Genomic DNA, 115343 nt, shown 5'->3' with positions numbered 1-115343 from the left:
GCCTTTCAGCGTATTCTTCAGGACTGCGAATGGAGGCATGGAGGGAGAAGCATACTCATGGATAAGTATGCGTTTGGGGTGCCGGGCGGCGTAATGCGTACCCATCATGCGCCATTCCACGGTAACATCATGGGGAAGTTGGTCCGTTACATGCCAGGTGGAAGTCTTCCACCCCTTTTTGCTGAAATAACCGGTATATGCGGTAAGTTCAGGTAAGAAAGCCTTGTGCGGATGAACGAACGCGATGTGCATAACTGAGCCTGGATAAAAGATACAAAGCAAGAAAGATACGGCGTATTTCCCATCTGTATTATTTGTACTTTTGCGCTTTCTTTTAACATCCTTCGCATATTAATATGGAAATTACCCTCAGTGTAGCCGAAAAACTCGGCATCCGTCCGGAAGAGTTTGAAATGATCAAGCAAATACTCGGGCGCACCCCCAATTTTGCGGAACTCAGCGCTTACTCCGTGATGTGGAGCGAGCATTGCAGTTATAAGAATTCAATCAAATGGCTGAAGACCCTTCCCCGCAAAGGCAAACGTTTGCTGGTAGAAGCCGGAGAAGAGAATGCCGGCCTGATGGATATCGGCGATGGCTGGGGCGTTGTTTTCAAAATTGAATCGCACAACCACCCTTCCGCTATTGAACCTTTCCAGGGCGCCGCAACCGGGGTAGGTGGTATCCACCGTGATATTTTTACCATGGGCGCCAGGCCCATCGCGGCTTTGAACAGCCTTCGCTTCGGCAACATCGAAGAAGATAAAACACGTCACCTGCTCGCGGGTGTGGTACACGGCATTGGCCACTACGGCAACTGTTTCGGCGTACCCACAGTTGGTGGTGAAATATATTTTGAAGAATGCTACCATACCAACCCGCTGGTGAACGCCATGAGTGTGGGCGTGGTGAAAGCCGGTCAAACGGTTTCCGCAACCGCTGAAGGGGTGGGGAATCCTGTGTTTATCGTAGGTTCCGCTACTGGTAAGGATGGTATGGGCGGCGCGGCATTCGCTTCCGCCGACATCACGGAAAACAGTATTGAAGACCTCCCCGCTGTTCAGGTGGGCGATCCCTTCCAGGAAAAGAAACTGCTCGAAGCCTGCCTGGAAGTGATCCAGAACGGCGGACTGGTAGGCATGCAGGATATGGGCGCTGCCGGTATCATCTGCTCCACTTCTGAAATGAGCGCCAAAGGCGGCGTGGGTATGATAATCAACCTGGAGAAAGTACCTACACGTCAGGCCAATATGAAGGCATGGGAGTTATTGCTCTCTGAAAGCCAGGAAAGAATGCTGATGGTGGTGGAGAAAGGTCGTGAAAAAGAAATTACCGCCATCTTCGAAAAATGGGACCTGCCCTGCTCCGAGATCGGGGAAGTAACCGGCGACGGTATCCTCCGTTTCTATATGAACGGTGAACTGGAAGCCGAACTGCCCGCTGAAAGTATGGTGCTGGGCGGCGGTGCACCCGTTTATACCCGCGAATACAAAGAACCCGCTTACCTCGAAAAAGTAAAAGCGTTCAATCCCGATACCATCGCGGTACCTTCCAACCTGAAGGCCACGGCGGAAAAAATCATCACGATCCCGAACATCGCCAGCAAAAGATGGATCTACCACCAGTACGACAGCATGGTAGGCACCGGGAACACCTCTACCAATTCACCTTCCGATGCGCAGGTGGTATTGGTGAAAGAAACGAATAAGGCCCTGGCAGTTACCGTGGATTGTAACAGCCGCTACGTATTCTCCGATCCCTATGTGGGCGGCATGATCGCCGTTTCAGAAGCGGCCCGGAATATTGTATGCAGTGGCGGGCTTCCACTTGGTGTGACCAACTGCCTTAATTTCGGTAACCCTTATGATCCCGAAGTATATTACCAGTTCGTGTACGCCATCAAAGGAATGGGCGCGGCCTGCGAAAAGTTTGAAACGCCGATTACCGGTGGAAACGTGAGCTTCTACAACCAATCCCCTGATGGACCGGTTTATCCGACACCCACCATCGGTATGGTTGGACTGCTCGAAAGCATGGACGAAAAGATGACCCTCGATTTCAAAGCGGCAGGCGATCATATCTACCTGGTAGGCCATCAATCGAACGACATCAATTCTTCTGAATACCTGCATAAAGTGTGCGGTGTGGAATATTCTCCCGCTCCCGCATTCGATCTTGAAAACGAGTTCAACGTGCAGCAGGCCATCAGCCAGCTCATCAAATCGAAACTGATCGATTCCGCGCACGACATCAGCGAAGGCGGCTTGTTCGTGACCCTCGCTGAAAGCGGCTTTAACCGTAACCTCGGTTTCGCGGTGCAACTGCCTGCTGACCTCCGTAAAGACGCGGCGCTCTTTGGTGAGGCGCAAAGCAGGGTGGTGGTGTCCGTGAAAGAGAGCAACCGTGCGGCTTTTGAAAAAGAACTGACCGCAACAGGCTGTGCTTTCTCCCAACTGGGAACCGTTACCGAAGGAGAAGTCCGGGTAAACGGAGAAGGATGGAACAACATCGGCTACTGGAAAAACCTGTACGATACAGCGCTGGAAAATGTGATTGGCGGCGGTGTGGCGGAAGATGCGCTGAGTGCGATATAAATTTTGAATGTTGAATTTTGGATGTTGGATTGAACGTTGAGTGCAATCCAACATCCGAAATCTTTCAACTTTTGAATGATAAAGTTTGACAGAATACTAATTCAACATCCAACATTAAAATTATGGCCTACAAAAAAATAGCCGTGATCGGCGGAGGAAACCTTGGTTCCGCGATAGCGGAAGGATTGATTAAAAGCGGGTTCTCCCAGCCTTACGATATTACCGTTACCAAACGGAATGTTTCCACGTTAAAATCACTGGAAGAGAAAGGGGTAAAAACCAGTTCTGATAACGTGGCCGCTGTCACGGAAGCCGACATTATTATACTTGCGGTAAAACCATACAATTATCAGGAAATACTTTCCGGTTTCACATCCGCCCTCAATCCCCAAAAGCACCTGCTCATCTCCGTGATATCAGGGGTATATGTAAAGGACCTCGCCGCGATTGCCGGGAACGAAATCCCCATTTTCAGGGCCATGCCCAATACAGCGATCGCTATCCAGGAAAGCATGACCTGTATCAGTTATATCGCGGCTTCCACCGAGCAGATCGGGCACGTGAACAACCTGTTCAGTAACCTAGGCTCCGTGGTGGTGATCGATGAAAAGCTGATGGATGCCGCAACGGTGCTGGGTGCCTGTGGTACCGCTTATGCGATGCGTTACATCCGGGCCAATATACAGGGAGGAATCGAGATCGGTTTTGACGCCGCCACCGCCAGCCTGATCGCCGCACAAACGGTAAAAGGCGCTGCGGAACTTTTGTTGCAAAGAAACACACACCCCGAACAGGAGATTGACAAGGTAACCACACCCAAAGGCTGTACCATCGCCGGTTTGAACGAAATGGAACACCAGGGTTTCAGTTCTTCACTCATCAAAGGAATTTCCACTTCTTATCAGAAGATCGCGAAAGACATGTAAGCGGGAACGAAAACAATTTTTAAAGACTTTATAATTAAAGGGTATGCGTTATTGAAATGCATACCCTTTAATTTATCTGTTATCTGCTTTGTTCAGGAAAATTTCACCAGGTAATAATTCTTCTTTCCTTTTTGTACCAGCAGGTAAGTGTTGTGCAACAACATATCTTCCATTACCGGAGTGGTCATGTCTTCTATCTTTTTCCTGTTGATACTGATGCCGCCGTTCTGCAACATTTTCCTGGCTTCTCCTTTACTCGGGAAGATGCCGGTTTCAGCAAGGAAACTGATCGGATCAATACCTGTTGCCAGTTTTTCCCTGGCGTAATCAATTTTCACGATGCCATTCATCTCCTCGAGATCACTTACGCTGAGCGATTCAGCCGGGGCGGATTGCGCGTTGAACAGCTTGGCGGTGGTTTCCAACGCTTCGTCCAGCGCTTCCTGGCTGTGAACGAAGCGGGTGATTTCTTCGGCCAGTCTTTTCTGCAAAAGACGGGCGGCGGGGTCGGCCTTATGTTGTTCGATCAGGCTTTCGCAGGTGGCTTTATCGAGGAGCGTAAACAGTTTGATCCATTTCTCCGCGTCCGCGTCGGATGCGTTGAGCCAGAACTGGTAGAAATGGAAGGGAGATGTTTTTGCGGGATCGAGCCATACATTGCCCTGTTCGGATTTCCCGAATTTGCTGCCATCCGTTTTTGTAACCAGCGGACAGGTAAGCGCGAAGGCGTCGGAGCCGCCCATGCGGCGGATCAGTTCGGTTCCGGTGGTGATATTGCCCCACTGGTCGCTGCCACCCATCTGGATTTTACAGTTTTTGTGTTTGTTCAGCCACACATAATCGTAGCCCTGGATCAACTGGTATGTGAATTCAGTGAAGCTGATCCCGCTGTCGCCTTCGATCCGTTTTTTCACGGAGTCTTTGGCCATCATATAATTTACCGTGATGTGTTTGCCCACCACACGGATAAAATCGAGGAAGGAAAAATCTTTGAACCAGTCGTAGTTGTTGGCCATTTCAGCCGCATTCGGAAGAGACGGGTCGAAATTGAGGAACTTTTCCAACTGCGCCCGGATGCCCGCGAGGTTTTTTTGAAGGGCGTCTTCGTCCAGCATTTTCCTTTCTTCGGCCTTAAAGGACGGGTCTCCTACCATACCGGTGGCGCCGCCCACCAGGGCAATGGGTTTATGCCCGGCACGTTGCAGGTGCACCAGCATCAGGATGGGCACCAGGCTCCCGATGTGCAGGGAGTCGGCCGTTGGGTCGAACCCGATGTAGCCGGTGGTCATTTCCTTGTTCAATTGGGCGTCGGTGCCGGGGGTCATATCGTGGAACATTCCTCTCCAGCGGAGTTCTGCTACCAGGTCCATAATGCATTCATTTTGAATAGAAAACTACAATTTCGGGGCAAAGATACTTTTTTTGGAGCTGCGTTGATCAAAGAAAAACGCCAGGTTCAGATCGGTGTTAATTTTGGAAATAACCGGTGTTCTTACGGGGGTGATATCCGTTAAAACACTGTGAACCTTCCCACAATATAAGCGCGGCCATACCGTTTTATTTTGTCGGAAATAATCCCGGAACCGGGCTCCTTCGTACTTTTGATGAAAGAGGACCTTCCTGTGAAACCGAACCAATCATGCTTATTCTGAAAGAAGACCGGATGAAATACCTGAGACCGTTTATTATTGCCTTGCTATTTATGGCGGGAACAAAGCCTTTGCTCGCCCAGTTCCGCAAGTATTCCAACGAATTCCTCAACATCGGTGCCGGTGCAAGAGGATTGGGGATGGGTGGCGCCCAGGTAGCGGGGGTGGAAGATGTGACCGCAGGTTACTGGAACCCGGCCGGGCTTACGGGGGTAAAGAACGATCCGCAACTCAGTATCATGCACGCCGAGTACTTCGCGGGCATCGGGAAATATGATTACGCGGGACTTGCTATTCCCACAGCTAACAATAAGCGCACCATCGGCATCTCCGTACTCAGGTTCGCGGTAGATGATATTCCCAATACCTTATTCCTGGTGGAACCGGACGGAACCATCAATTACAACAACATCCAGACCTTTTCTTCCGCAGACTATGCTTTTTTGCTTTCCATGGCCCAGGAGTTGAAATCTTCCAGGGAAGGGCGGAGGGTAAGTTTCGGGGGCAACGCCAAAATCATTCACCGGAAAGTGGGGAGCTTTGCCACCGCCTGGGGATTTGGTATTGATGCCGGCTTCCAGGTTATTGATAAGAAATGGCGCTTCGGGATCACCGCAAGGGACCTTACGACCACTTTCAACGCCTGGACATTCACTTTCACCGACAGGGAAAAAGAAGTGCTCTACCTCACCAACAATGAAATTCCGATTAAATCCACCGAACTCACGGCGCCACGTCTGGTTATCGGAGGAGGGTACAATTTCAAAATAAGCAAGTCCATCAGCATGATGGCGGAAGCGAATATTGACCTCACCTTCGATGGAAGAAGAAATACAGTGATCAGCAGTGATCCTTTAAGTGCAGATCCGAAACTCGGATTGGAAGCTACTTACAAGGATGTGTTCAGCATCCGGGCGGGTATCAATAATTTTCAGCGGGCCCTCGCAGATGGGGACACCCTCAATCAAAAGAAAGTGTGGATCTATCAACCGGCCATAGGTGCGGGATTTAAGTTGAATAACTTTTATATCGACTATGCGTTCACGAACCTTGCAAACCAGTCAAACCCTTTGTTTACGCATATCTTCTCGCTGAAGTTCAACCTGAAGAAAAAAGAAAAATGAGCCGTACCATGAAAAGAATCTTTACCATTATTCTTGTTTTACTGAGTTGGGCGGGCTATGGTCAGTTTAACAACAGTTGGATCGATTATAACAAAACCTATTATAAATTCAAGGTGGCGTCAAGCGGGCTTTACCGCATCAGCCAGGCGTCGCTTGCCGCGGCAGGACTGGAGAACGTTCCCATGGCGCACCTTCAGTTATGGCGGAACGGGCAGGAAGTTACATTGTATACCACCACTACAGGCACGCCTGCTTCAACGGATTATGTGGAATTCTGGGGGGAAAGAAACGATGGGAAACCTGACAGGGCACTGTACAGGGAAGCACGGTTTCAGCATTCAGACAGGCATAGTTTGTACACGGATTCGGCAGCGTTTTTTCTTACGGTAAACCCTGCGGGAAACAACAAACGTTTTGAAACCGTAGCCAACGATGTTGCCGCCCCGCCCGTGCCCAAAGAGAATTATTTTATGCACACAGTGGATACTGTTTACAAAGCAAGAATTAACCCGGGATTTGCGGCACGGATTGGAGAATATGTGTACAGTTCCGCTTATGACCAGGGGGAATTCTGGTCGAGCAATGTGATCTCCAATAATGCGAACGGCCTTTTAAGGTCTTTTTCAAGCCTGGCCCCCTACACATCCGGACCTGCCGCAACCATCAAAATTGGTGTTGCAGGGAACTTTCTAAACACCCGAAACGTAAAAGTACAGTTGGGAACAACGGACCTGCTGGACAAAGCGATGAACTTCATGCAGGATTCCATCTTTACCATGGGCAATATTCCGGCGTCCTCCCTGAGTTCCGGAACAGCAAGCATAAAAATTTTGAACGGATCACAGGTGTCAACTGATAGAATGGTGGTTTCTTTTACCTCACTTACTTATCCCCGGGAGTTTCGTTTCGGAAACCAACTGAATTTTCATTTCTCATTGCCGGAATCCGCCAGTGGAAATTACCTGGAGATCAGGGAGTTCAATAGTGGAGGTGTCGCACCTGTACTGTATGATATTACAAACGGGAAAAGGTATGTAATGAATAACGCCACGCCAAATATATTTAAGGTGATGCTCGCGCCTTCATCCACTCCCCGGACGTTGATGATGGTAGGGCAACAGGCTGCTAATATCCGGCAGGTCCAGGGTATGACGAAACGAAATTTTACGGACTTCTACAATTCAACGGCACAAGGAGATTACCTTATAATATCTAACCCGCTGCTTTATGATGGTCCGCAGGGGAATCCGGTTGAGCGTTACCGTGACTACAGAAAATCTTCGGCTGGCGGCAACCACAATGCAATAGTGATTGATATACATGAACTGGAGGACCAATTCGCGTTCGGGATTAATAAACATCCTTCCAGCATCAAGAACTTTTTGTCCTTTGCCAGGTCCAGGTTCGCGGTAAAACCAAAATTTGTGTTGCTGATGGGAAGGGGCGTACTGTATGATGCCTATTATGACCAGCAAAAAAATGACAACGCAAAAAGATTAAACCTGATTCCCACGTTTGGAAGTCCGGGTTCAGATAATTTTCTTTCAGCGGAGGGCACTTTTATTGGTACCCCGGAAACACCTATCGGCAGGTTGGCCGTAATTACGCCGCAGGAGATTGAAGATTATCTTGAAAAGGTGAAGGAGTATGAGCTGGCGCAACAAACACCCTCCTGTAATATCGCGGATAAGTCATGGATGAAGAACGTGTTGCAGGTAACGGGCGCAAGTGATCAGTACCTGGGAACTGTATTGTGCAACTATATGAATGGCTACAAGAAAACGCTGGATGATTCTTTGTTTGGCGCCAGAATGCACACTTTCTGTAAAACCACCACTGGTATCGGTCAGGAGGCGGCAACACTGCAGATCAGCAAACTTTTTGAGGAAGGTGTGAGCATCCTGAATTATTTCGGGCACTCTTCCGCAACGATATTAGAGTTCAGTATTAATGATCCGGAAAGCTACAACAGCCAGGGCAAATACCCGGTATTCCTGGTGAATGGTTGCAATGCAGGAGGGTTTTTCGCTTACGATATCACCCGCCTTACTTCCAAATCAACCCTCACGGAAAAATTTAACCTCTCCAAACAACGCGGCTCCATTGCTTTTGTAGCCAGTACGCATTTTGGCATCGTGAGCTACCTTAATATTTACATTGATGCCATCTATAAAATGATTGGGAAAACGGATTATGGCAATTCTCTCGGCCTGATCCATAAAGATGCGATGGAAAGGATTATATCCGTTGCAGGGCAGGACGATTACACCGCGCGCCTGCATGCGGAGCAGATATCCATTCATGGCGATCCGGCATTAAAGTTCAACGCTTTCGCGAAGCCGGACTATGCTATTGATGAACCTTCCATAAAGGTGACCCCTTCTTTTCTTACGATAGCTGAAAGCAGGTTTGAACTGGATATTAAAGTGCACAATATTGGAAACATGTCGGGCGATTCGCTCCTCGTTAAGGTGATCCGTACCTTGCCCGATAATACGGCCGATACACTTTATTATGATAAGATCAAACCCGTTGCGGCAGGAGACTCTATTTATCTTTCCGTACCCATTATCGCTACACGAGACAAGGGACTCAACAAGGTTACAGTTGAACTTGATCCTGAAAACACCACGGATGAATTGTGTGAAAACAACAACAGGGTCGTGAAAGATGTGGTGGTGTATGAAGATGAAGCCAGACCTGTTTATCCTTACAGGTTCTCCATTGTAAACAAGCGTCCGGAAAAGTTTGTTGCTTCCACTTCCAATCCCTTCGGGAAGGAAATGGAATATGTGCTGCAGATTGACACAACGGAACAGTATAATTCCCCGCTTTTAAGGGAACAAAAGGTTTCTTCCGCGGGTGGTGTACTGGAATTCAACCCTTCAGTTAATTTGCTGGACAGTACCGTATATTACTGGCGCACAGCGGTAGTGCCGCAGGATGGAACTGAGTTCAAATGGTCAACTTCTTCCTTCGTTTATCTACCTGATTCTGAAACAGGATGGAACCAGTCCCATTATTACCAGTTCCTGAAAAATGAGGCTGAAAAACTAAAATATGATGCTGAAAAGAAAATTGCCTTTTCTGAAGCCATCACATCGTTTAAATTCTTTACCACTCTGTTTGTAAATGATAACATAGCGCCGCTTACTTTTCTCAACGATGTGGTGAAAACGCTGAGTTATTGCGGAACTTATGCGAATTCACTTGTATTCATGGCCTATGATAAGAAAACAGGCAAACAAATCCGGAACCAGCGTATTGGAAGCGCAGGGTTACTGAAAAGCAGAAACCCGGTATGCCCGGCAAATGGAATTGATGTGGGCGTATTTTATTACTACAACCACCAGAATGCCGCAGGAAGACATGATGCTGTAACTTTCCTCGATAGCATAAACAATGATGCGATAATTGCCATTTGGAACGCGGCCCCCTCCACCTCAGGTTCCACGATATTTGTGAACGACTGGAAGAATGATGTAAGTGTTTATGGTGATGACGCGCTGTACAGCCGGTTTAAAGAGATAGGCATAAATACGATTGACTCCTTTACCAGCAATAGGCCATTCCTGTTCATTCTGGATAAAGATAAAGATGGAAATATTACTGTAGTGGATCAGCGGGTGGGTAAAAACAATGCTGAAAGTTTTACCAGCAGGTACAGCATTTCCCATCATGGAAATAATGGTACACTCAAAGCGCTGGAAACAGGAACAGCCAAAGAATGGAAGTCTTTACACTGGAGATCGTCGTATGGATCTGCGGCTGTGGATCAGTCCGAATTCAGGCTTTACGGCATTAAAAATGATTTTTCTGAAGACCTGCTTTATAAGAGCGCCAAACTGGAACAGGATACTACTCTTGACTTTGTAGACCCTACTGCTTATCCGAAGCTGAAGCTCGTTCTTGCTCAACAGGAAACCACTAATCACGAACCACGGCAATTGAAATACTGGCAGATTAAATACGGAGAAGTACCGGAGGGAGCCTTGTCGGCAAAAGATTATTTCAGTACAAAAGATACCGTGGAACTGGGAGAGAAGGTTGACTTTAATATCGCGTTCAGAAATATAAGTCAGACACCTTTCGATAGTTTAAGGCTGAAATTCCTGCTCGTGGACAGAAATAACAATACCCATCAACTGGCCACAGAAAGAATAGATTCTCTGCGAGTAGGTGAATCAACCATACTCAAACCAGTAATTGATACCAAACTTTATCCCGGCGCCAATACGATCTATCTGGAAGTGAATCCGGACAACGATCAACCTGAACAGCATCATTTCAATAATTTCCTTTACAGGAATCTCTATGTGCGGCCCGATGAAACCAATCCTTTGCTGGATGTTACTTTCGATGGCATGCATATCCTCAATAAGGATATCGTTTCTTCCAAACCTAATATTACCATCAAGCTGAAGGACGAGGCCCGTTTCATGCCGTTAAGCGATACCGCCGCGGTAACCGTGACCCTGCGTTATATGGAACAAGGTGGCTGGACGCGCACCTTTAAGGTGGACGGCGATACGCTCAGGTTTACACCACCTTCTGACCCGCAAACCGACAATACGGCCATGCTCGAATTCATGCCGCATTTGTTGCAGGATGGAGAGTACGAACTTACGGTGAAAGGGACCGACAGGAGTGAGAACAACGCAGGTAACCTGGAATATAAAGTGGTGTTCCAGACCTACAATAAACCGATGATCTCCAATATGCTGAACTATCCGAATCCGTTCACCACCTCCACGGCGTTCGTGTTTACGATAACAGGCAGCGAAATACCACAAAACATACGGATACAGGTCCTTACCGTAACGGGTAAGATCGTGCGCGAGATTACCAAAGCAGAACTGGGGCCGCTCCGCATCGGAAGGAACATCACCGAATTCAAATGGGACGGAACCGACCAATACGGACAAAAGCTGGCGAATGGCGTGTACCTGTACCGCGTGCTTACTAACCTAAACGGCAAATCCTTGGAGAAATTCAGTGCTGAAAGCGATAAAACCGACCGCTTCTTTACCAACGGCTACGGAAAAATGTACCTGATGCGCTAGCGGATGCCGTATCTTTGCCCATTAAATATCCAGCAGAATGGCAAAAATCGGTATTAATATAGCAACGGGAAGTTTGCAGAAAGAAGAGATGATCGTTGGGATAGACCTGGGCACCACAAACAGCCTTGTGGCCATTATCCATCCGGAAAGCCGGCAACCCGTGGCGTTGAAGGAGCACAATTCCTCTTCCCTGGTTCCTTCGGTGGTGCATTTCGGAGACGCGGGCATTGTAACGGTAGGAGAGCAGGCAAGGGAACTGCTGGTGAAAGAGCCTTCCAATACTATCTTTTCAGCTAAAAGACTGATGGGCAAATCTTACAACGATGTACGGAACAATGCCCATCTTTTTTCTTATAAAATAATCGACGACAACACAGACTCCCTGGTGAAAGTGCAGGTAGGCGATAAGTTTTACTCTCCTGTGGAACTCTCCTCCTTTATCCTGAAAGAACTCAAAGAAAGGGCCGAACATATTTTGAAAACGCCGGTTACAAAGGCCGTGATTACGGTGCCGGCTTACTTTAATGATGCACAACGCCAGGCTACAAGGGATGCCGGCAAACTGGCCGGACTGGATGTGTTGCGCATCATCAATGAACCTACGGCCGCGAGTCTGGCTTACGGACTGGGCCTGCAAAAAGAAGAAGAAAAGAAGATCGCGGTCTACGACCTGGGCGGCGGTACTTTCGATGTATCAATTCTCCAGATCAGCAATGGTATTTTTGAAGTGCTTTCCACCAATGGCGATACTTACCTCGGTGGAGATGATTTCGATAACATCATCAGGCAATACTGGATGGAAAGCTCCGGCCTCGAAAAAGAAGTGTTTGAAAACGATAAGCAGTTGCTCCAGGAATTCAGGCTGGCCGCTGAAGCCGCCAAAAAAGCCCTGAGTAAAGAAGATAACTTTTCCGTTACCATCCGGGAAATGGCGTTCACCATTACAAAACAACAGTTTGAAACACTGGCAAAACCATTGGTGGACAAAACACTGCATGCCTGCGCGAACGCGCTGAAAGACGCAGGACTTACCCAGCAGGATATTGATACCATCGTAATGGTGGGCGGCTCCACACGCGTGCCTTTGGTGAAAGAATCCGTTGCGGCTTTCTTTGGAAAGCCGGTGCACGATGAAGTGAATCCTGATGAAGTAGTGGCGTTGGGCGCGGCGGTGCAGGCGGATATTCTGGCCGGTAATAACCGCGACTTCCTGTTGCTGGACATTACGCCGCTCTCACTTGGCATTGAGACAATGGGTGGGCTGATGGATGTACTCATTCCCCGTAACTCTAAAATTCCTATCAAAGCCGCAAGGCAATACACCACACAGAAAGATGGACAAAGCGGCATCCGCGTCTCCGTTTTCCAGGGTGAACGCGATCTCGTAAAAGACAACCGCAAACTCGCTGAATTCAACCTCAGTGGTATTCCCGGCATGCCCGCAGGATTACCCAAAGTGGAAGTGGGCTTCCTGATCAACGCCGATGGTATTCTGGTGGTGAAGGCCAAAGAACTTAGGAGCGGGGTGGAACAAAGCATAGAAGTGAAACCCCAGTATGGATTAACGGATGAAGAAGTGGAAAAAATGCTCCTCGATTCCGTGACACATGCGAAAGAAGACATCGCGACCCGTGCCCTGGTGGAAGCGCGAACCGAAGGGGAGCAGCTCCTCGCTTCCACCGAAGGATTTATCGCGAAGCATGTTCAGATGCTTACACCGCAGGAGCTACAGGATACCGCCGCCGCAATGCAGGCTTTGCAACTGGCGCTCACCATGGAAGACAAAGACCTGATTCATAAAAAGATCGAGGAACTGAATGAGGTGTCCCGTCCTTACGCGGAACGCGCCATGGATGAAGCGGTTGGATCGGCTATGAAAGGGAAAAAGATATAATCCTTGGGGTTATTTCAGGCTTAAACTCCTTTGAATATACTTCCCCACCATATCAAACTCAATATTCACCGTATCTCCCGCTTTCAAATTGTGCATATTGGTGTGCTCATACGTGTAGGGAATGATGGCCACGGTAAAGCGATCTATTCCAACATTGAATACAGTCAGGCTAATACCATTCAGTGAAATGGAGCCTTTCTCAATCACCAGCGCCGCGAACTGTCCCGGGAAACCGATTTCGAACTCCCAACTTCCTTCCCTCGGCGTCACCGAAAGGCAGGTGCCGGTGGTGTCTACATGCCCCTGCACCAGGTGGCCATCCAGCCGACCATGGAGGGGAAGACAGCGTTCCAGGTTCACGATGGTACCGGCGGTCCAAGTTCCAAGGCTCGTTTTTTCGAGTGTTTCGGCGATGGCGGTTACCGTGTGCACACCGTCCGCAACGGATTCCACGGTCAGACAAACGCCGTTATGGCTCACGCTCTGGTCGATTTTCAGTTCGGAACTGATGGAACTGCTTACCACGAAGGTTTTGTTGCTGCCCTCGCCGGTTATGGCTTCCACCTGTCCCAATGCTTCTATAATTCCTGTAAACATGCCGCAAATTAAGCCATATCACGAATTTCTTGATAAGGTTTGTTTTTTTGAGAAATATCCCTACCTTTGCCATCCCAAATTTCATTAAAGGAGGTATCAAATATGTTAATCATCGATTCTAAAGACTGCGAAAATATTGACAAGGCACTCAAGAAGTACAAGAAGAAATTCGAAAAAGCGAAAATCTTATTGCAACTGAGAGGTCGTCAGTCTTTCACAAAGCCGTCTGTAAAGCGTCGTGGTGAAGTGCTGAAAGCTGTGTACAAGCAGCAGATCGCCAGCGGCAAGATCGAAGCATAACCCGGAATAACTTATTCCCTATAGTATAAAGGTTGGTTCAAACAGTTTAACTTTGGACCAACCTTTTTATGTTATTACCTCGGTACCATCCTGCTATTCAGTCGTTTCTCACCCATCTTTCCACGGTGAAGCGATACGCGTTCAATACGATCCGCAGTTATGGGGATGACTTGCGTTTTTTCCACGAATACATTGAAAGAGAGTTTGACGTAACCACATTTGAGGCCGTTACCCAGTCCATGGTGCGTTCCTGGCTCGTTACGATGAAGGAGCAGGGGGCCACTGCCACTACCATGCGGCGAAGGGCTTCAGCCTTACAATCGTTCTACAAGTACCGGATGAAGAGCGGGATTCAGTCGCCATCGCCCGTAGCGGGTATTGTTCTGCCAAAAATCGGGAGGAAGCTCCCTGTGTATGTGGAGAAGGCGCAACTGGAAACCTTGTTCAGGCATGTGGAGTTCCCTGACAACTGGGAAGGAAAAACACAACGGCTTGCGCTGGTGTTGTTGTACCATACCGGGATGCGCCGTGCCGAACTCATTGGACTTACGCGGGAACAGGTTGAATTTTCCAGAGCCCAACTTCGGGTATTGGGAAAGGGCAATAAAGAAAGGATGATCCCGCTTCAACAGGAGCTGATGGCCAACATAAAGGAGTACCTGCAACACCCCGAAAGGCCAGAAGAAGGAGCAATGCCGGAGTCGCCCTTGTTGCTCACTTCAAAGGGAAAGAAGCTGGGGGAAAAGCAATTGTATAATATGGTGAAGCAGGCGCTTGCACAGGTGACCACCATCACCAAGAAGAGCCCGCACGTACTGCGGCACAGCTTCGCCACACATCTTTCCAATAACGGCGCTGACCTCAATGCCATCAAAGAATTGCTGGGACACTCCAGCCTGGCGGCCACACAGGTATATACCCACAATACCATTGAAAAGCTGAAAGCGGCACACAAAAAAGCGCATCCGAAAGGCGGATGAAAATGACGTTAAAATGTCATTGCAAACCCTAAAAAACACCCCTTTATTTTTGGGATTCCAATAATTTCAACATAACTTAATAGTCCAATAAAACAATATCCAATATGAACAAACTGCAGTTCTTTCATTTCTTATTTCTTCATAATAAAATTGCGATGCTATGAACGTTAACATTCAGACTGTGCATTTTAATCCAGATGTTAAACTGGTAGATTACGTGAATCAGAAATTGCAAAAACTTTCAACGTTTCATGACAGAATCATCAAAGCGGACGTATTCTTAAAACTGGACAATGTAGTTCACACGATAAAGGATAAGATCGTAGAGATCAGGGTACACGTTCCACGCTACGATTTCTTCGTAAAAACAAGTTCCAAAACATTTGAAGAATCTTTCGACCAGGCACTCGATTCGCTGGTCAATCAGATAAAAAGAAAAAAAGAAAAACAATTCGCCTGATAAGGCTTCAGACCTCCGGAAACGGGGGTCTTTTTTTTGGGGCATCCTCACCGTTTCAGTATATTAGCGTTTTGAATGCCCGCCTGCCTTTCATTAACCAAAAGCACATCGTTACGCCAATGGCAAGTTCGCTTCCTTCCGTAAGCCGGTTTCATGACCAGGTTTCGCTGAAGTTCCAATTGTACAACAGTCTTTTCTCGTCGCTGCCGTTCTACCGCATTGAAAGAACAGGTATTCTGCTTTCCCTTTTGCAGAACCATTGCGAGGAAGGATTTAAGAAAAAGAAGAGTCCGCGCGAGTTAATGGAGCAGTTCTTCCACAAACATACTTCGTTGAAAACTGAACAGGAACGCATCGATTTCCTTTTCCGTTTCGTGCAGTACGTGGAGCGCCAGGTGGTGTTGTTCGACGCGTTGGAAGACGCTGCTTTCAGTGATGTGAACGATATGAACGGCGTAGGTACGCTCAAGCACCTCGAATCGGAAGTGATACAGTCGGGCAGGCAGGATGACCTGCTTGAAAAACTGCAGCATTTCGCGGTGCGACTCGTACTTACGGCGCACCCCACGCAGTTTTATCCCGGCCCTGTACTCGGGATCATCAACGATCTTTCAAAAGCGGTGGCCGATAATGATGTGAACCACATCAATACTTACCTGCAGCAATTGGGGAAAACGCCTTTCTTCAAAAAGCAGAAACCCACACCGTATGATGAGGCCGTGAGCCTGATCTGGTACCTCGAAAATGTGTTCTATACTTCCTGCGGGAAGATCATCAATAAGCTGACCCAGCAATATCCGGAATACGATCCTTCCAAACAACCCGTGGTGCAAATGGGCTTCTGGCCCGGTGGCGACCGGGATGGAAATCCTTTCGTAACGGCAGATATCACGCTGAAGGTGGCCGCCGCCCTGCGTGGAAGCATCATCAAGTGTTATTACCTCGATATCCGGAAATTGAAGCGCAGGCTCACATTCGCGGGAATTGAGGAACTGCTCACGAAGCTGGAAGAAAAACTGTACGATCACCTGTTCATTCCCCGCGCGGCAAAAGGACTCAGCAAAGACGACCTGCTGAAACCCCTGCTGGAAATCCGCGAAATGCTGATCCACCGCCACAGCAGTCTTTTCCTTGACCTGCTCAACAGCTTCATCAACAAAGTGCACCTGTTCGGCCTGTATTTCGCCACGCTCGATGTGCGCCAGGAAAGTTCCGTACACAACAAGGTGATCTCCATGATGGCCGCGGAAGGTGAAACGGAACTGCCCGTGAATTATGGTAAACTGAGTGATGCGGAGAAATTGAAATTGCTGATTACCGCGGATGGGCATTTCAAGTCCGACAACTGGGAGAAGGGCATTGAAAAAGATACGATAGAATCCATCTACGCGATACGTGAGATACATAAAATGAACGGCCCCGAGGGGTGCAGCCGTTATATCATCAGCCAGTGCGGTTCAGCGCTGGAAGTAATGGAAGTGTATGCGCTCTTCAGGATGTGCGGCTGGAAGGAAAAAGACATGCACATTGATGTGGTGCCGTTGTTCGAAACCATCTCCGACCTTGAAGTGGCCGCGGATGTAATGCGCGAACTGTACAGTCTGGATGTGTACCGCAAACACCTGAAGCGCCGGGGCAATAAGCAAACGGTAATGCTCGGCTTCAGCGATGGTACAAAAGATGGCGGTTATATGATGGCCAACTGGGGGATTTATAAAGCCAAAGAAACGCTTACAAGGGTATCGAAAGAGTTCGGTATCGACGTGCTGTTCTTCGATGGAAGGGGCGGTCCTCCCGCACGTGGTGGTGGAAAAACACATAAATTTTACGCGTCACTCGGGAAGAATATTTCCGGGAAAGAGATCCAGGTAACCGTTCAGGGACAAACCGTAAGTTCCAGTTTCGGAACGGTGGACGCGGCGCAGTTTAATATTGAACAGTTGCTCCATGCCGGGGTGACCAACGAATTGTTCAGTTCTCTGGAGAAGACATTTACGGAAGAAGAAGAAAGTCTTTTGGAACAGCTTTCCCGCGAAAGTTTCCATGCGTATACCGAACTGAAGGAGCATCCGAAGTTCATGCCTTATCTCTCTGCCGTAAGTCCGCTGCGTTTCTACAGCGATACTAATATCGGTAGTCGGCCCGCGAAGCGGAACAACAACTCCAAACTTACTTTAAAGGACCTGCGTGCGATTCCTTACGTGAGCGCCTGGAGCCAGTTGAAGCAGAATGTGACCGGTTATTACGGCATGGGAACGGCCATGCAGGCGATGGAGAAAAAAGGCAGGTTGAATGAAGTGAAGGAACTGTACCGCAAATCCATGTTCTTCAAAACGCTCGTCGACAACTGCGAGATGGCGATGAAGAAATGTTATTTCCCGCTTACAGAGCACTTATCGGCGCACCCCGAGTTCGGAGAAATCTGGAACAAGATTTATTATGAATATGAACTGACCCGGAAGTATCTCTCTAAAATCAGCGGCCATGCGGAGTTGATGAATGATTATCCGGTTGACCAGCTTTCCATCCAGATGCGGGATAAGATCGTATTGCCTTTGCTCACGATTCAGCAATATGCCATCCAGGCTTTGCAGGATCCGGCGTTATTGAAAGAGCAGGGCAGGAAGGAACTATATGAAAAGCTTACGACAAGAGCTTCTTTCGGTATCATTAATGCCGGCAGGAACTCCGCGTAAGCCTTATAAAGAATGGGTACAATAGAATAAGGAGGGATAGGGTAGGAAGGTATCTGTAAACGAACTGGTCTCTCTTAAAAGCGAAAAAGCCGGGTAAAAACCCGGCTTTTTCTTTCATCAAAACTGATAGACGGCTGCAACTAGAAAATGGCCGTTCGTCTTCTTGCCTGCGCCGGATTTATTTTCATAAATCTCCTCGCCAGCGTTTTCAAACCGGATTTCCGGTATTAAGATGAGTGATTTTATTTTGATGTTGGTGGATAAGGTGGTCGCCAGTACGCTTCCGCCTTTAGGAGCGTCAGCGAACACATTGCGCTGATCTTTGTCGTCGAAGTTCTCCACACGGAGGGTGAAGCCCAATGACTCAGTGGGATCGAAGTTTATATAACCCGCGGCACCCCACCAGGTGAAGGATTCTTTTTTACCCGCAACAGGATAGGTATTGCGGTTTACGCTTGCATTGGCGCCGAGCGAAAATTTATCGCTTAAACCAGCAGTAAGCACCACATCTCCCTGGAAGGTTTTGGAATCAATGGAAGGATCATCTTCTCCGGCCAGCACGTTCACATAGGCTTTGAAGGCATCGCTTGCGGCGAAGCTATATTGGCCAATGAAGAATTTCCTGGCGTCGTTGGCGGATTTCAGATCCGTGGGATTGGCAATACCCACCATGAAACCATGTTTGCCGGTAGTGATCTCTGCCTTTACACCAGTGTGGAAGAAGGGACCATAAGAGAACAGGTACGACATACTGTAGTTCCTGTTCAGGTTAGGGTCAACCAGTTCATAACCTACGTGTGTGGCCCAGCTTCCCGCTGTAAGTTTCAACCAGTCTTTAGGGCTGTAGCTTACATTCAGTTGTTTGATGATGAAGCGGGTGTTGGCGTCGTTGTAGGAGAAGTCTTCGGCGCGCTGACCAAAGCCTACATCGGCTACCAGACCCACTTTGTCCCACTTGTGTTCCAGTTTTCCGCTAATCATGCCCAATTCAAATGAATTGTGGCTGTTGGTGAAACTGGTTTTATTGTTACCGGCCATTTTATTGAAATCCCAGCGGTAATATACATCCGCCATTCCGGAGAAGGTAGTAGTTGATTTTTTTTCTGTAGAAGCTTCTGTAGTGGTCTCTGTTTCCTGGGCGAGTAGGGGCAAAAAGCTCATGCTTGCAACTGCCGTTGCAAAAATTTTTTGTAACATTGTTATGCGTTTTTTATTTGTTATTAGGAAAAAGGTATGGTGGACGATAGTAATGTGCTAGATTACTATATCACGTCTACTGTGCCTTTTTCTGCATCTGCAGGTGTTTCTTTCATTTTTCCGTTGTTGCTGATCAGCAGGGTTCCTTGCAGGTACTTCTCGTTGTGCTGCGTAGCATCCAGACCCAGTTCTTCTTCTTCAGAGCTAACGCGGAGCGGCAGGATGAAGTTGATGAATTTGAAGATCAGGAAAGATACCACGAAGCTGTAACCTACCACGATGGCGAGTGCTTTCACCTGTGTAAAGAAGAACTCGGAATTGCCGTAGAACAAACCGTCATTGCCGGCGCCGTTCATGGCTTTGGTTGCGAGCAAACCGGTAAGGAGCATACCAACCATACCACCGATACCGTGGCAGGGGAATACGTCCAGCGTATCGTCCAGTTTGGATTTTTGCTTGTAGTAAACCGCCAGGTTAGAGATGATGGCCGCAACCACACCGATAAAGATGCTTTGTGGAACCGCTACGAAACCGGCTGCTGGTGTAATGGCAACCAGGCCAACTACCGCACCGATACAGAATCCGAGTACAGAAGGCTTCTTGCCACGGAGTACATCGAAGAACATCCAGGACAAACCAGCGGCAGCGGCTGCAGTGTTGGTGGTGGCGAAAGCGGAAACGGCAAGGGAACCTGCACCCAGTGCGGAACCTGCGTTAAAGCCGAACCAGCCGAACCACAGAAGACCCGTACCAATCAATACATAAGGAATGTTGGCGGGAGGAATTTCCTGGTGCTCCATGTGTGATTTTCTTCTTTTCAGTACCAACGCGCCTGCGAGGGCTGCGCAACCGGCTGAAATGTGTACCACGGTACCACCGGCGAAGTCAAGAACACCCCATTTGAAGAGGAATCCTTCAGGATGCCAGGTCCAGTGCGCAATTGGTGCATACACCAGGATAGCGAAAAGCGCGATGAAAAGAATGTAAGAGGTGAAACGGATCCTTTCGGCTACCGCACCTACCACCAGTCCGGGCGTGATGATAGCGAACATCAGCTGGAACAAGGCAAACAGTGCCAGGGGAATGGTGGGGGCAAGGCTCCAGGGAGCGCCAGACATTACACCCTTAAAGAAGAGGAAAGTGGAAGGGCTTCCAATAAATCCTCCGATGGAATCTCCGAAGCACAGGCTGAACCCAAAGAATACCCAGAGTACACTTACTACACCCGCGGCTACCACACTTTTAATCATGGTAGAAATAACGTTTTTCCTGTGTACCATCCCGCCATAGAAGAAGGCGAGGCCTGGGGTCATCAGGAATACGAGGGCGGTAGAGGTGAGCACCCATGCAATGTCGGAGGAGCTGTAAACGCCTTCCTTATCTTCAAATACAGGAAGGGTGGGGATGAAGAGGGAGGCAACGGCAACACCGGCCAGGATCAGGAACGGGGCCACTTGCCTGAAGGAAATGCTTCGCATACGCATCTAGTTTTGATTTGATGAAATATTAATTATTGTAATATTAGCGAATTTGATCTTTCAAAGATCACTATTGTTAATAAATTGAAAAGATTAAAATATAGTATTTATTTTAATATGAATAGCAAACGATTGTTCTTTTGTAAGTGATTGTTTTTCAACGTTATCTAATGTAATGTTTTTGCATTAATTAAAAAATTAATATAAATTATTTTGTGGTTTTCGAATATTTTATTGCCTTGTTGGTAAGATATTTTCAGGGATTGCTAAAATCTGGCTTGTAATTCAAGTAATTTTGGGCTATGAAATCATTTTTTTCCAGTCCGGTTACTCGTTTTAAGTATACTGGTTATGCTGAGGCCATATCTTTCCTGCTTTTATTGGGCGTGGCCATGCCACTGAAATATGGGTGGGGGATGCCCGAAGCTGTGAAATACATGGGATGGGCGCACGGCGTGCTATTTGTAGCCTACCTCTTCTTCCTGTTGGAGGTAAAGAGTCTGATGAACTGGTCGTTTGGAAAGCTGGTATTGGGTTTCGTTGCAGCTTTGATCCCGTTCGGTCCTTTTTTACTGGAGAATGCATTGTGGAGAAGGAAAGATCATTAATCAGGATTGATTACTACTATACTATGAGTTATCTGGAAAAATGGTTTCCCTGACCTGGAGAAATGTATCAATAAAAAAAGGTGTATCTCCTGAAAGATACACCTCACGATTAAGGTATGGAATTGTACTTGTTAAATAGTACTAAGCAGTAATGATTCATCCTTCGATTCAAGCAGGGAATGTCCCATCAGGTATTCATCTACTTTTCTCGCGCACTCTCTTCCTTCGCTGATGGCCCATACCACCAATGATTGTCCGCGGCGCATATCGCCTGCCGCGAATATCTTCGCGATATTGGTCTGAAATTCTTTTTCAGAAGCCCTTACATTGCCCCTTTCATCCAGTTCCACTTCCAGTTCGCTGATCATGCCTTCTTTCTGCGGATGGAGGAAGCCCATGGCCAGCAGTGCGAGCTGGCAGGGAATTTCCCTTTCTGAACCGGGCACTTCCACGAAGCTGGCAGGACGTCCCTCAGGTCCGGATTTCCATTCAAGGTCCACTATTTTCAACGCTTTCAGTTTGCCATTCTCGTCTCCGATGAATTCTTTTGTGGCCACCGCCCATTTTCTTTCCACGCCTTCTTCGTGTGAAGTGGTGGTCTTCAGGAGCATGGGGTAAGTGGGCCAGGGCATATAGCCGGTTCTTTCCGCCGGAGGCTGCGGAAGGAGTTCAAACTGTGTGATGGACTTCGCGCCGTGACGGTTGGAAGTGCCCACACAGTCGGAGCCCGTGTCACCACCGCCAATCACTACCACATCTTTTCCTTTGGCGGAGAGTTCCGCTTCGGTGAAGCTGCGGTTGCTCACACGTTTGTTTTGTTGTTTCAGGAATTCCATCGCATAATGTACACCGTTGAACTGTCGGCCGGTTACATTCAGGTCGCGGGGGATAGTGGATCCGCCGGCGAGTACGATGGCGTGGTACTCACGGAGCAGGTCGCTCACGGAAACATCCACACCTATATTGGTATTGCAACGGAATTCGATGCCTTCTTCTTCCATCACCGCGATGCGTCTGTCGATCACTTTTTTCTCCAGCTTAAAATCGGGTATGCCATACCGTAATAATCCACCTGCCGCGTCGTCTCTTTCAAAAACGGTCACCCAGTGGCCGGCCTGGTTCAGTTGCGCGGCGGCCGCCAGACCAGCGGGGCCCGATCCTACCACGGCCACTTTCTTACCGGTACGCAAAGCGGGTTTCTTCGCTTTCACATAGCCTTTGCTGAATGCGATCTCGATAATGTGTTTTTCTATTTCCTCGATGGCTACCGGCGGTTGGTTGATGCCCAGTACGCACGCGCTTTCGCAGGGTGCGGGACAAATCCTGCCGGTGAATTCGGGGAAATTATTCGTGGAAGTAAGGATATCATAAGCCTCTTTCCACTTCTTTTTATATACCGCGTCGTTGAACTCCGGAATCACATTGCCCAGCGGGCAACCACTGTGGCAGAAGGGGACACCGCAGTTCATGCAGCGCGCGGATTGTTGGTTGAGTTTTTCCTCGCTGTAGCTTTCTACAAACTCATTGTAGTGTTTTACACGCTCCTGGGCGGGTTTTTTGCCGGGCATTTCCCGGGTAAATTCTAAGAATCCTGTAGGCTTACCCATATTGGTAGATTGATCTTCTTTCTGAAATGATTAGGATGTTTTTTTCTGGTTGAGTTCCGATTTTTTCTGCGCCAGCACTTTTTTGTAATCGCTTGGGAAAACTTTTACAAAATGCTGAAGCTGGTTTTCGAAATCATCAAGAACAAAACGAGCCACGCTGCTGGCCGTGTAAGCGTAATGACGCTGAATGAGGTCGAACAATTCCTGTGCGTCTTCCTGCGAAACGGGATCGAGGTCCACCATTTCTTTGTTGCAGTTGGTGCTGAATTGTCCTTTCACATCGTACACGTAAGCGATACCGCCGCTCATGCCCGCCGCGAAGTTGCGTCCGGTGCCGCCCAGGATTACCACACGGCCGCCGGTCATGTACTCACAACCATGGTCGCCGATGCCTTCCACTACGGCTACCGCGCCGGAGTTACGCACGGCAAAGCGTTCGCCTGCCTTGCCCCGGATGAATGCCTCACCTGAAGTGGCGCCATAAAAGGCCACGTTACCAATCAGAATATTGTCTTCAGGAACAAAGCCGGCATCTTTTGACGGATAAACCACCAGGCGCGCGCCGCTCAGGCCCTTGCCGAAGTAATCGTTCGCGTCGCCTTCCAGTTCCAGGGTAATGCCATTGGTATTGAAGGCGCCGAAGCTCTGGCCCGCGGTTCCGGTGAATTTCAGGTGGATGGTATCTTCAGGTAATCCTTCCGCTTTGTAGCGTTTGGTCACTTCATTCGATAAGATGGTACCTACTGTGCGGTCTGTATTTTTTATGTTGAAACTTCCGAATACGCGTTCTTTCTTTTCGAGGGCTGGCTTGGCCGTTTCCAGGAGTTTCCAGTCCAGCACATCGGCAATACCATGGTCCTGCTCTTCCTGCTTGTACAAACCGGTGAAGTCTGCTTCAGGTTCTTTGTACAGAATGGGCGAAAGGTCAAGTTTGCTGTATTTCCAGTGGGTTACGTTGTCCTTTGATTCCAGGAACTGTACTTGTCCCACCATTTCATTTACGGTGCGGAAGCCCAGTTCTGCCATGATCTCACGGAATTCTTCAGTAATGAAACGGAAGAAATTTACCACGTGGTCAGCATTTCCGGTGAAGCGTTTGCGTAATTCCGGATCCTGTGTGGCGACCCCTACCGGGCAGGTATTCAGGTGGCATTTGCGCATCATGATGCAGCCTTCCACTACTAATGCGGCGGTAGCTATGCCCCATTCTTCCGCGCCAAGCAGTGTGGCGACGGCGATATCCCTTCCGGTTCTCAATTGTCCATCGGTTTGAACGGTAACACGGCTACGCAATTTGTTTTTAACCAGGGTCTGGTGTGTTTCAGCCAGGCCCAGTTCCCAGGGAAGTCCCGCATGTTTGATGGAGCTGATCGGCGATGCGCCGGTTCCGCCATCGTGTCCTGCGATCAGGATCACATCGGCTTTTGCTTTGGCCACGCCTGCGGCGATGGTGCCTACGCCTGCTTTAGAAACCAGCTTCACATTGATGCGTGCCGCGCGGTTCGCGTTTTTCAGGTCGTAGATCAGTTGTGCCAGGTCTTCAATGGAATAAATATCGTGGTGCGGAGGAGGGGAGATCAGGCCCACACCTGGTGTGGAGTGACGCACCCTGCCTATCCAGTCGTCTACTTTATGGCCGGGAAGTTGTCCGCCTTCTCCGGGTTTTGCGCCCTGCGCCATTTTGATCTGGAGTTCATCGGCTTCTGTCAGGTAAAGACTGGTTACCCCGAAACGTCCGGATGCCACCTGTTTGATGGAGGAGCGCATGGAGTCGCCATTTTCAAGCGGCGTGTAACGTGCATCATCTTCACCACCTTCGCCGGTATTACTTTTCGCGCCGATCCTGTTCATCGCGATGGCCAGCGTAGTATGCGCTTCCCATGAAATGGAGCCGAATGACATGGCGCCGGTAGCGAAGCGTTTAAAAATGCTTTCAGCGGATTCCACTTCATCAATGGAGATGGAAGGACGCAGTTTTTTGAACTGGAACTGGCTGCGGAGCGTGCATGCTTTTTCGCTCTGGTCGTTCACCAGTTTGGAGTATTTCTTGAAAGTGCCGTAATCGTTGAGTTTGGTAGAATATTGCAGCAGGTGGATGGTGGCTGGATTGAAAAGGTGGAATTCACCTTTGCGTTTCCACTGGTAGATGCCGCCAACTGGTAACCTGTCTACAGGAACATTCTTTTTGCTGAAGCCCAGCGAGTGTTTCGCCAGTACTTCTTTCGCGATATCATCAAGCCCCATGCCCTGTATGCGGGATACGGCGCCTGTGAAGTATTGGTCTACCACTTCCTGGTTCAGGCCGAGTATTTCCATGATCTGTGCGCCCTGATAAGATTGAAGGGTGGAGATGCCCATTTTGGAGAATACTTTCAGCAGCCCATCGCACACGGCTTTGATGTAGTTCTTCCGGAGATCGTGCCATTCTTTGTCGGTATCCAGTTCGCCGTTCCACTTCATGTTGCGGATGGTGGCCATGGCCAGGTATGGATTGATGGCTGTGGCGCCGAAAGCAAGCAGGCAGGCGAAATGGTGTACTTCCCATACATCACCGGCTTCCACTACCAGTCCAACTTTTCCGCGGTATCCTTTGCGGATCAGGTGGTGGTGAACAGCGGAACAGGCGAGGAGAGAGGGGATGGGGGCGTGTTCAGAATCAATGGCGCGGTCGGTGAGTACGATCACTTCAAAGCCGTCTTCCACGGCATCCACGGCGTACCTGCAAAGACGGTCAAGGCCTTTTTTGAGTGAACCGGCTTTCCCGTCCGCACGGAAATAACATTGTAGTGTTTTGGCCTGGAACAAGCCAGTGTCAATACTGCGCAGTTTTTCCAGTTCCTTGCTGGAAAGAATCGGGTTGGGCAGTGCCAGGGTATGGCAGTGCATGGGCGATTCGTTCAGCAGGTTGCCGTTATTGCCTACGTAAGCCACGAGGCTCATTACCAGTCTTTCCCGGATGGGATCGATGGGTGGATTGGTTACCTGCGCGAACAGCTGTTTGAAATAGCTGGTGAGGTGTTGCGGCTGGTCGGAAAGTATGGCCAGCGGCACGTCGGTACCCATGGAGCCAACGGGTTCCTTGCCATCAAGCGCCATGGGCTTCAGGATGGTTTCAATATCTTCCGTAGAATAGCCAAATGCTTTCTGGTATTTCTGCACGGATTCATCGGAGAGGTGCGTGAAAGTTACACGAGGCTCGTCCAGTTCATCCAGGCGGATTTTATATTGATTCAGCCAGTCGCCGTAAGGCTTCTGGGAGCAGATAGACTGTTTCAGTTCATCATCTGAAATAATGCGGCCCTGTTCCATATCTACCACGAACATTTTTCCGGGCTGCAGACGGCCCTTTTCAATGATGGTGGATTGATCAATGGGCAATGCGCCGGTTTCAGAAGCCATGATCACACGGTCATCTTTTGTAACGCAATAGCGGGAGGGGCGTAGGCCGTTCCTGTCCAGTGTCGCGCCGATCATTTTACCATCGGTGAAGGAGATGGACGCTGGTCCGTCCCATGGTTCCATAATGGATGCGTGGTATTCGTAAAACGCCTTTTTCACCGGGTCCATCTGGTCGTTGCCATCCCATGCTTCAGGAATGAGCATCATCATGACGTGTGGCAGACTTCTTCCGGTCAGCATCAGTAGTTCGATCACATTATCGAGGCAGGCGGAATCGGACTGAACGCCTGAAACGATCGGGAGGATCATTTCCAGTTCTTCCTTGCTGAAATAGGGCGTTTCAAAATTCTTTTCGCTGGAACGAAGCCAGTTGAGGTTGCCCTGCAATGTATTGATCTCACCATTGTGCGCGATGTAGCGGAAGGGTTGCGCCAGTTTCCAGGAAGGGAAGGTGTTGGTAGCGAAACGGGAATGCACCAGGCCGAAGGCGCTCACCATTCTTTTGTTGGAAAGATCCGTGAAATAGCTGCGTACCTGGGCGGTAGTGAGTTGCCCTTTGTATACGATCACTTTATGCGAGAGGGATGCCATGTAAAAGCCGATGGTATCCTTTTTCAATACACTTTGAATGGTGTGTGTGGCGTAGTTGCGGAGGATGAAGAGTTTCCGTTCGAAATCTTCGGTATCCTTGATGTGGTCCGGACATGCGATGAACACCTGTTCGATCTCCGGTTCTACGGAAAGCGCGGTGGAACCGATGCCGTCCTGGTTCACGGGAACCTTGCGATAGGCGAGGATTTCCAGGTTCAGCTTCTCCGCTGCACGGTTAAAGATGTCGCGGCATTCTTCCCTCAGTTTGATTTCTCTGGGGAAGAAGATCATGCCCACGCCGTATCTTCCGTAAGCGGGAAGATGCACGCCCAGTTTAAGGCATTCGTCGAAGAAAAATTCGTGTGGAATCTGGATCATAATACCGGCACCGTCGCCGGTGTTGCTCTCACAGCCGCAGGCGCCGCGGTGTTCCATGTTCTCCAGGATGGTAAGCGCATCTGTGATGTTTTGATGCGACTTGTTTCCTTTGATGCTCGCCACAAACCCGATCCCGCAGGCATCGTGCTCCATCTGCGGCAGATACAACCCTCCGTTTGTCATTACAGTTAGATTTTAGATATACATTTATAATGGTTGACAACAAACTCGTTTCCCTGGTTCAGGGGCTTCAATACGGAGGCAATCGTTACCGAATAAAAATAAGAATTATTTCATAATTGATTGAAAAAAATCTAAGCGCTTCCTGAAAATATAAACAATCGGCAATGAAACGTTGGTTTGGTAAGATAAAATTCAATAAAAAGAAGGGTGGGAAACTGGCGTTAAATGCAGGTCTGAAAACAGGTAGAAAAAAGTAAATGAAGGGGTTACAAAAAAATGTTTCAAAAAAACAGGAACAAAATTTCAGAAATTGAAACTTTCCGTTACCTTTGCCTTCCCAAAAAAAACGGAGCGATCCGCAATAAATTGGAAGTTCTTTAGAAGATTGACATTCAACTTCATAAGCCACTTTAGCTCAGTTGGTAGAGCAGCTGATTTGTAATCAGCAGGTCGTTGGTTCGAGTCCGACAAGTGGCTCAGAAAAATTTTTCTGATTTGGAAAAATTACTGCTATTTGCAGTCTGATTTTGAAGAAGGAGAACCGGGCAGGTTCCAGAGCGGCCAAATGGGGCGGACTGTAAATCCGCTGTCTTTCGACTTCAGAGGTTCGAATCCTCTCCTGCCCACGGAAGCAAATTTTGAATGTTGGATTTTGGATAGTGAATAATACTTCATCCAAAATTCAAAATTCAACATCCAAAATTTCTAAGCGGAAGTAGCTCAATTGGTAGAGCGATAGCCTTCCAAGCTATAGGTTGCGAGTTCGAGACTCGTCTTCCGCTCAATGACGCTGCGTTAGCAGTTAACAAGCTGTTGTAGCTCAGGGGTAGAGCACTTCCTTGGTAAGGAAGAGGTCGAGAGTTCAATTCTCTTCAACAGCTCGATTTGAATGAATTGAGGTTGTTAAACAGGATCAGAACCCTGAAAGGCATCCCGGTTTGTTTGGAAAGGAACCAAGAGGCGTGTGCAATGTGTTTTGTGATGAAAAGTGTCGTGATTTGATTCAAATCATATTGCTGTAAGCGTGTTTGCTTATGGCTATTTATTTTAAAACCGCAACAAAAACAATAACGATGTCAAAAGAGACCTTTAAGAGGGAGAAACCTCACGTGAACGTTGGTACCATTGGTCACGTAGACCACGGTAAAACTACTTTGACTGCAGCTATTACCGATATTCTGGCGAAAAAAGGTTTGGCGCAGAAGAAGAACTACGACGAAATTGATGGTGCCCCCGAAGAAAAAGAGCGTGGTATCACTATCAATACCGCACACGTAGAATACCAGACTGACAACAGGCACTATGCTCACGTGGACTGCCCCGGTCACGCTGACTACGTGAAGAACATGATCACCGGTGCTGCCCAGATGGACGGCGCTATCCTGGTGGTTGCCGCAACAGATGGTCCTATGCCCCAGACCAAAGAGCACATCCTGCTCGCCCGTCAGGTAGGCGTTCCCCGTATTGTTGTATTTATGAACAAAGTTGACCTGGTTGACGATCCCGAACTGCTTGAACTGGTAGAAATGGAGATTCGTGACCTGTTGTCTTCTTATGGTTTCGACGGCGACAACACCCCCATCATCAAAGGTTCCGCTACAGGCGCCCTCGCTGGTGAAGAAAAATGGGTTAAATGCGTTGAAGAACTGATGGACGCTGTGGATACTTACATTCCCCTGCCTCCCCGTCCGATCGATCAGCCATTCCTGATGTCTGTTGAAGACGTATTCTCTATCACTGGTCGTGGTACCGTTGCAACCGGTCGTATCGAGCGCGGTGTAATCAAAGTTGGTGAGCCCGTTGAGATCGTAGGTCTCGTGGAAGCACCCATGAACTCCGTTGTAACTGGTGTTGAGATGTTCAAAAAACTGCTGGATCGTGGTGAAGCTGGTGACAACGCCGGTCTGCTGCTCCGCGGTATTGAAAAAACTCAGATCCGTCGTGGTATGGTTATTTGCGCGCCAAAATCCATCACCCCGCACACTGAGTTCAAAGGTGAAGTTTACGTACTGAGCAAAGAAGAAGGTGGCCGTCACACGCCGTTCTTCAACAAATACCGTCCTCAGTTCTACTTCCGTACTACGGACGTAACAGGTGAGTGTATGCTGCCTGAAGGAACTGAAATGGTAATGCCTGGTGATAACACTTCCCTCACTGTAAAACTGATCCAGCCCATCGCTATGGAAAAAGGTCTGAAATTCGCTATCCGCGAAGGTGGACGTACCGTAGGTGCAGGTCAGGTTACTGAGATCCTGAAGTAATCCTCGGATTCATTATAGGCCATTAGCAACATGGGCTGTTGAAAAACAGTTCGGTTGCCGGCATCGGCAGAAAATCAGTACTTTTGCCGGAAGTCAGCAGCCCCCGATTTGCTAATGGCTTTTTATACGGGCGTAGTTCAATGGTAGAATAGAGGTCTCCAAAACCTTTGATACGGGTTCGAATCCTGTCGCCCGTGCAAGTATGCACTCCATTCTGTTGCCCCGGCAGCAGGATGAACAAAGAAACAGTTATGAATAAGATATCAACTTATTTTAAAGAATCATACAAGGAACTGGTTGAAAAAGTAACCTGGCCCACCGGGGAACAATTACAACAAAGTACCATGATCGTTCTGGGTGCAACCCTGGTTATCACAGCTATCGTTTGGGTGATGGACTTTGCCGCGAATTCTCTTCTTAAATTCATTTACTCATTCTTTAGCTAATGGAAGCAGCAGTTAATCAAGTAGAAACGAAATGGTACGTGCTCCGCGTGGTGAGTGGAAAGGAAAAGAAAGTAAAGGAGTACCTCGATAAGGAAATTTCAAGGGGTGGCTGGAGTGAAGTGGTGAAACAGGTGTTCCTGCCCGTGGAGAAAGTATACAAGGTGCAGAACGGTAAGAAGGTAATGCGGGAACGCAACTACTATCCCGGTTATGTGATGATCGAGATCGCAGATGGAAAACTTTCTGACGACCTGAAAGACACCATCAAGAACACTTCCAATGTGATCCATTTCCTCGGAAAAGAGAACCCCATTGCACTCCGCAAAGCGGAAGTGAACAAGATGCTGGGTAAAATGGATGAAATGGCGGAAGCGGGTGGCATGAACATGAGCGAGCCTTTCATCATCGGTGAAACCATCAAGATCATCGAAGGACCTTTCAACGACTTCAACGGTATCATCGAAGAAGTAAACGATGAGAAGAAGAAACTGAAAGTGACCGTAAAAATATTCGGACGCTCCACACCAGTGGAACTGAACTATATGCAGGTAGAGAAGCTTGCTTAATACCGGTTCTGATAAAACATTAAAAAGCCCCACCATTTGGCGGGGCTTTTTCTTTAGCTATATACACCTGCTTATTCAAACAGGGTGGTAGGCGTTACATCATCATTGGTCTCTGGCGCAGGTGCCGGCGTAGGTTCGGCCGCAGGTGCTTCAACAGGCATTACAGGTGTTTGCTCTTCAACAGGAGCGGGTGCCTTTTTAGCCTTCGGTTTTGGCGCGGCCTTTTTGGGCGTTGCTTTTTTTACCGCCGCTTTCTTGGGAGCCGCTGCTTTTTTGGCCGCTACTTTTTTCGGTGCGGCCTTCTTAGCCGCTGTAGCTTTCTTTGGTGCGGCTTTTTTAGCAACTTTTTTCGGCGCCGCTTTTTTGGGAGCAGCCTTTTTCACGGCTTTCTTCACCGCGGTTGTTTTCTTCACGGCTTTCTTAGGTGCCGCTTTTTTTGCCATTTTTTTTGGCGCCGCTTTCTTGGGTGCCGCCTTTTTGGCTACTTTTTTTGGTGCAACTTTTTTAGCCGCTTTTTTAGGCGCTGCCTTTTTCGCGGCTTTTTTCGGAGCCGATTTTTTAACGGCCGCTTTCTTCGGTGCGGCCTTTTTTACTGCCTTTTTGGGCGCAGCCTTCTTGACTGGTTTTGCTTTCGCTTTCGCCATTGTGATAGAATTTTAATGAGTTAGGAAGTGGAATATTTATTTAATTTGAAAAGTTAGGGAGAAAAAATTACACAGGAAAATTTTCTTTCCTCATTTATAAAGCTGTGGAAAATTTTCTAATTACTTCATTTCCAATGTATGTAATCGTGTACCTTCGCCCGGGGCTGTTTATTAAAAAATATTTGAAAACAGGAATAAAATCGTACCTTCGCATCCCCAAAAACTTAGTTCTTTCGACGAATGCGATTGGGAGTATGGCCTCCGGGCAATACGTTAACACCAAAAAATCTCAAAAATGGCAAAAGAAATTACAGGCTACGTTAAGTTGCAGTGTAAAGGAGGACAGGCGAACCCTGCACCTCCCATCGGACCAGCCCTCGGTTCCAAAGGAATCAACATCATGGAGTTCTGCAAGCAGTTCAATGCGCGCACCCAGGATAAAATGGGCAAGGTTCTTCCCGTTCTCATCACTGTTTTCTCCGACAAATCTTTCGAGTTTGTTATCAAAACTCCTCCGGCTCCCGTTCAGTTGCTGGAAGCGGCTAAAATTCAAAGTGGTTCCAAAGAGCCTAACCGTAACAAGGTGGGTAAGGTAACCTGGGCCCAGGTTGAAGCTATCGCAAAAGACAAGATGCCCGATCTGAACTGTTTCACCGTGGAAAGCGCCATGCGTATGGTGGCTGGTACGGCAAGAAGCATGGGTATCACCGTTGATGGCCAGGCTCCCTGGGAAAACTAATTGGTTCACCGAAAAAACTCTAAGAAATGGCAACCACCAAAAAAAGAAAAGTAGCCGACAGTAAAGTCGACAAAAATAAAGTGTACTCCCTGAAGGAAGCTGCTACCCTCGTAAAAGAGGTGAACACCACTAAGTTCGATGCTTCCGTAGACATTCACGTTCGTCTGGGCGTTGATCCCAAAAAAGCCGATCAGGCTATTCGCGGTTCAGTAACCCTGCCCCACGGTACAGGTAAAACAAAGCGCGTTCTCGTACTTTGCACACCTGACAAAGAAGCCGATGCTACCAAAGCAGGCGCTGACCATGTTGGTCTGGATGAATTTATTCAGAAAATCGAAGCAGGCTGGACTGACATCGATGTAATCATCGCTACCCCGTCCGTAATGCCTAAGATCGGTAAACTGGGTAAAATCCTCGGCCCACGTAACCTGATGCCCAACCCCAAAACAGGTACCGTTACCAACGATGTGGCGGCTGCCGTAAACGAGGTGAAAGGCGGTAAGATTACCTTTAAAGTGGATAAAGCAGGTATCATCCACGCCTCTATCGGACGCGTATCTTTCGATGTGCAGAAGATCCAGGAAAACAGTACCGAACTGATCAATGCCATCATCAAGCTGAAACCATCCACCGCGAAAGGTACTTACCTGAAAGGTGTGAGCATGGCCAGCACCATGAGCCCCGGCATCACGGTTGATACCAAAAACTTCCTGAACTAATCCTTCGGGAATCTGAAAACACTTTAAAAAAAGAGTTATGAACAAAGACCAGAAACAAGAAGTGATTGAACTGCTGAAAGGCAAGTTCTCTCAATACAACAACTTCTACATCACTGATACAGAAAGCCTCACCGTTGCGCAGGTGAGCACCCTTCGTCGCCACTGCTTCGATAAGAACGTGGAAATGAAGGTGGCTAAAAACACGCTCATCAAAAAAGCACTCGAATCACTCGATGGCGAAAAATACAGCGGTGTGTATGAAGCCCTGAACAACGTGACCGCACTGATGTTCAGCGAAAACCCAAAAGAACCGGCCCTGATCCTCTCTTCTTTCCGTAAGGAAAGCAATGGCGACAGGCCCGTGCTGAAAGCCGCTTTCATCAACGGTGAAGTGTACACCGGCGACGAACAACTGAAAGCGCTGACTCAACTGAAGACCAAAAACGAACTCATCGGAGAAGTTATTGGCTTGCTTCAATCCCCTGCAAAACGCGTACTGGCTGCTTTACTGCACCACCACGAAAAGCAGGCTGAAGGTGCAGCAACTGCTGAGTAAGTATTACAGCATTCAAAATAATATCCCAGGCCTGAGGGATCACAATCAAAGGCTAGATTTTTTTAAAAACACTCCGCCGGAGTTCATGAACTGAGAAGGCGGAAAAAATTTGACAACAATGGCAGACGTTAAAGCATTAGCCGAACAACTCGTTGGTCTTACTGTAAAAGAAGTACAGGAACTGGCCGACGTTCTGAAAGCAGACTACGGTATCGAACCAGCAGCAGCAGCAGTAGTAGTAGCCGCCGGCGACGGTGGTGGCGCAGCAGCAGCAGCTGAAAAAACAGCGTTCGACGTGATCCTGAAAAGTGCAGGCGCTTCTAAACTGAACGTAGTGAAGATCGTTAAAGACCTCACTGGTCTCGGTCTGAAAGAAGCAAAAGAACTGGTTGACGGCGCTCCGAAAACACTGAAAGAAGGTGTTACCAAAGCTGAAGCTGAAGACCTGAAAGCGAAGCTCACTGAAGCTGGCGCTGAGGTTGAAATCGCTTAATAAGCTTTTCAAACGAAGTGAAAAGGCCGTATCGCTCCGATGCGGCCTTTTCTTTTGCCCCCAATCCCTCCAAAATTACCAGGGAACGATTTTTATATTAAATGTATTTTTGAAACTCAACAACGCCGCGTATGACTGAAATCCGGATTCTGGTGGTGGAAGATGAAAAAAAAATCGCCGATTCGCTCAACAAAGGATTGGTGGAAAATCATTATGAAGTGGACATCGCTTACGATGGGCTCATCGCCAAAAGGATGTTCTCCGCTTCTCCCTACGACCTCGTGATCCTGGATATCAACCTGCCCGGTCTCAATGGCTACGAACTCTGCCACGAAATAAGATCGGTCAACGCGCAGGTGCCCATCATCATGCTCACCGCACTCGGGGCCACCGATGATAAAATCGAAGCCTTCGACGCAGGCGCGGACGATTATGTGGTGAAACCATTTGAGTTCAAAGAACTGCTCGTGCGCATACGCGCATTGCTGAAAAGGGCGCAGTACGGTATCCCAACAGGGAATATGCTGAAAGTGGCCGACCTCGAAATGAACCTCGACAGCAAAGAGGTAACCAGGAACGGCAACGCGGTATCCCTTACCGCAAAAGAATTCCAATTGCTCGAATACTTTGTACGCAACAAAAACCGCGTGGTCTCCAGAGCCGATATCGCCCGCAATGTCTGGGACATCGACTTTGATACGGGAACAAACGTGATTGATGTTTACGTAAACTTCCTGCGCAAAAAGATTGACAAGGACCATGAACAGAAACTGATCAAAACCCAGGTAGGCATGGGCTACATCCTAAAGGAAAGCGGCGACTGATGAAAATCAAATACCGCATAACCCTGCTCTTCACAATTATTGTACTGGCCATTCTAGCCGTACTCTGCTCCGCCATTTACTATTCTTCAGAACTTACAAGGGAAAAAAATTTCAAGAACAGGCTCCGGAACCGTGCCCTTACCGTGGCGAAATACCTGATCGAAGTAACCGATAAAGATCAGGAACTGATGAAGAAGATCGAAGAGAATACCGTGTTCTCCCTGCAACGGAAATGCGTGATCGTTTACAACTACCTCAACCAGCCCATCTACAACCAGTTTGATGATCCTGATGATTCCATCGTGGTTACAAAAGATATGGTGGACCGCGCCCGCATTGACGGCGAATACTTCTCCAAAGCCGGTCAGCGGGATGTGCTTTCCACGCAATACATAGATCGCTTCAACCGGTACATTATTGTGGTGGCCGCTTACGATGAAGAAGGGATAGATACCATCGCCCGGTTGAAAGGCATACTTTGGTTCAGCTTCTTCGGTGGGATTTTTATTACGTTGATTACAGGGTATTATTTCTCGCATCGGCTGGTTCGTCCCATCATCACCATCATTGATGAAGTAAAGGATATTTCCTCACACAGTCTAACGAAACGCATTCAGGCAGGGGAGCAGCAAGACGAACTCAACCAACTCGCCGCTACCTTCAACCAGTTGCTCGACCGTATGCAGCAGTCGTTTGAGATCCAAAGACGCTTCATCTCCAATGCGTCGCATGAATTTTCCACCCCGTTAACGGCCATTTCCAGCCAGATCGAGATCGCGTTGCAGAACGAAAGATCCGTTCCCGAATACAAAGATGTATTGGAGTCGGTTTATAGTGATGTGTTCCAGATGGGACAACTCACCAAAGGGTTACTGGAAATCGCGAAAACAGGTTCCGGCGGCGCCATCGAACTGAATGAAGTGCGCATCGATGAAATACTCCTCCGCATCGCTGGAGATGTAAAAAGAATACATCCTTCTTACACGGTGCACCTCCATTTCGATGAGTTCCCTGATTCAGAAGAAGCCTTCCTGGTGTATGGCAATACGGATCTTTTGTACAGCGCCATCCGCAACATTGTATCCAACGCATGTAAATTTTCGCATACCGGAGAGGCCAACGTGCACCTGCTCATCAATGAAAAAGTAACCATTAAAGTCCAGGATGAAGGCATTGGCATTCCGCCCGAAGAAATGGCCGGTATCTTTCAACCCTTCTACCGTGCAGACAATGCCAAGGACAAAAAAGGCTTCGGGCTGGGACTTGCGCTCGCGAACCGCATTATCCGGTTGCACAAAGGAAAGATCATGGTGGAATCCGCTCCCGGTAAGGGCACCACTTTTTATATCGTACTGGAAAAAGCGTTTTAATCTGTTTTTAATCCCACTTTAATATACCGCTAATAAGTGGCAGGCATATTTGTGTATATGTTAAAATGAATGCCTGTATCCGCTCGAAATATCGTCCCTTCCATTGTGGTGGCCGTGATTCTGCTCTTCACCATTTTTAACGTGCGTTTGTATTACCGCACCACCGAAGTGAGGGCACACAACAGGGCATTGATCTTGCAACAGGATTCAATACGTTCGGTACACATGAACCTCACCAGGGAAATGCTTGACTTTCCCCAACCTGGCATTCACCTCGTTAACGAGCAAAATGACGGGCGGGTAAGCACCAGCGGTGAGCCTGCGGTACTGGGCAACTAAAATCAGCACTATGCAACAAATTCTACCTGAACATCCCGAAATGAAGATCGAGGTGCGCAGCTTAACGCCATCCGATTATGAAGCGGTGAAGGAACTACAACTGGCCTGTTTCCCAGGTATGCTGCCCTGGAGTAAACTTCAGTGGGACAGCATGATGGAGAAGTTCCCGCAAGGGCAACTCGCCGTGGAACTGAATGGAAAAATCGTGGCCTCTTCCTCCAGCCTCCTGCTGCATTTCGACGAATACACAAAAGATCATTCCTGGAACGCCATCACAGGAAAAGGTACCTTGTCCACCCATAAACCGGATGGGGATACACTTTATGGCATTGAAATCATGGTCCATCCGGATTACAGGAATTTTAAACTGTCCCGCCGCTTATACGATGCCAGGAAAAAACTGGCTGTGGACATGAACCTCCGCCGGATCATTATTGGTGGCAGATTACCCAATTATCATTTGTATGCTGATAACATGACCATCAAGGATTATGTGCAGCAGGTGATCGATAAAAAATTACGTGATCCAGTGCTGACCGCTCAGCTTTCCAACGGATTTCAATTGAAGCGGATCATCAGAGATTACCTGCCCAACGATACGGAATCCTGTGGCTACGCTACGTTTCTTGAATGGGTGAACCTGGATTATGAACCTGAAGGCGATCTGAAGATTCAGGAAGTGAATTACGTTCGGGTATGCGCGGTGCAATACCGGATGAGGATGATCAATAGTTTTGAAGACTTCGCCCACGATTGTGAATACTTCGTGGACGCGGCTTCCGATTACAGATGCGATTTCGTGCTGTTCCCCGAAATGCTCACCATGCAATTGCTCACTTTTCTACCAAACGACAGACCCGGAACCGCCGTAAGAAAACTGGCTGAATTTACGGATCAGTATGTGGAAATGTTCCGTAATCTGGCCATCAAATACAACATCAACATTGTTGGTGGCTCGCATTTCACGGTTGAAAACGAGGAGCTCTATAATATTTCTTACCTGTTCAGAAGGGATGGCAGTGTTTCCCGGCAATACAAAATGCACATCACACCGCATGAGAGGAAATGGTGGGGTGTAAAACCAGGTAATAAAGTTGAAGTGATGGACACCGATTGTGGTAAGATCGCCATCCTCATCTGTTACGATGTGGAGTTCCCCGAACTCGCGCGTATTGCGGTGAAGAAAGGCGCTTCTATATTATTCGTTCCCTTCAATACCGATGAAAGAAGGGCCTATCTCCGTGTCCGTTATTGTTCGCAGGCACGCGCCATTGAGAACCAGGTATATGTTGTATTGGCGGGCAGCGTGGGCAACCTGCCGGAAGTGGACAACCTGGACATACAATATGCGCAGTCGGCTATTCTTACACCTTCTGATGTGGAATTCCAGCGGGATGGCGTGGCGGCTATCGCGGAAGCAGGAGAGGAGACGCTTATTTTCCAGGACCTGGATATGAACCTGCTGAAGCGCCACCAGTATTTCGGGAGCGTACAAACCATTAAGGACCGCAGAACAGATTTTTATAACATCCGTTACACCGAAGGGGGAGAAACCTTTACCGTGTAACATTAACCCCTCAGCTACAACCTATGGTAAGTGTAATCATCCCGGCATTGAACGAGCAGGACACCATCGCCAACGTGGTGCGGTTCTGCCTGTCCAATCCACATGTCACTGAAGTTATCGTGGTGGACGATAAATCCATCGATGAAACAGTATCCCGCGCCAAAGCCGCGGGCGCCACGGTCATTACCAGCACCAAACTGGGGAAAGGTACATCCATGAAAGATGGGATACTGTATGCGAAGAACGATGTGCTGGTATTCATCGATGGCGATATTGATCCTTATCCACCCAATACTATTTGTGACCTGGTGAAGCCGATTCTCTCCGATGAATATGATTTTGTAAAAGCAACTTTCTCCCGCAACGCAGGCAGGGTAACTGAACTGGTGGCCAAACCGCTCCTCAGCATATTCTACCCTGAATTGTCGCAGTTCTCGCAACCGCTCAGCGGAATGATCGCAGGAAGAAAGGCGATGTTCGAAAAGGTGAATTTTTTTGGAGACTATGGCGTAGACATCGGCATCCTGATAGACATGTTTCTGATGAAGGCCCGCATCACCGAAGTGAACATCGGCTACCTCGACAACAAAAGCAAGCCCTGGCACGCGCTCGGACGCATGAGCAAGGAAGTGGCCCGCGCCATCATCACCAAAGCCCTGGTACAGAAAAAAGAAACCGTTACACTGGAAGAACTCGAATCTATGAATGTGATCAAAGACCAGATGGAATACGCCATCAAAGAGCAGGTAAAAGGATTAAAAAAAATGGCCATCTTCGATATGGACGATACCATCCTCCGGGGAAGATTTATTGACACGGCCGCCGAGCAACTCGGTTTTGTGCAGGAGCTCCGTAAACTGAGAGCCACGGAAACCGACCCGGTGATCCTTACCAAACAGATCGCCCGGTTGCTCAAAGGAAGGAATTTCGGAGAACTGCTCAAAGTAGCGGAGTCTATACCCATGGTGGGTGATATCGAAGAAACAGTGGCTGAATTGAAGAGCCGCGGCTATATTGTGGGCATCATCTCCGATAGTTACGATTTTGTAACGAGTTATGTGAAGAATAAGATTGGCGCCGATTTTTCCCTTTCCAACGAACTTGAATTCTCGAACAGCATCGCCACCGGGGAAGTGAAGATGCCTTCTTTCTTTTTCTCCCATGCGGAAAGTATCTGCAAGCACACTATCTGCAAAACCAACGCGCTCCAGGATATCACAAAGCAATATGGGATACCCCTCAGCAATTGCATCGCCATCGGCGACAGCGCCAACGACCTGTGCATGGTGCAGAAAGCAGGAATAGGCGTAGCGTTCTGCTCAAAAAATGAATTGTTGAATTATTCCGCGGATAAAGTGATCTCCCAATATGCTTTCAGTGAACTGCTGGATTACGCGAAGTAGGTTTTAATCTCATTTTAATGCCGCATTAATTCGGGTTTAATTGATGGCGGCTAGTTTTACGGCAATGATTTTTTCGGCACTATTAAAATCAAAAGTTATGAGGTACAAAGCACTATTAATGGCAGCAGGTATTGTATCGGCCTCCGCCCTGCAGGCCCAATCGGTTGAGGATGGCAAGAAAATGTTGTATTACGAGCGCTACAATAGCGCGGAAGATATCCTGGCAAAATCGATCAATGCCGACCCAAATAACGGGGCAGCATGGTACACACTCACCCAGACTTTCCTGGCTCAGGATAAAAAGGCAAGCGCGGACTCTCTTATGAACGCAGCTCCCGCTTCTCTGGCCGGAGATCCGCTGGTTAAAATAGCCAAAGGGCAGTTGCTCCTCATGGACGGTAAGAAAGATGAGGCGAATAAACTGTTTGATGAAGCTATCGGAAGCGTGAAGAAAAGGGACCAGGGCGAAATGATGATTAAAGTGGCCCGTGCGCACGTCGACGCTAAAGAAGGAGATACCAATAAAGCATTGGCTTTACTGACTGAAGCGGAAGGTAGAGAGAAGAAAAACCCGGAACTCCACATGACCCGTGGCGATGCTTACCGTAAACTGGCGAATGGTGGTGCCGCTATCGAAGGATACATGGCCGCACTGAGCGCCGATGGAAAATATGCAAGAGCGCCTTTCATGATCGGGAAAATTTACTTATCTCAGGATAATAAGACCGCTTACGTTGAAAACTTCGAAAAAGCAGTGGAAATTGACCCCAATTTCAAGCCTGCCCTTTATGAGTTGTACTATTTCAACTATTTCAGGGATGTGAACAAAGCGAAGGACTACCTCGAAAAATACATCGCTGCAAGTGATCCTTCACCTGAACATGATTATATCCGCACCGACCTGATGTTCGTTTCCCGCCAATACGATGAAGCCATTGCCCAAGCGCAGCAGTTGATCAGCGCGCAGGGAGCGAATGCAGAACCCAGGTTGTATAAGCTGATTGCCTATAGTTACGACGCGAAAAAAGATTCGCTGAAAGCAAAAGAACTGATGACCACTTATTTCGAGAAGCAACCGGAAGATAAGCGGGTTCCCAAAGACTACGAGTTCATGGGTAATCTGTTGCAGCGTTTTCCTGGTGAAGAAATAACCGCGGCAGCTAACCTTGAAAAAGCAGTGGCACTGGATACTTCAGCGGTGGAAAAAACAAAGTACATCGAGAATCTTTCCAACCTGTACAAAAAACTCAACGACCATAGTAAAGAAGCTTATTGGATGGGAGAGGCGTATAAACTTAAAAAAGACCCAACCAATACTGATTTGTACAACTGGGGAAGCGCCCACTATTTCGCCAAAGAATTCCAAAAAGCGGATAGCGTATTTGGTGTGTACACCGCAAAATATCCCGACCAGGTATATGGTCCCTACTGGCAGGCACGTTCCAATGCAGCCATTGATACCAGTATGGAACAGGGCCTCGCGGTACCGCACTATACCAAACTGATTGAAGTGGCCTCTAAAGATACGGCCAAGAACAAGGCTTTGCTGATCCAGTCTTATGGCTACCTTGCGGCGTACAATGCCAACGTTGCCAAAGATTACGCGAAAGCGGTGGAGCATCTCGATCAGATACTGGTGTTGCAACCAGAGAACAATGATGCGAAAGCCAACAAAGAAATCTTACAAAAACTGGTAAATACCCAGCAGAACAGGGCTACCGGCGATAGCACACAAGGGGGTAATACCGACAAAACGAAAACAGATGGAAGCGGTGGTAACCGCTCCTCGAGATAGCATTCAAGAAAGTGAGTAGTGCTGATTTGAAACGGCCGTGGGATTCTTCCCGTGGCCTTCTTTTTTGTAAATACAAGGCAGCGCAGCACCCGCTAAAAACTTTATGGCAAATTGACAAATAATATGTACTTTTGCCATCCCCTAATTTAGGCTTATTGTTTATATTCAGCTTAGAATAGGGGAATTGCGATTCAACTGATTGGTTTTCAGTGATAGAGATTGTTCAATAAAACCGGTTTATTATATATATGTCTTCAACAACACTGTCAAACAGGATCAATTTCGGAAAGATTAAGAATCTCGCCGAAACTCCTGATCTGCTAGAGGTTCAGATTCAATCGTTTAAAGACTTTTTCCAGTTAGAGACCACTCCGGACAAACGTAACAATGAGGGCCTTTTTAAGGTGTTCAAAGAGAACTTCCCCATTACGGATACCCGGAACATCTTCGTACTGGAATTCCTCGATTATTTTATTGACCCGCCACGCTATACCATTGACGAGTGTATGGAGCGCGGACTTACGTACGCCGTTCCCCTGAAAGCCAAACTGCGCCTTAGTTGTAATGACGAGGAGCACGTTGACTTCCAGACCATCATCCAGGACGTGTTCCTGGGTAACATTCCCTACATGACGCCACGTGGTACTTTCGTGATCAACGGCGCTGAAAGGGTAGTGGTTTCCCAGTTGCACCGCTCACCCGGTGTATTCTTCGGTCAGTCTGTGCACCCCAACGGTACTAAGATTTATTCCGCCCGTGTGATCCCTTTCAAAGGCGCGTGGATGGAATTCGCGACCGATATCAACAACGTGATGTACGCGTACATCGACCGTAAGAAAAAATTCCCTGTAACCACCCTGCTTCGTTCCATCGGGTTCGAAACAGATAAGGATATTCTTGAACTCTTCGGCATGGCCGACGAAGTGAAAGGTGAACGCAAAGCCCTGGAGAAATTCCTCGGCAAGCGTCTCGCTGCCCGTGTACTCCGTACCTGGGTGGAAGATTTCGTGGATGAAGATACCGGCGAAGTAGTATCCATCGAAAGGAATGAGGTAGTGATGGAGCGCGATACCGTGCTGGACGAAGAAGCCATTGAAACCATCGTGGACATGGCCGTTTCCTCCGTATTCATCCAGAAAGAAGAAGTGAGCGGCGACTACGCCATCATTTACAATACCCTCAACAAAGATACCTCCAACTCCGAGCTGGAAGCCGTTCAGCACATTTACCGCCAACTGCGCGGTGCCGATGCGCCGGATGATGAAACAGCACGTGGTATCATCGATAAATTGTTCTTCAGCGACAAACGTTACGACCTCGGAGAAGTGGGCCGTTATAAGATCAACCGCAAACTCGGGGTGGATCAGAAACTGGACAACAAGGTATTGACCAAGGAAGATATTATTGAAATCATTAAATACCTGGTACGCCTCACCAACGGTAAAGCAGAGATCGATGACATCGATCACCTGAGCAACCGTCGTGTTCGTACCGTGGGAGAGCAGCTGTATGCACAATTCGGTGTTGGTCTGGCCCGTATGGCCCGTACCATCCGCGAAAGAATGAACGTGCGCGACAACGAGGTGTTCACGCCTGTTGACCTGATCAACGCCAGAACACTTTCTTCCGTAATCAACTCATTCTTCGGTACCTCACAGTTGTCTCAGTTCCTCGACCAGACCAACCCCCTGAGTGAGATTACGCACAAGCGTCGTATCTCCGCACTCGGACCAGGCGGTCTGAGCCGTGAACGCGCGGGCTTTGAGGTGCGTGACGTACACTATTCCCACTATGGCCGTCTTTGTACGATCGAAACGCCGGAAGGACCAAACATTGGTCTGATCTCCACGCTTTGCGTGCACGCGAAAATCAACGAGATGGGCTTCATCGAAACACCGTACCACAAAGTGGAAAACGGTAAAGTAGATATGAAGGCACTCACTTACCTGAGCGCTGAAGAAGAAGACATCGCTAAGATCGCCCAGGCGAATACGCCGCTTGACCCCAATGGAAATTTCGTGGAAGAAAGGATCGTGAGCCGTGAAACCGGTGACTTCCCCATACTCGAAAAATCTGAAGTGGAATTCATGGACGTGGCCCCCAACCAGATCGTTGGTTTGAGCGCCTCCCTGATCCCCTTCCTGGAGCACGATGACGCCAACCGTGCCCTGATGGGATCGAACATGCAACGTCAGGCTGTGCCGCTGATCCGCCCACAGGTGCCTATCGTAGGTACCGGTCTGGAAGGAAAAGCCGCCCGCGACGCGCGTATCCAGATCCATGCTGAAGGAGAAGGTGTGGTGGAATTCGTGGATGCCAACGAGATCCATGTGCGCTACGAAAGAAACGAATCACAAAAACTGGTGAGCTTTGAAGAGGACCTCAAAGTGTACAAACTCACCAAGTTCATAAAAACCAACCAGGCCACCTGTATCAACCTGCGTCCCGCTGTGAAGAAAGGACAGCGCGTGGTGGAAGGCGATTTCCTTACCGAAGGATACGCTGTACAGGGCGGAGAACTGGCACTGGGCCGTAACCTGAAAGTGGCGTTCATGCCATGGAAAGGGTACAACTTCGAGGATGCCATCGTGATCTCCGATAAAGTGGTGACCGAAGACCTGTTCACTTCCGTTCACATCGAAGAATTTGAACTGGAAGTGCGCGATACCAAATTGGGTGAAGAAGAGCTGACGCCAGATATCCCCAACGTTTCCGAAGAGGCTACCAAAGACCTCGACGAAAACGGTATCATCCGCATCGGTGCACACGTGAAGGAAGGTGATATCATCATTGGTAAGATCACACCTAAAGGTGAATCTGATCCTACCCCTGAAGAAAAACTCCTCCGCGCCATCTTCGGCGACAAAGCCGGTGACGCGAAAGATGCGTCCCTGAAAGCGCCGTCCGGAACCGAAGGTGTGGTGATCGATAAAAAGCTGTTCCAGCGCGCCAAGAAAGATAAGAACACCAAAGTGCGTGAAAAAGCCCTGCTTGAAAAAGTAGAGAAAGTACACGACAAGAACGAAGCCGATATCATGGAAGTATTGCTGAGCAAACTCCAGGTATTGCTGAAAGACAAAGCTTCCGCAGGTGTTTCCAATAACTTCGGTGAAGTGCTGATCGGTAAAGGTTCTAAGTTCACAGTGAAGAACCTTACCGGTATCGACTACCTGAACGTGAATCCGCTGGGTTGGACAGGCGACGAGAAGATCGACCAACAGATCAACATTCTCCTTCACAACTACAACATCAAATACAACGAAGAACTCGGTCGCTACAAGCGCGAAAAGTTCAACATCTCTATCGGAGACGAACTGCCTGCCGGCGTACTGAAGCTGGCGAAAGTTTACCTCGCCGTGAAGCGTAAGCTGAAAGTGGGGGATAAAATGGCGGGACGCCACGGTAACAAAGGTATCGTTGCCAAGATCGTTCGTGCGGAAGACATGCCGTTCCTCGAAGACGGAACGCCGGTTGATATCGTACTGAACCCATTGGGTGTACCTTCCAGGATGAACCTCGGTCAGATCTATGAAACCGTTCTCGGATGGGCCGGTGAGAAACTGGGTATGCGCTTCGCCACCCCGATCTTCGATGGTGCCACTACCGAAGAAATCGCGGAACACATCACACAGGCAGGTCTGCCCAGCTTCGGACACACTTACCTCTACGATGGTGAAACAGGTGACCGCTTCGACCAGAAGGCTACAGTGGGTATCATCTACATGATCAAACTGCACCACATGGTGGATGACAAGATGCACGCCCGTTCTATCGGACCATACAGTCTCATTACCCAGCAACCGCTTGGTGGTAAGGCACAGTTCGGTGGTCAGCGTTTCGGGGAAATGGAAGTGTGGGCCCTCGAAGCCTACGGTGCTTCCAACATCCTGCAGGAACTGCTCACCATTAAATCGGATGACATCATCGGCCGCGCGAAAACTTACGAGGCCATCGTTAAAGGTGATAACATTCCGAAGGCGGGTGTTCCGGAATCTTTCAACGTGTTGATCCACGAATTGAGAGGTCTGGGATTGGATCTGAAATTCGAATAAGAATTATTTGCTTAGATAAGATGAAGGCCGTTGCGAAGAGCAGCGGCCTTTTTTTATTTTATATTTTTCACGCGAAGACGCAAGGGAGCAGGGACGCAAAGAGTGGTTGAGGTATTTGCTGGCGGAGGAATATTTTCTCGCAATTGCTTCGTGCCTCGCAATGCTACGACGCAACGCGATGATAATTTGCGAATCTGATGTTGATAAAATTTGTTTTGGCTGAAAGTTTGGAGGTTTTCTTCAGGTAAAGGGTACAGGATTTTTCACTTGAACCTCATTTCAGTTTTGTGAGGTGAAGCCAAGAAGATATTTTGGTGCACACATTTTTTACATGAACCTATGTTCACTGCTACATCATTAATTCAACCATTCAAAAAAATCAACAGCTCAAACGTTGCGTCGTAGCGCCGTTGCGAGAAACATTCCTATATCTCCGCGCCTTTGAGAGAGATCCCCCAAACCGCCACTACGGGAAAGCTTTCTACTGTTGTTGCTGCGCCTCCGCATCTTCCAGTGGCGGGGCATCTCTGAACCTCGTGGTAACATCGTTCATTTCTTCGAATACCTGGCCGCTTTCATAACCCACGGAAACGTATACGGATAACCGCTGGTAAGCCCTTCCCCGGAACATGCCCTTCGCAGGCGTACAATCCTTGAAGTTGCGACCTGTAGCAAGCTTCACGTGGGTATTGGTGGTCCATACATTGTTGGTGGGATCGATTCCCGCCCATCCCTGTCCCGGAATCCAGGCTTCCACCCAGGCGTGCGTAGCGCCTTCTCCGCGCATGCCGTTCTTGTTCGGACAGATATAACCGCTCACATAGCGGGCGGGGATCTTCAGAGAACGTAATATCTGCAACATCAGGTGCGCGAAATCCTGGCATACGCCGGAACGGTGCTCCAGGATATCATCCACAGTGGTTTCCACATCCGTGATGCCTTTGATGTAACTGAACTCCGAGAAGATATAGTTGCAGCAGTTCATAACGGTGGCGGCTACACTATCCTGCGGATTCAGTATGATTCCGGCTATTGCCGTGATCTTTTTTTCTGCTTTGATCTGTTCTTTCTGGCTGAGTTCCAGCAGGAGCAGATTTCCGGCTTTGTCGCTCTCCAACTGGTGGAAACCGCCCATGTAGCCGATAGCCGGATCACTGGGACCGGTAGTGCGCACAATCATGCGGCTCTCGATCGTGAGTTCGCGATGGGGTTGAAGGATGTTGAAGATCCCGGTTCGGTTCCCGAAATAATCCACGAAACTGAACACATCTGGTGAATGTGTGATGTGCAGGTCGTGCTGGAGCGTTTCCTGTCCGGGCACGTTCAGCGGGTATTTTCGTATGGCGTTCATGCTTTCCGTTACGGGGCGGTCGTATTCGTAACGGGTGATATGGTGAATTTTGAAAACAGGCATAATGGAAGGGGCTGAGATTAAGTGTAAGAAAAGAACGTTTGACCCAGTTGCTGGTAAAAGTACAATAATGATGCCCTGATGTTGCACAGGAAATCACGCACTTCGTGGTCTTTGATATCGCTGGCATCTGCGTAGAGTACAAGGCTGTTCATTTTGCCGAACTGGCGCAGGAGACGATCCTTTTGTTCAGGATTGTTCTTCGCCAGCACGTCAACCAGGTATTTCTCCATGCGGTCGAAGCAATAACGGATGGAACGGGGAAAATCGGTGTTAAAAACCAGCATCTGGAGGATATGGTTGTTCTGCTCCGAAAGCCGGTAGGTTTTCAGGTAAAGTTCATACCCGGAGAGGGAAAAGAGTAAGCTTCTCCAATAGAGAATATCTTTCCTCGAACTGAGGTTGAAGTCGATGTTACCGAAATGGGACAACATGGTTTCGATGGTGAGCAAACACCTTTCAAGGAGTTTGCCCATATTCATGAAACTCCAGCTCATATCGCGCGACATGGTGGTATCCACCACGCCCACAAACTGGAGCGTTCCGTTCAGTAGTTTATCGATCACCGGCATCGGGTCTTCCCCGGCAATGATCTTTTCCGTTTGTGGCTGGTTCATGAGGTGGTACAACTGGTTCACCTGTTCCCACACTTCTTTGGTGATGTTGTCCTGTATGCCACGGGCATTCTCCCGGGCTTTGGCGATGATCTGTTGCAGGGAGTTTGGGTTCTGCTTTTCCATGCAGAGATAGTACACGCTTTTCGAAGTATTGTATTCTATGGCCTGCAATTCTTCTTCGGAAAGAGAGGCGAATATTTTAAGTACTGGGCGCCAGGAATGCACACCATAAGGACTTTTATCCAGCGACAGGATATAGTTGGTGCGTACGGTGCGCAGCAATCCTTCGGCGCGTTCCATATAGCGGTTCATCCAGAAAAGGGCATCGGCAATTCTACTGAGCATAGCTTCGTTTCAAAGTTTACAATTCAGGGCGCAATTCTTTACAGGTCAATGATCCAGGTGTCTTTGCTTCCACCGCCCTGCGAGGAGTTCACCACCAGCGATCCTTCGCGGAGCGCCACACGGGTGAGTCCGCCGGGAACAATATGGATACCGTCGGGACCACACAACGCGTACGGACGGAGGTCCACATGGCGTGGCTGGAAAGTGCCGTTCAGGAAGCAGGGCACGGTGGATAAACGAATGATCGGCTGGGCGATGAATTCACGAGGTTGCTGAAGAATATCCAGCTTCACTTTTTCCAGTTCCGCTTCGGTGGCGGTATTGCCCATCACCATGCCATAACCGCCCGACTGGTCGGTACGTTTGATCACCATTTTATGAATGTTCTTAAAAACATGATCCCGTTGTTCCGGATCGCTCAATTGGTAAGTGGGCACATTCGGCAGGATCGGATCTTCATTCAGGTAATAACGGATCATCGCCGGGACATAAGAATACACGGCTTTGTCATCGGCCACCCCATTGCCCACGGCGTTGATGAGCGCCACATTCCCTTTGCGGTAAGCGCTGATGATGCCGGGAACACCCAATAAACTATCGGGCCTGAATTCCAGGGGATCAATGAATTCATCGTCTATCCTTCTGTAAATCACATCCACTCTTTCCAAACCGTGCGTGGTTTTCATATACACGATATGGTTGTTCACCACCAGGTCTTTTCCTTCCACCAGTGGAATCCCCATCTGTCGGGCTAGGAAACTGTGTTCATAGTACGCCGAGTTGAATACGCCGGGCGTAAGAATCACCACAGTAGGTTTACTGATGGCACGGGGGGAATGCGCGTTCAGTATTTCGTGCAGCAGCAACGGGTAGTTGTTGATCATCCGCACATTGTTCGTGGCCAGCACATCGGGGAAAATGCGTTTGGTTACCTCGCGGTTCTCGAGCATGTAGGAAACGCCGGAAGGCGTGCGGAGGTTGTCTTCCAGAATATAGAATGTACCGTCGTTGTCACGGATCAGGTCGATGCCCGCAATATGTACATGGATATCGTGCGGTACTTTGATTCCGAAAACTTCCCGGGTGAACTGGCTGCAGGAAGAGATGAGCGCGGCGGGAATAACGCCGTCTTTAATGATCTGCTGGTTGGAATAGATATCGTTCAGGAAATGGTTCAGCGCCGTAATACGCTGGCGGATGCCCGCTTCAATGTGGGCCCATTCAGAGGAGGTGATGATGCGGGGAATGATATCGAAGGGGAAAATGCGTTCGATACCGGTATTGTCGTTATATACCGTGAAGGTGATGCCCTGGTTCATAAAAAGTTCCCCTGCCAGCGTGTCTTTGGTGCGGAGCGTATCCAGTGTGGTGCCGCGCAGTTGCTGGAAGAGGTTCTGGTAATGGGGGCGCACGTTGCCCTGGTCGTTCATTTCGTCCCATATTTCCCTGAGCAGCGGGTATTCTTTGAAGAGCGCGTCTCCATTCATAAGCGGTCGGGTTTTGGTAAAACAAAAAGGTTGCCTGCCAGTAGATAAAGTACTGGCAAGCAACCTTTCTAAATATACGAATAAATTACATCGGCAATTAAAACAGGGATAGGTATTTTTGGGATGAAGCAATAATTGGCTGCCGACCCAATGTGTTCGCGTATCCTTAATATCAGTTTATGTACCAACAGTTTGAAGCGCCGCCATCTTTAAAGGATTTTGTATCCTTCCTCTACGTGATGGAGGTTTCTGCTGATACCGCCACACCGCTTCCGGAATTGCTGATGCCCTCCGGAACCGGCGTTTTCGGCTGCCAGTATGCGGGCTGCTGGAACATTAAGAGTGCCGTGCTCAATGGAGCGCTCCCGCCTTTTTATGTGGTAGGACAACAAACCGTGAGTTATACGCTTACCGCTTCTCCGCCGTTATGTGGTATTGTGGGGGCCGCGCTCAAACCTACGGCGATCTGGTATTTTTTGAGAAAGGATTGCACCGGCTTCACCAATACCTTGCAGAATCCCACCGAAATATGGGGTGAAGCGTTCCTTGTTTTCAGGGAGCAGTACACCTTACTCGATGATCTTTCCGCAAGAAAAAATGCGTTGATCTCCTTCCTGGAATCGGTTTCTGCGGGTATTACTTTTGAGGAAGATATTGTGGAAATGGCCCTGGCGGAAATTTTCAGAACAAAAGGATGCCTTACTACCGCTGATATATGTGCGAAGTTGCCCATCAGCGAAAGATACCTCCAGATCCAGTTCAAAAAGAAAGTCGGTCTTTCTCCCGGTGCCTACGCGCGGATCATACGTTTCAACAATATGTTTCTAGAATTTTCCAAACACAAGGGGCAGCATGATCTCGCATTCATTACCGCGCTGTTCAATTATTACGATGCGGCGCATTTTAATAAAGACTTTAAAAAATTCTGCGGCGAAGCGCCTTCCTCCTTCCAACTGGAAAATTTCCATCTGCTGATGGACCTGATCCGGAACGGGCCCTATCTTACCAAGGTGTCCGAATAAGCTGCCTGAAATTTTAGTTCGGTTTTTTACAAACAGGTACTTACATACCTGCTTACATTCGTTTTTCATACTTCTCTATATGTGGTGTTCGTTAGTTGAAACACTGCACTGGCCTGTATTTGCCAGGATGGTTCTTTAGTAGCCTGATATAAAACTGAAATCATGAAAAAGTTATTTGCTTTGGTTCTCCTGGTGGGAACAGTACCGCTTTTCGCGGAAGCGCAGGTGCTCAACAGAATGAAGAAAAACGTGGAAAGAACCGCGGAACGGAAAGTACAATCGAAAGTGTCTCAGAAAACGGGCGAAGCGGTAGATGAAGTGTTTGAGAAGATGGAGAAAAAAGAAGGGGAGAAGGATAAAAAGAAAAATGAATCAGCCTCAACGTCAAAAGAGACCACTCAAAAAAAGGCATCCGGAAATACAACAAGAACCTACAGCCGAAAGCAGGATCCGGAACTTTCTTTCGATGGTGAAATACTTTTCAACGAAAATTTTACTTCCACCCGTTCGGGCGACCTTCCCGCCTCCCTGGTGAGCAGTACGGGCGGCGAAGTGATGGCGTTGGATGCCGGCAAAGGTTTATTGTTATATCCCAACAGTAACTACCTGCTGAAGAAATCGCTCCCGGAAAATTTCGCGCTCGAATTCGATCTTACCCTGCACAATGTACCCGCCAGTTTGTACAATACTTATTTTAACGTGTATTTGCAGGAAATGAATACGCTGAAACACAATGACCCGAAGAACAGGTACGGTGCTTTCGGATTCAGTTTATGGGGCGATGCAAAAGAGCATCAACTGGATGTATTCAATAAAAAAGCGCAGTACGAAATCAAAGAGAAAGTACCCTTCGACATAAAGAACAACATCGTGGAACAAACAGCCCGGTTCGTGGCATTGGTGAATGGCAACCGGCTTCGTTTGTTCATCAACGGGGAAAAAGTAGTGGATAGTCCCGAATTGCTTTCCGGCTTCAAAGCGGGTTTCGTGAATTTCAGGCTGAACGGAACTAAGAAGGAAGAGGGCCACCAGTTCATTCTTCAGAACATAAAGATCACCGCAATTGAAAAGGACCTCCGTGCACAGTTACTGGAAGATGGGCTTTTCAGCACGAGTAATATTCTTTTCGCATCCGGTTCCGCGGAGCTGTCTGCTGATTCTTATGAATTGCTCCGAAAAATTGGTTCGGTACTGAAAGAGAGCAATGCTGCTTTTGAAGTAGTAGGTCATACCGATAGCGATGGCGATGCCGCGAAGAATAAACTACTTTCCGAACAAAGGGCAGGCAGTGTGAAGAAATTCCTCGTCCAGCAATGTGCTGTACCTGAAAAGAACCTGTCTATAAAAGGAAGAGGGGAAGAAGCGCCTACGGCCCCAAACACCACCGAAGAAGGCAAAAGAAAGAACAGAAGGGTGGAGTTCAGAAAAATTCAGTAAATATCGTTTATGCGCTTATTGCTGCTATTCATTACCGTTATAATACGTGCTTCAGTGTCATTGGCCCAGGCTGATCCCGATTCTCTTTCGGATGCGGACCGGGAAAGGCTTTTCGCCCTTGCAGATAAATGGGAAATGTACGGTGTGGATTCCGCCAAGAAAAATCCTTTTCAATTAAGGCAAACTTTCAACTTCAATAAGAAGATATACTTCACGGCAAAAACAAGCGAGGTGAACATCTCCTCTTATTTCTACCTGAGCACTAAAACCGGGTTGACTGGCTACGATAAAGATGTGGCGAAACAAATGGGAAAAGCATACAGCACCCTGGAGTTCGCCATCAAAATGAATGACGGTAATCATTTCGCTTACCAACTGTTCGGAGATAAAACAAAACTAGCCAGCGTATTGAAAGAGGGCCCCGGTTTTATCCCGCAATACCTGGAAGACCTGCGCAATACCGAACACTTTAAGGATTATTTTGAACCCACCGGCGACAAGGTAAAGATCGGCGACAAAGAACAACACAGCGCGATCCGCTACCAGGGCGTGAACATGGAAGGTGGACACATGAATGCGTTGCTGGCCGATAACCCGGGACAGGAAATTAATCCGGATCACCAGTTGATGATACTGAGCGTGTTCGGGATCGGATTTATTTTCCTGGAAGGAAGAACACAATTACTCGCCGGTTGGGAGAGTGATGGTTATGTGGCGCGATTGGTGAAGATAGAAGATGTGCATTTCACTTTTGATGGAACCGTTTACCAGACTTACCAGGAAAAAGCGGACCAGAAAATATCCGGCTTTTTAACCGCCATGCAGAAGGACAGCATCCGGCAGAATGCAGCCCTTGAACGCAGGGAAACGGAATTGAGGAGAAGGCGTGAAAATATTTCGTCTGCGCCGAATAGTGAGCACTTGCGGCAGATGGATGAAGAACTGCTTTCCATTAAAAAAGCGATCGTCCGGAAAAAAGAGGAGATGCAGAAGGGGACAGCCAGCAAAGCTTCGAAAGTGGCGGAAAAAGAGGGCGATATGACGGTACTCCGGGAGAATGTGTTCGCAGCCACCTCCGGCAATCAGGTGTTTGAGATCGCGCAACTGGAAATGAAAAAAGTGAAGATTGAAAACGAAAAGAAATTGTTGAAAGGAGGATTGTCCGCTGAAAATGCGGATAAAGCCAGAAAGGCATCCGCGTGTGCCGCGCAGCGCATCATCACGATGGACAAGATACTGGAAGAAGCAGTATTTCTAGATCGTAAGTTCAGGGACGATCCCAAACAATTGTTCCACCATAAGATGAACCTCTACACTACAAGATTTATTCCGCTGATGCAAACCCCGTGCAGGTAACGGGGCTGCATCAACGAAAAAAATTATCGGTTCAGCAACCAGCTTTTCAGCGCATCAGATGTAGCATCCAGCTCTATACTTTTCTTTTCCAGCTTCATGATACCTGCTACCGAGCCTGGTATTTCCACTGGTTTCCCTGTAATTTCTTCAATGCTATCGGGGAACTTCACAGGGTGCGCTGTTTCCAGTACGATCCCTTTTCTTTCCGGGAATTGCTCCAGGTACATTTCAAGGGCCTTGTAGCCAACGGCGCCATGCGGATCAAGCAAATATTTATACTGCGTATATACTTTGCTGATAGTTTCCCTTGTGGTGTCGTCTGAAACAGTGTATCCACTCAAAGCGAATTTCAGTTCCTGGATATCGTTCTGAAACAGTTCCAGCACACGAACGAAGTTACTCGGGCTGCCCACGTCCATCGCGTTGGAGATCGTGGCTACGGCCTGTTCGGGTTTGTAATGACCGCTTTGAAGGAAACGTGGTACCACATCGTTCGCATTGCAGGCGGCGATAAAATGTTTGATGGGCAATCCGGATGCGGCCGCCACCATACCTGCGCAGATGTTGCCGAAGTTGCCGCTGGGAACGGAAACAACAGGAGGTAATGCGTTTTTATCCCATTGCTGGTACGCGAAGAAATAATACAATTGCTGGGGCAGCCAGCGCGCCACGTTGATGGAATTGGCTGAAGTAAGGAATAGTTTTTTATTCAGTTCTTCGTCCATGAAAGCGTCTTTCACCATCCGCTGACAATCATCAAAATTACCACTCACTTCCAGTGCGGTGATGTTTCCGCCCAGTGTGGTCAGTTGTTTCTCCTGTACGGGAGAAACCCTTCCGGAAGGATAGAGAATCACTACTTCCACACCCGGCACATTGTGAAACCCGTGCGCTACGGCACCGCCGGTATCTCCCGAAGTAGCTACCAGCACAGTTATTTTTTCACTTTTTTCTTTGGCGAAATAACCCAGGCAACGACTCATAAAGCGCGCGCCTACATCTTTGAACGCAAGGGTTGGACCGTGAAACAGTTCCAGCGCATATATATTGCTGTTGTTTACCGGAACGAGGGGGAACGGGAAGTTGGTGGTTTCGTCCACGATATTGAACAATACATCATCCGGGATCGTTCCGGCTACAAATGGCTTCATCACTTTGAAGCCGATATCCGCTTTGGAAAGATGCGGCAATTCTTCCAGAAAATCTTCTTCCAGCTTTGGAATATATTCCGGGTAATAAAGTCCTTTATCAGGCGCCTGTCCCTGGATGGCCGCTTCGCGGAAGCTGACATCAGGGGCTTTTTTATTTAAACTTTTGTAGATCACTTTTGGCAATTTTGAATTTGAATAAGCTATACCAGTTCCACCCTTGCCCCTCCGTTGTTCACTGTGGTAACATAGGTATGGAAATCGATGCCGATACGGGTATACACTTCGGCCATTACTTTCTCCACCTGTTTTGCGGTTGACTGGCTTTCGCTTAACATGAATACCGATGGCCCTGAACCGGAGATGCCGCCACCTAATGCACCAGCCTCCGCGCATTTTTGTTTTACTTCATCGAATCCCGGGATCAGGATACTGCGTACCGGTTCAATAATTACATCTTCCAGGGAACGGCCTATCAGCGCGTAATCTCCTTTGGTTAGACCAGCCACCAGTCCGGCGATGTTGCCCCATTGTCGGATGGCGTCTTTCAGCAGCACTTTCTGCTTCAGGATACTGCGGGCATCGGAGGTTCGCACTTCTATCTGCGGATGCACGACAGTTACATGGAGCGGTGGCGCCTGTAATGGAATGATGTCCAGCGGAAATATGGAACGGATCAACGTGAACCCCCCATAAATACAGGGTGCGATGTTGTCCGCGTGTTTTACGCCGGAGGCTACTTTTTCCCCGAACATGGCAAAACGTACAAGGTCTTCCCTTGAGAATTTATTGTCCAGCAGCGCGTTCGCGCCTACGACCGCTCCCGCTGCACTTGCAGCGCTGGATCCGATTCCGCTGCCGGGTTTAATGTTTTTCCTGATCTCCACCTCAAACCCCGTGCCGGGTGGCAATTGTTCGAGCATGGCAAGCAAGGCTGCGCCAGCCACGTTCTTTTCCGGTTCGGTGGGCAGGTTGTAATCGTCCAGATTACGGATGGTAACCCCGGGCTTATCGCTCAAACGCATGTACATTTCATCGTTCGGGTCCTGTAAGGCGAAGCCGATGATATCGAAGCCGCAAACCACGTTGGCCACAGTTGCCGGCGCATATATTTTAATTGATGACATTCTACAATTTTAATTCAGCATTCAAAATTCAACATTCTCCTAGATTCTCGCGATGCGGATGATGTCCGCGAAAACACCTGAAGCGGTCACATCTGCACCGGCTCCCGCGCCTTTCACCACGAGGGGAAGTTCAGGATAACGCGCAGTATGGAAAAGTACCACATTGTCTTTTCCTTTCAGGTCATAAAAATCGTGGCCCGGAGGAATTTGCTGCAATCCAACGGAGGCTTTTCCTTCTTTAAAAGAGGCGACGAACTTCAGCCTGCACCCTTTCGCCGCGGCGTCATCGTACAACTTTTTAAAGTGCGCTTCTTCTTTCACCATAGCCTGGTAAAAATCTTCCACGGTTCCCGGTATGCAGGAATCGGGGAGGAACATGTTGTTGGTGATACCGTCCATTTCCAGCACCTGTCCCGCTTCGCGTGCCAGGATCATGATCTTCCGCATCACATCGGTTCCACTCAGGTCGAGGCGTGGATCGGGTTCGGTGTATCCTTCGGCCTGGGCCTGGCGTACCACTTCGGAAAAAGTGGCGGTACCATTATAGTGGTTGAATACAAAGTTGAGTGTTCCTGAAAGCACTGCTTCAATGCTGTGCACGCGGTCGCCACTCTTGATGAGGTCGTTCAGGGTGCTGATCACCGGTAGTCCTGCGCCAACATTGGTTTCGAAGAGGAAGAGCGCGTTGTATTCCGATGCCAGTGATTTCAGTTTTTTATAACGGGGATATGCAGACGAACAGGCGATCTTGTTACAGGCCACTACGGAAACACTTTTCTCCAATAGTCTTTCATATACACCGGCTACTTCGGCGTTCGCGGTAACATCGGCGAACACGGAGTTGCGCAGGTTTCTTTTTCTTACTTCCTCCACAAATCCATCCAGGCTCATATCGGTTCCGGCGGCCAGTTCTTCCTGCCAGCGGTCAAGATTTACACCTTCTTCCTTCAATACCATTTTCCTGCTGTTGGTAAGTCCGATCACGTTGATCTGTAACCGGAAATTTTCCATCAGGAACTGTTTCTGTTGCTTTAGTTGTTCCAGCAGTTTTCCGCCCACGTTACCTGCACCTGCCACGAACAGGTTCAGTTGTTTGATCCCGCTTTCAAAAAAGGCTTCGTGCAATACGTTGATGGCTTTCTTCACATCATGCATGGAGAGTACCGCGGAGATATTTTTTTCAGAAGATCCTTGCGCGATGGCCCTTACGTTGATACCGTTCCGGCCCAATGCTTCGAACATTTTTCCACTGATACCGGGATGGCTTTTCATCTGGTCGCCCACCACAGCTACTACGCAAAGTGAACGTTCCACACGAAGCGGCTCTACGCCCCCGGAAGTTATTTCATGCACAAATTCTTTATCCACCGCGTGTTTCGCGGCATCTGCCTCAGCTTCGTTCACGGCCACGCAAATGGAGTGTTCGGAAGAACTTTGTGTGATCAGGATCACATTGATTTTTTCAGCGGCCAGCGCATCGAATAACCTTCTTGAGAAACCGGGAATGCCCACCATGCCACTGCCTTCCAGGCTCAGCAAAGCCATGTTCGGGATGCTGGAGATACCACGGATCAGTTCACCGTCATCTGGTGCCTGCTGGGTAATGAAGGTGCCCGGATCTTCGGGTTTGAAAGTGTTTTTGATGAGCACTGGAATGTTCCTGCTCATCACAGGTTGTACAGTAGGGGGGTAGATTACTTTCGCCCCGAAATGTGAGAGTTCCATCGCTTCCTGGTAGGAGATGTGCGGGATGATGCGCGCATTGCTTACCAGGCGTGGGTCAGCGGTCATCATGCCGGAAACGTCGGTCCATATTTCCAGTACATCAGCGGGCAGGGCCGCGGCGAAGATGGCTGCGGTATAATCAGAGCCACCTCTTCCCAGGGTGGTGATCTGTCCCTTTTCATCGGAGCCGGTAAACCCTTGCGTAACGTATAATCTTGCTTTTTTCTCTTCCAGTTTATTTTTGATGGCCAGGTTGGTGGCGCTGAAATAAACGGTGGCATTGCCGAAATCGGAACTGGTGCGGATGAGTTCAGTTGCTTCGAGTAATTCATGCGCAACAGACTGAGCATGGAGGTAAGCCGATAAGATTTGGGAAGAAAGCTTTTCGCCGTAGGCTGCAATTTTATCTTTGATGCGCAGGGAAAGTTCCTGTAAAAGAAAAACCCCGTCGCAGATACTTTCCAATGTGTTGAAGTGTTGCTTGACGAGGCTCAGTGTTGCGCTTTGAGAAGTGACGGGCAATAGCTCGCGCACCATATCGAGGTGCCTTTGTTCGAGTTGTTGCAGCACGTTGCGGTATTGTTCATTGCCACCTGCTGCCAGGTTGCCTGCGGCAAGCAGTTGGTCGGTAACGCCTCCCAGTGCGGAAACCACCACCACGGCCGGTTTCTGTTGCATGGCCTGTACGCTGATGGCGGCCACCTTTTTAAGATTTTCAGCGGTGGCAACGGAACTGCCACCAAATTTGAGCACCTGCATGTATGTTGTGTTTTGAATGGAATATTAAGGAAAGAAAACTTCTTCAGCTGTAAGATAGCCCGGGGGCCCAATGGTAATATAGAAATGTACAACCCTTTACAGGGTTGTAATAATAATGGTGGAAATAGTGGAAACACGTACAGGCGCCGGTGTTGAACCGGTGTTGGAAGTGATGCCTGTATGTTGTATCAAGTGTTTCAACTGAATGAATTGGGATTCGAATATACGATGTTTACCTAATACCACACAATCGTTTGCGAAAATTTTTTATACAAGATAACCGAAGAGTTTATCGTCTTTATTCAATTCCGTATAATCGATCTGTAAGCTGATCATTTTGTTGAGGAGTACTTCATAATCTTCCGCGTTTTGTAATTCAACACCTACCAGTGCGGGACCGGTTTCTTTGTTGTTCTTCTGCATGAACTCGAAGCGGATGATATCGTCTGTGGGACCGAGTACTTCGTTCAGGTATTGTTTCAATGCGCCCGGGCGTTGCGCGAAGCGGATGATGAAGTAGTGTTTCAAACCTTCATAGAGCAGCGATCTTTCTTTGATCTCCTGCATCCTGGCGATATCGTTGTTGCTGCCGCTTACCACACAAACAACATTCTTGCCCCTGATCTGGTCAGCGTAATCATCAAGGGCCGCGATGGACAATGCACCTGCGGGTTCCACCACAATCGCGTCTTCATTGTACAATTTCAGGATGGTGGAACAAACCTTTCCTTCGGGAACGGTTTCTATTTCATCCAGCACTTCCTGGCAGATGGAGAAAGTGAGTTCACCCACACGTTTAACGGCGGCGCCATCTACAAAGCGGTCGATGCTTTCCAGGGTAACCGGATGGCCTGCTTCGCGTGCTTTTTTCATGGAAGGAGCGCCTTCGGGCTCAATGCCGATGATTTTTGTTTTGGGACTGAAAGTTTTGAAATAGGAACCGACGCCTGCTGCGAGTCCGCCTCCACCAACGGGCACGAACAGGAAATCGACATCATCCTGGTCTTCCAGTATTTCGAGGGCCACGGTGCCCTGTCCTTCGATGATGCGGTGGTCATCGAAAGGAGGGATGAATGTCATCCCGTTTTCTTCCGTAAATTTTTTAGCGGCGATAGCGCAATCGTCGAATGTATCGCCCACCAGTTGGATGGTGATATTGTCTTCCCCGAACATTTTCGTTTGGGTGACTTTTTGTTTGGGTGTGATCACGGGCATGAACACCACGCCTTTCACGCCGAGCTTCTTACAGGAGAAGGCGAAGCCCTGCGCGTGGTTACCGGCACTGGCGCATACCACGCCGTTCTTCAGTTGTTCTTCCGGCAGGCTGCTCATCATATTGTAAGCGCCGCGGAGTTTGTAGGAACGTACCACCTGCAGGTCCTCTCTTTTCAGGAACACATTGCAGTGGTATTTGCGCGAGAGGTTGAGGTTGTGCATGAGGGGTGTTCTCGATACAACCTTTTTCAGTCGCAGCGCTGCTTTGTGGAATTCGAGGGGTTTCATGTGGGTGGTTGTTGCCATTTTGTTTTTTCTCGCAACGGCGCAACGACGCGGCGCTGATGCGTTTTTTGGAAGAACGCAGGAGGAGAGTGTTCACGTGGCGTCGTTGCGCCGTTGCGAGAAACCACTACCTCCTGCGTCTTTGCGTGAAAAGAAAATCCAGCACTTCTGCGGGAAATATAATTATGCTTCTGCCGCTACCTTCTGGTTCTCCGGACGAAGGCTACGCACAGTTTTACCTGCCTGCCACATTTCGCTTTCACGGAGTTCTTTCAGTTCGGCTTCCAGCTTCACGCGGTAATCAGCCTGGCTGTTGGAATCGATAGAACGCTGAGATTCTTTACCGGTAGCAACGCTTTCGTAGAGTTCTTCGAACACGGGTTTGGTCGCGTCTTTGAATTTTTTCCACCAGTCGAGTGCGCCGCGTTGCGCGGTAGTGGAGCAGTTGGCGTACATCCAGTCCATGCCGTTTTCTGCAACGAGGGGCATAAGGGACTGCGTGAGTTCTTCCACTGTTTCGTTGAACGCTTCGGAAGGCGTATGGCCTTTACTGCGCAGCACTTCGTACTGGGCGGCGAAGATGCCTTGGATAGCGCCCATCAAAGTTCCTCTTTCACCGGTGAGGTCGGAGAATACTTCTTTGCGGAAATCTGTTTCGAAGAGGTATCCACTTCCTACAGCGATACCGAGGGCCACCACTCTTTCTTTTGCTTTACCTGTAGCATCCTGGAAGATGGCGTAGCTGGAGTTCAGACCACGGCCTTGCAGGAACATGCGGCGCAGGGAAGTACCGGAACCTTTGGGGGCCACCAGGAACACATCTACGTCAGCAGGAGGAATGATGCCTGTTTGTTCGTTGAAAGTGATACCGAAACCATGAGAGAAGTAGAGTGCTTTACCGGCAGTGAGGTGCTTCTTTACAGTGGGCCACAGTTCGATTTGTGCGGCATCACTCAGCAGGTAGCAGATGATGGTACCACGCTCGAGGGCTTCTTCAATTTCGAACAGGGTTTCTCCGGGAACGAATCCGTCGGCAACGGCTTTGTCCCATGTTTTGGAATTCTTCCGCTGACCAACGATCACGTTGATGCCGTTATCTTTCTGGTTCAGCGCCTGGCCCGGACCTTGTACGCCGTAACCAATTACTGCCACTGTTTCGTTCTTCAATACTTCCTGCGCTTTGGCAAGCGGGAATTCTTCGCGGGTCACAACGTTTTCTTCAACCCCGCCGAAATTTAATTTAGCCATAGCTTGTTTTGTTAGATTGTTTTAAGATTAAAAAGTTTATCAGTTTTTATGATTGAAAAGCAGTTTACATGGTAAATACTTCTTCCTGTTTGTCGAGGTATTCGTTCTCGATCACTTCTTCTCCGGGCTCTCTTCTTTCAAATTCACGGAGTTTATCGTGGAAGCCCGCGCTGGCTTTGATGATGGCTACCCGTGCGCTGCGTACGAATTCTATGAGTCCGTAAGGCGCCAGTACTTTTACCAGTTTTTCTGTTTCTTCCCGGTGCCCCGTGGTTTCAAATACCGTATAGTCTTTGCGGATCACTACGGCGCGAGCGCCATACTCGCGGAGCAAACGTTCCACCTTAACTTTCTCTGCGATCTCATCGGTGGAAACCTTGTACATCGCCAGTTCCTGCCAAACGATCTCTTCTTCGGTATTGAAGTAAGCCTTCAGCACTTCCACCTGTTTCTCAATCTGACGCACCAGTTTGCGCACCACGTCTTCCGTTTCGTTGATCACGATGGTGAAACGGTGGATGCCATCCACTTCGGAAGGAGAGGTATTCAGACTCTCGATGTTTATTTTACGGCGCGAAAAGATGATCGCGATGCGGTTCAGCAAACCGATGTGGTTCTCTGTGTAAACCGTTATGGTGAATTCCTGTTTTTGCATTTCTGATGATTTTAGAATCTGGATTTAAATGATGTATTCTCCCATTCAACATCCAACATCCAACATTCAAGATTATTTCAGCCTTATTTCACTTACACTGCATCCCTGCGGCACCATCGGGAACACGTTGTTTTCTTTGCCGGTCATTACTTCCAGCAGGTAAGCGCCATCGTGTTCCAGCATAGTCTTCAGGGCTTCACGCAACTTTTCTCGTTCCCGCACGCGTTGTCCATCAATGTAATAGCCTTTGGCAACGGCTACGAAGTCCGGACTTTCAATGTTCACGAAAGAGTAGCGTTTGTCGTGGAACAGTTGCTGCCACTGGCGCACCATACCCAGGAACTCGTTGTTCAGGATCAGTATTTTCACATTCACTTTGCTCTGCATGATGGTGCCCAGTTCCTGGAGCGTCATCTGGAACCCGCCGTCTCCGATAATGGCTACCACGGTACGTTCCGGTGCGCCGAACTTAGCGCCGATGGCTGCGGGCAAAGCAAAGCCCATAGTGCCCAGTCCGCCTGAAGTGATGTTGCTTTTACTTTGATTGTATTGCGCGTAACGGCAGGCCACCATCTGGTGCTGACCCACATCCGTTACGATGATGGCTTCATTTTTTGTAAGCTGGTTCAGCTCATTGATTACTTCCGCCATGGAAAGCACTTCGCCTTCAGGATTCATTTCCGGCTGAATACAGGTTTCTTCTTCCTGCTGCTGGTAATCGCGGAATTTCTGCAGCCACTGGGGGTATACTTTTGTTTCGATGGCGGCGGTAAGCAGGGGAAGGGTTTCCTTGCAATCGCCCCAAACAGGAACGGTGGACTGAACGTTCTTATCTATTTCAGCGGGATCAATATCGAGGTGGACGATCTTCGCCTGTTTGGCGTACTTATCGAGGCGGCCCGTAACGCGGTCGTCGAAGCGCATACCCACGGCGATGATCACATCGGCTTCATTGGTGAGTACGTTCGGACCGTAGTTGCCGTGCATGCCCAGCATACCCACCGCCAGCGGATGGTTGGTAGGAATAGCACTCATGCCCATGATGGTCCAGGCTACGGGGATACCGCTTTTCTCCGCGAAGGTGATGAATTCTTTCTCCGCTTTACCGAGGATCACGCCCTGCCCCAGCAGAATGAATGGCTTCTCCGCACTGTTGATGAGTTCGGCCGCCTGCTGAATGTATTCTTTCCTTACCACCGGCTTGGGACGGTAGCTGCGGATATGGTCACATTTTTCATAACCCTGGAACTCGAATTTTTCGAGCTGGGCATTCTTGGTGATATCGATCAATACAGGACCCGGACGACCGCTGCCTGCAATGTAGAAGGCTTTGGCCAACACGCTCGGGATCTCTTTCGCGTCGGTTACCTGGTAGTTCCATTTGGTAACGGGTGTGGTAATGTTGATCACGTCTGTTTCCTGGAACGCATCGGTACCAAGCAGGTGCGCGAATACCTGACCGGTGATACATACCAATGGTGTACTATCGATCATCGCATCTGCAAGACCCGTTACCAGGTTGGTGGCACCGGGACCTGAAGTGGCGAACACGATACCTGTTTTACCGGATGCGCGGGCGTAACCCTGCGCGGCATGAATACCACCCTGTTCGTGGCGAACGAGGATGTGCTCCAGCTTTTCTTTGTAATCGTACAGCGCATCATAGATGGGCATGATGGCGCCGCCGGGGTAACCGAAAATGGTATCCACACCTTCCGCAAGGAAACATTCCAATACGGCCTGCGAACCGGAAAGGGTTTGTGCCGCGGGTTGCTGTGGTGCGGGTTTGGTCGTTTTCTGTATGATTGTTGACTGACTCATTTTATGTTGTTTTTCTCGCAACGGCGCTACGACGCCACGTTAGAGCATGTTACGCGTGGCGTCGTAGCGCCGTTGCGTGGAATATTACGCGTCTGTAACACAGCCTTCCGCGGCTGTGGAAACGCATTTCGCATATTTATATAAAACGCCTTTCTGTGCTTTTAAGGCGGGTTGTTTCCAGTTGGCTTTCCTTTTGGCGATCTCTTCCTCACTTACATGAAGGGTAAGCTTGTTGTTCACCGCATCAATAGTAATGGGATCATCGTCGTGAACGAAAGCGAGTAATCCGCCATCGTGCGATTCTGGTGTGATGTGCCCTACCACAAAACCGTGTGTTCCGCCGCTGAAGCGGCCATCGGTGATGAGCGCCACAGATTTACCTAGCCCCGCGCCGATGATGGCGGAAGTGGGTTTCAGCATTTCGGGCATACCGGGCGCGCCTTTGGGACCAACCTGGCGGATCACCACCACATCACCTTCTTTCACACGACCGCTCTGGATACCGGCAATCAGGGCGTGTTCGCCATCAAATACGCGTGCGGGTCCTTCGAAGCGTTCACCTTCTTTACCGGTGATCTTGGCTACACTGCCGCCTTCGGCGAGGTTACCGTACAGTATCTGAAGGTGGCCGGTGGCTTTCAATGGCTGCTCCAGCGGATAGATGATCTTTTGTTTATCGAAATCGAGAGAAGGTACTTCCGCAAGGTTTTCCGCCAGCGTTTTACCGGTGCAGGTAAGGCAATCGCCGTGGAGCAATCCTTTCTCCAGCAGGTATTTCATTACCGCAGGTACACCACCATGTTCGTGCAGGTCCTGCATCAGGTATTTACCGCTGGGTTTGAAATCGGCCAGCAGGGGAACACGGTCGCTTACAGCCTGGAAGTCATCCTGTGTTAAGGGAACATCCACACTTTTCGCCATGGCGATGAGGTGCAGTACAGCGTTGGTGCTTCCGCCGAGTACCATCAGGGTAACGATGGCGTTCTCGAAAGCCTCGCGCGTCATGATATCGCGGGGTTTGATGTCTTTCTCCATCAGCAGGCGGATGGCTTTGCCCGCGGCAACACATTCTTCCTTCTTCTCCTTGCTCAGGGCAGGGTTGGAAGAAGAATAGGGGAGACTCATACCCAGCGCTTCAATGGCCGATGCCATGGTATTCGCGGTATACATACCACCGCATGCACCGGCACCAGGGCAGGAGTTCATGACGATGCCTTTGAAATCAGCTTCGTCCAGCTGTCCGGCTATTTTTTGCCCGAGGGCTTCAAAAGAAGAAACAATGTTCAGGTCCTGGCCCTTGTAATGACCGGGAGCAATGGTGCCGCCATATACCATGATGGCCGGACGGTTCAGCCTGCCCATCGCGATGATGGATCCGGGCATATTCTTATCGCAACCGGGAATCGCGATCAGTGAATCATAATACTGCGCGCCACAAACGGTTTCAATGGAATCTGCAATTACATCACGGCTCACCAGGGAGTAGCGCATACCATCGGTTCCGTTGGAGATACCATCGCTCACCCCGATCGTATTGAAAACGAGACCAACAAGGTCCTGCTCCCATACGCCTTTTTTGACGACGGCAGCGAGTTCGTTCAGGTGCATATTACAGGTGTTGCCATCGTAGCCCATGCTCACAATGCCCACCTGCGCCTTCGCGAGGTCCTCGTCCGTCAGACCAATCCCGTACAACATGGCCTGCGCGGCTGGTTGCGTGGGATCCTGTGTGATCGTTTTACTGTACTTGTTCAGTTCCTGTGCCATTCTTGGTTAGTATTGATATAAATGAAAAAAGGCCCGCCTTTTGAGAGGCGGGCCTTTATGTTGTGCTTACTAATGCTACATTGACAGCGCGCCTGGATGTTCTGGAATAATAATAATGACAGCCACAATGGTAATGACCACTGCAACGATGTTTACGACATTAATATTGATTCCTTTTCTGAACATAGCGATTCTGCTGTATTGCAAACATAGCAATTGGCTGCCTTGCTCCAAAATTTATTTTTGTTCCTGTTCATTTCAGATGATGGTGGATTTGCTCAGCGACAGGTTGCTTTTGTTGATCGCCGAGGGAATCTTATTCTCTACAAAATCCTTTACCAGGTCACCAATAGTGGTGGTGGTATAATTGTTCACGGGGTCGATATCCTTTGTTACGAATCCGTTTTCCAAAGTCCATTCCACAGCGGCGCGCACCAGTTTCGCTTCTTCAAACATGTTGAAGTAGTCGAGCATCATCGCGGCGGAAAGAATGGAGCCAAGCGGGTTGGCGATGTCTTTGCCCGCGGCCTGCGGGTAAGAACCGTGGATGGGTTCGAACATGGCGGTACCGGTTCCAACCGATGCGGAGGGCAACATACCCAGTGATCCGGTGATCACACTGGCCTCGTCGCTGATGATATCGCCAAACATGTTCTCGGTGAGGATCACATCGAATTGTTTGGGGTTCACGATCATCTGCATCGCGGCGTTGTCCACGAACATATAATCCACGGCAACTTCAGGGTAGTTCGCGGCCATTTCGCGTACCACTGCGCGCCATAAGCGGGAAGTTTCCAGTACATTGGCTTTGTCAACCAATGTCAATCTCTTCTGGCGTTGCATGCTTTGTTCGAACGCGAGTTTGGCGATGCGTTCAATCTCGTGGCGGTGATAGGTACAGTCGTCCATGGCGGTGTTACCATCTTCGGAAAGTTCTTTCTTACCGAAATAGATACCACCTGTTAATTCGCGGTAGATGACCACATCCACCCCCTCAAGGTTCTTAGGTTTGAGGGGGGAGAGATGGTGCAGTGCCTGGTACGTAGTTACCGGGCGGATGTTGGCAAACAATTGCAGAGATTTCCGCAGTTTCAGCAGCCCTTGTTCAGGACGTACTTTAGCGGACGGGTCATTATCGTATTTGGGGTGACCAATCGCTCCGAAGAGGATCGCATCGCTGTTCAGTACCACTTCGAGTGTTTCATCGGGAAGGGGAGAACCGGTTTTGTCGATGGCATCGGCGCCCATCAGGCAGAACTCATATTCAAACTCGTGGCCAAAGCGTTGTGCAATGGCGTCCAGCACTTTCATCGACTGCTTGGTGACTTCGGGACCGATCCCGTCTCCATATATTACCGCGACTTTCTTTTTCATTTCAAGGAGGTGTTTTAGTGTAGGCTGATTCAGCGTTGTTTTTCGTACGCTTCAATATCTTCGCGTATGCTTAACAGGTAGTCGATATCATCGTACCCGTTCAGCAGGCATGTTTTCTTGTAATTGTTGATCTCAAAATTTTCCGAGGCGCCTGTTGCATCAATGGTGATGGTTTGGGCGGAGAGGTCCACGGTAAGTGTGGCGTCGGCAGGCTGGGCGAAGATTTCCTGGAGGAAGGGTTCGCTCACCTGAACGGGGAGTACGCCGTTGTTGAGGGCGTTGTTCTTGAAGATGTCGGCAAAGAAGCTGCTCACCACCACGCGGAATCCATAATCAAGAATGGACCAGGCGGCATGTTCGCGGCTGGATCCGCACCCGAAGTTCTTAGCTGCCACGAGTATGTTCCCCGAGAAAGCGGGGTTGTTCAGCGCGAAATCTTTTTTGGGTTGGTGTTCATCATCGTTCTCATAACGCCAGTCGCGGAAAAGATTCTTTCCGAATCCTTCCCGTGTGGTGGCCTTGAGAAAACGTGCGGGGATGATCTGGTCTGTATCGATGTTCTCGATATTCAGCGGAACGAACCGCGACGTTACTGTAGTGAATGCTTGCATGTTTTGTTCTGTTCCGTTCGTTTATTGTTCAATCAGTTCTCTTACATCTGTTACCACGCCTGTAATGGCTGCGGCGGCCGCTGTGAGCGGGCTTGCCAGTAAAGTACGTGCGCCCGCGCCCTGCCTTCCCTCGAAATTCCTGTTGGAAGTGGAGATGCAGTATTTGCCCGCGGGAATTTTATCTTCATTCATACCCAGACAAGCGGAGCACCCGGGCTGACGCAACATGAATCCTGCGGACTCCAGCACCTGGTCTATGCCTTCTGCTTTGGCTTGTTTTTCTACCTGCTTGCTGCCGGGAACGATCCATACTTCCACGCCATCGGCTTTTTTCTTTCCTTTCACAAAATCGGCCACAAGGCGAAGGTCTTCGATGCGGGAGTTCGTGCAACTGCCGATGAAAACGTAATCCACTTTCTGTCCTTTCACGGCCATACCGGGTTCGAAGCCCATGTAAGCGAGTGATTTCAGGAAAGAAGGTTTTTCCGTTTCTTCCATCGTATCGGTAGAAGGAATATTGCCTGTAACGCCCACGCCCATTCCCGGGTTAGTGCCATAGGTAATCATCGGCTCAATGTCTTCGGCTTTGATGTTGATCTCCTTGTCGAAGCTGGCATCCGCGTCAGAATACAGTGCTTTCCATTCCGTAAGCTTCTTCGTCCATTCATCTCCTTTAGGTGCGAACAGCCGGCCTTCCATGTATTGGAAAGTCGTTTCGTCCGGTGCGATCAATCCGCCACGGGCACCCATTTCGATGCTCATGTTGCAGATGGTCATGCGCGCTTCCATGCTCAGGCTGCGGATAGCGGAGCCGGCATATTCCACGAAGTAACCGGTAGCGCCGGAGGCGGAGATAAGCGATATAATATATAGTATGATGTCTTTAGAGAGTACGCCGCTCTTCAGTTCACCTTCCACGTTGATGCGCATCAGCTTGGGGCGGCTCTGCATGAGGCATTGTGAAGCGAATACCATTTCCACTTCGCTGGTACCGATGCCGAAGGCGATGGAGCCGAAGGCGCCGTGGGTGCTGGTATGGCTGTCGCCGCAAACGATGGTCATGCCTGGTTGGGTGATGCCCAGTTCCGGTCCGATCACGTGAACGATGCCCTGGAAGGGATGGCCCAGACCATACAATTCCACACCGTGGTTGGCGCAGTTTTTAATGAGTTGGTCCACCTGTAAACGCGAAAGCTCTTCCTTGATGGGAAGGTGCTGGTTGAGTGTGGGAACGTTGTGGTCCGCGGTGGCAACGATCTGTTGCGGGCGGAAAACTTTCAGGCCGCGGTTTTCAATGCCTTTGAATGCCTGCGGACTGGTTACCTCGTGGATGAAATGTTTGTCGATATACAAAACAGAAGGGCCTTCCGGAATGGATTTAACGACGTGCTTGTCCCAGATCTTATTGAATAATGTTTTTCCCATTGAATCTTTGAACTTTTTTAAAGAGGGCGTGATGCAGAAGCATCACGCCGTACCTAAACTAAAACACATGTGAAAACTTGCCGTTGTGTTGTGCAACAAAGCGGCAGGTACTATGCGTGTACTGTTTCGGCTTTGTATGATTTGGCGAGGGTGGCCAGGTCGGCGTCCTCTACTTCTTTTTTACTGTCGGCTACCTGCAGGAACCTGTCGTACAGTACATCCACATCGTTCCGGTTGAACTCGAAGCCGAGTTTCAGGAAGCGGTAGGCGAGTGCGGAACGTCCGCTGCGGGCGGTGAGCACGATTTTAGAACTTTCAGCGCCCACTTCTTCGGGAGCGATGATTTCGTAGGTGCTGGTATCTTTCAGGAACCCATCCTGGTGTATACCTGAAGAGTGCGAGAACGCATTTGCGCCTACGATGGCTTTGTTGGGCTGAACCGGCATCCGCATGGTATCGGAAACCAGCCTGCTCATCGGGTTGAGCTGTGTGGCGTCGATCCCGGTGTACAGTCCCAGGTGTTTGTGTTGCTGGATCACCATCACCACTTCTTCCAGCGAGGTGTTCCCGGCTCTTTCCCCGATGCCGTTGATGGTACACTCGATCTGGCGGGCGCCTGCCATGGCTCCTGCGATGGAGTTGGCGGTGGCCAGGCCCAGGTCGTTGTGACAATGGCAGGAGAGAATAGCCTTGTCGATATTCGGCACGTTGTTCATCAGGTAAGCGATCTTCTCGCCATACTGGTGCGGCAAACAATAGCCGGTGGTATCGGGTATATTCACTACGGTAGCGCCGGCGGCAATCACCGCTTCCACTACACGCGCGAGGTATTCATTGTCAGTTCTGCCCGCGTCTTCCGCGTAAAATTCCACATCATCCACAAAGTTGCGTGCCCATTTCACACACTGTATAGCCCTTTGGAGGATATCCTCACGGGTGGAATTGAATTTCGATTTAATGTGGGAATCGGAAGTGCCGATCCCGGTATGGATGCGGGGCCTTTTGGCTGGCTTGAGCGCTTCGGCGGCGGCTTCAATGTCTTTCTGCACGGCGCGGCTCAACCCGCAAACAGTGGCGTTCTTTACGATACGGGCTATCTCCTGTACGGATTGAAAATCGCCCGGGCTGGAAATAGGAAATCCCGCTTCGATCACATCCACACCCAACGCTTCCAGTTTTTCCGCCAGTTGAACTTTCTCCTTCGTATTCAGTTTACAGCCCGGAACCTGTTCGCCGTCGCGCAGGGTGGTGTCGAAAATGTGGATCTTAGTACCGTTCATAGTTAGCGTTAAAAGTAAAAAAAGTGCAGACTGCTTATTTTTTGTATTGCCTGCCGTATGAATTTGTAAACAGTCTGCGTAACGAAAATATCTTTCCTTATTTTCGTAATCAAACCAAAACAAGCGCTTTTTTACACTCCACAATGGCGTAAAAATCCGCTGAAATACAAGCTGGTTAAGGATTCTTACCTTTAAAAATTACGATGCCCAACCGTTCCGCAGACACTGTATATCAACTCATAAAGTCGCTGGAGAAGTCCGAAAAGCGCAATTTTAAGCTCTACATGGGCCGCAATACTGTTCAGGGCGACCTGAAATCGGTACAACTTTTTGATGCCCTCGATAAAATGGAGGAATACGATGAGGGGCTGCTGCTGAAAAAGAGCCCTGACATCAAAAAGCAACAGCTTTCCAACATGAAAGCCCAGTTGTACCGGCAGATACTGGCAAGTTTAAGGTTAATGCGGGATGAAGAAAATATCGACATCCAACTGCATGAGCAGATGGATTTTGCCCGCATACTCTATAATAAGGGACTTTACCACCAAAGTCTGAAGCTCCTGGATAAGATTAAGGAACATGCGCTTTCCAGGTTCCAGTACACTTTCGCCCTTCAGGCCATCATCTTCGAGAAAAAGATCGAAGGACTACATATTACCCGCAGTATGGAGGATAGGGCGGAACAGCTTTCGAGGGAAACGGAACAGGTGACCGCGCACCTCACCCTAATCAACAAACTTTCGAACCTGGCCCTCCAGTTGTACAGCTGGTACATCAAAATGGGCCACGCGCGCGATGAGAAAGACGTATCGGCACTTAAACTTTTTTATGAAACAAAACTGCCGCCCGTAGAAGCCGCGCAACTGGGTTTTTACGAAAAACTGTACCTGTGGCAGTGCTATTGCTGGTACGCATTCATCCTGCAGGACCTGCTCCAATACTACCGCTATACACAAAAATGGGTGGATCTTTTCTCTCAGCATCCCTACATGATCCAGATCGAGACGGGGCAATACATCAAAGGACTTCATAATTTACTCGGAGCGCATTTTATGCTCGGTAACGGCGATAAGTTCAATGAAGCGCTGAGTCTTTTCGAAGCCTTCGCCAGTTCAGATTGTGGCAATTGTAATGATAATAGTCGTATACAAACCTTTGTATATCTGCAAACTGCGCGGATCAATAAACATTTTATGGAAGGTACATTTTCGACCGGACTGGAACTGGTTCCCGAAATTGAAAATAAGCTGAAAGAGTTTGAATTACAATTAGATAGGCATCGTATTCTCGTTTTTTATTACAAGATAGCCTGTTTGTATTTCGGCAGTGGCAACAATGAAAAAGCCATCGAATACCTAAACCGCATCATTCACTGGAAAGTGGACCTCCGCACCGATCTGCAGTGCTATTCCCGGCTGCTGCACCTTATCGCGCACTACGAGCTGGGGAACTACGATCTGCTCGAATACCTGATCAAATCCGTTTTCCGGTTCATGGCCAAAATGCAGAACCTCAGCGTGGTGGAGGAAGAGATATTCGGATTCCTCCGGAAATCATTCTATATGACACCTGTTAAGTTGAAAGCCGCGTTCAAAGTACTGAAGGAAAAACTCGAAAAACATCAGGGTAAACCATTGGAAAGCAGGTCATATATGTACCTGGACATTATTGGCTGGCTGGAGAGTAAAATTGAAGGGGTGCCGGTGCAGGAGGTGATCAGGCGGCGGTATATGCGGGGGCGGAAGAATGGGAAGAAGGAGTAAATTGTCTTTTACGATAGACAAAGTTTGATTGCTTTTGTATTTTACGATTAACAAAATGTTGTTTTAGTTCTTACACTTCTACACATAAGTATCAATTATTTTTTTTCCGTAATAATTTCCTACCTTTGCCCACTATTTATTTTGGGATCATTGGCTATTTTTCCCTGAATCTCGAAAAATTTAAACAACCTGCTATAGATCTATGGCTATTAAAAAAGAAAACCGTCCCAGGTTCAATTTCTCTCAGATCACCATTGGATTGGCCTCTCCCGACTCCATTCTGGAGCGTTCCTACGGGGAAGTGCTGAAGCCGGAAACCATTAACTACCGTACGTACAAGCCTGAAAGAGATGGTTTGTTCTGCGAGCGTATTTTTGGTCCGGTAAAAGATTATGAGTGCGCCTGCGGAAAGTACAAGAGGATTCGTTACAAAGGAATTGTGTGCGACCGTTGCGGGGTAGAAGTTACCGAAAAGAAAGTGCGCCGTGAAAGAATGGGGCACATCAAGCTGGTGGTGCCTATTGTACACATCTGGTATTTCAAAAGCCTTCCCAATAAGATCGGTTACCTGCTGGGGATGAGTTCCAAGAAACTGGAAAGCATCGTGTACTACGAACGCTTCGTGGTGATCCAGTCCGGTATCCGCGCTGATAAAGGGCAGAACTATGGCGATCTTCTCACGGAAGAAGAATACCTGGAAATCCTGGAAACCCTTCCGAAGGACAACCAGTATCTCCCTGATGAGGACCCGAACAAATTCATCGCGAAGATGGGTGCCGAAGCGGTGCATGACCTGCTGGCCCGCATCGACCTCGACCAACTTTCATTTGACCTCCGTAATGCCGCCGCTACCGAAACTTCCCAGCAAAGGAAGGCCGACGCCCTTAAGCGTCTGAGCGTGGTGGAAGCATTCCGCGATGCCAATACACGCATCACCAACCGCCCCGAGTGGATGGTCATGCAGTATATTCCCGTTATTCCGCCTGAACTCCGTCCGTTGGTTCCCCTGGATGGCGGCCGTTTCGCGTCTTCCGACCTGAACGACCTCTACAGAAGGGTGATCATCCGGAACAACCGTCTGAAAAGATTGTTGGAGATCAAAGCGCCTGAAGTAATCCTGCGTAACGAAAAAAGGATGCTCCAGGAAGCGATCGACTCCCTGTTCGATAACAGCCGTAAGTCGAACGCCGTGAAAGCGGAAGGCGGACGCGCCCTGAAATCCCTCTCAGATGTACTGAAAGGTAAACAAGGCCGTTTCCGTCAGAACCTCCTCGGTAAACGTGTGGACTACTCCGGTCGTTCCGTGATCGTGGTGGGACCAGAAATGAAAATGCACGAATGCGGTCTGCCAAAAGATATGGCGGCAGAACTGTTCAAGCCATTCATTATCCGTAAGCTCATTGAGCGCGGTATCGTGAAAACGGTGAAGAGCGCCCGCAAACTGGTAGATAAGAAAGAAGCCGTGATCTGGGATATCCTGGAGAACATCCTGAAAGGACACCCCGTGATGTTGAACAGGGCTCCAACGCTGCACCGTCTGTCTATCCAGGCGTTCCAGCCCCGCCTCATTGAAGGTAAGGCCATCCAGCTTCACCCGCTGGTAACCACTTCGTTCAACGCCGACTTCGACGGTGACCAGATGGCCGTGCACGTGCCCCTGAGCAGCGCCGCTATCCTGGAAGCCCAACTGTTGATGCTTTCTTCCCACAACATTCTTAACCCACAGAATGGTACGCCCATTACCCTGCCTTCACAGGACATGGTTCTTGGCCTGTACTACATTACCAAGGGTAAGAAAACCAACGCGGAAGAAACCATTCGCGGAGAAGGCATGTCTTTCTACTCTCCCGAAGAAGTGATCATCGCTTACAACGAAAAAAGAATTGACCTCCACGCCACCATCAAAGTGAAAGTGGATGTGCGCAATAAACAGGGACAACTGGAGAAGAAACTGCTGGAAACAACAGTGGGACGTATTCTTTTTAACCAGTTCGTACCCAAAGAAGTTGGCTACGTGAACGCCCTCGCCACGAAGAAATCTCTTCGTGAGATCATCGGTGAGATCATCAAGATCACCGATATACCAAAAGCGGCGAAGTTCCTGGACGATATCAAGCAACTCGGTTTCCGTATGGCCTTCAAAGGCGGCTTGTCGTTCAACATCAACGACCTGATCATCCCCGATACGAAAGAAGAACTCCTCGACCAGGCGAAAGCTGAAGTGGAAGAAGTGTGGGAGAACTACAACATGGGATTGATCACCAACAACGAACGTTACAACCAGATCATTGATATCTGGTCTCGCGTGGATACCCGCATCACTGAAACACTGATCCGTGAACTGGCGACCAACAAGCAGGGCTTCAACTCTGTGTACATGATGCTGGATTCCGGTGCCCGTGGTTCCAAACAGCAGATCAAACAGCTGGCTGGTATCAGGGGACTGATGGCGAAACCACGTAAATCAGGTTCCACAGGTTCTGAGATCATCGAAAACCCGATCCTCTCTAACTTCAAAGGTGGCCTGAACGTATTGGATTACTTCATCTCTACCCACGGTGCCCGTAAGGGTCTGGCGGATACGGCCCTGAAAACGGCGGATGCGGGTTACCTGACCCGTCGTTTGGTGGACGTTGCCCAGGATGTGGTGATCAACGAAGAAGATTGTGGCACCCTCCGTGGTATCGCTACTTCAGCGTTGAAAGACAACGAAGACATCGTTGAACCGCTGTACGACCGTATCCTCGGACGTACCTCACTCCACGATGTACTGAACCCGCTTACAGAAGAAGTGCTGATCACCGCCGGTGAGCAGATCACTGAAGATGTAGCCAAAGCCATCGAAGAAGCAGGGATCGAAACCGTGGAAATCCGATCCGTACTGACTTGCGAAAGCAAGCGCGGCGTGTGCGTAAGGTGTTATGGTAAAAACCTGGCAACAGGTTATACCGCTCAACGCGGCGACGCGGTGGGTATCATCGCGGCACAGTCCATCGGTGAACCAGGTACACAGCTTACCCTCCGTACCTTCCACGTGGGTGGTGTGGCCGGTTCTACATCAGTAGAATCTTCCATCCTCGCCAAGTTCGACGGTACATTGATGTTCGACGGTCTCCGTACGGTTACCGCAGAAAACAATGAAGGAGAGAAAGTACAGGTGGTTATCGGTCGTACAGGTGAGATCAGGAATATGGACGTGAAGAACGACCGTCTCCTGAACGTGATCAACGTGCCTTATGGTTCTATCCTGAAAGTGAAAGACGGACAGAAAGTAGCCAAAGGTGATACGATCTGTACATGGGACCCGTACAACAATGTTATCATCGCTGAAATCCCAGGTACCATTAAGTTCGAGAACGTTATTGAAGGTATTACCTTCCGTGAAGAGTCCGACGAACAAACCGGTCACCGCGAGAAAGTGGTAATTGAAACAAAAGACAAAACCCGTATCCCGTCCATCTTCGTGGAAGGGAAAGAGGTGAAATCATACAACCTGCCCGTAGGTTCACACATCGCCGTAGATATGGGCGACGAAGTGAAAGCCGGACAGGTACTGGTGAAGATCCCGCGTGTACTCGGAAAACTCCGCGACATCACCGGTGGTCTGCCACGTGTAACTGAATTGTTCGAAGCACGTAACCCAGGTAACCCCGCGATCGTTTCTGAAATCGATGGTGTGGTATCCTTCGGTAACATCAAACGTGGTAACCGCGAGATCATCGTGGAGGCCAAAGACGGTGTGGTGAAGAAATACCTGGTTCCGCTGACCCGCCAGATCCTGGCACAGGACGGCGACTTCGTAAAAGCAGGTACGGCACTTTCCGACGGACAGATCGCTCCGTTCGATATCCTCGCCATCAAAGGACCTTTCGCCGTACAGGAGTACGTAGTGAATGAGATCCAGGAAGTATATCGTTTGCAGGGTGTGAAAATCAACGACAAACACATCGAGGTGATCGTTCGCCAGATGATGAAAAAAGTTGAAATCCTGGATGCCGGAGATACCCGCTTCCTCGAAGGAGATACCGTTGACCGCTTCGATTTCATCGACGAGAACGACTGGATCTTCGATAAAAAGATCATCACCGATGCAGGTGAATCCACTAAGCTGAAAGCCGGACAGATCGTGAGCCTGCGCGAAGTAAGGGAAGAAAATTCCGTACTGCGCCGTTCCGACCGCAAGCTGGCTGAATACAGGGATGCAGAACCCGCTACTTCACATCCGTTGTTGCTGGGTATCACCAAAGCTTCTCTGGGTGTACAAAGCTGGATTTCCGCCGCATCGTTCCAGGAAACCACGAAAGTACTTTCTTCCGCAGCCATCATGGGTAAAACCGATGAAATGCTCGGCCTGAAAGAAAACGTGATCACTGGTCACCAGATACCTGCAGGTACCGGTCTCAGAGAATTCGAAAACATGATCGTGGGCAGCAAGGAAGAATACGAACTCCTGCAAACCACCCGCGAAGCCATGAGTTTCGATGACGATGAATAATTGATCCACATCATACTTAAAGTAGGAAGTCCTTGGCTTCCTACTTTTTTATTTTCCTTAACATTTCGCATTCCCTCATTTGGATATCTTTCACCAAACCAGGTTTCATGAAGAATTTCTCGATTGCATTGAATCTTTTGCTGCTCGTGGCAGTAGGTGTTCTTTTTTATTTCCAGTTTTCCAACAAACCCAATGGTGCCAAAAAAGTAGCGGCCGGAAATAACACGGCTGCTTCACCTGATGAATTCCGGGTGGCTTATTTTGAAATGGATTCCGTAGAAAAAAGTTATGAGCTCGTAAAAGACGCGCTCGAGCAACTGAAAGGAAAAGAAGGACAGATCGCCAGAGAACTCGGCGGCCTGGAGAGTTCCTATAAGAAAAGGATGAATGAGCTGAACCAACGCGGTCCAAGCATGTCACAAAGTGAAGGAGAAGCAGCGCAACGCGAACTTTTCCAGATGGAACAGAATTACCAGAGCAGGAAACAATCGCTCGAAAGGGAATTCTACAACCAGAACGAAACGCTGAAAGCGAACATTAAAAAGGAAATCGAAGACTTCCTGAAAGAATACAACAAGACCAAAGGCTATTCTTATATCATGGCCAACGAACCAGGACTTTTCTACTTCAAGGATACATTGTATGATGTAACCGCAGACGTTGTGAATGGCCTCAACTCCAAATACAAGAAGAAGAACTGATGATCAGCCAGGTTTGTAATAAGGTTTTTGAAGAAAGTATCCTGCGTTACCACGAAACGGATCATGTAGATACGCCATTGGTCAACCCGCACCCTTCCGATAAACTGGAGCATCTTCTATACGCGAAGAACTGGATCGATACAGTGCAGTGGCACCTGGAAGACATCATCAGGAATCCGGCCATCGATCCCGTTGAAGCGCTCGCCATCAAAAGAAGGATCGACGCTTCCAACCAGGAACGTACGGATATGGTGGAATACATTGACAGTTTCTTTCTGGATAAATTCAGCCAGGTGATTCCCCAGCAGGACGCTTCCATCAACACGGAAAGCCCGGCATGGGCCATTGACAGGCTCTCAATTCTGGCGTTGAAGATTTACCATATGCAGGAGGAGTCTGAAAGGGAAGACGCCTCTGAAGAGCACCGTGCCAAATGCGCAGCCAAACTGGAGATACTGCTGGAACAGCAGAAGGATCTTTCCCAGGCCATCGATGAACTGATGATGGAAATCTCCGCCGGTAGAAAATACATGAAAGTGTACAAGCAGATGAAGATGTACAACGATCCATCTTTGAATCCCGTGTTGTACGCGCAAAAATCCCAATAATGTCGACCAGGATACTGGTAATACGATTTTCGGCCCTCGGCGATGTTGCCATGACCGTTCCCGTATTGCGTTGTGCCTTGCAACAGTATCCGCAACTGGAACTGGTAGTGGTGTCCCGCGCCGCTTTCAAACCTTTGTTCGAAGGCTTGGAACGCACGCAGTTTGTATCCGCCGACCTGAAAGGGAAGCACAAGGGATTGGGCGGTATCGCCAGACTTTCGGGGGAACTAACGGGAACTGGTATCCGTGTTGTTGCCGATCTGCACAATGTTTTACGGTCAAGGATATTGGGATTCTTCCTGCAATTGCGGGGTATCAGACTGAAGCGAATCGATAAAGGCAGGAGCGAAAAAAAAGCGCTCACGCGAAAAGGCGCGAAATTGCTGAAACAACTGCCCAGCTCCCACGAAAGGTATGCGGCGGTATTCAGCAAGGCAGGCTTTCCGATCGACCTTTCTGCTTCTACTTCTGAACAACGTTTCAATCAGCCGCCGTTCCTGATGGAGGAGGGTGTTAATCATATCGGCATCGCGCCTTTTGCCCAACACCAGGAGAAAAGGTACCCATTGGAAGCCATGGAAAAAGTGATCCAATCACTTGTGGGTGAAAAAAGCAACAGGGTGTATATCTTCGGGGGCGGAAAGCAGGAAGTGGAACAGGCCATGCAATGGGAGAAAGCCTTTCCCGGCTTAATTTCCCTGGCAGGAAAATATACCCTGGCAGAAGAACTTTCGGTGATGAAGCGTTTGACCATCATGGTGAGCATGGACTCCGCGAACATGCACCTGGCTTCACTTGTTGGAACACGGGTGGTGTCCGTATGGGGCGCCACGCACCGCTTCGCCGGGTTTTACGGCTGGAAACAGGAACTGAAGGATATCGTGGAAACCGAATTGTATTGCCGGCCATGTTCTGTGTTCGGCAATAAACCTTGTTACCGCGGCGACCATGCCTGCATGAACAACATCGCCCCGGAACAGATTATCGCAAAAATTAAAGACCAACGCGCCTTTGAGGCGGTGAAACCATAAAGGAGAAGACCGTGAAAAAATATGCAGTAATAGTAGCCGGCGGAAGCGGCCAGCGTATGAACAGCCAGATCCCCAAACAGTTCCTGCCCATCAAAGGGAAGCCGTTGCTTTATTATGCCCTCGATACTTTCCTCGCCAGTTATGAGGACATGCACATTATTCTCGTGCTGCCCGAAGAATTCCTGGATATGGGCAAAGAGATCATCGACGGGTTCTTCGATCCTTCCCGCGTAACCATCACCGTTGGCGGAAGAACACGTTTCCACTCCGTGCAGAACGGGCTTGCGTTAATTGACGAGGAATCCGTGATCTTTGTGCACGACGGGGTACGATGCCTGCTCTCCACCACACTGGTGCGCCGTTGTTTCGACGCGGCCCTTGAATTCGGTACCGCCATACCCGCCATTCCCTGTAAAGACAGTGTACGCATGTTGCTGGAAGACGGCAACGAGGCGGTTGACCGCTCCAGCCTGGTACTCATTCAAACGCCCCAGACTTTCCACAGCAAAATATTGTTACCTGCCTTCCAGATCGATTACAAAGAGAAGTTCACGGATGAAGCCACCGTGGTAGAAGCCTTCGGACTGAAAGTACACCTCGTGGAAGGAGAAGAGAACAATTTCAAGATCACTACGCCGCTTGACCTTTTGCTGGCAGAACAATTGATCGGTTAATCATTTCTTTACCAGTTTCATCCACCACGGCAAACGGTTCACTTTAATCCGGTGGTAGGTTTCCATAGTGCTGCCGAAGCTGCTGTAGAAATAGGCCAGATTCCTGATATCAGATCCTTCAAAATCAAGTATAAGATTTTGCCCGGCATGGTCCCGGATAAACCCATCGATCAGCGCATGGGAGGCGCCCAGTGTTCTGCCATTGGGGTGATTGCCCACGAGTATGTAATAAGCCCGTCCGTTTGAAAAGAAGAACACGCAGGACGAGAGTAATTTCCCCCCCGCATCTGTTACGCCATAAGTAACAGCCTTTCCTTGTGGTTCAAGTAACGCATACAGCTGTTCGAAATGCACGAAATCTTCGTCGGTGATATTGGAGATGGGTTGTAACTGTGTTTTGGCGATGGCAATCACTTCCGAAACGGGAAAACCATGTACCACAGTGCAACCCAGGTTCAGCGCCTTTTTACAGTTGCGTTGGATATTTTGTTTGTAGCCCGCGAAAAGGGAAGGATAGTCCTGTTGCAAGGATAGTACGTAGTTGGCGCGGGCCGAAGGCTGCCACTCCGTTGGAATGGAATTGCCTTTGTGCAACGATATTTCCCAGAACCTGAACGATGGAGGAACTGCTTTCAGGAATGCACCCGTTGATGCCTCCGAATCCTGACCGTAAACCCCGAGCATCGGCGTGAAAGCCGGCATGTAAAGGTATTTGACTCCATATTTTTTACGCCAGGGAAGCGGCATTACCGCTTCATAATTTCCTTTCACCAGTACATCCCAATGCGAGGCCATCTGATCGAGGTACCAGGATTGCGCGTATATAGCTCCGTTATGATCCTGCGTGATGCACGCGTCATACGCGGCGGTGTTCAGTCGGTCCCTTGTGATATGTTGAATCCCGCTTTGCATATTATAATCCGATGCCCGGCATCCATTTCCGGGGTTGTAAGGCCTGGAGCTGGATGCTGAATGAAATGGTTTTCCAGAATTTTTTATCGCCCAGTGTGGAGTTGAAATAATCCCGGTATACTTTGCTGTAGAAGAGGGGGACGTAAATATTCAGTGCCTCACGGAACAGCGAGAACTGTAGTCCCGCGTCATACAGGAACTTTGCCTCAGATTCAGGTGTTTGCGGGTCCCATGCTTCCGCGTAAGTACCGATATCCAGGAAGAGTTTGAGGGGGATTTTAACGGGCAGCACCTGCAACGGGTTGAGTTTGGAAGGTACATCAGTCACCAGGTTCAGTGCCGCCAGCCAGTCGTCGGTTTTGCCCACTTTACTGCTCAACAGGTCCGTTCTTACTTTGAAGGCGCCATCCCTGACCATGATCTGTTGGGAGCGGAAACCTTCAAAGTCATTCCTGCCGATGAAATAGTCGCTGTAAGTATAGTCCTCGTCACCTTTCGGACCGGTCATATTCAAATGGTAACGGCTGTTCCTGAAACGTTTGGAAAGAGAGACTTCACCGGGATAAATGATTTTTCCGGCGAAGAACCTGGCTTGTAATCCCTGCTTTTTGAGGGTGGGATAATTGAAGAAATAAGTTCCCGTAAAGCCGAGTTTTAAGAGGTCCTGCATTTGTTCCAGCACCAGCGCGGCGGTGTAGGGATATAGTACCCGGTTGTTGTCCAGTTGGAAGGAAAGCTGGTTCAGGTACCGCGAACCGGTGGCACGGCCGGGAACGAAACTCGTATCGTTGCCGATGATTTGTCGTTGAAAGAGCAGGCTTTCTTCCCTGAAACTGTAATGCCTGAACCGGATGCTTTTCTCTATTTTCTCCAAAGGGTTTCCGGTGCCGAATTTAAAATTGAGTTCCGGCATGAACCTTTGCATCCTGAAATAAAACTTTTCGCTGCCTGCATCATAGCGGGAAGTGGAGAAAGTGGTATAGCTGATACCGGCGCTCCATTCTTTGAGCCGTGCATCGCGGTATTGGTGGTACGCGGCTTTCGCAAGTCCGTTCCATTGACCGCTTTGTGTGCCATAAACCGGTGCCAGCATAAAACGGAACGCGGGCATGGGCAGTTGGTAATTGTGGACCAGCAACCCGGGCATAAAGCCGTCATTCGCGTTGTAACCAGGCACCGGCATCAGTGAAATATACTGGAGGGAATCGGTGTTTTTCTGGTTGAAGAACCCGGTGAGTTTAATGCGTTTTCTACCAGCTGAATCGCGGGAGGGGATAGCCCCTTTTTTATCCAGGAGGTCGAAGTAAGTTTTGAAGTCTTTTCCGGTACTGGTTTCTAATGTCTCTTTCAGATCATTGGGAGTAGGATGTTTGAATTTCCATGATTCGTAATATTTTCTGAAAGCTTCCTGCATGGCGGGTTGTCCAACTTTTTGCTGCATGGCGTTCAGCCATTGCGCTGTTTTTTTATAAGTAACAAGCCCGTAGTTTGTTCCACTAAATTTTTCAGCAGGGATAGCGATAGGCTGGTCCAGTTTCGCTTTGAAAAGCTGGTGGAGAAAGAATTGCTCCTGTTGGTAAATGCCTTTCTGGTCTTCTTTCAATACATCATATTCCCGCAGATATTGTTGTTCTACCCAGGTATTCAATCCCTCATCCATCCAGGGGTGTAGCCTTTCGTTGGAACCGATCGCGGCCTGGAACCAGTTGTGTCCTGCTTCATGTGCGATCACCTGCTGAAGAAGGGCAGTATCTTTTTGTGAACTGATCAATGTGATGGCGGGGTATTCCATGCCGGTGAAGCGTTTGCCCGGAGCTGCTACCACGGAAAAAGTCGGGTAGGGGTAGTCGCCAAGATAGCCGGAATAAAAACGGATGGCCCTTTCGGCGTAACGCATGGCCGGCTTCCACCGGTCGGCCACCCAGGGTTGAAAATATACCTGGAGGGTAATGTTTTTCCCGGAAGGCAATGTGATTAGTTCTTCCTGTTTGATCCATTTCTTCCCGGCAAACCAGGCGAAATCGGAGCTGTTCTCCAGTTGGAAATGCCAGGTGTTCAGTTGGGAAGAAGAGGGTGTGACCACCGTATCCGGATCCGTTTTTTTAACGGAGGACGGCAACGTTTTTTGCTGCTGTTTTACAGTTTTTTTCACCTGTTCCATTTCAGGCGCAGCTACTACTGGCTTGTTCAAAAGCGTTCCGCCGGCGGCTACCACATAATCTTCCGGCAAATGAATTTTCACGTCAAAGTTGCCAAATTCAGCATAGAACTCACCCTGCTCAAGATAAGGCATCGGGTGCCAGCCGGCTGCATCATATACCGCGGGCTTGGGGTACCACTGTGTGATCAGGTACTGCTGTCCAACATGTCCAAGCCTTGAAATATACGCTGGAATTTTCACATGGAAGGGCGTACTGATGTCGACGGATGAACCTGGTGGTAAAGGAGAAGGTAAGTCGACACGAAGTACATCAATAAAAGAAGGATGGTCCTCCGTTTGTGCGGTGATCCCGTTCACCTTAAAATCAAGCCGGTTGATGTATCCTTTGTCTGCGGGTTTTGAAAAATAGAAATCTGTTCTGTCGAGCAGTAACAGTTGGTCGCTGAAGGCTGTTTTATCATGCTTATAGGCGTTGGGCCAGAGGTGGAACCAAATATAATTCAGCGTATCAGGGGACGCATTGGTATACCGTATTTTAACGGTGCCATCAAGGGTATGTTCACGGTCGTTGAGTGTTACCTCCAACTGGTAATCGGTACGCTGCTGCCAGTAATGCTGGCCAAAAGAAATGCAGGGAAGTAAAAGCAGCAGCGGGATAAAGATGCGCATCGGCGTGACCGTTTTTGTTTTAACGAAAAGGGCGGGCGCTTATTTCCCTTTCCCCATCAGAATGATCCGAAAGGTATGGATCAAAATCTTAAAATCAAGCAGGAGCGAGCAACTTTCAATGTACAAAAGGTCGTAGGGCAACCGCTCCAGCATCTGTTGTACGTTTTCCGCGTAACCGTATTGCACCATGCCCCAGGAGGTTAATCCCGGTTTCATTTTGAACAAAAAGGTATAATAAGGGGTATGGGTGGAAAGCTGGTCGATATAATACTTTCTTTCCGGGCGCGGCCCCACCAGGCTCATGTCTCCTTTGAATACATTCCAAAGCTGCGGCAGCTCGTCTATCCGCCATTGCCGCATAATGCGACCCCAGCGGGTAATGCGGGGATCGTTTTCTGAAGATAATTGCGGACCGCTCTTTTCCGCATCTTGGAACATGGAGCGGAACTTGATGATGTAAAAAGGTTTGCCCTTCCAGCCAATTCTTTCCTGGCGGTAAAATACCGGTCCGGGCGAAGATTTTCTCACTAGTATAGCGATAAGCAGAAAAAAAGGAGAAAGCACAAACAGTCCGAAAAATGACAGTACAACATCTGTAAGGCGTTTGATGTTCTGTTGCCAGTAAGGCATACCGCCGAAGCGAATATCAACCAACGGTAATCCATACATGCTTTCAGTACGGACGGCTCCCGTCAGGAGATCGATATCGGAAGGAATGATTTTGATTTCCACCTCTCTGGATATCAGTCTTGGGAGCAATGCTTCCACCAGTTGTTTCTGGTTGGGTTCGGTGGCGATGATCACCAGTTTAATGTTCTCCCGTTTTAACACCTCTTCCAACGACGATTGGTCCCCGAGTTTTTCGAGGCGTTCCCCAGGCAGATCATTGTGCTGCCCATTCAATGCCAGGTATCCACTGTAATGGTACCCGGTATTGCTGAGGTTCCTGCGCGAGTTTTTCCAGGTTTTTAAAGCTGATGGGCCGTTTCCTACCAGCAGTGTGGGGAAGACAATCTTCTTGGAAAGGATTTGCCTTTTCATCGTTTCCAGAATCAATACCCGCCCTGCCAGGGTAAGTGCGAAATGCGGCGCCCAGTACATATAGAAGGAATTGAAATCCACATTGTGGTTCAAGATTCCGGGAAGAGAAAGTATAAGGAGTAAAATTCCTGCCCCTGCAACTGTGAGGAAAAACGTGTTGAGTGCTTCGCTGATCCTTGATTTTTGATAGATATTCCTGTATGAGCCGGATGAATAATACAACAGCAGCCATCCGGCAGTGACGAGCAGTAGTCCATATTGAGTAGCGGTGATGCCAGGTGAAAAATGATTGCTGTACACAGCAAACAACAGCCATGCCGCCATTGCGGAGCAGGTATCAGAGATAAGGTAATGCGTGGCTTTCACTGTGCGGGCGCTCATTATTCGTCTTTGGGCGTGGAATGGCGGATTTTATGAAGAATCTGGTGGGCCACTTCCATGGCCGCGAATCCATCTATTTCGTTTACCTGTGTGCGTGTGTTGTTCCCGATGGCATCCCTGAAAGCTTCCAGTTCCATGCGGATGGCGTTGCCGTCTTCCACCGGCGGTGCATCTATGGCGATGGTGCGCACACCCGCTGGTGTTTCAAGGTCGAAGGTGAAAGCCGAAGTGTCTTCCGGTGTTTTCAACCGGATCACTTCCGTCTTTTTCTCCAGGAAGTCGATGCCAATGTAGGCGTCTTTCTGGAACAGCCTGATCTTTCGCATCTTCTTCATGGAAATGCGACTGGAAGTAAGATTGGCCACGCAGCCGTTGTTGAATTCGATGCGTACGTTGGCAATGTCAGGGGTATCGGTCATTACGGCGATACCGCTGGCGTAAATATTTTTTACATCGCTTTTTACGAGGGTAAGAATGATGTCGATATCATGGATCATCAGGTCAAGGATCACACTTACTTCTGTTCCCCTTGGATTGAACTGGGCCAGGCGGTGCACTTCAATGAACATAGGGTTCAGGTTCATTTTTTGTGCGGCCTGGAAAGCGGGGTTGAACCTTTCCACATGTCCAACCTGGAGCTTTACTTTCGATTCGGCTACCAGTTTCAGGAGTTCACGTGCCTCGTCCATCGTATTGGCGAGGGGTTTCTCCACAAAAATATGTTTGCCCTTGCGGATGGCAGCCTGGCAGAGTTCAAAATGAAATGGCGTAGGGGCCACAATATCCACGGCATCCACGGCGTCCATCAGTACGGTAGGATCCAGGAAGCGTGCGATATTGTATTTCTCACTTACTTCTTTCGCGGTATCATCATTGGGATCGTAAAATCCCACCAGTTCCGTTCCTTCGATCTGCTGCCAGTTGTTGAGGTGGAATTTCCCGAGGTGCCCTGTTCCAAAAACGCCTATTCGTAGCATGTTCGCTCCTGTTTAATGGACAAAGATAAGGTTAGGATTGGTTCTGCAATCGGCTGATCAGTTCCGGAGGCAGCGCCGGCAGGCTTTTTCTCCGGATCAGGAAAGTGGATAGTCCCGCAATGTCGCGGAAGATATAATGCCTGTTCAATGCGCCCTGGAGGTAGCCTGCGCCGGAGGTGTTCCCGGTTCCCACCCGCATGCCGATCATCCTGCGTACCATCATGAAATGTTTGTGCCGCCAGCCTGCCAGGTGGTGGTCTATATCAACAAGTCCGTCCAGTATCCGGAAAGAATGCTGGAACACGGGGAAATCACGGTACATCATGATAAACAGTGCTGCCCGCATGGCTTTTGCGGAAAGGGATGCCCTAGCCCCCTGTAAACGCTCTTTTTCCTCGGCACTCACTTCTTCGGGAATATGGTCGAAGAAAACGGCATCAAAATCGTATATCTTGGCCGCTTCATGTTCGGTTAGGCCAGACTGATAGATATACCGGTAATCGTTCCAGAAAGGATGTTTCTTTTCTTTGTTGAGGTATTTGGATTCATACGATTTCCAGTGTTCCGCTTCAAAGAAGGGCATCCTTTCGAGCCAGCGGTTAATGAGTTGCAACAGGCTTTCTCCTGATTCCGCCTGGTTGATGGCATTGTAATCGTGTGGGGTGAAGCCGCCCTCGTTTGTGCGTTTGTAATAATCATATTGGTGGCGTTTTTCCATCTGCAATCCAAGCCTGGCTTCTATCAGCCTGAACTGAAGGCTCTGGAAGCCGGAGGAGGGCGTAAGCAGGTTTCTGAAATCAAGGAAATCGAGTGGGGTCATGGTATCCAGGATGTGCACCTGCTGGTTCAGCAGTTCCAGTATGCGTTGAATGCGTTCCATGCGGTGAAATACCAGGTTCAGGTCTTCGGAATGGTCTTCTATCTTTTCTTTTCTGAAAATGGAAAGGATATAGTCCATTTCGAAAAGTATTTGTTTGAACCAGAGTTCGTAGGCCTGGTGGATCACGATGAAGAGCATTTCATCGTGCGCGGGCTCCTGTCCGTCTTCAAAGCTAACGGGATGCTGGCTGTCCAGTATTTTATCGAGATGAAGATAAGTTCCGTAGTACATGGCGTTCTGTTGCATGGGCAGTTGGTATTTTTCGCCCGGAATTTAGGACAATTTTCTTTCTGAAGTCCTGTTGTTGGATGAAGCCCCCGGTTTGCTCATCCAACATTCAAAATCCATAATTTTACGCAAACCTGTAAATGATGAATTACTCCATGCTAACGATGGCGGCGCTTTGTTGTGCGCTTGCCTGTAATGGTCCTGCCGCGAAACCGGAAGAAAAAACGCCGGAGGGTAGGGCTCCCTGGCTCGCTCAGAGCAATATTTATGAGGTGAATCTCCGGCAATACAGTCCCGAAGGTTCTTTTAACGCTTTTACGGCCCAATTGCCCCGCCTCAAAGAAATGGGCGTGGAAATATTATGGTTCATGCCCGTTACGCCGATTGGCGTGGAAGGCAGGAAAATGAATCCCGGCGACCTCGGCAGTTATTATGCGGTAAAAGATTACAAAGCGGTAAGCCCGGAATTCGGGACAGAAAATGACTGGAAAAACCTGGTGGAAAAGGCCCACGAAGCCGGGTTTAAAGTGATCGTTGACTGGGTGGCCAACCATACGGCCCCGGATCACCCCTGGATAAAGGCACACCCGGATTTCTACATGCGCGACAGTGCAGGAACCATTCTTCCGCCCAATGCAGACTGGACAGATACCCGTGAACTGAATTATGAAAACCCCGTTCTCCGCGACAGTATGATCGCGGCCATGAACTGGTGGCTCGCAACCTACAAGATTGACGGGTTCCGCTGTGATATCGCGGAAGAAGTGCCGGTTGATTTCTGGGCGCAGGCCATCCCCGAACTTCGCAAGACCAAACAGATTTTCATGCTGGCTGAAGGAGAAAAGCCCGCCCTGCACCAGGCCGGGTTCGATGCCACCTACACCTGGTCCGTGTTCCATGTCCTGAACGATATTGCCGCAGGAAAGAAAAACACCGTTTTCCTGGACAGTATTTTACTGGACAACCAATCCCGTTTTCCACCGGATGCGCTTCGGATGTACTTCACTTCCAACCACGACGAGAACAGCTGGAACGGAACCGAATTTGAAAGAATGGGCGCCGGCGCGGAAACATTCGCGGTATTTACCCAAACCATGGATAAAAGTCTGCCCCTGATTTACAGCGGACAGGAATCCGCCAACGCAAAAAGGCTGAAATTCTTCACACGCGATCCCATTCAGTGGGGAACCTATGAAAAAGCGCCATTCTACAAGAAATTGCTTTCGCTCCGCAAATCCAATCCCGTTTTTGACGAGGGCGCTACTTTCAGCAGAATAGCTTCTTCCAATCCTTCCATATTCGCATTCGTGCGGGAAAATAAAAAAGACAAACTGGTGGTGATCCTGAACTTCACAGGAGAGAACCAGGCATTCACATGGGACGACAGCAGCCTGACCGGTAAGTTTACGGATGTTTTCAGTGCAACCGGTTACGAGTTAAATCCAGGCACCGCACTGAACCTTGCCGGCTGGCAATACCTGGTGCTGGAAAATAAATAGGGTAACAAAAGAGCCGGACTTATTCAGCCCGGCTCTTTACGCACGTTTTCAATGTTCAGGGACGGTTCTTCTACGGATGTTGGATTTCGGACGGTTCAGGAAACAGGGGGTATGGATCAACACTAAATGACCAGTAACCTTAACACTACAAATATAAATTGTTCGTAACCGGTTGCATACCTCCGGAAGGCAAACCGATAACCAAGAAGGCTTTAATAAAATAAGGGTTTACACCTGATGTTAGTGGTTTTCCCGTAGTGCGCTGGGGAGGAAACCAAATTCTTTCCTGAAAGCTTTGGAGAAATTACTCAGGTTGGTGAAGCCGATCCTGTACCCGGCCTCTTTGATGGAATATTGTCCCGACTCGATTAACCGACGCGCCTCACGCAACCGGTTACGGTTGTAAAATTCATAGAGTTTCATCCCATACACCTCTTTGAAGCGGTTCTTGAGTTTGGTGGTGCTCATCATGGCCGCTTTGGAAAGGTTTTCGATAGATGGGAATTTCTCAGTTTCGGGATTACTAAGCAACTGTTCCACGGTCTGAAGTCCATGCAAGTCGTGTTCTTTCAGTTTGCGTGGAATGCCTTTGTCCTGTTCCATCTTTTCGATGAACGATTGGAAGAAAGTCTCCACCAGCAACAATATCCTGTTGTGGAGAATCAGTTTACTCAGGGGCGTCCGGGGATCGGTATTGAAAATATCTTCCAGGAAAGCCTTGTATTCCATGGTAATCAGTTCCCGGTTCACATTGTTGAGTTGTTGACCCGTATAAAGGAAGAGGTCAAAAAGAATGTCTTTGCCGATGTACCGCGCGATCATTTTATCATTGAAACAAATGCCTACGCGCCGCACCTGTGTGCCGGGTGAGAAGGTGATATCGAGGTCATAATTCGTGGAGGAAAGAAAAATATTGCTTCGGAACCGCGCTTCATCGTAAATACGGTCGGTACCGGTTTTTATTTCGATAAAGTCCTTTACCTGTACCTGGTTGAAGAAAAGCGTGAGCGAATACGGATCGGTTTTTTTACGGGAAAGTGTAAGCGCGTCGTTGAGGGTGAAATGCTGGATGATGTAGGACATGTCTCCATTGATCGGACCTGCAAGCACATAACCTTCGCCGTATTTTTCAGGAAGTTGCATCAGCCCTTTTTCTACCGGAGCGCCGAAGACAGCGGCAAGGCCAGCAACCCAATCGTTGAAGTTGTGTAGTTCGAATTCGTATGTCATCCGGGTAAGCGTTTTCAGTAACCTCATTGAAGGTACTACTTTCCGGGAACAAATACACGTTGCCGTTACGCCTTCACCATCTGCTTTATTTCCTGAAGTTTCAGCAGTGCCTCTACGGGGGTAAGCCGGTTGATGTCCAGATTGTCCAGTGTTTTCCTGATCTGGTCGAACGTTTCAGAATGCGCGTCAAAAATACTCAGTTGCACTTTGGGGGCAGTTGCTTTTTGCAGCGCCTCGGTGTTGGGCGCGTCGCCATGTTTCATTTCCAATTCGGCGAGTATTTCGTTGGAGCGGTTCAGCAGGGCAGGGGGCATGCCGGCCATTTTGGCCACATGGATACCGAAACTGTGCGTACTGCCGCCGGGTGCGAGTTTGCGCAGGAAGATAATCTTATTGCCGGATTCCTTGTTGGTGACATGATAGTTTTTAACGCCATCCAGTTTATGTTCCAGCTCATTCAATTCATGGTAGTGCGTGGCGAAGAGCGTCTTGGGTTTGAACGCCGTGAAATGGTGCAGGTACTCCACAATACTCCACGCGATGGAGATGCCGTCGTAGGTGGAGGTGCCCCTTCCGATTTCATCGAGTAACACCAGGCTTTTTGAGGTGATGTTGTTGATGATGGAAGCTGTTTCGTTCATTTCCACCATGAAAGTACTTTCGCCGCCACTGAGGTTGTCGGAAGCGCCGACCCTGGTGAAAATTTTATCGGTGATGGGTATGCGCGCTTCATCAGCCGGTACAAAACTTCCCATGTGCGCCATCAGCGTGATGAGGGCGGTCTGGCGCAGAATGGCGCTCTTACCACTCATGTTGGGACCGGTGAGAATGATGATTTGTTGAGAACTTCCGTTCAGAACGATGTCATTCGCGATATATGGTTCGCCGGGGGGAAGATTGCGTTCAATTACGGGGTGTCTTCCTTCTTTGATGAACAGTTCGTCTCCGGTATGAATCTGCGGCCTTTTATAGTTGAACTGAAGCGCGTTGTGGGCGAAACAGCAGAGGCAGTCAAGTTGAGCGAGTATCTGCGCGTTTACCTGGATAGGGGCGATATATTCCTGCAGTTCAAACAACAGTTGGTCGAACAATTGTTGTTCAATGGACAATATCTTTTCCTCGGCACCGGTAATTTTTTCTTCGTAAGATTTCAGTTCCGGTGTAATGTAACGTTCCGCGTTCGCCAGTGTCTGTTTACGGATCCAGGTTTCGGGAACCTTGTGTTTATTGGTATTGGTAACTTCCAGGTAGTACCCGAAAACATTGTTGAAGCCTATCTTGAGCGATGGAATACCGGTGAGTTCACTTTCTTTCAATTGCATTTGCACCAGGTAATCTTTTCCGGTGGTGGCAATGTTGCGCAACTCATCCAGTTCGGCGTTAATACCCGGAGCAATCACGCCGCCTTTTGCTGTTTGCACGGGAGGGTTCTCCTGAAGGGTATGAACGATCCGCTCCATGATGCCGGTGCAGGGATCGAGTTTTTCCGCCAGCTTTTGCAGACAACCATTGTTGGTTCCTGAAGCGAATTCCTTACAAAGCTTCACCTGCTGAAGGCCGCGTGCGATCTGCAGTACTTCGCGTGGATTTATTTTTTTCAACGGAATCTTACTCACCAAACGTTCCACGTCCCCCGACTGGTGAATGGGTTGGGTAATACTCTTTAAAAGATCCGGGTTCAGCAAAAGGTGTTCCACCGCATCCAGTCGCTCTTCAATAGCGTTAGGATCTTTCAGGGGCAGCACCAGCCATCTTTTCAGCAAACGTGCGCCCATCGGACTTTGTGTATGGTCCAGTACTTTCAGTAAGGTATTCCCGTTTTCCATACCGCTGGAAAGCAGTTCCAGGTTGCGGATCGTGAACCTGTCCATCCAGAGGAAGTCTTCCCTTTCAATGCGTTGAATGGCACTGATGTGTTGCAGGTTGGGGTGTTCCGTATCGCGGAGATAGTGCATCACGGCGCCTGCGGCGATGATGGCGGCGGCCATCTGATCGATACCGAAACCTTTCAGGGAATGCGTCTGGAAATGTTTCAGCAAAGTCTCGCGTGCATAGGTCTCCTGGAATATCCATTCGTCCAGTGTATATGTATAGAAGCGGGCACCGAACTGTTCGCGGAAGAGTTTCTGTTTGTTGCGCTGGTACACCACTTCGGCGGGACGTAAACTTTGCAGCAACTTATCGATGTATTCCTGGTTGCCTTCTGCGGCGAAGAATTCACCGGTTGAAATATCCAGCAGGGCTATGCCGCAGCGTTCCTCGCCGATGTGTACGCCTCCGAGAAAGTTGTTGCTGTTATGTTCCAGTAGTTTGTCGCTGGTGGCAACACCGGGTGTCACCAGTTCCGTAACCCCTCTTTTAACGATGCCTTTGGCTTGTTTGGGGTCTTCCAGCTGATCGCAGATGGCCACGCGGTGTCCGGCTTTCACCAGTTTGTGCAGGTAAGTATCCAGCGAATGGTGGGGGAATCCTGCGAGTTCCGATGAAAAAGCCGCGCCGTTGTTGCGTTTGGTGAGGGTGATGCCCAGCACCTGCGAAGCAATAATGGCGTCCTGGCCGAAGGTTTCGTAGAAGTCGCCCACGCGGAAGAGCAGCACGGCATCCGGGTAACGCGCCTTAATGGCGTTGTGTTGTTGCATTAAGGGCGTTTCTGCCGGGTTCTTTGCCATGGATCGTTTTTTGGAGAGGGGCAAATTTAGTGTTTTCGGGGCAATTTCTCGCGATTGCTTCCTGCTTCGTGCCTCGCAGTCTCGCAACTGCTTTGTGCTTCGCACTGCGCAGCGCAAGGGGGCGGAGACGCATTGCTTCATGCCTCGCAACGTTGTTTGTGTTTGGAGCGCTTTCCTTTTGGAGTTTTTTTATTTCACGCAACGGCGCAACGGCGCAACGGCCTGTTTTAATACGAGCTTACATTAAACAGATAAGTGGCAGCGAATGCAACATGTTTGAAAATACTTTATGCGTTGCGTCGTAGCGCCGTTGCGAGAAAATATCCTTAACTGAAAACGGCCCTCTATCCCCATGCCGAAACAAAAGCCTTCCCGAAAAACGCAACCGCTCCTTGCACCTCCGCGTTGCGAAGCAAGAACTAATCGCGTGAAAAAAAGCAATCACAACCCCCTTCCCAGCATCCCCACAAATTCCGCCCGCGGTATCATCCTCGCCCCCAGGCTCTCGAGGTGTTCGGTATATACCTGGCAATCAATCAGGGAAACGCCTTCCGAAGCCAGTTGCTGCACGTAAAGAATGAACGCGTATTTGCTGGCATTGCTCTGTCGCGAGAACATACTCTCTCCGAAGAAGAAAGTACCCATCCTTATCCCGTACAAACCACCCACGAGTTCACCGTTCTCCCAGGCTTCGGCGGAATGCGCATATCCTTTCAGGTGAAGCCGTGTGTAGGCGCGTTCCACGTCGTCGTTGATCCAGGTGCCGTCGTAGCCGGGACGCGGGGTTTTCCGGCAGGCACGGATCACTTCGGGGAAAGCTTTGTTGACCGTGAAATCAAATTTCTGTTGACGGAGGAGGCTTCGCATGCTTTTGGAAACCTTAAGTTCATTGGGGAACAGCACGAAACGCGGGTCGGGACTCCACCAGAGCGGCGTATCGCCTTCGTACCAGGGGAAGATGCCATTGCGGTAGGCGATGAGCAGCCGTTCTTCGCTGAGGTCGCCGCCCATGGCGAGTAAGCCATCGGGCTCGGCGAGGTGTACCGGTGGGAATAAAAGTTGCTGATCGAGTGCGAAGATGGGCATGGGCTTACACGAGTTCCTCCACGGTAGCGCCGATGCCGCGGTCGGTGATGGCGTCGCACAAAGGTTTAAGTTCGTCGTAGGAGCCATTCTTCACACTGCACTTGCCTTTGAAGTGGATCAGTATGGTGCATTGCTCGGCCTGCTCCGGTGAATGACCGCAAACATCCATCAGTGTTTCAATCACGAATTCAAAGGTATTTACCTCATCGTTCCAGACGATCAACTGGTGGCCGCCGTCTAAAACGTCCACCTCATCTGTATCCTGCCATTTCGAAGGTGTGGTTGCTTCTTTCATGATATTGCGAAATTAGCGTAATATTACGGAACCTGAAAACCATTGGATCAAAGTTAAAAGACGAGCAGATGAGTGCGAATACCGTAATAATTGTTGTGAGTTCCCTGATCATCCTTTCCTATCTTTTTAATATCATCGGGAGATGGATCAAAGTGCCTTCCGTATTGTTATTGATAGGCACCGGTATCGCGGTGAACAATTTGTCGGAAACCTTTGGCTGGGAACGGTTTACGGTAACGCAGCCGGTGGAAGTGCTCGGCACCATCGGATTGATCATGATCGTACTTGAAGCCGCCCTCGACCTCAAACTGGAACGGGAAAAAGTGCCGCTGATCCGCAATTCCTTTTTTTCGGCCCTGGTGATCTTTGTTTTTTCCGTGGTGCTTATTTCCGGACTGATCCATTTCTGGCTGGAAGAACCGTTGTTAAACAGTATCGTGTACGCTACGCCGCTCAGCATCATCTCCAGTGCCATCGCCATTCCCAGTGCGGAAGTGCTGCAGCACGATAAAAAAGAGTTCATCGTTTATGAATCGTCTTTTTCCGATATCATCGGCATCATCGTATTCAACTACGTGATCATGGATGAAGTGCTTTCTTTTGGCGCGTTCGGCTCTTTCCTCACCAGTTTGTTGCTGGCCATCGGCCTTTCCCTGGTTTCCACTGTGGTACTGAGTTTCCTGCTGGCCAATATCCGTATCAACCTAAAATTCTTCTTGTTGTTCGCCATCCTGTTGTTATTGTATTCCACCGGTAAAATCATTCACCTTCCTTCCTTGCTGATGATCCTGGTATTCGGACTGCTCCTTAACAACCACGAGGTTTTCAGGAATACCCGCTCCACAAAAGTGAACGCGTTGATGCGGAAGTTCATGGACTCTAAAACCATTGAAGAACTGATGGTGGTGCTGAAGTCGATCACGGCGGAAACGGCTTTCCTTATCCGCACTTTCTTCTTCGTATTGTTCGGTTATACCATTGACATCAGTTTCGTTTCCAATCCGGATGTGATCCTGATCGGTTCTTCCATCGTGGGGATTCTCCTGTTGATCCGTTTTCTCTACCTGAGAATGATCCTGAAAACAAATCTTTTCCCCGAACTCTTCCTGATGCCGCGCGGACTCATCACGATATTACTTTTTTATAGTATTCCTGAAAAGAATAAACTGAATAACTTTAATGAAGGAATTTTGTTCTTCGTTGTAATTGCCACGGGTTTGCTTATGACTGTAGGATTGCTGTTTTATAAAGAGGACAAAGCGCTGTACCACAATACAGATGTAAGTATTTAATCATTAACCGGAGAACCTGTTGCTATGACCATTTTTTTATCGGCGAAATGGCAGCTTCCCCTGAAAGATCCCGTGCTGATCTTTTCGCTCGTGCTGTTCATCATTTTACTGGCGCCCATACTGCTGCGGAAACTTCGCATTCCCAGTATTATCGGCCTTATCATCGCGGGGATGGTGATCGGGGAGAACGGCTTCGGTATCATCCAGAAAAGCAGCATTGACCTGTTCGGAAAAGCAGGCCTGTTGTATATCATGTTCCTTGCAGGGCTTGAACTGGACATGACTGAATTTAAAAAGAACCGCAATAAAAGTATCGGCTTCGGGATATTCACGTTCGCGATTCCTTTGTTTGTTGGTTTTGCGCTATGCCGTTACGTGATGGATTTCAGTTTCATGGCCTCTTTACTGGTATCCAGTATGTTCGCCACACATACCCTGGTGGCCTATCCGTTGGCGAGCAGGCTCGGCATTACCAGGAACGAAGCGGTGACTGTTACTGTGGGCGGAACAATTATTACGGATACGGCTGTACTCATTATTCTTGCAGTGATCACCGGGGCGGCATCGGGCGAACTGAACCAGGGTTTCTGGCTCCGGCTCGGGTTATCCATCACCTTGTTCGCGGTAGCCGTGATGTGGGGATTTCCTTTAATTGGCCGGTGGTTCTTCAAAAAGATAAAGGACGATAAAACCTCGCACTTCATATTCGTGCTGGCCATGGTTTTCCTGGCAGGTTTCCTTGCTGAACTCGCAGGCATTGAAGCCATCATCGGGGCCTTCCTGGCGGGCCTGGCGCTGAACCAACTTATTCCGCATTCTTCTTCACTCATGAACAGGATCGAATTTGTCGGGAACGCGTTGTTTATTCCTTTTTTCCTGATCACCGTGGGCATGTTGGTGGACCTGAGGGTTTTGCTGAAAGGACCGGAGGCGCTTAAAATCGCGGCCGCACTTACTTTGATGGCGCTTTCCACCAAGTTCCTCGCCGCTTTCCTGGCGCAGAAATTCTTCGGATTCTCCGCCACGCAACGGAACGTGATCTTCGGACTCAGCAGCGCACACGCCGCTGCTACCATCGCGGTGATCCTGATCGGTTACAACATGAATATCGTGGATGAAAACGTGCTGAACGGCACCGTGATCCTGATTCTCGTTACCTGCATGGTGGGCTCTTTCGTAACGGCCAACGCGGGCAGGAAGCTTGCAATCCAGGCCGCGGATATGAACCATAAAGCGCCCGACAGTGTGGAAGACAGGTTCCTGGTGCCTATTCTGAAAGAAGAAGAAATGGAAGAACTGGTGGATTTCGCGTTGATGATCCACGACAAACAACACACCACACCAGTTTACCCACTCGCCGTGGTACAGGATGATGCCGCCGCGAAAGAGCAGATTGTGAGAAGTAACCGCCTCCTTGAAAAAGTGGTGGCGCACGCCGCGGCCACCGACGCGAAAGTACAGGTGGTCACAAGAATAGACCTCAACCTGTCGGACGGTATCGCCCGCGCCGTGAAGGAACTGATGATCTCTGACCTCGTATTGCCCTGGCCCGAAAAACCTACGACCACCGAAAGACTTTTTGGTACCCTCTTCGGTACCAATATCGATAATATCCTGAACGGCGTACGCGAAACGATTTACATCTGCCGCTTTGTACAGCCGATGAACATCGTAAAGAAAATCGTGGTGGCCGTTCCGAAAAACGCCGAATTCGAAAAAGGGTTCGTGCACTGGGTGCAGAAACTGAACTATCTCGCGAAGCAGGCAGGAGCGAGGTTAGTGGTTTACGGAACCGCCCGCTCCTTCAAAGCCGTGAAAGCCGTGTTGGAAAGTATGAAAGGGATTACGGATGTACAACACCGTGAATTCTCCGGAATCGAGGACCTGCTGCTGATTGCAAGGGAAGCCAGGGAAGACGATATGCTGGTGGTACTCACCTCGAGAAAGGGAAGCATCTCTTATGAAAGTTCCATGGATAATGTGGTGGGCAAGATATCCAAACATTTTTCCCGCAACAACGCCGTGCTGATTTACCCGGAACAACTGGAAGGCAATATCCATGAACCCGGAATCCGTGCGGAAGATATTACGCTCGCGCCCATTGAAGAGCAGTTGAAAAACCTGAATAAGATCAGGAAGGTCGTACAACGTTTCTTTGGCGGAAAAGGGAAATAACAATCAGGTGAAGTAAGTTTTTAGTTTATCCAGGAGCGCTTCAGGGCAGGTGGTTTTCTCCATACTACCTGCTTTTACGAAATACAAAGTTACTTTCCCGATGGTGAGCAGCTTGCCCGCTTCATTGTACACTTCCTGATGAAATTCAATCCTGTGGCCGGAAGGCAGTTCTTTGAGGATGGTCTTCACCGTGAGGAGGTCGTCATAATGCGCGGGGCGCAGGAACTTGCTGTGGAATTCTACGATGGGCATAATGACACCCATCTGTTCCATGGCCTTGTAGGTAAACCCAAGCTGACGGATCGTTTCCACGCGACCCACTTCAAAATACTGCGCATAGTTACCGTGGTACACCACGTTCATCTGGTCGGTTTCCGCGTACCGTACACGCACCTGAGTAGTAGATTCAAACATAACCGCTGCTTATTTTCCGATCATTCCGTCAATACTGGCCTTGCCGGGTCCTACCATCAATACGGCGAGGAAGGCGGTCAGGAACAAAGCGGCGCTTTCACCTTCACCGAAATTGCCATGATGGGCCATAAAAAACGCGATGGCCATTACAATCACCAGCGGCACCGCTGCCAGTCTGCTGAAAAGTCCGAGTATCAGTAACAATGCGCAGAATACTTCCGCGAAAATGACCATGAGCAGCGACCAGCGGCTGCCTATATGAAACGGATCGGAGAATTTATATTGAAGGGTAGAGAACTTCTTCATTTTTTCGAAGCCATGGTTCACGAGCATCAGTCCGCCGAAGGTTACCCTCACCAATAACATGGTTACGTTAAAGGCCCAGTCGGAGTATCGGATCGTCAGTAGTTTTTTCATTTGATGGATGGGGTGATGTTTCAGGCGTCAAATTTAGCGGAAGTTTTACACTAACAAAATGTTAATCCTTTGATACCGTGCAGCGTGTTTGGAACGATCTTTGGTGCGGCTGAAAATAATTTGATAATTTACAGCGTTCCCGGTACGGACGGGAACATTTCTTTCATCAGAAAACCTATACAGCCAACATGGATCTTCATACCAGGAACAATCACCTTCGCGCAACGTGGGTCCGCTTGCCGCTGGCGCTTACCCTCGCGTTAACAGCGGTGGGAACGCTGGCTCCGGAACAGGAAACTTTCGCGCAGGCAACAGCCGTTTACCGCGATCCCCAGGCCGCATTTAAAGAAGCGCATGAGTTTTATCAGCACCAACAATATAGTCTGGCATATCCCATCTTCAGGAAACTGGAAAGGGATTTTAATTCTGCCGACAAATCCACGCATTCCATCCTTCACCAGGAGGTGAAGTATTATTCCCTGGCCTGCGGGCTGAAACAGAATGAAGCCGAAGCCGCGGAAAGAACGAAAGAGTTCATTCTGCTGGAACAGAATACCGCACGTGCCGAAATGCTGAGTTTTCACCTGGCGGAATATTATTTCAGGCAGCAGAACATCACTGAAGCCTTGCGCTATTATGAGCAGGCCAATATCGCGCATCTTTCCAACGAAGAGATCGCCGCGATGAAGTTCCACCAGGGCTATGGATACTTCACACAGCAGAAATTCAGTCAGGCGAAGCCTTTGCTGAACGCCATCCGGCAGATGAAGGATGATGCCAATTTCAAAGACGCTAATTATTATTATGGGTTCATCGCTTTTTACGAAAGGAACTATGCCGATGCGCTCACCAGTTTCCGCGTAGTGGAAAATGAGCCGCAGTACGAAAAAGTAGTGCCTTACTATATCGCGGAGATTTATTATTTCCAGGGAGAAAAGGAAAAAGCGATTGAATACGCGGAAGCCAAATTGAAAAAAGGCAACCAGTACTATGATATCCAGATGCGCCAGATGGTGGGGCACGCGTATTTTGAAAAAAGAGAATACGCCAAAGCACTGCCTTACCTGGAAGAATATGTAAAGAAGGCGCCGAAAGTTACGCGGGAAGACCTTTACGAACTTTCCTATTGTTATTACCAGGCCGGGAACTATACAAAGTCTATCGAAGGGTTCAAGCAATTGAGTGGTAAGGAAGATTCGTTGAGCCAGAGTTCCATGTATATGCTCGGGGACGCGTACCTGCGTACCGGCCAGAAGGCCAATGCCAGGAACGCGTTTCTGTTTTGTTCCAGCAACAGCAGCAACCAGCAGCAGAAAGAAGTGTCGCTTTTCAACTACGCTAAACTTTCTTATGAACTGGGGTACCAAGACGTGGCCATTACGGAAATGAAACGCTTCCTCCAGGAATATCCGCAGTCCACGTACAATACCGAGGCCCGGGAGATTCTGGTGAGCGTGCTGGCGAATACCAACAACTACAAAGACGCGCTGGCTTACCTGGAGAGTTTGCAGAATCCTGGTCCTGCCGCCAAAAGACTGTACCCACGCATATTGTACGGACGTGCCACGGAATTTATCAACGATGGGTTACTCGCTTCCGCGGACGACCTGCTGGATAAAGCATTGGCCGATCCAAACAATATACCCGTTCTGCCCTTCCTGCATTTCTGGAAAGGAGAAATCGCGTTCAGAACAGGGAATCCCGATGCGGCTATCAGGCACTATACGTCCTACCTCAGCAGCGGTGCCCCAACGAACGATGAGGTGAACGGCACCAATGCCCGTTACAACCTGGGCCACGCTTACTTGCGCAAAGAGAATTACAAACAGGCGCTTTCCCAGTTCGAATCGGTGAACCGCACGGCTTCGCCCACCGCGAACCCGGTGCAGCAGGACGCCTATCTGCGTTCCGCCGACTGCTACTATATGAGCCGGGAATACGCGAAAGCAAGGAGCATGTACAGTAATGTGGTCAGCAACGGATGGCCCGCAGCCGATTACGCCAGTTTCCAGAACGCCATGATCGCCGGTGTGAACCAACCCAAAGAAAAGATTAGTCTGTTGAACAGCATGGTGCGTCAATACCCGCAGTCCACGCTTACGGCAGACGCGAACATGGAGATCGCGAAAGCATACCTTGCCAACGAGCAGTTCGCCGAAGGCATTCCTTACCTGAATAATGTACTGAAGTCGGGCGTTACGGGTAACCTGAAGCCGGAAGCCTACCTGAAACTCGGTATCGCTTATTATAACCTGGACAAGAACCAGGATGCACTTGCCGCTTACCAGAGTTTGATGGACCAGTATCCCAATTCTCCCGAGGCGGAGGCCGCTACAGAGAACGTCAGGAACATATATGTGGAGCAGGGCAGAACCGATGACTATGTCGCTTTCATGAAAAAAGCCGGTAAAGCGGTGTCCGTGAGTGAGGAAGATTCTCTGATGTACGCTTCCGCGGAAATTCAATACATGAATGAAAACTACAGCGGGGCGCAGATCGGGTTCACCAATTACCTCAGCCGCTTCCCCGATGGAGGAAGCGCACTGGATGCGAATTATTACCTCGCTGAGATTTATAACAACAAAAAAGACTGGGCCAACGCTTCGAAATATTATGAAGCGGTGGCGTTGAAGGCGCCGAATAAATTCGCTGAAAGATCGGTATTGCAGGCCGCAAGACTCAATTTCTTCGACCTGAAAAATTACGAGAAAGCGGCGCAGTATTTCACCCAGCTTAAATCCATCGCCGCCTCACAGGAAAACCGCCTGGAAGCTATGCGCGGACTTTTAAGAAGCCAGTATCAGTTGAACATGTGGGCGGAAGGCGCGGCCAACGCGAAGGAACTGCTTGCTGAAAAAGGTGCCAGCACGGATGATAAGGTCATCGCCAATATGGCCCTGGCCAAATCTTACCAGGTCAACAACCAGCGCGAACTCGCCATCAGTACGTACAAAACGGTGGCTGCTTTGAACAAAGCCGCTTATGGCGCGGAAGCCAGGTACGAAATCGCGAAAATGCAGTTCGAACTTAAAGATTACAAAACAGCGGAAAAATCGGCTTTTGAAGTAATTAACAAATCTGGTTCGTACGACCTGTGGCTCACCAGAGCGTATATCCTGCTTGGTGATATTTATTTCGCGCAGAAAGACTATTTCAATGCCAAAGCTACCTTCCAGAGCATCGTGGACAACAGTAATTTCCCTGATCTGAAAGAACAAGCACAGCAGAAACTGGATACCGTAACAAAAGAAGAAGCCGCCTCCGGGAAACTGGGCGGAGAATAAACCGGCATTGAATTCAAAACCGATCAACCATCAATGATGATACAAGTGCGTAAAACGATATTTTCTCTGCTGGCGATACTGGCCGCCACACAGGTGGACGCGCAGGAAAACGGCAAACAGAAAACGATTGACATTACCTCCACCTTCAAACCAGTGTTGCGGGAAGCGGTGAAAATCAACTTCTCCGCTGCGCCGCCGCCCGCCGATACGACAAAGCCAAGACTCACCTACAATATCCCGAACCAGAACCTCTACTTCATGTACCAGCCGGTTTCCCTGAAACCTATGGCGCTGCAGGTGGATTCAGCCGGGAGGTGGGACAACAGCAATTTTGTGAAACTCGGTTTCGGGAACTTCCAAACCCCGTTCGTACAGGCAGGATTTACTTTCGGAGACGGCTCCGGTAACGCGCTCAGCATCCTCGCCGACCACGTGGCCTCCAAAGGAAAATTGCCGTTCCAGCAATACAGTCAGACCGGACTGAAGCTGAACGGCACAAAAAGAACCATCGGTAACCAGGAATGGAACGGAGGCGTGAAATTACAATCGGACCAATATTACCGCTACGGCTTCGAACCCAATACCCTCGTGCTGGATAAAGAGCAGGATAGCTTACGTGTACGCTACCAGACCATCGGCGCGGAAATAGGGTTCCGCAACATAGAACCCACCACCTATGGCATATCCTATCATCCGCAATTGAAAATTTCCGCTTTCAACGATAATTACAAGAACGCAGAAAGCAATGCCATCCTGAACCTGCCCATCCAGAAAGGACTGGGTGAAAAAGTAGGCATTGATCTCTCTTTTACGGCTGATCTTACCCGTTATAAAAGACATGATTCGGTTGCCATCAACAACAACCTGTTCTATCTTTCTCCTTCCATATTCTACAAAACGGAGAATGTACGCGTGAATGCGGGGATACGTCCTTCCTGGGACAATGGCGATTTCAAATTATTGCCGAACATTGAACTGGAAGTAGGTACATCTGACAAAGAATTCACCGTTCAGGCCGGATGGACCGGTTATTTCCGCAAGACCACCTTTGAGTCGCTGGCCAACTTCAATCCCTGGATCAAACGTCCGGATTCCTTGCTGAACACAAGGATTGGAGAGATTTACGGGGGTATTAAAGGAACCCTGGGCAGTCATTTCGCGTATGGCGCCAAACTCGGTGTGATGCAGTTTACCAACGCCGCGCTCCTCGCGAACGATACCGTTACGGGGCGCACATTCGATTACATCAACGAAACCCGGATGAAGGCGCTGAACCTGGCCGGAGAATTGTCTTATACCCAGGGAGAGGCCTTTTATGTAAAAGCCGGGCTCAACATGTACCGTTACACCGGGCTGAAGACGCAGGACCAGGCCTGGGGGCTGATCCCCACCGAATTAACGGGCAGCATCCGCTGGCAACCCTTGAAGGACCTTTTCCTGAAGGCTGATCTTTTCGCCTGGGAAGGCGCGAACGCAAGAAGGAAAGACCTTTCCGATTTCAAACAAAGTGGTGCATTTGACCTGAACGCAGGGGTAGAATTCAGGATCACCAAAGCGCTGAACCTGTGGTTGCAGATGAACAATATTCTGAATAATAAGTACCAACGCTGGAACCAATATGAAGTGTTAGGATTTAATGTGCTGGGTGGCGTGGTGTTTCGGTTTGATACGAAATGATTTTAGTACTAAGGAAAGGAACGTAAATAAAAGGAGTGGCGCTTACTGAGCCGCTCCTTTTATTTATTGCTATGTCAATGTTTTATTTTAATGCCTTGGCAAGTTGTTCCTTTATTTGCTGACTACTGGGGCGTGCTGCTGCTTTGAAAGCAATCTCACCATTCTTGTTTATTACAACATAATGGGGGATAGCGGAAATACCAAATTTGTTATAGAGGTATTCCGTTTGTTTTCCAGTAAGGAAAATATGTTCTCCTTCCAGGTTCATATTGCTGATGACTTGTTTCCAGGTACTTTCAGGCGATGAACTGCACAGAAAAACAAATACTACATTGCTATCTTTTAAACTTTTTCTCAGTTGTTTACTGGAGGGCATCTCTTCTAAGCAGGGGCCGCACCAGGTCGCCCAGAAATCAAGGTACAGTGCTTTCCCTGGGAATTTTGCCGCAAGAAAAGCTAATATTGAATCCCCGGCATTGGTAGAGAGATTGTGCACGTTGCTGCCGTCAGGAAGTTGCGGATTATTCAGGAAAGCAATTGCGGCATCGTAATCTTTTTGAATTCTATCCCTGATCGGTTTGTTGCGGATTTCTTTGACGGCTTTGGCTGCGTAAGTTTTGTCGCGCTCAATATGCTGGTTAATAGCTTTCTGCAAGGATTGCGCAAGAAGAATATCGAATGCGATACCGGCTCCATACTCTTTTTTTAGCGTTTGAAGGTATGCGTCAGGTTTGGGCTCTCCGTGTTTGATGTCAATGTTGCTTTCCTCATATGCATCCAGCAATAATTTCACATTGCTTTTATCCCAAACAGCAGGGTCCTTTTTAACCAGCGCTGCAAGGTTATCGGCATCAGCGGACGACAGTGATTTACTATTTGTTCGGATGGTGAATACATCTCCGCTTAAAGCGCGCGTCATCCATCCCTGTTGTTCCGGGGTGAGTATGTTCCAGCCTTTGTTGTACCATTTTCGAACCATACTTTTTGCTGAATGATAGTTGTCTCTGTGTTTTGAGCCGTATAATTCATATCCTTTCAGAAAGGAAAAACTGTAGTTGGAGGTCATTAATGCCTCATTGTTGTGGAGAACGGATTGTTTGATAAATGCAAGGTATTCGTCGGGCACATGGCTCCCGGGAACGTTATCGTTATAATATTGGTGGAGCCAGGTATAACGCATAAGATCATCATAGTAATGGTACTTCATGTGAAGTGAGAGAAATCTGATACCTTCTGCGCTCAGTGTACCGGTTTTCCTGATACTGTCAAAAATAGCACGGTCACGTTCAAACGCATTGGTCCGGTAGGCGAGGTACTGCATGGCAGAATCCTTCTCAATATGTTTGTCCGCAATTTCCCACTGGTCGCGCATGGGGTATTCGTCAAGCATTTTGTTGAATACGAGCATATCTTTGGTAATTCTACCTGATCTTCCTGATAAGCGGATTCCAAGATCGTCACGGTTTTTGAGTATCTGAGCGGCAGACAGCGTTACGTAGATGGTGTCGCCTGAATAGACGAAAACAGCGGAAATCGATTCTTCGCCCAATCCCATCATAATATCCTGGGAGAAGGAGAGGGGGAATTCTGTTTGGAAGCTTCCGTCAGACTGCACTTCAGCGTCATAAGATATCTGATCGCCGAGGATTGGGTCATTCACGATCCATCGTACAAACGAGAATTTTTCCTTGAAACTGTTATAATCTGTTACGGTTCCTCTTATCTGAACACGTCCTGGAATAGGTGCAGCGGGTGAAGGGAGCCCAGAAGTTAACAGGAGAAACAGCAGAAAAAATTGTAGTGTAGCTTTTAGCATTGACACAGGATTAAGGTTAAGGAACATGTACTAATATACATTTCGTTCACAAGACCTCTCCTTGAATGCCCGACTTTAACTATTCATTTAAAATTCGTTTCTGACTAATATTCCATCTTCCTTAATCCCGGCGCTTTGAACCAGGTCACGATCACTACGGCGATGGTCATGCAGCCACCGAATACCACGGAGGGCACGATGCCGAGGAGGCGGGCCATCACGCCGCTTTCAAACTGACCGAGTTCGTTGCTGGAGTTGATGAACATGGAGTTAACGGACATCACCCTGCCACGTAGTTCGCTCGGGGTTTTTAACTGTAAAATGGTGCCGCGGATCACCATGCTGATGCCGTCTAAAACACCGCTGATGAGCAGGGCAAAGAACGAGAGCAGGAACCATTTCGAAAGTCCGAACAGGATGATGCAAAGTCCGAAGCCTGCCACGCAGAACAATAAGATGCGTCCCTGTTTTTTTTGCAGCGGGAACAGGGTGATGGCGATTACCGTGCATATGGCGCCGATATCGGCCGCGGCGTTGAGCCATCCGAAACCGATAGGGCCGATGTGCAGAATGTCTTTTGCGAAAACGGGTACCATGGCCACGGCTCCGCCGAAAAGTACGGCGAACATGTCCAGGGAAAGCGCGCCCAGTACCTCTTTTGTGCCTACCACAAATTTCAATCCTTCCTTCACGCTTTCCCAGGTTTTCTTTTCCACGTTAATGGATTCAGGTGGTTTGGGAAGAATGCGGAAAAGAAAGGAGAAGGCGATACACAACACCACCAGAATCGTGGCCAGGGTGCCTGTATTCTGAAACCCGGCGATGAGGAAACCGCCAAGCGCGTGCCCGGTAACTGAGCCGGTGAGCCAGGCGCTCTGGTTCCAGGAAATGGCGTTGGGTAATATTTCGCGTGGTACCGTTTGGGCGAGGATGGCGTGGAAAGTGGGACCGGTGAAAGAACGGATCACGCCGGTCAGGAAGATGGTGGCGTAAATACCAATCAATGCGGGTGTTTGTTGAATGCTGCCCCGTGATAACAACAGGGAAAGGCTGAACAGAATACCTGCGCACAAAGTGTAAAGCACTACGCCTTTCAACATCATCTTCCGCTTATCACTGATATCAATCACGTGACCGGCATACAAAGCGAGGGAAATAGCGGGAATTACTTCTGATAAACCGATGAGTCCCACCGCCAGCGGGTCGCGGGTAATTTCATATACCCACCAGCCCACGAGGGTGGCCATCATGCGCAGTCCCATGATGAATAAAAATCTTCCCAACATTAAGTGCCTGAATTCTGTTATTCTAACCGATGCGAAAGGATCGTTCCTGGAGTCTGTCATCCCGTACACTTTGTGCAAAGATAGGTGTATGATAACCACTAATTAATACCATAAAAAAATGAGTATGAGAGGTGGTTTTGAACCTCCGATTGTTATTTTTGCGTCATATTTTTTAATAAAACCCTAATTCTTGCGGTATGAACTGGAAACAGTTTTTTACATCGTCGGTTGGAAAGAAATTCATCATGAGCCTTACGGGGATATCGTTGATCCTTTTCCTGGTGGTGCACGTGGGGCTTAACGCCACAATTTTCGCGAACGATAACGGAGAGATGTTCAACAAGGCGGCCCATTTTATGGGATCCACCATTGTGACGCGTACGCTTGAGATCGGATTGTTCCTGGGTATTTTGCTGCACATTATTCAGGGATTGGTGGTTACTGCTGAAAACAACAGCCGCCGCGGCAAAGGGTATGCCGTTACTTACGGTAACCGCGGCAGTAAATGGTACTCCCGCTCCATGGGGCTTTTGGGAACCCTTGTGTTGCTGTTTCTTATTATGCACATCGCGCAGTTCTGGGTGCCTTCCCGCATTACCGGATTGGGAGAGATCGCTTATGCCGATGGAAAAGTGCTGCACAACCTTTATGGTGAAATGCTGGTCGTTTTCCAGGAAAGTCTGTTGGTAGTAGTATTGTATGTACTCGCCTGTATCTCCCTCGCGTTCCACCTCATGCACGGGTTCCACAGCGCTTTCAGAACGCTGGGTGTGCACAACAAAAAATACCTGGGTATGCTGGAAGCAACAGGACTCTGGTTCTCCATCATTGTATGCGCCGGATTCGCCTCTATGCCCGTGGCCATGTACCTGGGATGGGTAAAATAATACTTCAAAATTCTATTCAAACGAATCAACTTCCGATATGCTGAATTCAAAAATTCCTGCCGGTCCGTTAGATCAGAAGTGGAAAAGCTATAAAGCCAGCTGTAAGCTGGTAAACCCCGCCAACAAAAGAAAGATCGAAGTAATTGTGGTGGGAACAGGCCTGGCCGGTGCATCGGCCGCCGCAACTTTAGGTGAACTGGGGTACAAAGTGAAAGCTTTCTGCTTCCAGGATTCTCCCCGCCGCGCGCACTCTATTGCCGCGCAGGGTGGTATCAACGCCGCTAAAAACTACCAGAATGATGGAGACTCTGTTTTCCGTCTTTTTTATGATACGGTGAAAGGTGGTGACTACCGCGCCCGTGAAGGGAACGTGCACCGCCTCGCTGAAGTGAGTGTGAGCATCATCGACCAGTGCGTGGCGCAGGGCGTGCCCTTCGCGCGTGAATATGGTGGATTGCTCAGTAACCGCTCTTTCGGTGGAACACAGGTACAACGTACATTCTACGCCGCCGGACAAACAGGTCAGCAATTGCTGATCGGGGCTTACCAGGGCCTGGAAAGGCAAATCGCGCTGGGCAATGTGAAAATGTACAACCGCCACGAAATGCTGGAAGTGGTGGTGATTGACGGGAAAGCCCGTGGTATCATCTGCCGTAACCTGGTAACAGGGCAGCTGGAAAGACATTTCGGTCATGCCGTACTGTTATGCTCCGGTGGATACGGTAACGTATTCTACCTGAGTACCAACGCTATGGGCAGCAACGTGACCGCCGCCTGGAAAGCACATAAGAAGGGGGCGTATTTCGGTAACCCCTGCTTTACGCAGATCCACCCCACCTGTATCCCTGTTTCCGGAGACCATCAAAGCAAGCTCACGCTGATGTCTGAATCGCTCCGTAACGACGGACGCATCTGGGTGCCGAAAAAACAGAACGATGACCGTAAACCGAATGAAATTCCGGAAGAAGAGAGGGATTATTACCTGGAAAGAAGGTATCCGGCTTTCGGAAATCTCGTACCACGTGACGTGGCCTCGCGTGCCGCCAAAGAAAGGTGTGACGCAGGTTATGGCGTAGGCTCTTCCAAACAGGCGGTATACCTGGATTATGCAGCCGCCATCCAGCGTTACGGCGAAGGGGAAGTGAACAAGAGAGGACTTGAAGGAGCCGATGCCGCTACCATTACAAAACTGGGTAAGGAAGTGGTGAAAGAGAAGTACGGTAACCTCTTCGATATGTACGAAAAGATTACAGGCGAGAATCCATACGAACAACCCATGCGCATCTACCCGGCTGTGCACTATACAATGGGTGGACTGTGGGTGGATTACGAACTGATGACGAATATTCCCGGATTGTACGCGTTGGGTGAAGCCAACTTCTCCGACCACGGGGCCAACCGTTTGGGAGCTTCCGCGCTGATGCAGGGACTGGCCGATGGCTACTTCGTGATTCCTTACACCATTGGTAACTACCTCGCCGATGATATCAGAACGGCCTCGATCCCCACTTCGCACCCCGCGTTCGAAGCCGCTGAAAAAGAAGTGAGCGATCGTATCAATACACTCATGAACATTAAGGGAACGCAATCTGTTGAAAGTTTCCACAAACGTTTGGGCAAAATCATCTGGGATAAATGCGGTATGGCGAGAAATGAAGCCGGACTGAAGCAGGCGATTGAAGAGGTTCGGGCGCTGAGGGCGGAATTCTGGAGCGACGTGCGTATCCCCGGAAAGATTAATGAGATGAACCCTGAACTGGATAAGGCCAACCGCGTTGCTGACTTTATCGAACTGGGTGAACTGATGTGCATCGATGCCCTCAATAGACGTGAAAGTTGTGGCGGACACTTCAGAGAAGAATCGCAGACTGAAGATGGTGAGGCGCTGAGGAACGACGAGGAATACGCCTATGTTGCCGCCTGGGAATACAAGGGATTGCACAATTGGGAGCTTCACAAAGAGGAACTCAGTTTCGAAATAGCAAAACCCTCACAACGTTCTTACAAATAAATCTTAGACTTTATAAACCGGAATATACCATGGAACACTATACCATGAACCTGAATTTAAAAGTATGGCGCCAGGAAAACCAGCAGGATGCCGGAAGGTTTGAAACATACCAGGTGAGCGATATCTCCTCCGAAATGTCGTTCCTCGAAATGTTCGACGTGTTGAATGAAAGGCTGATCAAAGAAGGAAAGGACCCCATCGCTTTCGATCATGATTGCCGGGAAGGTATCTGCGGCATGTGTTCCATGCACATCAACGGCAAACCCCACGGTCCCTGGGAAGGAACCACCACCTGCCAGCTCCACATGCGCGCCTTCAAAGATGGCGATACCGTAGTGGTGGAACCCTGGAGGGCAAAGGCTTTCCCCGTACTGAAAGATTTGGTGGTGGACAGAACTTCTTTCGACCGCATCATCCAGGCCGGAGGGTATATTTCCGTGAATACCGGTAACGCGGTGGATGGAAACGCCATTCCCATTGAAAAGGAAAAAGCCGATGCTGCTTTCGCCGCTGCGGCCTGTATTGGTTGCGGAGCTTGTGTGGCAGCATGTAAGAACTCTTCCGCAATGCTTTTCCTCTCCGCCAAGGTTTCTCACCTCGCTTTGTTGCCACAGGGCGGCCCGGAAAGAAAAACGCGTGTACTTAACATGGTGGCCCAGATGGACAAGGAAGGATTTGGCGCATGTACCAACACCGGAGCCTGCGAAGCCACGTGCCCCAAAGAAATTTCCATTACCAATATTGCGCGCCTGAACGGAGAATACATCTCAGCGGGATTGGTTTCTGAATAAGAGATTAAATAGGTTTTGTATAAAAAAGGCGCACTGTAGGGGGCGCCTTTTTTAATGCCTTCTGCCGCGTCGTGGCGTTGCGAAGTATGAAGCTATTGTGAGATACGAAGCAATCACGAGAAATACAAATATGTTTCACTAAGAAAATGTCCCAACCTCTGGTAAGAACTCAAATCTACGTCCGGCAGGAGATTCAGCACTTTTATCCGTGAAAAAACGCCATTACACCCCGTTTTTTTCTCCCCTGAAAACTTTTGGAACCCATCCCCGAATGTGTAGCTTTGGTAAAAATCTGAGCATATGGAGAAGCGTGAGGAGAAAAAAATATTGGTAAAATGCGGTAACGAATACCTGACCCAGGAGTACCTCGATGCATACGATCAGGAACTGGAAGAGGGGAACGCTCAGGTAGAGCGGGGTGAATTCGTGACCCACGAAGAAGTGTTAAAGCAATTCAGTGAATGGGAGAGCAGGATGCGGCGGAAATTATCTGGTCAAGGCAGGCTTTGAATCAGAAACAACGCATCTCAGATTATTTCGAATATTATGCCCCCGCTTATTGTCTGAAGTTAATGAAGGCGATTTACGATGCCATACATAAAATGGCGCGTCATCCCCATGCTTATCCGCCTGATGGTCGTAAGTGGAACAACAACGGAACCTATCGTTTCCTGGTAGTGTACAGTTACCGTGTTTCCTTCCGGATCGTTGGTAACACCTGCCGTATAGTAGGTATCCGTCATGTAAAGCAGGAGGCGAAAATGTACTGAGCGGGCTTTTTGATGTCCCCCATGAATGTCCTACCTTTGCACCCTCAAAACATTAAGTATTCATGATTAGTGTAAAGAATGTAACGCTGGCTTACGGCAAAAGGGTGTTGTTTGATGAAGTGAACATCAATTTCACCAAGGGCAACTGTTATGGTGTGATCGGTGCGAACGGGGCCGGGAAGTCCACTTTTCTGAAAATACTCAGCGGCGAGATCGAACCCAATAAGGGGACCGTGGAAATATCCAAGGGAGAACGCCTCGCTGTATTAAAACAGAACCATTTTGAGTTTGACGATCAAACGGTTATCAATACCGTGCTCATGGGCCACAAGAAAATGTGGGATGTGATGCACGAAAAAGACAGCATATACGCTAACCCCGACGCAACAGAAGATGATTACCTGAAAGCGGGTGAACTGGAAGCCGAATTCGGGGAAATGGGTGGCTATACCGCGGAGAGTGATGCGGCCAGTCTGCTCAGCAACCTCGGGGTGAAAGAAGTGTATCAGCAAAGCCTGCTACGCGATATCCCCGGTAACCTGAAAGTACGGGTGCTGCTGGCACAAGCCATTTTCGGTAATCCCGATATCCTGCTGCTGGACGAACCGACCAACGGCCTGGACATCGAAACCATCAGTTGGCTCGAAAACTTCCTCGCCGATTACGAGAACATCGTACTGGTGGTGAGCCATGACCGTCACTTTCTCGATGTGGTATGTACCCATGTGGCCGATGTGGACCGCAGCAAGATCAAAGTATTTACCGGAAACTACACGTTCTGGTATGAAAGCAGCCAGTTGATGGCCCGCCAGATCAACGACAGGAACAAAAAGAACGAAGAGAAACGCCAGGCACTCCTCGACTTCATCGCGCGCTTCAGCGCCAACGCCTCTAAAAGTAAGCAGGCCACCAGCCGGAAAAAAGCGCTGGAGAAACTCACCATCGAAGAGATTGAGCCCAGCACAAGAAGATATCCCGGAATCATCTTCCAACCCTTGCGTGAAGTGGGGAACCAGATTCTCAATGTGGAGAACCTCGGCAAATCCGTTGATGGAAGGAAATTATTTGATAAGGTAACCTTTGATGTCAGCAAAGGCAACAAGATCGCTTTCTATAGCAAGGACCCGCTTGCCGTGACCAGTTTCTTCGAGATCATTACCGGAAACGCACAGGCCGATAAGGGAAAATTCGAATGGGGAACCACCGTTACTTCCGCTTATCTTCCGCTCGAAAACAACGAGTTCTTTAAAGAAGGACTGCCCATGATGGACTGGCTGCGCCAGTTCGTTCCGGCCCATGTTACAGACGCGGATGAACCCTTCCTGCGTGGCTTCCTGGGGAAAATGCTGTTCAGCGGAGACGATATCGCCAAGAAAACCAATGTACTCAGCGGAGGTGAAAAAGTACGTTGCATGATCAGTCGCATGATGCTCCAGAATCCCAATTGCATCATCCTCGACCAACCTACCAACCACCTCGACCTGGAAAGTATCCAGAGCTTTAACGAACAATGTATCGAATTCAAAGGAATCGTACTGTTGACCAGTCATGACCATACTTTCATGGAAACGACCGCCAACAGGATCATAGAACTGACCCCGAACGGTATCATCGACAGGCTCATGACCTTCGATGAATACCTGCAGGACGAACGCGTGCAAACCCTGCGCGCCGAAATGTACGGTGAAGCCCTGGTTTAACCCATGGGCTTCACAATCCTTCTCAGTTATTTTCGTTTAAATTTATACCTAACTTATTCTGAGAGGATTGAAAAACCGGGTACTACTGTTTGTGATAGGCTTGCTGTGCGTCCAGTTGCTGGAAGCGCAAGCGCCTTCGGGTACCAATCTCCGTAAAAAGAAAATCCCGGTCGTAACCACGCCTTGCAAGGTCGATCCTTTCAGTATCATTCCCAATACTTTCAAAATCAGTGGAGTAGGAGTGGATGCCTATATACTGGATGAGGTGAACGCCATCCTTATCTGGAAACAAACTCCGTTATCCGATAGTGTCTGGGTGGAATACAGAACTTTCGGGATTAAACTAAACGCACCCATAAGACAACACAGCTTCGACAGCATCAGCGACAGGATCGCAGGAAAACCGTTCGTTTTCAACAGCAATAATTTCGGACGAAAAGAAAACGATCTTTTCAATTTTGGTAACCTGAACTACAACGGCAGTTTCGGAAGAGGCATCTCTTTCGGGAACGCCCAGGATGCCGTGGTGAACTCCAACCTGAACCTGCAGCTCAGTGGTTACCTCGGGGATAGTGTTGAAATCGCCGCAGCCATTACAGACAACAATATTCCCATTCAACCCGATGGGAACACCCAGCAACTCAATGAATTTGACCGCATCTGGTTACGGTTCTCCAAAAAAGACTGGCAACTCAACCTCGGGGATATCGATATCAGGCAGAACAAAAACTATTTCCTGAACTTCTACAAAAGGCTTCAGGGTATCTCATTCGAACATACACAACACCAAAAGAACGGTGGTCAGAACAATGTGCTCGTATCCGGCTCCATCGCGAAAGGAAAATTCACCCGTAACATCTTCCAGGGGCTTGAAGGCAACCAGGGCCCTTACCGGTTGCAGGGCGCCAACAACGAATTCTTCTTCGTGATCCTCGCCGGAACAGAACGCGTTTTTATTGACGGTGAACTGTTGCAACGCGGCGAAGACCAGGACTACGTCATCAATTACAACACTGCCGAAATTTCCTTCACCCCGAAGCGAATGATCACCAAAGACAAAAGGATTCAGGTGGAATTCGAATATGCCGACCGCAACTTCCTGAACGCGAATCTTTACCTCAACGATGAATGGAAACCGAACAACAGGCTCACCCTCCGGCTCGGCGCCTTCAACAACAGCGATGCTAAAAATTCTCCCATCAACCAAACCCTTGACGTTCCGCAAAAGCAGTTTCTCAGCGACCTGGGCGACAGTATTCAGAAGGCGTTCTATCCCGTGTCTTCCATAGATACTTTTTCCGCCGGAAAAATCCTCTACTCAAAAATCGATACCACCTTCGACAACAGGACCGATTCCATCTATGTTTACGATACCACAACGATTGGCACCAAATACAGTTTGGGTTTTCTCGCAGTAGGTCCCGGAAATGGTGACTATGAACCCGATTTCAACGGCGCGAACGGAAAAGTATACAGATGGATACAACCGGTGAACGGCATCTCGCAAGGTTCCTATGCTCCGGTGACTTACCTCGTTACGCCCAAAGCCCAGCAGGTAGTGACGGTTGGCGCGGATTACATCCTTTCCACCAACACGGTACTGAACACAGATCTGGCCATGAGCAGGTACGATGTAAATACTTTCTCGGCAAAAGACAAAGGCAACGACCAGGGTTTCGCCGCAAAGTTTCGCGTCAATAACACAAGAAAAATCGGCGGGAAACGGAAACATTCCTTGTTAAGCGAAGCAGGGTATGAATATGTGGACATGAACTTTAAACCGGTGGAACGTTTACGGAATGTAGAGTTTACGCGCGATTGGGGACTTAACCTGCTGGAGGCGCCGGCAACGGAACAACTCGCCAACGCGGCACTGGAACTCCGGGATAGTGCGGGTAACCATGTTCGTTACCAACTGAATACTTATCACCGTTCCGATAATTTCTCAGGTGCAAGACATACGGTTTTGCAGATGGGCAACTGGAAGAACTTCCGAACCAATGTTAAACTTGAATATACAAAGGCGGAAGCGGCACGCACAAAAGGTTATTTCCTTCGTCCAACCATAGATGTTTCCAGGACATTCAGTAAAATCAGGAACATTACCCTGGGGGCAAACTATGCCAGGGAAGAGAACCGGCAGCGCGATAAAACAGCCGACACGCTCTCGCAACTGAGTTTTCTTTTTGAGACGGTGCAGGCTTACCTGCGTTCAGATGAACAAAAGGCCAACCGCTGGAACCTCGGCTATTTTACAAGAAAAGACAAGATCCCGGCAGGCAAAGAACTGCTTCAAACCGACCGGAGCCATAACTTTAACATCGGTACCGAATTAATGGGAAATGAAAGGCACCAGTTCCGCATGAATCTTACCTACCGAACCTTGCAGGTACAGCGCCCCCTGCTAACAGGTACGCTTCCGGATAAAAGTTTGCTAGGCAGGGCAGAATACAGCATCAGCGAATGGAAAGGACTGGTAACGGGGAATGTGCTGTACGAACTGGGTTCCGGGCAGGAACAACGCCGCGATTTTACCTACCTTGAAGTGCCCGCCGGACAAGGTGAATACACCTGGAACGATTACAACGGAGACGGTATCCCACAGCTCAACGAATTTGAACTGGCACAGTTCCGCGACCAGATGCGTTTTATCAGAATTTATACACCCACCAACGAATTCATCAAAGCCAATTACACCACGTTCAACTACAGTGTCAACATCCAGCCCAGGGCCATCTGGAACCAATCGCAGCAAAAAGGACTAAAAGGTTTTGTGGCGCGGTTCAACTGGCAATCCTCCCTTCAGATCAATAAAAAAGAGATCGCCAGCGGCATCACCCAGTTCAATCCGTTTGTTGGCGCGGTAGAGGATACGTCATTGATTACACTGCAATCCATTTTTGCGAATACGCTTTCTTTCAACCGTTTCTCCACGCGCTGGGGGATGGACATCAGCCGGTTGAGCAACGAAAACAAATCGGTGCTCACGTATGGTTTTGAAAGCAGGGAACTGAAAGAATGGAACCTAAAAGCACGGTGGAGCGTAAGCCGGGAACTGCTTTTGGATGTTACAACCCGCTCAGGAGAAAATGTTCTTTTTACCCCGAAGTTCGAGAACAGAAACTACAGGATCGGCATCGCTTCTATCGAACCCAGGGCAAGTTTTACGAGGAAAACCAGCCTCCGGCTCTCGCTCAGTTACAAAATGGAAGAGAAAGAAAACAATATTGGTTTCAATGAAAAAGCGTTCAGTCAATCGGTGATTTCCGAACTAAAATACAATGTGCTGCAGAACGGATCGATCGGGGGAAAACTCACCTACAACCGGATCAGTTATTCCACCAAAGATCCGGCCGCCGGCACCAACTCCACTGTAGGATACATTCTGCTCGATGGCTTACTCCCAGGCAACAACATGCTTTGGAACCTGGAGCTGACCAAACGGTTATCAAATAACCTGGAACTGAATTTTCAATATGAAGGAAGGAAGCCGGGCGAGAGCCGGACAGTGCACGTGGGAAGAGCGAGTTTACGGGCGCTTTTCTGATGAATGCGTGGCGTCGTGGCAAAAAAAAAACACGCAAGGCGCGCAAAGAAGCAAGGACGCAAAGAGCTGTTTTATTTTTAGAAGCGTTAATTATGGCGAAGGGTTTATTTCACACAACGGCGCTACGGTGCAACGGCCTTGATTGCTTGCGGACACGCAGAGACTATATGTAAATAAGAGGAGGCGCATCATCAATAATGCGCCTCCTCTTTAATAATAACTATTGTAACGTATCAGGCTGGAATTCTGCAAATCAACAAGGTGAAATATAATCTTGGCTTTGCGTCCTTGCTCCCTTGCGTCTCGTATGTTTGTGTTGTTGTAATAATTTAGCTTAATCAATGTGAAAAGTCAGGGAACCCA

81 protein-coding genes and 5 tRNA genes (1 of these 86 only partly in view) are annotated in these 115343 nt (G+C 49.0%); 51 read left to right on the top strand and 35 right to left on the bottom strand.

Annotated elements, in window-relative coordinates; translation table 11 throughout:
* Positions 1 to 252 carry the beginning of a glycosyltransferase gene (locus tag M4J38_RS01420; protein WP_251757735.1) on the bottom strand. Its footprint begins 648 nt before the window's first position, so 252 of the gene's 900 nt are visible here — the first part of the coding sequence; it begins with the start codon at positions 250 to 252; its stop codon lies off the left edge, out of view.
* A gap of 104 nt (positions 253 to 356) precedes the next feature.
* Between M4J38_RS01420 and purL the strand changes: the two genes are divergently transcribed.
* Entirely contained in the window at positions 357 to 2594 is a 2238-nt protein-coding gene (purL, locus tag M4J38_RS01415; RefSeq protein ID WP_251757734.1) for a phosphoribosylformylglycinamidine synthase subunit PurL, read from the top strand.
* A gap of 122 nt (positions 2595 to 2716) precedes the next feature.
* A complete protein-coding gene (gene proC, locus M4J38_RS01410) occupies positions 2717 to 3520 on the top strand; it encodes a pyrroline-5-carboxylate reductase (protein ID WP_251757733.1) in 804 nt (267 codons plus the stop codon).
* A gap of 92 nt (positions 3521 to 3612) precedes the next feature.
* Here proC and tyrS read toward each other — a convergent pair whose 3' ends face one another.
* Positions 3613 to 4890 (bottom strand): tyrosine--tRNA ligase, encoded by a 1278-nt coding sequence (gene tyrS, locus M4J38_RS01405; protein ID WP_251757732.1) that lies wholly within the window; start codon positions 4888 to 4890, stop codon positions 3613 to 3615.
* A 269-nt stretch (positions 4891 to 5159) separates the two neighbouring features.
* On the opposite strand from tyrS, the gene M4J38_RS01400 reads away from it, so the two are divergent.
* The 3 genes from M4J38_RS01400 to hscA are packed head-to-tail and all read left to right on the top strand — an operon-like array spanning position 5160 to position 13250.
* A complete protein-coding gene (locus M4J38_RS01400) occupies positions 5160 to 6293 on the top strand; it encodes a PorV/PorQ family protein (protein ID WP_251757731.1) in 1134 nt (377 codons plus the stop codon).
* A gap of 8 nt (positions 6294 to 6301) precedes the next feature.
* The gene (locus M4J38_RS01395; RefSeq protein WP_251757730.1) at positions 6302 to 11356 is read left to right on the top strand and encodes a C25 family cysteine peptidase; all 5055 of its coding nucleotides are present in this window, start codon (positions 6302 to 6304) and stop codon (positions 11354 to 11356) included.
* 37 nt (positions 11357 to 11393) lie between these two features.
* Positions 11394 to 13250: a Fe-S protein assembly chaperone HscA gene (gene hscA, locus M4J38_RS01390; protein WP_251757729.1), complete on the top strand. Its 1857-nt coding sequence runs from the start codon at positions 11394 to 11396 to the stop codon at positions 13248 to 13250.
* Positions 13251 to 13259: 9 nt separating this feature from the next.
* On the opposite strand, the gene M4J38_RS01385 is transcribed toward hscA, so the two are convergent.
* A complete protein-coding gene (locus M4J38_RS01385) occupies positions 13260 to 13847 on the bottom strand; it encodes a riboflavin synthase (protein WP_251757728.1) in 588 nt (195 codons plus the stop codon).
* A 102-nt stretch (positions 13848 to 13949) separates the two neighbouring features.
* On the opposite strand from M4J38_RS01385, the gene rpsU reads away from it, so the two are divergent.
* The 4 genes from rpsU (at position 13950) to M4J38_RS01365 (ending at position 18283) form a co-directional block, all read left to right on the top strand.
* Positions 13950 to 14147 carry a 30S ribosomal protein S21 gene (gene rpsU, locus M4J38_RS01380; protein WP_251757727.1) on the top strand — a complete coding sequence of 66 codons (198 nt, stop codon included), beginning with the start codon at positions 13950 to 13952 and terminating at the stop codon, positions 14145 to 14147.
* Between the two features lie 68 nt (positions 14148 to 14215).
* Entirely contained in the window at positions 14216 to 15127 is a 912-nt protein-coding gene (locus tag M4J38_RS01375; protein ID WP_251757726.1) for a tyrosine-type recombinase/integrase, read from the top strand.
* A 160-nt stretch (positions 15128 to 15287) separates the two neighbouring features.
* The gene (locus M4J38_RS01370; RefSeq protein WP_251757725.1) at positions 15288 to 15587 is read left to right on the top strand and encodes an HPF/RaiA family ribosome-associated protein; all 300 of its coding nucleotides are present in this window, start codon (positions 15288 to 15290) and stop codon (positions 15585 to 15587) included.
* A 119-nt stretch (positions 15588 to 15706) separates the two neighbouring features.
* Entirely contained in the window at positions 15707 to 18283 is a 2577-nt protein-coding gene (locus M4J38_RS01365) for a phosphoenolpyruvate carboxylase (protein WP_251757724.1), read from the top strand.
* A gap of 117 nt (positions 18284 to 18400) precedes the next feature.
* Here the strand turns inward: M4J38_RS01365 and M4J38_RS01360 are convergent, their stop codons facing one another.
* Both M4J38_RS01360 and M4J38_RS01355 read right to left on the bottom strand, forming a co-directional pair.
* Complete coding sequence (locus M4J38_RS01360) at positions 18401 to 19444, bottom strand: outer membrane beta-barrel protein (protein WP_251757723.1); 1044 nt, start codon at positions 19442 to 19444, stop codon at positions 18401 to 18403.
* Between the two features lie 101 nt (positions 19445 to 19545).
* A complete protein-coding gene (locus tag M4J38_RS01355; RefSeq protein WP_251757722.1) occupies positions 19546 to 20958 on the bottom strand; it encodes an ammonium transporter in 1413 nt (470 codons plus the stop codon).
* A 302-nt stretch (positions 20959 to 21260) separates the two neighbouring features.
* On the opposite strand from M4J38_RS01355, the gene M4J38_RS01350 reads away from it, so the two are divergent.
* Positions 21261 to 21566, top strand: coding sequence for a DUF3817 domain-containing protein (locus tag M4J38_RS01350; RefSeq protein ID WP_251757721.1), 306 nt, complete (start codon positions 21261 to 21263; stop codon positions 21564 to 21566).
* A gap of 131 nt (positions 21567 to 21697) precedes the next feature.
* Here the strand turns inward: M4J38_RS01350 and M4J38_RS01345 are convergent, their stop codons facing one another.
* Together M4J38_RS01345 and gltB are read right to left on the bottom strand one after the other, a co-directional pair.
* Positions 21698 to 23173 carry a glutamate synthase subunit beta gene (locus tag M4J38_RS01345; RefSeq protein WP_251757720.1) on the bottom strand — a complete coding sequence of 492 codons (1476 nt, stop codon included), beginning with the start codon at positions 23171 to 23173 and terminating at the stop codon, positions 21698 to 21700.
* 30 nt (positions 23174 to 23203) lie between these two features.
* Positions 23204 to 27724: a glutamate synthase large subunit gene (gene gltB / locus M4J38_RS01340; RefSeq protein ID WP_251757719.1), complete on the bottom strand. Its 4521-nt coding sequence runs from the start codon at positions 27722 to 27724 to the stop codon at positions 23204 to 23206.
* 404 nt (positions 27725 to 28128) lie between these two features.
* Here gltB and M4J38_RS01335 point away from each other — a divergent pair.
* The 20 genes from M4J38_RS01335 (at position 28129) to rpoB (ending at position 45498) form a co-directional block, all read left to right on the top strand.
* Positions 28129 to 28201, top strand: a tRNA-Thr gene (locus tag M4J38_RS01335).
* A 66-nt stretch (positions 28202 to 28267) separates the two neighbouring features.
* Positions 28268 to 28350: transfer RNA gene (locus M4J38_RS01330), tRNA-Tyr, on the top strand.
* An 83-nt stretch (positions 28351 to 28433) separates the two neighbouring features.
* Positions 28434 to 28506, top strand: a tRNA-Gly gene (locus M4J38_RS01325).
* A gap of 27 nt (positions 28507 to 28533) precedes the next feature.
* A tRNA-Thr gene (locus M4J38_RS01320) sits at positions 28534 to 28605 on the top strand.
* A 192-nt stretch (positions 28606 to 28797) separates the two neighbouring features.
* Entirely contained in the window at positions 28798 to 29985 is a 1188-nt protein-coding gene (gene tuf, locus M4J38_RS01315) for an elongation factor Tu (RefSeq protein ID WP_251757718.1), read from the top strand.
* 126 nt (positions 29986 to 30111) lie between these two features.
* Positions 30112 to 30182, top strand: a tRNA-Trp gene (locus tag M4J38_RS01310).
* Between the two features lie 54 nt (positions 30183 to 30236).
* A complete protein-coding gene (gene secE / locus M4J38_RS01305; protein ID WP_251757717.1) occupies positions 30237 to 30431 on the top strand; it encodes a preprotein translocase subunit SecE in 195 nt (64 codons plus the stop codon).
* A complete protein-coding gene (gene nusG / locus M4J38_RS01300; RefSeq protein ID WP_251757716.1) occupies positions 30431 to 30997 on the top strand; it encodes a transcription termination/antitermination protein NusG in 567 nt (188 codons plus the stop codon). Before secE ends, nusG begins: the two co-directional genes overlap by 1 nt.
* A gap of 84 nt (positions 30998 to 31081) precedes the next feature.
* Positions 31082 to 31657: a hypothetical protein gene (locus M4J38_RS01295; protein WP_251757715.1), complete on the top strand. Its 576-nt coding sequence runs from the start codon at positions 31082 to 31084 to the stop codon at positions 31655 to 31657.
* Positions 31658 to 31936: 279 nt separating this feature from the next.
* Entirely contained in the window at positions 31937 to 32380 is a 444-nt protein-coding gene (gene rplK / locus M4J38_RS01290) for a 50S ribosomal protein L11 (protein ID WP_251757714.1), read from the top strand.
* A 26-nt stretch (positions 32381 to 32406) separates the two neighbouring features.
* A complete protein-coding gene (gene rplA / locus M4J38_RS01285) occupies positions 32407 to 33099 on the top strand; it encodes a 50S ribosomal protein L1 (RefSeq protein ID WP_251757713.1) in 693 nt (230 codons plus the stop codon).
* Between the two features lie 37 nt (positions 33100 to 33136).
* Positions 33137 to 33655: a 50S ribosomal protein L10 gene (rplJ, locus tag M4J38_RS01280; protein WP_251757712.1), complete on the top strand. Its 519-nt coding sequence runs from the start codon at positions 33137 to 33139 to the stop codon at positions 33653 to 33655.
* 118 nt (positions 33656 to 33773) lie between these two features.
* Complete coding sequence (gene rplL / locus M4J38_RS01275; RefSeq protein ID WP_251757711.1) at positions 33774 to 34148, top strand: 50S ribosomal protein L7/L12; 375 nt, start codon at positions 33774 to 33776, stop codon at positions 34146 to 34148.
* Between the two features lie 131 nt (positions 34149 to 34279).
* Positions 34280 to 34972, top strand: coding sequence for a response regulator transcription factor (locus tag M4J38_RS01270; RefSeq protein ID WP_251757710.1), 693 nt, complete (start codon positions 34280 to 34282; stop codon positions 34970 to 34972).
* Complete coding sequence (locus M4J38_RS01265; protein WP_251757709.1) at positions 34972 to 36342, top strand: cell wall metabolism sensor histidine kinase WalK; 1371 nt, start codon at positions 34972 to 34974, stop codon at positions 36340 to 36342. Before M4J38_RS01270 ends, M4J38_RS01265 begins: the two co-directional genes overlap by 1 nt.
* Before the next feature lie 69 nt (positions 36343 to 36411).
* Positions 36412 to 36681 carry a hypothetical protein gene (locus tag M4J38_RS01260; RefSeq protein WP_251757708.1) on the top strand — a complete coding sequence of 90 codons (270 nt, stop codon included), beginning with the start codon at positions 36412 to 36414 and terminating at the stop codon, positions 36679 to 36681.
* A gap of 10 nt (positions 36682 to 36691) precedes the next feature.
* Positions 36692 to 38248 (top strand): carbon-nitrogen hydrolase family protein, encoded by a 1557-nt coding sequence (locus M4J38_RS01255; RefSeq protein ID WP_251757707.1) that lies wholly within the window; start codon positions 36692 to 36694, stop codon positions 38246 to 38248.
* A 23-nt stretch (positions 38249 to 38271) separates the two neighbouring features.
* A complete protein-coding gene (locus tag M4J38_RS01250; RefSeq protein ID WP_251757706.1) occupies positions 38272 to 39651 on the top strand; it encodes an HAD-IB family phosphatase in 1380 nt (459 codons plus the stop codon).
* A 97-nt stretch (positions 39652 to 39748) separates the two neighbouring features.
* Positions 39749 to 41446 (top strand): tetratricopeptide repeat protein, encoded by a 1698-nt coding sequence (locus tag M4J38_RS01245; protein WP_251757705.1) that lies wholly within the window; start codon positions 39749 to 39751, stop codon positions 41444 to 41446.
* Positions 41447 to 41694: 248 nt separating this feature from the next.
* Positions 41695 to 45498 (top strand): DNA-directed RNA polymerase subunit beta, encoded by a 3804-nt coding sequence (gene rpoB, locus M4J38_RS01240; RefSeq protein WP_251757704.1) that lies wholly within the window; start codon positions 41695 to 41697, stop codon positions 45496 to 45498.
* Positions 45499 to 45979: 481 nt separating this feature from the next.
* Here the strand turns inward: rpoB and M4J38_RS01235 are convergent, their stop codons facing one another.
* Genes M4J38_RS01235 through M4J38_RS01225 form a run of 3 tightly spaced genes read right to left on the bottom strand, consistent with a single transcriptional unit; the run spans position 45980 to position 49325 of the window.
* Positions 45980 to 46912, bottom strand: coding sequence for a transglutaminase family protein (locus M4J38_RS01235; protein WP_251757703.1), 933 nt, complete (start codon positions 46910 to 46912; stop codon positions 45980 to 45982).
* Positions 46913 to 46929: 17 nt separating this feature from the next.
* On the bottom strand, positions 46930 to 47871 hold the full coding sequence (locus tag M4J38_RS01230) for an alpha-E domain-containing protein (protein WP_251757702.1): 942 nt from the start codon (positions 47869 to 47871) through the stop codon (positions 46930 to 46932).
* Positions 47872 to 47909: 38 nt separating this feature from the next.
* Positions 47910 to 49325: a circularly permuted type 2 ATP-grasp protein gene (locus tag M4J38_RS01225; protein WP_374662825.1), complete on the bottom strand. Its 1416-nt coding sequence runs from the start codon at positions 49323 to 49325 to the stop codon at positions 47910 to 47912.
* Positions 49326 to 49537: 212 nt separating this feature from the next.
* On the opposite strand from M4J38_RS01225, the gene M4J38_RS01220 reads away from it, so the two are divergent.
* The 3 genes from M4J38_RS01220 (at position 49538) to M4J38_RS01210 (ending at position 53173) form a co-directional block, all read left to right on the top strand.
* Entirely contained in the window at positions 49538 to 50380 is an 843-nt protein-coding gene (locus M4J38_RS01220; RefSeq protein ID WP_251757700.1) for a helix-turn-helix domain-containing protein, read from the top strand.
* A 162-nt stretch (positions 50381 to 50542) separates the two neighbouring features.
* Positions 50543 to 51817: an OmpA family protein gene (locus M4J38_RS01215; protein WP_251757699.1), complete on the top strand. Its 1275-nt coding sequence runs from the start codon at positions 50543 to 50545 to the stop codon at positions 51815 to 51817.
* 9 nt (positions 51818 to 51826) lie between these two features.
* A complete protein-coding gene (locus M4J38_RS01210) occupies positions 51827 to 53173 on the top strand; it encodes a hypothetical protein (protein ID WP_251757698.1) in 1347 nt (448 codons plus the stop codon).
* 23 nt (positions 53174 to 53196) lie between these two features.
* Here M4J38_RS01210 and thrC read toward each other — a convergent pair whose 3' ends face one another.
* The 12 genes from thrC to M4J38_RS01150 form a co-directional block, all read right to left on the bottom strand.
* Positions 53197 to 54498: a threonine synthase gene (gene thrC, locus M4J38_RS01205; RefSeq protein WP_251757697.1), complete on the bottom strand. Its 1302-nt coding sequence runs from the start codon at positions 54496 to 54498 to the stop codon at positions 53197 to 53199.
* Between the two features lie 26 nt (positions 54499 to 54524).
* Positions 54525 to 55448: a homoserine kinase gene (locus M4J38_RS01200; protein WP_251757696.1), complete on the bottom strand. Its 924-nt coding sequence runs from the start codon at positions 55446 to 55448 to the stop codon at positions 54525 to 54527.
* A gap of 39 nt (positions 55449 to 55487) precedes the next feature.
* Complete coding sequence (thrA, locus tag M4J38_RS01195; RefSeq protein WP_251757695.1) at positions 55488 to 57932, bottom strand: bifunctional aspartate kinase/homoserine dehydrogenase I; 2445 nt, start codon at positions 57930 to 57932, stop codon at positions 55488 to 55490.
* Between the two features lie 267 nt (positions 57933 to 58199).
* The gene (ilvA, locus tag M4J38_RS01190) at positions 58200 to 59453 is read right to left on the bottom strand and encodes a threonine ammonia-lyase (protein WP_374661790.1); all 1254 of its coding nucleotides are present in this window, start codon (positions 59451 to 59453) and stop codon (positions 58200 to 58202) included.
* A 162-nt stretch (positions 59454 to 59615) separates the two neighbouring features.
* Positions 59616 to 60680: a ketol-acid reductoisomerase gene (ilvC, locus tag M4J38_RS01185; RefSeq protein ID WP_251757693.1), complete on the bottom strand. Its 1065-nt coding sequence runs from the start codon at positions 60678 to 60680 to the stop codon at positions 59616 to 59618.
* Positions 60681 to 60744: 64 nt separating this feature from the next.
* Positions 60745 to 61335: an acetolactate synthase small subunit gene (gene ilvN / locus M4J38_RS01180; RefSeq protein WP_251757692.1), complete on the bottom strand. Its 591-nt coding sequence runs from the start codon at positions 61333 to 61335 to the stop codon at positions 60745 to 60747.
* Positions 61336 to 61407: 72 nt separating this feature from the next.
* Positions 61408 to 63156, bottom strand: coding sequence for a biosynthetic-type acetolactate synthase large subunit (ilvB, locus tag M4J38_RS01175; RefSeq protein WP_251757691.1), 1749 nt, complete (start codon positions 63154 to 63156; stop codon positions 61408 to 61410).
* Between the two features lie 84 nt (positions 63157 to 63240).
* Complete coding sequence (gene ilvD / locus M4J38_RS01170) at positions 63241 to 64923, bottom strand: dihydroxy-acid dehydratase (RefSeq protein WP_251757690.1); 1683 nt, start codon at positions 64921 to 64923, stop codon at positions 63241 to 63243.
* A gap of 258 nt (positions 64924 to 65181) precedes the next feature.
* Complete coding sequence (gene leuB / locus M4J38_RS01165; protein WP_251757689.1) at positions 65182 to 66297, bottom strand: 3-isopropylmalate dehydrogenase; 1116 nt, start codon at positions 66295 to 66297, stop codon at positions 65182 to 65184.
* A gap of 29 nt (positions 66298 to 66326) precedes the next feature.
* Complete coding sequence (gene leuD, locus M4J38_RS01160; RefSeq protein WP_251757688.1) at positions 66327 to 66908, bottom strand: 3-isopropylmalate dehydratase small subunit; 582 nt, start codon at positions 66906 to 66908, stop codon at positions 66327 to 66329.
* A gap of 21 nt (positions 66909 to 66929) precedes the next feature.
* On the bottom strand, positions 66930 to 68333 hold the full coding sequence (leuC, locus tag M4J38_RS01155) for a 3-isopropylmalate dehydratase large subunit (RefSeq protein ID WP_251757687.1): 1404 nt from the start codon (positions 68331 to 68333) through the stop codon (positions 66930 to 66932).
* A 110-nt stretch (positions 68334 to 68443) separates the two neighbouring features.
* The gene (locus M4J38_RS01150) at positions 68444 to 69613 is read right to left on the bottom strand and encodes a 2-isopropylmalate synthase (protein WP_251757686.1); all 1170 of its coding nucleotides are present in this window, start codon (positions 69611 to 69613) and stop codon (positions 68444 to 68446) included.
* Between the two features lie 203 nt (positions 69614 to 69816).
* Here M4J38_RS01150 and M4J38_RS01145 point away from each other — a divergent pair, with 203 nt between their 5' ends.
* The 6 genes from M4J38_RS01145 (at position 69817) to M4J38_RS01120 (ending at position 78885) form a co-directional block, all read left to right on the top strand.
* On the top strand, positions 69817 to 71376 hold the full coding sequence (locus tag M4J38_RS01145) for a hypothetical protein (protein ID WP_251757685.1): 1560 nt from the start codon (positions 69817 to 69819) through the stop codon (positions 71374 to 71376).
* A 202-nt stretch (positions 71377 to 71578) separates the two neighbouring features.
* The gene (gene rpoC / locus M4J38_RS01140; protein ID WP_251757684.1) at positions 71579 to 75871 is read left to right on the top strand and encodes a DNA-directed RNA polymerase subunit beta'; all 4293 of its coding nucleotides are present in this window, start codon (positions 71579 to 71581) and stop codon (positions 75869 to 75871) included.
* Positions 75872 to 75978: 107 nt separating this feature from the next.
* Positions 75979 to 76572 carry an OmpH family outer membrane protein gene (locus M4J38_RS01135; RefSeq protein WP_251757683.1) on the top strand — a complete coding sequence of 198 codons (594 nt, stop codon included), beginning with the start codon at positions 75979 to 75981 and terminating at the stop codon, positions 76570 to 76572.
* The gene (locus M4J38_RS01130; RefSeq protein ID WP_251757682.1) at positions 76572 to 77180 is read left to right on the top strand and encodes a DUF4254 domain-containing protein; all 609 of its coding nucleotides are present in this window, start codon (positions 76572 to 76574) and stop codon (positions 77178 to 77180) included. The genes M4J38_RS01135 and M4J38_RS01130 overlap by 1 nt, the downstream gene beginning before the upstream one ends.
* The gene (locus M4J38_RS01125; protein ID WP_251757681.1) at positions 77180 to 78211 is read left to right on the top strand and encodes a glycosyltransferase family 9 protein; all 1032 of its coding nucleotides are present in this window, start codon (positions 77180 to 77182) and stop codon (positions 78209 to 78211) included. The genes M4J38_RS01130 and M4J38_RS01125 overlap by 1 nt, the downstream gene beginning before the upstream one ends.
* 11 nt (positions 78212 to 78222) lie before the next feature.
* Positions 78223 to 78885, top strand: a complete 663-nt coding sequence (locus M4J38_RS01120) for a 2-C-methyl-D-erythritol 4-phosphate cytidylyltransferase (protein WP_251757680.1) — start codon at positions 78223 to 78225, stop codon at positions 78883 to 78885.
* Here the strand turns inward: M4J38_RS01120 and M4J38_RS01115 are convergent, their stop codons facing one another.
* Genes M4J38_RS01115 through M4J38_RS01095 form a run of 5 tightly spaced genes read right to left on the bottom strand, consistent with a single transcriptional unit; the run spans position 78886 to position 86152 of the window.
* Complete coding sequence (locus M4J38_RS01115; RefSeq protein WP_251757679.1) at positions 78886 to 79797, bottom strand: hypothetical protein; 912 nt, start codon at positions 79795 to 79797, stop codon at positions 78886 to 78888.
* Position 79798: 1 nt separating this feature from the next.
* Complete coding sequence (locus M4J38_RS01110) at positions 79799 to 82627, bottom strand: M1 family metallopeptidase (RefSeq protein ID WP_251757678.1); 2829 nt, start codon at positions 82625 to 82627, stop codon at positions 79799 to 79801.
* A gap of 39 nt (positions 82628 to 82666) precedes the next feature.
* Positions 82667 to 84049 carry a sugar transferase gene (locus tag M4J38_RS01105; RefSeq protein ID WP_251757677.1) on the bottom strand — a complete coding sequence of 461 codons (1383 nt, stop codon included), beginning with the start codon at positions 84047 to 84049 and terminating at the stop codon, positions 82667 to 82669.
* A complete protein-coding gene (locus M4J38_RS01100; protein WP_251757676.1) occupies positions 84049 to 85026 on the bottom strand; it encodes a Gfo/Idh/MocA family protein in 978 nt (325 codons plus the stop codon). Before M4J38_RS01100 ends, M4J38_RS01105 begins: the two co-directional genes overlap by 1 nt.
* Positions 85027 to 85057: 31 nt before the next feature.
* Positions 85058 to 86152: a tryptophan 2,3-dioxygenase family protein gene (locus tag M4J38_RS01095; RefSeq protein WP_251757675.1), complete on the bottom strand. Its 1095-nt coding sequence runs from the start codon at positions 86150 to 86152 to the stop codon at positions 85058 to 85060.
* Positions 86153 to 86274: 122 nt separating this feature from the next.
* Between M4J38_RS01095 and M4J38_RS01090 the strand changes: the two genes are divergently transcribed.
* Complete coding sequence (locus M4J38_RS01090; RefSeq protein ID WP_251757674.1) at positions 86275 to 87633, top strand: alpha-amylase family glycosyl hydrolase; 1359 nt, start codon at positions 86275 to 86277, stop codon at positions 87631 to 87633.
* Positions 87634 to 87873: 240 nt separating this feature from the next.
* Here the strand turns inward: M4J38_RS01090 and M4J38_RS01085 are convergent, their stop codons facing one another.
* The 4 genes from M4J38_RS01085 to M4J38_RS01070 form a co-directional block, all read right to left on the bottom strand.
* Positions 87874 to 88863, bottom strand: coding sequence for a response regulator transcription factor (locus M4J38_RS01085; protein ID WP_251757673.1), 990 nt, complete (start codon positions 88861 to 88863; stop codon positions 87874 to 87876).
* 65 nt (positions 88864 to 88928) lie between these two features.
* Positions 88929 to 91532 (bottom strand): DNA mismatch repair protein MutS, encoded by a 2604-nt coding sequence (gene mutS, locus M4J38_RS01080; protein ID WP_251757672.1) that lies wholly within the window; start codon positions 91530 to 91532, stop codon positions 88929 to 88931.
* 441 nt (positions 91533 to 91973) lie between these two features.
* Positions 91974 to 92618 carry a leucyl/phenylalanyl-tRNA--protein transferase gene (gene aat / locus M4J38_RS01075; RefSeq protein ID WP_251757671.1) on the bottom strand — a complete coding sequence of 215 codons (645 nt, stop codon included), beginning with the start codon at positions 92616 to 92618 and terminating at the stop codon, positions 91974 to 91976.
* A 4-nt stretch (positions 92619 to 92622) separates the two neighbouring features.
* Positions 92623 to 92913, bottom strand: coding sequence for an ATP-dependent Clp protease adaptor ClpS (locus tag M4J38_RS01070; RefSeq protein ID WP_251757670.1), 291 nt, complete (start codon positions 92911 to 92913; stop codon positions 92623 to 92625).
* A gap of 68 nt (positions 92914 to 92981) precedes the next feature.
* Between M4J38_RS01070 and M4J38_RS01065 the strand changes: the two genes are divergently transcribed.
* Complete coding sequence (locus tag M4J38_RS01065; RefSeq protein ID WP_251757669.1) at positions 92982 to 94205, top strand: cation:proton antiporter; 1224 nt, start codon at positions 92982 to 92984, stop codon at positions 94203 to 94205.
* A 24-nt stretch (positions 94206 to 94229) separates the two neighbouring features.
* Entirely contained in the window at positions 94230 to 96380 is a 2151-nt protein-coding gene (locus M4J38_RS01060) for a cation:proton antiporter (RefSeq protein ID WP_251757668.1), read from the top strand.
* A gap of 3 nt (positions 96381 to 96383) precedes the next feature.
* Here M4J38_RS01060 and M4J38_RS01055 read toward each other — a convergent pair whose 3' ends face one another.
* Complete coding sequence (locus M4J38_RS01055; protein WP_251757667.1) at positions 96384 to 96794, bottom strand: thioesterase family protein; 411 nt, start codon at positions 96792 to 96794, stop codon at positions 96384 to 96386.
* 9 nt (positions 96795 to 96803) lie between these two features.
* Positions 96804 to 97211, bottom strand: a complete 408-nt coding sequence (locus tag M4J38_RS01050; RefSeq protein ID WP_251757666.1) for a DoxX family protein — start codon at positions 97209 to 97211, stop codon at positions 96804 to 96806.
* A gap of 188 nt (positions 97212 to 97399) precedes the next feature.
* On the opposite strand from M4J38_RS01050, the gene M4J38_RS01045 reads away from it, so the two are divergent.
* Both M4J38_RS01045 and M4J38_RS01040 read left to right on the top strand, forming a co-directional pair.
* Entirely contained in the window at positions 97400 to 100495 is a 3096-nt protein-coding gene (locus M4J38_RS01045) for a tetratricopeptide repeat protein (protein WP_251757665.1), read from the top strand.
* Between the two features lie 33 nt (positions 100496 to 100528).
* A complete protein-coding gene (locus tag M4J38_RS01040) occupies positions 100529 to 102172 on the top strand; it encodes a hypothetical protein (protein ID WP_251757664.1) in 1644 nt (547 codons plus the stop codon).
* A gap of 82 nt (positions 102173 to 102254) precedes the next feature.
* Here M4J38_RS01040 and M4J38_RS19775 read toward each other — a convergent pair whose 3' ends face one another.
* Both M4J38_RS19775 and M4J38_RS01030 read right to left on the bottom strand, forming a co-directional pair.
* Positions 102255 to 103832 carry a TlpA disulfide reductase family protein gene (locus M4J38_RS19775; protein WP_251757663.1) on the bottom strand — a complete coding sequence of 526 codons (1578 nt, stop codon included), beginning with the start codon at positions 103830 to 103832 and terminating at the stop codon, positions 102255 to 102257.
* A 260-nt stretch (positions 103833 to 104092) separates the two neighbouring features.
* Positions 104093 to 105334 carry an MFS transporter gene (locus M4J38_RS01030; protein WP_251757662.1) on the bottom strand — a complete coding sequence of 414 codons (1242 nt, stop codon included), beginning with the start codon at positions 105332 to 105334 and terminating at the stop codon, positions 104093 to 104095.
* Between the two features lie 137 nt (positions 105335 to 105471).
* On the opposite strand from M4J38_RS01030, the gene M4J38_RS01025 reads away from it, so the two are divergent.
* The 7 genes from M4J38_RS01025 (at position 105472) to M4J38_RS00995 (ending at position 114980) form a co-directional block, all read left to right on the top strand.
* Positions 105472 to 106161, top strand: a complete 690-nt coding sequence (locus M4J38_RS01025; RefSeq protein ID WP_251757661.1) for a succinate dehydrogenase — start codon at positions 105472 to 105474, stop codon at positions 106159 to 106161.
* A 37-nt stretch (positions 106162 to 106198) separates the two neighbouring features.
* A complete protein-coding gene (locus M4J38_RS01020; protein WP_251757660.1) occupies positions 106199 to 108172 on the top strand; it encodes a fumarate reductase/succinate dehydrogenase flavoprotein subunit in 1974 nt (657 codons plus the stop codon).
* A gap of 29 nt (positions 108173 to 108201) precedes the next feature.
* Entirely contained in the window at positions 108202 to 108963 is a 762-nt protein-coding gene (locus tag M4J38_RS01015; protein WP_251757659.1) for a succinate dehydrogenase/fumarate reductase iron-sulfur subunit, read from the top strand.
* Positions 108964 to 109263: 300 nt separating this feature from the next.
* Positions 109264 to 109473, top strand: coding sequence for a hypothetical protein (locus M4J38_RS01010; RefSeq protein WP_251757658.1), 210 nt, complete (start codon positions 109264 to 109266; stop codon positions 109471 to 109473).
* Entirely contained in the window at positions 109425 to 109733 is a 309-nt protein-coding gene (locus M4J38_RS01005; RefSeq protein WP_251757657.1) for a type II toxin-antitoxin system RelE/ParE family toxin, read from the top strand. The genes M4J38_RS01010 and M4J38_RS01005 overlap by 49 nt, the downstream gene beginning before the upstream one ends.
* 62 nt (positions 109734 to 109795) lie before the next feature.
* Positions 109796 to 111433: an ABC-F family ATP-binding cassette domain-containing protein gene (locus M4J38_RS01000; RefSeq protein ID WP_251757656.1), complete on the top strand. Its 1638-nt coding sequence runs from the start codon at positions 109796 to 109798 to the stop codon at positions 111431 to 111433.
* A 91-nt stretch (positions 111434 to 111524) separates the two neighbouring features.
* Positions 111525 to 114980, top strand: coding sequence for a hypothetical protein (locus M4J38_RS00995; protein ID WP_251757655.1), 3456 nt, complete (start codon positions 111525 to 111527; stop codon positions 114978 to 114980).
* Positions 114981 to 115343: the final 363 nt, after the last annotated feature.

It is taken from the genome of Parasegetibacter sp. NRK P23 (assembly GCF_023721715.1).
In the GTDB taxonomy this organism is placed as follows: domain Bacteria; phylum Bacteroidota; class Bacteroidia; order Chitinophagales; family Chitinophagaceae; genus Parasegetibacter.
This window is presented reverse-complemented; position numbering and strand designations above follow the sequence as displayed.

Bases quoted from the DNA above. Each gene is read 5' to 3' on its own strand.
- purL (WP_251757734.1), top strand. From the start codon at position 357: ATGGAAATTACCCTCAGTGTAGCCGAAAAACTCGGCATCCGTCCGGAA.
- proC (WP_251757733.1), top strand. From the start codon at position 2,717: ATGGCCTACAAAAAAATAGCCGTGATCGGCGGAGGAAACCTTGGTTCC.
- tyrS (WP_251757732.1), bottom strand. From the start codon at position 4,890: ATGGACCTGGTAGCAGAACTCCGCTGGAGAGGAATGTTCCACGATATG.
- M4J38_RS01400 (WP_251757731.1), top strand. From the start codon at position 5,160: ATGCTTATTCTGAAAGAAGACCGGATGAAATACCTGAGACCGTTTATT.
- M4J38_RS01395 (WP_251757730.1), top strand. From the start codon at position 6,302: ATGAAAAGAATCTTTACCATTATTCTTGTTTTACTGAGTTGGGCGGGC.
- hscA (WP_251757729.1), top strand. From the start codon at position 11,394: ATGGCAAAAATCGGTATTAATATAGCAACGGGAAGTTTGCAGAAAGAA.
- M4J38_RS01385 (WP_251757728.1), bottom strand. From the start codon at position 13,847: ATGTTTACAGGAATTATAGAAGCATTGGGACAGGTGGAAGCCATAACC.
- rpsU (WP_251757727.1), top strand. From the start codon at position 13,950: ATGTTAATCATCGATTCTAAAGACTGCGAAAATATTGACAAGGCACTC.
- M4J38_RS01375 (WP_251757726.1), top strand. From the start codon at position 14,216: ATGTTATTACCTCGGTACCATCCTGCTATTCAGTCGTTTCTCACCCAT.
- M4J38_RS01370 (WP_251757725.1), top strand. From the start codon at position 15,288: ATGAACGTTAACATTCAGACTGTGCATTTTAATCCAGATGTTAAACTG.
- M4J38_RS01365 (WP_251757724.1), top strand. From the start codon at position 15,707: ATGGCAAGTTCGCTTCCTTCCGTAAGCCGGTTTCATGACCAGGTTTCG.
- M4J38_RS01360 (WP_251757723.1), bottom strand. From the start codon at position 19,444: ATGAGCTTTTTGCCCCTACTCGCCCAGGAAACAGAGACCACTACAGAA.
- M4J38_RS01355 (WP_251757722.1), bottom strand. From the start codon at position 20,958: ATGCGAAGCATTTCCTTCAGGCAAGTGGCCCCGTTCCTGATCCTGGCC.
- M4J38_RS01350 (WP_251757721.1), top strand. From the start codon at position 21,261: ATGAAATCATTTTTTTCCAGTCCGGTTACTCGTTTTAAGTATACTGGT.
- M4J38_RS01345 (WP_251757720.1), bottom strand. From the start codon at position 23,173: ATGGGTAAGCCTACAGGATTCTTAGAATTTACCCGGGAAATGCCCGGC.
- gltB (WP_251757719.1), bottom strand. From the start codon at position 27,724: ATGACAAACGGAGGGTTGTATCTGCCGCAGATGGAGCACGATGCCTGC.
- tuf (WP_251757718.1), top strand. From the start codon at position 28,798: ATGTCAAAAGAGACCTTTAAGAGGGAGAAACCTCACGTGAACGTTGGT.
- secE (WP_251757717.1), top strand. From the start codon at position 30,237: ATGAATAAGATATCAACTTATTTTAAAGAATCATACAAGGAACTGGTT.
- nusG (WP_251757716.1), top strand. From the start codon at position 30,431: ATGGAAGCAGCAGTTAATCAAGTAGAAACGAAATGGTACGTGCTCCGC.
- rplK (WP_251757714.1), top strand. From the start codon at position 31,937: ATGGCAAAAGAAATTACAGGCTACGTTAAGTTGCAGTGTAAAGGAGGA.
- rplA (WP_251757713.1), top strand. From the start codon at position 32,407: ATGGCAACCACCAAAAAAAGAAAAGTAGCCGACAGTAAAGTCGACAAA.
- rplJ (WP_251757712.1), top strand. From the start codon at position 33,137: ATGAACAAAGACCAGAAACAAGAAGTGATTGAACTGCTGAAAGGCAAG.
- rplL (WP_251757711.1), top strand. From the start codon at position 33,774: ATGGCAGACGTTAAAGCATTAGCCGAACAACTCGTTGGTCTTACTGTA.
- M4J38_RS01270 (WP_251757710.1), top strand. From the start codon at position 34,280: ATGACTGAAATCCGGATTCTGGTGGTGGAAGATGAAAAAAAAATCGCC.
- M4J38_RS01265 (WP_251757709.1), top strand. From the start codon at position 34,972: ATGAAAATCAAATACCGCATAACCCTGCTCTTCACAATTATTGTACTG.
- M4J38_RS01260 (WP_251757708.1), top strand. From the start codon at position 36,412: ATGCCTGTATCCGCTCGAAATATCGTCCCTTCCATTGTGGTGGCCGTG.
- M4J38_RS01255 (WP_251757707.1), top strand. From the start codon at position 36,692: ATGCAACAAATTCTACCTGAACATCCCGAAATGAAGATCGAGGTGCGC.
- M4J38_RS01250 (WP_251757706.1), top strand. From the start codon at position 38,272: ATGGTAAGTGTAATCATCCCGGCATTGAACGAGCAGGACACCATCGCC.
- M4J38_RS01245 (WP_251757705.1), top strand. From the start codon at position 39,749: ATGAGGTACAAAGCACTATTAATGGCAGCAGGTATTGTATCGGCCTCC.
- rpoB (WP_251757704.1), top strand. From the start codon at position 41,695: ATGTCTTCAACAACACTGTCAAACAGGATCAATTTCGGAAAGATTAAG.
- M4J38_RS01235 (WP_251757703.1), bottom strand. From the start codon at position 46,912: ATGCCTGTTTTCAAAATTCACCATATCACCCGTTACGAATACGACCGC.
- M4J38_RS01230 (WP_251757702.1), bottom strand. From the start codon at position 47,871: ATGCTCAGTAGAATTGCCGATGCCCTTTTCTGGATGAACCGCTATATG.
- M4J38_RS01220 (WP_251757700.1), top strand. From the start codon at position 49,538: ATGTACCAACAGTTTGAAGCGCCGCCATCTTTAAAGGATTTTGTATCC.
- M4J38_RS01215 (WP_251757699.1), top strand. From the start codon at position 50,543: ATGAAAAAGTTATTTGCTTTGGTTCTCCTGGTGGGAACAGTACCGCTT.
- M4J38_RS01210 (WP_251757698.1), top strand. From the start codon at position 51,827: ATGCGCTTATTGCTGCTATTCATTACCGTTATAATACGTGCTTCAGTG.
- M4J38_RS01200 (WP_251757696.1), bottom strand. From the start codon at position 55,448: ATGTCATCAATTAAAATATATGCGCCGGCAACTGTGGCCAACGTGGTT.
- thrA (WP_251757695.1), bottom strand. From the start codon at position 57,932: ATGCAGGTGCTCAAATTTGGTGGCAGTTCCGTTGCCACCGCTGAAAAT.
- ilvA (WP_374661790.1), bottom strand. From the start codon at position 59,453: ATGGCAACAACCACCCACATGAAACCCCTCGAATTCCACAAAGCAGCG.
- ilvC (WP_251757693.1), bottom strand. From the start codon at position 60,680: ATGGCTAAATTAAATTTCGGCGGGGTTGAAGAAAACGTTGTGACCCGC.
- ilvN (WP_251757692.1), bottom strand. From the start codon at position 61,335: ATGCAAAAACAGGAATTCACCATAACGGTTTACACAGAGAACCACATC.
- ilvB (WP_251757691.1), bottom strand. From the start codon at position 63,156: ATGAGTCAGTCAACAATCATACAGAAAACGACCAAACCCGCACCACAG.
- ilvD (WP_251757690.1), bottom strand. From the start codon at position 64,923: ATGGCACAGGAACTGAACAAGTACAGTAAAACGATCACACAGGATCCC.
- leuB (WP_251757689.1), bottom strand. From the start codon at position 66,297: ATGAAAAAGAAAGTCGCGGTAATATATGGAGACGGGATCGGTCCCGAA.
- leuD (WP_251757688.1), bottom strand. From the start codon at position 66,908: ATGCAAGCATTCACTACAGTAACGTCGCGGTTCGTTCCGCTGAATATC.
- leuC (WP_251757687.1), bottom strand. From the start codon at position 68,333: ATGGGAAAAACATTATTCAATAAGATCTGGGACAAGCACGTCGTTAAA.
- M4J38_RS01150 (WP_251757686.1), bottom strand. From the start codon at position 69,613: ATGAACGGTACTAAGATCCACATTTTCGACACCACCCTGCGCGACGGC.
- M4J38_RS01145 (WP_251757685.1), top strand. From the start codon at position 69,817: ATGCCCAACCGTTCCGCAGACACTGTATATCAACTCATAAAGTCGCTG.
- rpoC (WP_251757684.1), top strand. From the start codon at position 71,579: ATGGCTATTAAAAAAGAAAACCGTCCCAGGTTCAATTTCTCTCAGATC.
- M4J38_RS01135 (WP_251757683.1), top strand. From the start codon at position 75,979: ATGAAGAATTTCTCGATTGCATTGAATCTTTTGCTGCTCGTGGCAGTA.
- M4J38_RS01130 (WP_251757682.1), top strand. From the start codon at position 76,572: ATGATCAGCCAGGTTTGTAATAAGGTTTTTGAAGAAAGTATCCTGCGT.
- M4J38_RS01125 (WP_251757681.1), top strand. From the start codon at position 77,180: ATGTCGACCAGGATACTGGTAATACGATTTTCGGCCCTCGGCGATGTT.
- M4J38_RS01115 (WP_251757679.1), bottom strand. From the start codon at position 79,797: ATGCAAAGCGGGATTCAACATATCACAAGGGACCGACTGAACACCGCC.
- M4J38_RS01110 (WP_251757678.1), bottom strand. From the start codon at position 82,627: ATGCGCATCTTTATCCCGCTGCTGCTTTTACTTCCCTGCATTTCTTTT.
- M4J38_RS01105 (WP_251757677.1), bottom strand. From the start codon at position 84,049: ATGAGCGCCCGCACAGTGAAAGCCACGCATTACCTTATCTCTGATACC.
- M4J38_RS01100 (WP_251757676.1), bottom strand. From the start codon at position 85,026: ATGCTACGAATAGGCGTTTTTGGAACAGGGCACCTCGGGAAATTCCAC.
- M4J38_RS01095 (WP_251757675.1), bottom strand. From the start codon at position 86,152: ATGCAACAGAACGCCATGTACTACGGAACTTATCTTCATCTCGATAAA.
- M4J38_RS01090 (WP_251757674.1), top strand. From the start codon at position 86,275: ATGATGAATTACTCCATGCTAACGATGGCGGCGCTTTGTTGTGCGCTT.
- M4J38_RS01085 (WP_251757673.1), bottom strand. From the start codon at position 88,863: ATGACATACGAATTCGAACTACACAACTTCAACGATTGGGTTGCTGGC.
- mutS (WP_251757672.1), bottom strand. From the start codon at position 91,532: ATGGCAAAGAACCCGGCAGAAACGCCCTTAATGCAACAACACAACGCC.
- aat (WP_251757671.1), bottom strand. From the start codon at position 92,618: ATGCCCATCTTCGCACTCGATCAGCAACTTTTATTCCCACCGGTACAC.
- M4J38_RS01070 (WP_251757670.1), bottom strand. From the start codon at position 92,913: ATGAAAGAAGCAACCACACCTTCGAAATGGCAGGATACAGATGAGGTG.
- M4J38_RS01065 (WP_251757669.1), top strand. From the start codon at position 92,982: ATGAGTGCGAATACCGTAATAATTGTTGTGAGTTCCCTGATCATCCTT.
- M4J38_RS01060 (WP_251757668.1), top strand. From the start codon at position 94,230: ATGACCATTTTTTTATCGGCGAAATGGCAGCTTCCCCTGAAAGATCCC.
- M4J38_RS01055 (WP_251757667.1), bottom strand. From the start codon at position 96,794: ATGTTTGAATCTACTACTCAGGTGCGTGTACGGTACGCGGAAACCGAC.
- M4J38_RS01050 (WP_251757666.1), bottom strand. From the start codon at position 97,211: ATGAAAAAACTACTGACGATCCGATACTCCGACTGGGCCTTTAACGTA.
- M4J38_RS01045 (WP_251757665.1), top strand. From the start codon at position 97,400: ATGGATCTTCATACCAGGAACAATCACCTTCGCGCAACGTGGGTCCGC.
- M4J38_RS01040 (WP_251757664.1), top strand. From the start codon at position 100,529: ATGATGATACAAGTGCGTAAAACGATATTTTCTCTGCTGGCGATACTG.
- M4J38_RS01030 (WP_251757662.1), bottom strand. From the start codon at position 105,334: ATGACAGACTCCAGGAACGATCCTTTCGCATCGGTTAGAATAACAGAA.
- M4J38_RS01025 (WP_251757661.1), top strand. From the start codon at position 105,472: ATGAACTGGAAACAGTTTTTTACATCGTCGGTTGGAAAGAAATTCATC.
- M4J38_RS01020 (WP_251757660.1), top strand. From the start codon at position 106,199: ATGCTGAATTCAAAAATTCCTGCCGGTCCGTTAGATCAGAAGTGGAAA.
- M4J38_RS01015 (WP_251757659.1), top strand. From the start codon at position 108,202: ATGGAACACTATACCATGAACCTGAATTTAAAAGTATGGCGCCAGGAA.
- M4J38_RS01010 (WP_251757658.1), top strand. From the start codon at position 109,264: ATGGAGAAGCGTGAGGAGAAAAAAATATTGGTAAAATGCGGTAACGAA.
- M4J38_RS01005 (WP_251757657.1), top strand. From the start codon at position 109,425: ATGGGAGAGCAGGATGCGGCGGAAATTATCTGGTCAAGGCAGGCTTTG.
- M4J38_RS01000 (WP_251757656.1), top strand. From the start codon at position 109,796: ATGATTAGTGTAAAGAATGTAACGCTGGCTTACGGCAAAAGGGTGTTG.